Annotated in this window: 95 protein-coding genes and 7 pseudogenes (1 of these 102 cut by a window edge); 41 read left to right on the top strand and 61 right to left on the bottom strand. The window is 72.6% G+C overall.

The window, feature by feature from the left end:
- From ACGF8A_RS17750 to ACGF8A_RS17705, 10 genes are all read right to left on the bottom strand, one after another.
- A protein-coding gene (locus ACGF8A_RS17750; protein ID WP_393109068.1) for an inositol-3-phosphate synthase crosses the window boundary here: on the bottom strand, positions 1 to 406 show its 5' end (the start). Its footprint begins 821 nt before the window's first position; the window shows 406 of its 1,227 coding nt (coding positions 1–406); its start codon is at positions 404 to 406; its stop codon lies beyond the left edge, outside the window.
- A gap of 84 nt (positions 407 to 490) precedes the next feature.
- Positions 491 to 4,210, bottom strand: coding sequence for a ThuA domain-containing protein (locus tag ACGF8A_RS17745; RefSeq protein ID WP_393109066.1), 3,720 nt, complete (start codon positions 4,208 to 4,210; stop codon positions 491 to 493).
- Positions 4,211 to 4,473: 263 nt separating this feature from the next.
- A complete protein-coding gene (locus ACGF8A_RS17740) occupies positions 4,474 to 5,472 on the bottom strand; it encodes a sugar phosphate isomerase/epimerase family protein (RefSeq protein ID WP_393109064.1) in 999 nt (332 codons plus the stop codon).
- Between the two features lie 12 nt (positions 5,473 to 5,484).
- Positions 5,485 to 6,690 carry a Gfo/Idh/MocA family protein gene (locus ACGF8A_RS17735; RefSeq protein WP_393109062.1) on the bottom strand — a complete coding sequence of 402 codons (1,206 nt, stop codon included), beginning with the start codon at positions 6,688 to 6,690 and terminating at the stop codon, positions 5,485 to 5,487.
- An 85-nt stretch (positions 6,691 to 6,775) separates the two neighbouring features.
- A complete protein-coding gene (locus tag ACGF8A_RS17730) occupies positions 6,776 to 7,819 on the bottom strand; it encodes a substrate-binding domain-containing protein (protein WP_393109060.1) in 1,044 nt (347 codons plus the stop codon).
- A gap of 17 nt (positions 7,820 to 7,836) precedes the next feature.
- On the bottom strand, positions 7,837 to 8,856 hold the full coding sequence (locus ACGF8A_RS17725; RefSeq protein WP_393109058.1) for an ABC transporter permease: 1,020 nt from the start codon (positions 8,854 to 8,856) through the stop codon (positions 7,837 to 7,839).
- On the bottom strand, positions 8,853 to 10,370 hold the full coding sequence (locus ACGF8A_RS17720) for a sugar ABC transporter ATP-binding protein (RefSeq protein WP_393109056.1): 1,518 nt from the start codon (positions 10,368 to 10,370) through the stop codon (positions 8,853 to 8,855). The genes ACGF8A_RS17725 and ACGF8A_RS17720 overlap by 4 nt, the downstream gene beginning before the upstream one ends.
- Positions 10,371 to 10,479: 109 nt before the next feature.
- The gene (locus ACGF8A_RS17715; RefSeq protein WP_393109054.1) at positions 10,480 to 11,661 is read right to left on the bottom strand and encodes an ROK family transcriptional regulator; all 1,182 of its coding nucleotides are present in this window, start codon (positions 11,659 to 11,661) and stop codon (positions 10,480 to 10,482) included.
- Between the two features lie 344 nt (positions 11,662 to 12,005).
- Positions 12,006 to 12,683, bottom strand: coding sequence for a GntR family transcriptional regulator (locus ACGF8A_RS17710; protein ID WP_393109052.1), 678 nt, complete (start codon positions 12,681 to 12,683; stop codon positions 12,006 to 12,008).
- Positions 12,684 to 12,853: 170 nt separating this feature from the next.
- A complete protein-coding gene (locus ACGF8A_RS17705; RefSeq protein ID WP_393109050.1) occupies positions 12,854 to 13,792 on the bottom strand; it encodes a beta-ketoacyl-ACP synthase III in 939 nt (312 codons plus the stop codon).
- Positions 13,793 to 14,113: 321 nt separating this feature from the next.
- Here ACGF8A_RS17705 and ACGF8A_RS17700 point away from each other — a divergent pair, with 321 nt between their 5' ends.
- Genes ACGF8A_RS17700 through fdhD form a run of 5 tightly spaced genes read left to right on the top strand, consistent with a single transcriptional unit; the run spans position 14,114 to position 20,540 of the window.
- Positions 14,114 to 15,085: a 2-dehydropantoate 2-reductase gene (locus ACGF8A_RS17700; protein ID WP_393109048.1), complete on the top strand. Its 972-nt coding sequence runs from the start codon at positions 14,114 to 14,116 to the stop codon at positions 15,083 to 15,085.
- The gene (locus tag ACGF8A_RS17695) at positions 15,082 to 17,004 is read left to right on the top strand and encodes a molybdopterin oxidoreductase family protein (RefSeq protein ID WP_393109046.1); all 1,923 of its coding nucleotides are present in this window, start codon (positions 15,082 to 15,084) and stop codon (positions 17,002 to 17,004) included. The genes ACGF8A_RS17700 and ACGF8A_RS17695 overlap by 4 nt, the downstream gene beginning before the upstream one ends.
- A 5-nt stretch (positions 17,005 to 17,009) precedes the next feature.
- The gene (locus ACGF8A_RS17690; protein WP_393109192.1) at positions 17,010 to 18,827 is read left to right on the top strand and encodes an NADH-ubiquinone oxidoreductase-F iron-sulfur binding region domain-containing protein; all 1,818 of its coding nucleotides are present in this window, start codon (positions 17,010 to 17,012) and stop codon (positions 18,825 to 18,827) included.
- A complete protein-coding gene (locus tag ACGF8A_RS17685) occupies positions 18,824 to 19,684 on the top strand; it encodes a 2Fe-2S iron-sulfur cluster-binding protein (RefSeq protein WP_393109044.1) in 861 nt (286 codons plus the stop codon). Before ACGF8A_RS17690 ends, ACGF8A_RS17685 begins: the two co-directional genes overlap by 4 nt.
- Positions 19,685 to 19,691: 7 nt before the next feature.
- Positions 19,692 to 20,540, top strand: a complete 849-nt coding sequence (fdhD, locus tag ACGF8A_RS17680) for a formate dehydrogenase accessory sulfurtransferase FdhD (RefSeq protein WP_393109042.1) — start codon at positions 19,692 to 19,694, stop codon at positions 20,538 to 20,540.
- A gap of 87 nt (positions 20,541 to 20,627) precedes the next feature.
- Here fdhD and ACGF8A_RS17675 read toward each other — a convergent pair whose 3' ends face one another.
- Positions 20,628 to 21,062 carry a MarR family winged helix-turn-helix transcriptional regulator gene (locus tag ACGF8A_RS17675; RefSeq protein WP_393109040.1) on the bottom strand — a complete coding sequence of 145 codons (435 nt, stop codon included), beginning with the start codon at positions 21,060 to 21,062 and terminating at the stop codon, positions 20,628 to 20,630.
- Positions 21,063 to 21,438: 376 nt separating this feature from the next.
- Between ACGF8A_RS17675 and ACGF8A_RS17670 the strand changes: the two genes are divergently transcribed.
- Together ACGF8A_RS17670 and ACGF8A_RS17665 are read left to right on the top strand one after the other, a co-directional pair.
- The gene (locus tag ACGF8A_RS17670) at positions 21,439 to 23,316 is read left to right on the top strand and encodes an exo-alpha-sialidase (protein ID WP_393109038.1); all 1,878 of its coding nucleotides are present in this window, start codon (positions 21,439 to 21,441) and stop codon (positions 23,314 to 23,316) included.
- Positions 23,317 to 23,327: 11 nt separating this feature from the next.
- Positions 23,328 to 24,554, top strand: a complete 1,227-nt coding sequence (locus ACGF8A_RS17665) for a DUF4185 domain-containing protein (protein WP_393109036.1) — start codon at positions 23,328 to 23,330, stop codon at positions 24,552 to 24,554.
- Here ACGF8A_RS17665 and ACGF8A_RS17660 read toward each other — a convergent pair.
- The gene (locus ACGF8A_RS17660; RefSeq protein WP_393109190.1) at positions 24,490 to 25,503 is read right to left on the bottom strand and encodes a bile acid:sodium symporter family protein; all 1,014 of its coding nucleotides are present in this window, start codon (positions 25,501 to 25,503) and stop codon (positions 24,490 to 24,492) included. The genes ACGF8A_RS17665 and ACGF8A_RS17660 overlap by 65 nt on opposite strands.
- 193 nt (positions 25,504 to 25,696) lie before the next feature.
- Here ACGF8A_RS17660 and ACGF8A_RS17655 point away from each other — a divergent pair, with 193 nt between their 5' ends.
- The 3 genes from ACGF8A_RS17655 to ACGF8A_RS17645 all read left to right on the top strand — a co-directional run bounded on the left by ACGF8A_RS17655 (position 25,697) and on the right by ACGF8A_RS17645 (position 29,558).
- Complete coding sequence (locus ACGF8A_RS17655; RefSeq protein ID WP_393109034.1) at positions 25,697 to 26,560, top strand: LysR substrate-binding domain-containing protein; 864 nt, start codon at positions 25,697 to 25,699, stop codon at positions 26,558 to 26,560.
- A gap of 236 nt (positions 26,561 to 26,796) precedes the next feature.
- Positions 26,797 to 28,623 (top strand): AMP-dependent synthetase/ligase, encoded by a 1,827-nt coding sequence (locus ACGF8A_RS17650; RefSeq protein ID WP_393109032.1) that lies wholly within the window; start codon positions 26,797 to 26,799, stop codon positions 28,621 to 28,623.
- A 98-nt stretch (positions 28,624 to 28,721) separates the two neighbouring features.
- Positions 28,722 to 29,558 (top strand): aldo/keto reductase, encoded by an 837-nt coding sequence (locus ACGF8A_RS17645; protein ID WP_393109030.1) that lies wholly within the window; start codon positions 28,722 to 28,724, stop codon positions 29,556 to 29,558.
- A gap of 76 nt (positions 29,559 to 29,634) precedes the next feature.
- Here ACGF8A_RS17645 and ACGF8A_RS17640 read toward each other — a convergent pair.
- Together ACGF8A_RS17640 and ACGF8A_RS17635 are read right to left on the bottom strand one after the other, a co-directional pair.
- Positions 29,635 to 29,727 (bottom strand): annotated as a pseudogene (locus tag ACGF8A_RS17640) (short-chain dehydrogenase); the annotation flags it as partial.
- A gap of 56 nt (positions 29,728 to 29,783) precedes the next feature.
- Positions 29,784 to 30,704 (bottom strand): methyltransferase, encoded by a 921-nt coding sequence (locus ACGF8A_RS17635; protein ID WP_393109028.1) that lies wholly within the window; start codon positions 30,702 to 30,704, stop codon positions 29,784 to 29,786.
- Between the two features lie 146 nt (positions 30,705 to 30,850).
- On the opposite strand from ACGF8A_RS17635, the gene ACGF8A_RS17630 reads away from it, so the two are divergent.
- Positions 30,851 to 31,684: a hypothetical protein gene (locus tag ACGF8A_RS17630; protein ID WP_393109026.1), complete on the top strand. Its 834-nt coding sequence runs from the start codon at positions 30,851 to 30,853 to the stop codon at positions 31,682 to 31,684.
- Between the two features lie 30 nt (positions 31,685 to 31,714).
- On the opposite strand, the gene ACGF8A_RS17625 is transcribed toward ACGF8A_RS17630, so the two are convergent.
- Entirely contained in the window at positions 31,715 to 32,458 is a 744-nt protein-coding gene (locus tag ACGF8A_RS17625) for a class I SAM-dependent methyltransferase (protein WP_393109024.1), read from the bottom strand.
- Between the two features lie 7 nt (positions 32,459 to 32,465).
- Positions 32,466 to 32,771 carry a 4a-hydroxytetrahydrobiopterin dehydratase gene (locus tag ACGF8A_RS17620; protein ID WP_393109022.1) on the bottom strand — a complete coding sequence of 102 codons (306 nt, stop codon included), beginning with the start codon at positions 32,769 to 32,771 and terminating at the stop codon, positions 32,466 to 32,468.
- A gap of 55 nt (positions 32,772 to 32,826) precedes the next feature.
- On the opposite strand from ACGF8A_RS17620, the gene ACGF8A_RS17615 reads away from it, so the two are divergent.
- Positions 32,827 to 33,657 carry a helix-turn-helix domain-containing protein gene (locus tag ACGF8A_RS17615; protein ID WP_393109020.1) on the top strand — a complete coding sequence of 277 codons (831 nt, stop codon included), beginning with the start codon at positions 32,827 to 32,829 and terminating at the stop codon, positions 33,655 to 33,657.
- Here ACGF8A_RS17615 and ACGF8A_RS17610 read toward each other — a convergent pair.
- The gene (locus ACGF8A_RS17610; RefSeq protein ID WP_393109018.1) at positions 33,639 to 34,064 is read right to left on the bottom strand and encodes a hypothetical protein; all 426 of its coding nucleotides are present in this window, start codon (positions 34,062 to 34,064) and stop codon (positions 33,639 to 33,641) included. The two genes, ACGF8A_RS17615 and ACGF8A_RS17610, sit on opposite strands and share 19 nt — an antisense overlap.
- Positions 34,065 to 34,296: 232 nt before the next feature.
- Between ACGF8A_RS17610 and ACGF8A_RS17605 the strand changes: the two genes are divergently transcribed.
- Together ACGF8A_RS17605 and ACGF8A_RS17600 are read left to right on the top strand one after the other, a co-directional pair.
- Positions 34,297 to 35,163 (top strand): helix-turn-helix domain-containing protein, encoded by an 867-nt coding sequence (locus ACGF8A_RS17605; RefSeq protein ID WP_393109016.1) that lies wholly within the window; start codon positions 34,297 to 34,299, stop codon positions 35,161 to 35,163.
- A 48-nt stretch (positions 35,164 to 35,211) separates the two neighbouring features.
- Positions 35,212 to 36,011, top strand: a pseudogene (locus ACGF8A_RS17600) (SAM-dependent methyltransferase).
- Between the two features lie 18 nt (positions 36,012 to 36,029).
- Here the strand turns inward: ACGF8A_RS17600 and ACGF8A_RS17595 are convergent.
- The 9 genes and pseudogenes from ACGF8A_RS17595 to ACGF8A_RS17555 all read right to left on the bottom strand — a co-directional run bounded on the left by ACGF8A_RS17595 (position 36,030) and on the right by ACGF8A_RS17555 (position 49,123).
- Complete coding sequence (locus ACGF8A_RS17595; protein WP_393109188.1) at positions 36,030 to 38,372, bottom strand: SpoIIE family protein phosphatase; 2,343 nt, start codon at positions 38,370 to 38,372, stop codon at positions 36,030 to 36,032.
- Positions 38,373 to 38,604: 232 nt separating this feature from the next.
- A complete protein-coding gene (locus tag ACGF8A_RS17590) occupies positions 38,605 to 42,609 on the bottom strand; it encodes a HAMP domain-containing protein (RefSeq protein ID WP_393109014.1) in 4,005 nt (1,334 codons plus the stop codon).
- A gap of 206 nt (positions 42,610 to 42,815) precedes the next feature.
- Positions 42,816 to 44,681: a molecular chaperone DnaK gene (dnaK, locus tag ACGF8A_RS17585; protein WP_393109012.1), complete on the bottom strand. Its 1,866-nt coding sequence runs from the start codon at positions 44,679 to 44,681 to the stop codon at positions 42,816 to 42,818.
- A 95-nt stretch (positions 44,682 to 44,776) separates the two neighbouring features.
- Positions 44,777 to 45,193: a hypothetical protein gene (locus ACGF8A_RS17580; protein ID WP_393109010.1), complete on the bottom strand. Its 417-nt coding sequence runs from the start codon at positions 45,191 to 45,193 to the stop codon at positions 44,777 to 44,779.
- A 96-nt stretch (positions 45,194 to 45,289) separates the two neighbouring features.
- Positions 45,290 to 45,403, bottom strand: a pseudogene (locus ACGF8A_RS17575) (glycerophosphodiester phosphodiesterase); the annotation flags it as partial.
- Between the two features lie 175 nt (positions 45,404 to 45,578).
- The gene (locus ACGF8A_RS17570; RefSeq protein ID WP_393109008.1) at positions 45,579 to 46,004 is read right to left on the bottom strand and encodes an OsmC family protein; all 426 of its coding nucleotides are present in this window, start codon (positions 46,002 to 46,004) and stop codon (positions 45,579 to 45,581) included.
- Positions 46,005 to 46,076: 72 nt separating this feature from the next.
- Positions 46,077 to 46,220, bottom strand: coding sequence for a hypothetical protein (locus ACGF8A_RS17565; RefSeq protein WP_393109006.1), 144 nt, complete (start codon positions 46,218 to 46,220; stop codon positions 46,077 to 46,079).
- A 264-nt stretch (positions 46,221 to 46,484) separates the two neighbouring features.
- On the bottom strand, positions 46,485 to 48,620 hold the full coding sequence (locus tag ACGF8A_RS17560; protein ID WP_393109004.1) for a phage holin family protein: 2,136 nt from the start codon (positions 48,618 to 48,620) through the stop codon (positions 46,485 to 46,487).
- A gap of 101 nt (positions 48,621 to 48,721) precedes the next feature.
- Positions 48,722 to 49,123 carry a hypothetical protein gene (locus tag ACGF8A_RS17555; RefSeq protein ID WP_393109002.1) on the bottom strand — a complete coding sequence of 134 codons (402 nt, stop codon included), beginning with the start codon at positions 49,121 to 49,123 and terminating at the stop codon, positions 48,722 to 48,724.
- 82 nt (positions 49,124 to 49,205) lie between these two features.
- On the opposite strand from ACGF8A_RS17555, the gene ACGF8A_RS17550 reads away from it, so the two are divergent.
- Positions 49,206 to 49,979: an MBL fold metallo-hydrolase gene (locus ACGF8A_RS17550; RefSeq protein WP_393109000.1), complete on the top strand. Its 774-nt coding sequence runs from the start codon at positions 49,206 to 49,208 to the stop codon at positions 49,977 to 49,979.
- Positions 49,976 to 50,602 (top strand): DedA family protein, encoded by a 627-nt coding sequence (locus ACGF8A_RS17545; protein WP_393108998.1) that lies wholly within the window; start codon positions 49,976 to 49,978, stop codon positions 50,600 to 50,602. The genes ACGF8A_RS17550 and ACGF8A_RS17545 overlap by 4 nt, the downstream gene beginning before the upstream one ends.
- Positions 50,603 to 51,009: 407 nt before the next feature.
- Here the strand turns inward: ACGF8A_RS17545 and ACGF8A_RS17540 are convergent, their stop codons facing one another.
- The 3 genes from ACGF8A_RS17540 to ACGF8A_RS17530 form a co-directional block, all read right to left on the bottom strand.
- Positions 51,010 to 52,098, bottom strand: coding sequence for an MBL fold metallo-hydrolase (locus ACGF8A_RS17540; protein ID WP_393108996.1), 1,089 nt, complete (start codon positions 52,096 to 52,098; stop codon positions 51,010 to 51,012).
- Positions 52,095 to 53,342: an aminotransferase class I/II-fold pyridoxal phosphate-dependent enzyme gene (locus ACGF8A_RS17535; protein ID WP_393108994.1), complete on the bottom strand. Its 1,248-nt coding sequence runs from the start codon at positions 53,340 to 53,342 to the stop codon at positions 52,095 to 52,097. The genes ACGF8A_RS17540 and ACGF8A_RS17535 overlap by 4 nt, the downstream gene beginning before the upstream one ends.
- Before the next feature lie 137 nt (positions 53,343 to 53,479).
- The gene (locus ACGF8A_RS17530; protein WP_393108992.1) at positions 53,480 to 54,106 is read right to left on the bottom strand and encodes a hypothetical protein; all 627 of its coding nucleotides are present in this window, start codon (positions 54,104 to 54,106) and stop codon (positions 53,480 to 53,482) included.
- Between the two features lie 234 nt (positions 54,107 to 54,340).
- On the opposite strand from ACGF8A_RS17530, the pseudogene ACGF8A_RS17525 reads away from it, so the two are divergent.
- Together ACGF8A_RS17525 and ppk2 are read left to right on the top strand one after the other, a co-directional pair.
- Positions 54,341 to 55,206: pseudogene (locus tag ACGF8A_RS17525) on the top strand (thiamine pyrophosphate-dependent enzyme); the annotation flags it as partial.
- 112 nt (positions 55,207 to 55,318) lie between these two features.
- Positions 55,319 to 56,122 (top strand): polyphosphate kinase 2, encoded by an 804-nt coding sequence (gene ppk2 / locus ACGF8A_RS17520; protein ID WP_393108990.1) that lies wholly within the window; start codon positions 55,319 to 55,321, stop codon positions 56,120 to 56,122.
- 33 nt (positions 56,123 to 56,155) lie between these two features.
- On the opposite strand, the gene ACGF8A_RS17515 is transcribed toward ppk2, so the two are convergent.
- Entirely contained in the window at positions 56,156 to 57,031 is an 876-nt protein-coding gene (locus ACGF8A_RS17515; RefSeq protein WP_393108988.1) for a universal stress protein, read from the bottom strand.
- A gap of 312 nt (positions 57,032 to 57,343) precedes the next feature.
- Here ACGF8A_RS17515 and ACGF8A_RS17510 point away from each other — a divergent pair, with 312 nt between their 5' ends.
- Positions 57,344 to 57,802: a Crp/Fnr family transcriptional regulator gene (locus ACGF8A_RS17510; protein WP_393108986.1), complete on the top strand. Its 459-nt coding sequence runs from the start codon at positions 57,344 to 57,346 to the stop codon at positions 57,800 to 57,802.
- Positions 57,803 to 57,816: 14 nt separating this feature from the next.
- Here the strand turns inward: ACGF8A_RS17510 and ACGF8A_RS17505 are convergent.
- The 5 genes and pseudogenes from ACGF8A_RS17505 to ACGF8A_RS17485 form a co-directional block, all read right to left on the bottom strand.
- Positions 57,817 to 58,121, bottom strand: a pseudogene (locus ACGF8A_RS17505) (acetoacetate--CoA ligase); the annotation flags it as partial.
- A gap of 61 nt (positions 58,122 to 58,182) precedes the next feature.
- A pseudogene (locus ACGF8A_RS17500) lies at positions 58,183 to 58,401 on the bottom strand (acetoacetate--CoA ligase); the annotation flags it as partial.
- Positions 58,398 to 60,026 carry a bifunctional 3-(3-hydroxy-phenyl)propionate/3-hydroxycinnamic acid hydroxylase gene (locus ACGF8A_RS17495; RefSeq protein ID WP_393108984.1) on the bottom strand — a complete coding sequence of 543 codons (1,629 nt, stop codon included), beginning with the start codon at positions 60,024 to 60,026 and terminating at the stop codon, positions 58,398 to 58,400. The pseudogene ACGF8A_RS17500 and the gene ACGF8A_RS17495, both read right to left, overlap by 4 nt.
- The gene (locus tag ACGF8A_RS17490) at positions 60,023 to 60,961 is read right to left on the bottom strand and encodes a fumarylacetoacetate hydrolase family protein (protein ID WP_393108982.1); all 939 of its coding nucleotides are present in this window, start codon (positions 60,959 to 60,961) and stop codon (positions 60,023 to 60,025) included. The genes ACGF8A_RS17495 and ACGF8A_RS17490 overlap by 4 nt, the downstream gene beginning before the upstream one ends.
- Positions 60,958 to 62,103, bottom strand: a complete 1,146-nt coding sequence (locus tag ACGF8A_RS17485) for a VOC family protein (RefSeq protein ID WP_393108980.1) — start codon at positions 62,101 to 62,103, stop codon at positions 60,958 to 60,960. Before ACGF8A_RS17485 ends, ACGF8A_RS17490 begins: the two co-directional genes overlap by 4 nt.
- Positions 62,104 to 62,240: 137 nt before the next feature.
- Between ACGF8A_RS17485 and ACGF8A_RS17480 the strand changes: the two genes are divergently transcribed.
- The 6 genes and pseudogenes from ACGF8A_RS17480 (at position 62,241) to ACGF8A_RS17455 (ending at position 67,443) form a co-directional block, all read left to right on the top strand.
- Positions 62,241 to 62,906, top strand: a complete 666-nt coding sequence (locus ACGF8A_RS17480; RefSeq protein WP_393108978.1) for a TetR/AcrR family transcriptional regulator — start codon at positions 62,241 to 62,243, stop codon at positions 62,904 to 62,906.
- Between the two features lie 129 nt (positions 62,907 to 63,035).
- Positions 63,036 to 63,692, top strand: a complete 657-nt coding sequence (locus ACGF8A_RS17475; RefSeq protein ID WP_393108976.1) for a TetR/AcrR family transcriptional regulator — start codon at positions 63,036 to 63,038, stop codon at positions 63,690 to 63,692.
- 20 nt (positions 63,693 to 63,712) lie between these two features.
- Positions 63,713 to 64,551: pseudogene (locus ACGF8A_RS17470) on the top strand (glycoside hydrolase family 15 protein); the annotation flags it as partial.
- A gap of 108 nt (positions 64,552 to 64,659) precedes the next feature.
- On the top strand, positions 64,660 to 64,869 hold the full coding sequence (locus tag ACGF8A_RS17465; protein WP_393108974.1) for a ferredoxin: 210 nt from the start codon (positions 64,660 to 64,662) through the stop codon (positions 64,867 to 64,869).
- The gene (locus ACGF8A_RS17460; protein ID WP_393108972.1) at positions 64,859 to 66,226 is read left to right on the top strand and encodes an NAD(P)/FAD-dependent oxidoreductase; all 1,368 of its coding nucleotides are present in this window, start codon (positions 64,859 to 64,861) and stop codon (positions 66,224 to 66,226) included. Before ACGF8A_RS17465 ends, ACGF8A_RS17460 begins: the two co-directional genes overlap by 11 nt.
- A gap of 32 nt (positions 66,227 to 66,258) precedes the next feature.
- Positions 66,259 to 67,443, top strand: a complete 1,185-nt coding sequence (locus ACGF8A_RS17455; protein WP_393108970.1) for a cytochrome P450 — start codon at positions 66,259 to 66,261, stop codon at positions 67,441 to 67,443.
- A gap of 334 nt (positions 67,444 to 67,777) precedes the next feature.
- On the opposite strand, the gene ACGF8A_RS17450 is transcribed toward ACGF8A_RS17455, so the two are convergent.
- On the bottom strand, positions 67,778 to 67,918 hold the full coding sequence (locus tag ACGF8A_RS17450) for a hypothetical protein (protein ID WP_393109186.1): 141 nt from the start codon (positions 67,916 to 67,918) through the stop codon (positions 67,778 to 67,780).
- 293 nt (positions 67,919 to 68,211) lie between these two features.
- On the opposite strand from ACGF8A_RS17450, the gene ACGF8A_RS17445 reads away from it, so the two are divergent.
- Positions 68,212 to 68,664 (top strand): universal stress protein, encoded by a 453-nt coding sequence (locus ACGF8A_RS17445; protein WP_393108968.1) that lies wholly within the window; start codon positions 68,212 to 68,214, stop codon positions 68,662 to 68,664.
- 167 nt (positions 68,665 to 68,831) lie between these two features.
- On the opposite strand, the gene ACGF8A_RS17440 is transcribed toward ACGF8A_RS17445, so the two are convergent.
- Both ACGF8A_RS17440 and ACGF8A_RS17435 read right to left on the bottom strand, forming a co-directional pair.
- Positions 68,832 to 70,559 carry a GAF domain-containing protein gene (locus tag ACGF8A_RS17440; RefSeq protein ID WP_393108966.1) on the bottom strand — a complete coding sequence of 576 codons (1,728 nt, stop codon included), beginning with the start codon at positions 70,557 to 70,559 and terminating at the stop codon, positions 68,832 to 68,834.
- A gap of 124 nt (positions 70,560 to 70,683) precedes the next feature.
- Positions 70,684 to 71,376, bottom strand: coding sequence for a response regulator (locus ACGF8A_RS17435; protein ID WP_393108964.1), 693 nt, complete (start codon positions 71,374 to 71,376; stop codon positions 70,684 to 70,686).
- A gap of 216 nt (positions 71,377 to 71,592) precedes the next feature.
- On the opposite strand from ACGF8A_RS17435, the gene ppdK reads away from it, so the two are divergent.
- Complete coding sequence (ppdK, locus tag ACGF8A_RS17430; RefSeq protein ID WP_393108962.1) at positions 71,593 to 74,277, top strand: pyruvate, phosphate dikinase; 2,685 nt, start codon at positions 71,593 to 71,595, stop codon at positions 74,275 to 74,277.
- A gap of 57 nt (positions 74,278 to 74,334) precedes the next feature.
- Entirely contained in the window at positions 74,335 to 74,838 is a 504-nt protein-coding gene (locus ACGF8A_RS17425; protein WP_393108960.1) for a pyridoxamine 5'-phosphate oxidase family protein, read from the top strand.
- Between the two features lie 46 nt (positions 74,839 to 74,884).
- Here ACGF8A_RS17425 and ACGF8A_RS17420 read toward each other — a convergent pair whose 3' ends face one another.
- Positions 74,885 to 75,352, bottom strand: a complete 468-nt coding sequence (locus tag ACGF8A_RS17420) for an alcohol dehydrogenase catalytic domain-containing protein (protein ID WP_393108958.1) — start codon at positions 75,350 to 75,352, stop codon at positions 74,885 to 74,887.
- A gap of 461 nt (positions 75,353 to 75,813) precedes the next feature.
- Here ACGF8A_RS17420 and ACGF8A_RS17415 point away from each other — a divergent pair, with 461 nt between their 5' ends.
- From ACGF8A_RS17415 to ACGF8A_RS17400, 4 genes are all read left to right on the top strand, one after another.
- Positions 75,814 to 76,665, top strand: coding sequence for a universal stress protein (locus ACGF8A_RS17415; RefSeq protein WP_393108956.1), 852 nt, complete (start codon positions 75,814 to 75,816; stop codon positions 76,663 to 76,665).
- Positions 76,666 to 76,786: 121 nt separating this feature from the next.
- Complete coding sequence (locus tag ACGF8A_RS17410) at positions 76,787 to 78,307, top strand: FAD-dependent monooxygenase (RefSeq protein ID WP_393108954.1); 1,521 nt, start codon at positions 76,787 to 76,789, stop codon at positions 78,305 to 78,307.
- 50 nt (positions 78,308 to 78,357) lie between these two features.
- Positions 78,358 to 78,957 carry a TetR/AcrR family transcriptional regulator gene (locus tag ACGF8A_RS17405; RefSeq protein ID WP_393108952.1) on the top strand — a complete coding sequence of 200 codons (600 nt, stop codon included), beginning with the start codon at positions 78,358 to 78,360 and terminating at the stop codon, positions 78,955 to 78,957.
- A gap of 81 nt (positions 78,958 to 79,038) precedes the next feature.
- Positions 79,039 to 79,239, top strand: a complete 201-nt coding sequence (locus tag ACGF8A_RS17400; protein WP_393108950.1) for a hypothetical protein — start codon at positions 79,039 to 79,041, stop codon at positions 79,237 to 79,239.
- Between the two features lie 54 nt (positions 79,240 to 79,293).
- Here ACGF8A_RS17400 and ACGF8A_RS17395 read toward each other — a convergent pair whose 3' ends face one another.
- The 6 genes from ACGF8A_RS17395 to ACGF8A_RS17370 form a co-directional block, all read right to left on the bottom strand.
- Positions 79,294 to 79,827, bottom strand: a complete 534-nt coding sequence (locus tag ACGF8A_RS17395; RefSeq protein ID WP_393108948.1) for a MarR family winged helix-turn-helix transcriptional regulator — start codon at positions 79,825 to 79,827, stop codon at positions 79,294 to 79,296.
- 39 nt (positions 79,828 to 79,866) lie between these two features.
- Complete coding sequence (locus tag ACGF8A_RS17390) at positions 79,867 to 80,979, bottom strand: PP2C family protein-serine/threonine phosphatase (RefSeq protein ID WP_393108946.1); 1,113 nt, start codon at positions 80,977 to 80,979, stop codon at positions 79,867 to 79,869.
- 232 nt (positions 80,980 to 81,211) lie between these two features.
- Positions 81,212 to 82,501 (bottom strand): cation:proton antiporter, encoded by a 1,290-nt coding sequence (locus ACGF8A_RS17385; protein ID WP_393109184.1) that lies wholly within the window; start codon positions 82,499 to 82,501, stop codon positions 81,212 to 81,214.
- 177 nt (positions 82,502 to 82,678) lie between these two features.
- Positions 82,679 to 87,541, bottom strand: coding sequence for a DNA repair ATPase (locus ACGF8A_RS17380; protein ID WP_393108944.1), 4,863 nt, complete (start codon positions 87,539 to 87,541; stop codon positions 82,679 to 82,681).
- Positions 87,542 to 87,634: 93 nt separating this feature from the next.
- Complete coding sequence (locus tag ACGF8A_RS17375; RefSeq protein WP_393108942.1) at positions 87,635 to 89,677, bottom strand: SPFH domain-containing protein; 2,043 nt, start codon at positions 89,675 to 89,677, stop codon at positions 87,635 to 87,637.
- Positions 89,678 to 89,755: 78 nt separating this feature from the next.
- Complete coding sequence (locus tag ACGF8A_RS17370; protein WP_393108940.1) at positions 89,756 to 90,253, bottom strand: hypothetical protein; 498 nt, start codon at positions 90,251 to 90,253, stop codon at positions 89,756 to 89,758.
- 731 nt (positions 90,254 to 90,984) lie between these two features.
- Between ACGF8A_RS17370 and ACGF8A_RS17365 the strand changes: the two genes are divergently transcribed.
- The 5 genes from ACGF8A_RS17365 to ACGF8A_RS17345 all read left to right on the top strand — a co-directional run bounded on the left by ACGF8A_RS17365 (position 90,985) and on the right by ACGF8A_RS17345 (position 95,826).
- Entirely contained in the window at positions 90,985 to 92,520 is a 1,536-nt protein-coding gene (locus ACGF8A_RS17365; RefSeq protein ID WP_393108938.1) for an alanine/glycine:cation symporter family protein, read from the top strand.
- 270 nt (positions 92,521 to 92,790) lie between these two features.
- Entirely contained in the window at positions 92,791 to 94,092 is a 1,302-nt protein-coding gene (nhaA, locus tag ACGF8A_RS17360) for a Na+/H+ antiporter NhaA (protein WP_393108936.1), read from the top strand.
- Positions 94,093 to 94,362: 270 nt separating this feature from the next.
- Positions 94,363 to 94,743, top strand: a complete 381-nt coding sequence (locus ACGF8A_RS17355; protein WP_393108934.1) for a DUF2795 domain-containing protein — start codon at positions 94,363 to 94,365, stop codon at positions 94,741 to 94,743.
- Complete coding sequence (locus tag ACGF8A_RS17350; RefSeq protein ID WP_393109182.1) at positions 94,743 to 95,201, top strand: CBS domain-containing protein; 459 nt, start codon at positions 94,743 to 94,745, stop codon at positions 95,199 to 95,201. The genes ACGF8A_RS17355 and ACGF8A_RS17350 overlap by 1 nt, the downstream gene beginning before the upstream one ends.
- Before the next feature lie 82 nt (positions 95,202 to 95,283).
- The gene (locus ACGF8A_RS17345) at positions 95,284 to 95,826 is read left to right on the top strand and encodes a type 1 glutamine amidotransferase domain-containing protein (protein WP_393108932.1); all 543 of its coding nucleotides are present in this window, start codon (positions 95,284 to 95,286) and stop codon (positions 95,824 to 95,826) included.
- Between the two features lie 67 nt (positions 95,827 to 95,893).
- On the opposite strand, the gene ACGF8A_RS17340 is transcribed toward ACGF8A_RS17345, so the two are convergent.
- The gene (locus ACGF8A_RS17340) at positions 95,894 to 96,229 is read right to left on the bottom strand and encodes a DUF6158 family protein (protein ID WP_393108930.1); all 336 of its coding nucleotides are present in this window, start codon (positions 96,227 to 96,229) and stop codon (positions 95,894 to 95,896) included.
- 57 nt (positions 96,230 to 96,286) lie between these two features.
- On the opposite strand from ACGF8A_RS17340, the gene ACGF8A_RS17335 reads away from it, so the two are divergent.
- Complete coding sequence (locus tag ACGF8A_RS17335; RefSeq protein ID WP_393108928.1) at positions 96,287 to 97,402, top strand: Vms1/Ankzf1 family peptidyl-tRNA hydrolase; 1,116 nt, start codon at positions 96,287 to 96,289, stop codon at positions 97,400 to 97,402.
- 280 nt (positions 97,403 to 97,682) lie between these two features.
- Here the strand turns inward: ACGF8A_RS17335 and ACGF8A_RS17330 are convergent, their stop codons facing one another.
- Positions 97,683 to 99,302: an ABC-F family ATP-binding cassette domain-containing protein gene (locus tag ACGF8A_RS17330; RefSeq protein ID WP_393108926.1), complete on the bottom strand. Its 1,620-nt coding sequence runs from the start codon at positions 99,300 to 99,302 to the stop codon at positions 97,683 to 97,685.
- Between the two features lie 42 nt (positions 99,303 to 99,344).
- Complete coding sequence (locus ACGF8A_RS17325; protein WP_393108924.1) at positions 99,345 to 100,010, bottom strand: histidine phosphatase family protein; 666 nt, start codon at positions 100,008 to 100,010, stop codon at positions 99,345 to 99,347.
- A 73-nt stretch (positions 100,011 to 100,083) separates the two neighbouring features.
- On the opposite strand from ACGF8A_RS17325, the gene ACGF8A_RS17320 reads away from it, so the two are divergent.
- From ACGF8A_RS17320 to ACGF8A_RS17310, 3 genes are all read left to right on the top strand, one after another.
- Positions 100,084 to 101,580 carry a bifunctional phosphatase PAP2/diacylglycerol kinase family protein gene (locus ACGF8A_RS17320; RefSeq protein ID WP_393108922.1) on the top strand — a complete coding sequence of 499 codons (1,497 nt, stop codon included), beginning with the start codon at positions 100,084 to 100,086 and terminating at the stop codon, positions 101,578 to 101,580.
- 100 nt (positions 101,581 to 101,680) lie between these two features.
- Positions 101,681 to 102,502: a methyltransferase domain-containing protein gene (locus ACGF8A_RS17315; RefSeq protein ID WP_393108920.1), complete on the top strand. Its 822-nt coding sequence runs from the start codon at positions 101,681 to 101,683 to the stop codon at positions 102,500 to 102,502.
- A 39-nt stretch (positions 102,503 to 102,541) separates the two neighbouring features.
- On the top strand, positions 102,542 to 102,712 hold the full coding sequence (locus ACGF8A_RS17310) for a hydrophobic protein (protein WP_393108918.1): 171 nt from the start codon (positions 102,542 to 102,544) through the stop codon (positions 102,710 to 102,712).
- A 15-nt stretch (positions 102,713 to 102,727) separates the two neighbouring features.
- Here ACGF8A_RS17310 and ACGF8A_RS17305 read toward each other — a convergent pair whose 3' ends face one another.
- The 13 genes from ACGF8A_RS17305 to ACGF8A_RS17245 all read right to left on the bottom strand — a co-directional run bounded on the left by ACGF8A_RS17305 (position 102,728) and on the right by ACGF8A_RS17245 (position 112,596).
- Positions 102,728 to 103,009, bottom strand: a complete 282-nt coding sequence (locus tag ACGF8A_RS17305) for a gas vesicle protein K (RefSeq protein WP_393108916.1) — start codon at positions 103,007 to 103,009, stop codon at positions 102,728 to 102,730.
- Positions 103,006 to 103,194, bottom strand: coding sequence for a gas vesicle protein (locus ACGF8A_RS17300; protein ID WP_393108914.1), 189 nt, complete (start codon positions 103,192 to 103,194; stop codon positions 103,006 to 103,008). Before ACGF8A_RS17300 ends, ACGF8A_RS17305 begins: the two co-directional genes overlap by 4 nt.
- Positions 103,191 to 104,000 (bottom strand): GvpL/GvpF family gas vesicle protein, encoded by an 810-nt coding sequence (locus tag ACGF8A_RS17295; RefSeq protein ID WP_393108912.1) that lies wholly within the window; start codon positions 103,998 to 104,000, stop codon positions 103,191 to 103,193. Before ACGF8A_RS17295 ends, ACGF8A_RS17300 begins: the two co-directional genes overlap by 4 nt.
- Positions 103,997 to 104,323 carry a gas vesicle protein gene (locus ACGF8A_RS17290; protein ID WP_393108910.1) on the bottom strand — a complete coding sequence of 109 codons (327 nt, stop codon included), beginning with the start codon at positions 104,321 to 104,323 and terminating at the stop codon, positions 103,997 to 103,999. The genes ACGF8A_RS17295 and ACGF8A_RS17290 overlap by 4 nt, the downstream gene beginning before the upstream one ends.
- A complete protein-coding gene (locus ACGF8A_RS17285) occupies positions 104,320 to 105,471 on the bottom strand; it encodes an SRPBCC family protein (protein WP_393108908.1) in 1,152 nt (383 codons plus the stop codon). Before ACGF8A_RS17285 ends, ACGF8A_RS17290 begins: the two co-directional genes overlap by 4 nt.
- A complete protein-coding gene (locus ACGF8A_RS17280) occupies positions 105,468 to 106,199 on the bottom strand; it encodes a DNA primase (protein ID WP_393108906.1) in 732 nt (243 codons plus the stop codon). The genes ACGF8A_RS17285 and ACGF8A_RS17280 overlap by 4 nt, the downstream gene beginning before the upstream one ends.
- Positions 106,196 to 106,459, bottom strand: coding sequence for a gas vesicle protein GvpG (locus ACGF8A_RS17275; RefSeq protein WP_393108904.1), 264 nt, complete (start codon positions 106,457 to 106,459; stop codon positions 106,196 to 106,198). The genes ACGF8A_RS17280 and ACGF8A_RS17275 overlap by 4 nt, the downstream gene beginning before the upstream one ends.
- Positions 106,460 to 106,463: 4 nt before the next feature.
- On the bottom strand, positions 106,464 to 107,237 hold the full coding sequence (locus ACGF8A_RS17270) for a GvpL/GvpF family gas vesicle protein (RefSeq protein WP_393108902.1): 774 nt from the start codon (positions 107,235 to 107,237) through the stop codon (positions 106,464 to 106,466).
- Positions 107,234 to 107,653: a gas vesicle structural protein GvpA gene (locus ACGF8A_RS17265; protein WP_393108900.1), complete on the bottom strand. Its 420-nt coding sequence runs from the start codon at positions 107,651 to 107,653 to the stop codon at positions 107,234 to 107,236. The genes ACGF8A_RS17270 and ACGF8A_RS17265 overlap by 4 nt, the downstream gene beginning before the upstream one ends.
- A 46-nt stretch (positions 107,654 to 107,699) precedes the next feature.
- Complete coding sequence (locus ACGF8A_RS17260) at positions 107,700 to 108,062, bottom strand: gas vesicle protein (RefSeq protein WP_393108898.1); 363 nt, start codon at positions 108,060 to 108,062, stop codon at positions 107,700 to 107,702.
- A 105-nt stretch (positions 108,063 to 108,167) separates the two neighbouring features.
- Complete coding sequence (gene ligD, locus ACGF8A_RS17255) at positions 108,168 to 109,094, bottom strand: non-homologous end-joining DNA ligase (RefSeq protein WP_393108896.1); 927 nt, start codon at positions 109,092 to 109,094, stop codon at positions 108,168 to 108,170.
- Entirely contained in the window at positions 109,091 to 110,938 is a 1,848-nt protein-coding gene (locus ACGF8A_RS17250; RefSeq protein WP_393108894.1) for a transketolase, read from the bottom strand. The genes ligD and ACGF8A_RS17250 overlap by 4 nt, the downstream gene beginning before the upstream one ends.
- Positions 110,935 to 112,596, bottom strand: a complete 1,662-nt coding sequence (locus ACGF8A_RS17245) for an NAD(P)/FAD-dependent oxidoreductase (RefSeq protein WP_393108892.1) — start codon at positions 112,594 to 112,596, stop codon at positions 110,935 to 110,937. The genes ACGF8A_RS17250 and ACGF8A_RS17245 overlap by 4 nt, the downstream gene beginning before the upstream one ends.
- Positions 112,597 to 112,801 lie beyond the last annotated feature (205 nt).

The raw sequence follows: 112,801 nt of genomic DNA, 5'->3' as shown, positions 1-112,801 counted from the left end.
GGTGGCGGCGTGCGAAGTCACGTATGTCGTCGGCGAAGGCCGTGATCAGTTCGGCCTCGCTCCTGGTGTCGCCGGGAGTGGGGCCGCCGGGCCTGATCTCCCGGTCGGCGGCCGCGAGTTCTGCGGCGACCGCGGTGGCGACGCCCGGCGGGAGGACGCCGCCGGCGGTGAGGGTCTCGGCACGTTTGGGCAAGGGGCAGTCGACCGTGTCGTGGCCGCCGAAGACGAGGCCGGACAGCGCGGGCAGGCCGCTGTCGGTGAACGCCGGCGTCTCGGTGACCATGCCGGTGGGTGGGTGCAGCCCCGCGGTGACGGCGGCGCACCCGGTGACGACGGTGGTGGCGACGGAGCCTCGGGCTCCGATCAGCCACACCCCCACACGCGGTCGGGTGAGGGACGCGGACATGGGCAGCCTCCTTGGCGTGCGCGATCCCCGGGGGGAGGGACAAGGACGACGGGCGGGGGTCCGGCGTCCCCCGCCCGCCGCCGTTCAGTCGCCCTGGACGGGCAGTTCCTTCAACTGGATGTCGCGGAAGGAGACCTGGTCGCCGGCACCGTGGTTCTGCAGGCCGATATGACCGTCGGTCAGGCTCCGCCCGGGGTCCTTGTTGGTGAAGTCATTGATCTTGACTCCGTTGAGGAACACCTGGAGGCGCTCCCCCTGGACCTTGATCTCGTACGAGTTCCACTGGCCGGGCGGCCGCAGGACCTGGTCACGGGCCTTGATGTTCGCCGACTTGAAGGAGTAGACCGCGCCCGTCGTCCGGTCGGGTGCGTCCGTCGCGTCGATCTGGATCTCGTAGCCCTTGTTCACCGCGGACCAGGGGTCGTCCGAGGCGGGGAAGCCCACGAAGATCCCGGAGTTGTCGTCGCCCCGCATCTTCCAGTCGAGCTTCAGGGAGTACGACGTCAGCTCCTTGGCCTGGTACCACAGCAGGCCCATGCCGCCCTCGGACTCCATGGTGCCGTCCTTGACGACGAACTTGCCGGGTCCGGCCTGCTTCCAGCCGTCCAGGGTCTGGCCGTTGAAGATCTTCCGGTGGCCCTTGGCCGGCTTGCAGTCGGCCTTGACCTGGCCGGTGGCGTACTGCAGGCCGCCGAGCAGATGGGCACGGAAGGCCTCCTCGGCGTAGGACTCCTTGGTGTGGCCGAGGCCCGTGTAGAAGGAGCGGCCGCCGGAGTAGTCCTGGCACCAGGCGATCGGGTGGTCGCCCTTCATGGTGCCGCCCTGGTACGTCGTCTCGTCCAGGGTGGCGAGGACCTTGGCCTGCTCACGCGGGTTGGTGCGGTAGTTGTACCACTCGTCGGTGCGCTCCCAGGCGTCGCCGAGGTGCGAGGTCGACGGATGGTCGTGGTCCTCGACGCGGACGGTGGCCCGCTGGGTGGCCGGGTGCGAGTCGAAGTAGGCGCCGACGAGGCCGCCGTAGAACTCCCAGTCGTACTCGGTGTCGGCGGCGGCGTGGATGCCCATGTAGCCGCCGCCGTTCTTCACGTAGTTCTCGAACGCCGTCTGCTGGGCGGCGTCGAGGACGTCACCGGTGGTGGACAGGAAGGCCACGGCGTCGTACTTGGCGAGGTTGGCGGTGGTGAACTGCCGGGCCTCCTCGGTCGCGTCGACCGTGATGCCGGCCGGGGCGCCGAGCTCCTTCAGGGCGGCGATGCCGGCCGGGATGGAGTCGTGCCGGAAGCCGGCGGTCCTGGAGAAGACCAGGACCTTCTTGCCGCCCTTGAACGGCTCTTCGGAGAACTCGAAGTCGTCCACGTCGAAGAGCGCGCCCTCGCCGCCCTTGAAGACCAGGTAGATGTCGGTGGTCTTCTTCGGCAGTGCCCGCAGCGGCACGTCGACGTCCTGGAAGGTGTCCCAGCTGCCGGTCGGCGGGATGTACGCGGAGCCGTGCAGCCGCCCGTCGGGCGAGCCGGTGCGCAGCTCGACGAAGCCGCCCGTGCCGCCGGAGGAGGCCCGCACGGTCATCTTCTTCTGCCCGTCGAACCGGTAGGGGCTGAAGGAGATCCAGTCGCCGTCGTCGATGTCGCCGACGGTCTTGCCACCGTGGGCGCCGGTCTTGTCGTACGTCTTCACGCCGGACTGGGCGCCGAAGTGCTCGGCCTGGCGGTGCGGCGGCTGGAGCACGGTCCGCGCGGTGCCGGTCAGGGCCTCCTGGCCGTTCGCCCCGCCGTCGGTGTAGCCGGCGCCGACGACGCCGTAGATGTTGGCGTTGGGGTCGTGACCGCCGTCACCGGGCGGCGGCTTCAGAGTGCCCTCGCAGCCCATCTCGCTGGTCAGCTCGTGGGCGTGGGAGTCGTGGCCGAGGCTGTAGGCGACCTTGACCCTGGAGCAGTCGACCGTCTCCTCGGGGTCGGTGACGGTCACCTTGAACGGGACGGGGTCGCCGAAGGCGAACAGGCTGCCGTTGGCCGGCAGGTCGATCCTCACCTTGGGCTCGGTGTTGCCCACCACGATCCGGACGCTGGCGTTGCCGGTGTTGCCCTCGGGGTCCTCGGCGGTGAAGGTGGCCGTGTAGGTGCCGACCTTCTTGTACCGGTGCGTGGGCTTGAGGCCCTCGCCCGTGGTGCCGTCGCCGAAGTCCCAGCTGTAGGTGAGGTCCGTGGAGTCGGCGTCCTTCGCGGAGCCGGTGAAGGTGACCTTCAGGCCGGCCGCTCCGGAGGTCCTGTCGGCGCTCACCTCGGCGATCGGCGAGAAGCCGTCCTCGGCGTGCTCGATCCGGTACAGCGCGGAGTGCTCGTCGCCCTGGAACCAGGAGACACCGTAGTCGAGGACGTAGAGGGCGCCGTCGGGGCCGAACTCCATGTCCATGATCTGGGTGCCGGTCCACGGGAAGTCGTTGATCTTCGCGACGGAGCCGTCCGCGTTCTGCTCGATGCGCTTGATCCAGCGGCGGCCGAACTCACCCGCGAAGAAGTCGCCGTCGTAGGCCTCGGGGAACTTCACGCTGGAGTCGAGGTCGGGGTCGTAACGGTAGACCGGGCCGGCCATCGGGGACTCGGAGCCGCTGCCGAACTCGGGCACGGAGCCGCCGTCGTACGGGATCCAGGCGGCCTGCGCGGGCGGCAGGTCGACCAGGCCCGTGTTGTGCGGCGAGGTGTTCTCCGGGGCGGCGCAGTCGAACTTCTCGCCGGAGGTGCCGGTGGCGAAGTCGTAGTCGACGTAGGCGTCGTTGTTCCCGGTGCAGAACGGCCAGCCGAAGTTGCCGGCCTCGGTGACCTTGGCGAACTCCACCTGCCCCGCCGGGCCCCGGCCGGGGTTGGCGGCGCCCGCGTCGGGCCCGTAGTCGCCGACGTACACGATGCCCGTCTCGTCGTCGACGCTCATCCGGAAGGGGTTGCGGAAGCCCATCGCGTAGATCTCGGGACGGGTCTTGTCGGTGCCGGGGGCGAAGAGGTTGCCCTCCGGGATGGTGTACGAGCCGTCCTCGGCGACCTTGATGCGGAGGATCTTGCCGCGCAGGTCGTTGGTGTTGCCGGAGCTGCGGCGGGCGTCGAAGGCGGGGTTGCGGTTCTCGCGGTCGTCGATCGGGGTGTAGCCGTCGGAGGAGAAGGGGTTGGTGTCGTCGCCGGTCGACAGGTAGAGGTTGCCGTCCGCGTCGAAGTCGATGTCGCCGCCGACGTGGCAGCAGATGCCGCGGGAGGCGGCGACGTCCAGGACCTTCTTCTCACTGGCCATGTCCAGCGTGCCGTTGGGGTTGAGCACGAAGCGGGCGAGGCGGTTGACGCCGTCGAACTTCGCGAAGTCCTCGGCGGTGCCGGTCTCCGGGGCGTCGCCCGCTGGGGTGTCCAGCGGCGGGGCGTAGTAGAGGTAGATCGCCCGGTTGTTCTCGAAGTCCGGGTCGATGCCGACGCCCTGCAGACCTTCCTCGTCGTGGCTGTAGACGGGGATCTTGCCGGCGACCTTGGTGACGCCGCCCTGGTCGGTGAGGCGCAGCGTGCCGTCGCGCGAGGTGTGCAGGACGCTGCGGTCCGGGAGCACGGCGAGCGACATCGGCTCGCCCGTCTCGGGCTCGCCCTTGGCGAGCGGCACCTGCTGGAACTGCCCCTCGGCGGCCGGTTCGTCGTGCTCGGGGTGGCCGGGGTGGGCGCCGGCGACGGTCGCCGGGGTGCCCACGGCCAGCAGCAGGCCGGTGAACAGGGCGAGGGCGGTACGAAGCCTGGGACGCCTCGGGGTGCGGGTTCTGCTGAGTCTGGTGCTGTGCACGAAGTCCCTCCGGGAACGGGGTGGGCCGTACGGGATGGGTGCGAAGACGTGCGGTGCGGGCGCCGGGGTGCGCCGTCACCCCGGAGGTGTATGTGTCCTGAACACTTCAGGGACGGTAACCGCCTCCGTCCCGGGGCAACACCCCTTGCGTCAGGATCGGTTGAACTTTCTCCCATCACAGGACAAAGCGGGATCCGGGCAGGCCGGAGGGGGGACCGGTGGTGGTTCCGGCCCCCGTCCCCGACCTGCCGACGCGGGGCGCGTCAGCTGTTGAACGCGGCGTCGAAGGACGCGCTGGGCGGCTCGAAGTCGAAGGCCTTCAGGCGGGTCAGGGCCTCGGGGGCGCCCTGGAGCCGGTCCATGCCGGCGTCCTCCCACTCGACGGAGACGGGGCCCTGGTAGTCGATGGAACGCAGCATCCGGAAGACGTCCTCCCAGGGCACGTCGCCGTGCCCGGCGGAGACGAAGTCCCAGCCGCGCCGCGGGTCGCCCCAGGGCAGGTGGGAGCCGAGGCGCCCGTTGCGGCCGTCGAGGCGCTTGCGGGCCTCCTTGCAGTCGACGTGGTAGATGCGGTCGCGGAAGTCCCACAGGAAGCCGACCGGGTCGAGGTCCTGCCAGACGAAGTGCGAGGGGTCGAAGTTCAGGCCGAACGCGGGGCGGTCGCCGACCGCGTCCAGGGCCCGCCGGGTGGTCCAGTAGTCGTAGGCGATCTCGCTCGGGTGCACCTCGTGGGCGAACCGCACGCCCTCGGCGTCGAAGACGTCCAGGATCGGGTTCCAGCGCTCGGCGAAGTCCTCGTAGCCGCGCTCGATCATCGACTCGGGGGCCGGCGGGAACATCGCGACCAGGTGCCAGATGGCGGAGCCGGTGAAGCCGATGACGGTGTCGACGCCGAAGGCCGCCGCGGCGCGGGCGGTGTCCTTGATCTCGGCTGCGGCGCGCCGGCGTACGCCCTCCGCGTCGCCGTCGCCCCAGATCCGCTCCGGCAGGATCGCCCGGTGGCGCTCGTCGATGATGGCGTCGCACACGGCCTGGCCGACCAGGTGGTTGGAGATGGCCCAGCACTTCAGGCCGTACTTGTCGAGGAGCTGATGCCTCGACTCGACGTAGGACGGGTCCTTCAGCGCCTTGTCGACCTCGAAGTGGTCGCCCCAGCAGGCGAGTTCGAGCCCGTCGTAGCCGAAGTCACGGGCCAGGCGGCAGACCTCCTCGAGGGGCAGGTCGGCCCACTGGCCGGTGAAGAGCGTGAATGTACGCGGCATTCCCAACGCCTCCTAGACCGCGATCGGGGTGTAGACGGAGTTCTTCTCGGCGCTCTCCTCCACCGCCGAAAGGACGCGCTGCACCTGCAGCCCGTCGGCGAAGGAGGGTTCGGGGCGGTGGCCCTCGGCGACCGCGTGGACGAGGTCGCGCGCCTGGTGGACGAAGCTGTGCTCGTAGCCGAGGCCGTGGCCCGGCGGCCACCAGGCGTCCAGGTAGGGGTGCTCGGGCTCGGTGACGAGGATGCGGCGGAAGCCGGCCCGTGAGCCCGGTTCGGTGCCGTCGTGGTACCAGAGCTCGTTGAGCCGCTCCAGGTCGAAGGCGAGCGAGCCGCGCTCACCGTTGAGCTCGATGCGCAGGGCGTTCTTGCGGCCGGTGGCGTACCGGGTGGCCTCGAACGAGGCGAGGGCACCGGAGGCGAAGCGGGCGGTGAACAGGGCGGCGTCGTCCACGGTGACCTGCCCGGTCCCCTCGGCCGAGGCCGCGCCCAGCCCGCGGGCGGCTCCGGCGAGCGGCCGCTGCCGTACGAAGGTCTCCGTGAGCGCCGACACGCCGGCCAGCTGCTCCCCCGCCAGGTACTGCGCCAGGTCGACGATGTGCGCGCCGAGGTCGCCGAGCGAGCCGGAGCCGGCCAGCTCCTTGCGCAGCCGCCAGGTCAGCGGGGCCTGCGGATCGACCAGCCAGTCCTGGAGATACGACACCCTGACGTGCCGCAGGGTGCCGACGCGGCCCTCGGCGACCATCCGCCGGGCCAGCGCGCTGGCGGGCAGCCGGCGGTAGTTGAAGCCGACCATCCCCAACTGGCCCCGCGCATACGCCGACTCGGCGGCGTCCGTCATGGCCTCGGCCTCCTCGACGGTGTTGGCGAGGGGCTTCTCGCACAGGACGTGCTTGCCCGCGGCCAGCGCGGCGATCGCGATCTCGGCATGGCTGTCGCCCGGGGTGCAGATGTCGACCAGGTCGACGTCGTCCCGGGCGATCAGCGCCCGCCAGTCGGTCTCGGCCGCCGCCCAGCCGTGCCGGTCGGCCGCCGCTCGCACGGCCGTCCCGTCCCGCCCGCAGATCGCGGCCATCACCGGCTGAAGGGGCAGGTCGAAGACGCGGCCCGCGGTGCGCCAGCCCTGGGAGTGGGCGGCGCCCATGAAGGCGTAGCCGACCATGCCGACACGCAGTGGGGGCTTGTCCGACCCGGACCCTTCGGGCGCTTGCGGCTGTGCCATGCGAATGTCCTCCTCGTCGTCGTGGCGCGGTGGGGGGTTCGGGCCCGGCCCGCTCACAGGGGCCGGGCCCGTCGAGCGGGGCGCCTCACTTGAAGCCGGTGGACATGTACTGGTCGACGTTGCTCTTGTCGACGACGGCCGAGTAGAGCGTCAGCGACGCCGGGATCTCGAACTCGGCGAGGCCGCCGACGCCCTTGCCCTGGCCGAGGGCGCGGGCCAGGTCGATGGCCGAGGCGGCCATGGTGGGCGGGTAGAGAACCGTCGCCTTGAGCACCCCGTCGTCCTGCTTGATGGCCTGGAAGGCGGAGAGCGCGCCCGCGCCGCCGACCATCAGGAAGTCGTCGCGCCCGGCCTGCTCGATGGCGCGCAGCGCGCCCACGCCCTGGTCGTCGTCGTGGTTCCACAGCGCGTCGAAGTCGGACTGCGCCTGGAGCAGCTGGGCCATCTTGGCCTGCCCCGACTCGACGGTGAACTCGGCGGCCTGGCGGGCCACCTTGCGGATGTTGGGGTAGTTCTTCAGCGCGTCGTCGAAGCCCTGGGTGCGCTGCTTGGTCAGCTCCAGGTTGTCCAGCCCCGCCAGCTCGATGACCCGGGCGTCGGACGTGCCCTTGAGCTTCTCGCCGATGTAGTGGCCGGCGTTGAGGCCCATGCCGTAGTTGTCGCCGCCGATCCAGCAGCGGTACGCCTGCGGGGTGTTGAAGATCCGGTCCAGGTTGACCACCGGGATGCCGGCACGCATCGCCTTCAGCCCGACCTGGGTGAGTGCCTTGCCGTCGGCGGGCAGGATGACCAGGACGTCGACCTTCTTGTTGATGAGGGTCTCGATCTGGCCGATCTGCGCGGCGGTGTCGTTGGAGCCCTCGGTGATCTCCAGCGTCACGTCCTCGTACTTCTCGGCGCGGCTCTTGGCGTTGACGTTGATCGCGCTGAGCCAGCCGTGGTCGGCCTGCGGTCCGGCGAAGCCGATGGTGACCTGCTTGCCGGGCTTGTCGGCGGCGGCCGGCTGGTTGCCGGCCGCCTGCTCCTGCTCCTTGGGCTCATTGCTGGTGCACCCGGTGAGGAGGACACCGGCCGACACGGCGGCGGTCCCGAAGAGCAGTCCTCTGCGACTGGTGAGTTGCTGCGACATGGCGGTGAACCCTTTCCTCAGGTCGTGCTCGCGGTACGGCGCTGGACCAGCACGGCGGCGACGATGATCGCGCCCTTGGCGATCTGCTGGACGTCGCTCTGCAGGTTGTTCAGGGCGAAGATGTTGGTGATCGTGGTGAAGATCAGGACGCCGAGCACGGAGCCGACGATGGTGCCGCGGCCCCCGCTGAGCAGGGTGCCGCCGATGATCGCGGCCGCGATGGCGTCGAGTTCGTAGAGGTTGCCGTTGGTGTTCTGACCGGATCCGGACAGGATGATCAGCAGGAACGCGGCGATGCCGCAGCACAGTCCGGAGAGCAGGTAGAGGTACAGCCGCTGTCTGCGGACATCGATGCCGGCCAGCCGTGCCGCCTCCGCGTTGCCGCCGACGGCGACCGTGCGGCGGCCGAAGGTGGTGCGGTTCAGCACCAGCCAGCCGATGATCGTGACGACCGCGAAGACGAGGACGAGCGGCGGGATCCCGAGTACGTACGCGTCGCGCTCGCCGAGGTCGAGGATGCCGTCCACCGTGACGATCTGCGTGCTGCCGTCCGTGATCTGCAGCGCCAGGCCGCGTGCCGAGGCCAGCATGGCGAGGGTCGCGATGAACGGGACCATCCCGCCGTAGGCGATGAGCACTCCGTTCACCAGGCCGCAGCCCACGCCGACGAGCACCGCGGTGAACAGGATGCCGGCGAAACCGTACTCCTGGGTGGCCACGGTGGTCGCCCACACGGAGGCGAGGGCGACGATCGCGCCGACGGAGAGGTCGATGCCGCCGGAGGTGATGACGAAGGTCATGCCGACGGTGACGACACCGATCACGGAGGCCTGGGTGAGGACCAGTTGCAGGTTGCGGGCGTCGAGGAACTGGTCCGGCTTGGTGATGCCGCCGATGACGACGAGCGCGGCGAGCACACCGAGCAGGGACAGGGTGCGGACGTCGGCACGGAACAGCATGCCGCGCCAGACAGGGGGTCGAACGGCCGACGGCACCTTGTCGGCGCTGTCCCGCGGCGGGGAGACGGGCTGCGTCATGTCGCCGGGCTTCCTTCCATCACGAGGTCGAGTACGCGGTGTTCGTCCAGCTCACGGGCGGGAGCGGTGTGTACGACACGCCCCTCGCGCAGCACCAGCACACGGTCGGCGAGGCCGAGCACCTCGGGCACCTCGCTGGAGACCAGCAGCACGGCGAGGCCCTCGTCGGCGAGGCGCCTGACGACCGCGTACAGCTCGGCGCGGGCGCCGACGTCGACGCCGCGGGTGGGCTCGTCGAGGAGCAGGACACGGCAGCCGCGCAGCAGCCAGCGGGCGAGGACCGCCTTCTGCTGGTTGCCGCCGGACAGGGTGCGGATCGGTACGGAGGGGTTGTCGGGGCGCAACGACAGCTCGCGGGTCGCCGCGCGCGCCGCGCCCAGCTCCGCGCCGCGGTCGATCCAGCCGCCCCGCGAGAAGCGGGACATGGAGGAGACCGAGACGTTGCGGGTGACGGACTCCAGCATCAGCAGGGCCTGCGCCTTGCGCTCCTCGGGGGCGAGTCCGAGTCCGGCGCGGACGGCGGCGCGTACGCTGCCGGGCCGCAACGGCTTCCCGCCCACGAGGACGTGCCCGGCGGTGGGCTTGCGGGCGCCGTAGATGGTCTCCAGGATCTCGGAGCGGCCGGAGCCGACGAGTCCCGCGAGTCCGACGATCTCGCCGGGGCGCACCGTCAGGTCGAACGGCTCGAACTCGCCGTTCCTGGCCAGTTGCCGCACTTCCAGCAGTGGTTCCCCGTGTCCCGGCGAGGCCGGGCGCTCGGGGAAGACGTACTCGACGTTGCGGCCGGTCATCAGCGCCACGACCTCACGCGTCGGCGTCGACTTCGCCGGCAGTCCGCCCGCCACGGCCCGGCCGTCCTTCAGCACGGTCACCCGGTCGCCGATGCGGCGGATCTCCTCCAGGCGGTGCGAGATGTAGACGACCGCGACACCGTCCGCGGTGAGGTCGCCGACGATCCGGAAGAGGTTGTCGACCTCGTCGGGGTCGAGGGCGGCGGACGGCTCGTCCATGACGATCAGCCGTACGTCGTGGGAGAGCGCGCGGGCCATGGAGACGATCTGCTGCTGGGCGGCCGGCAGCTCACCGACGAGCCGGGCGGGGTCGATCTCCGGGTGCCCGAGCCGTTTCAGCAGCTGGGCCGTCGAGGCCCTGGCCGTTCTGCGCCGTACGACGAAGCCGGCGGCCGTGGGTTCGTGGCCGAGGTGGACGTTCTCGGCGACCGACAGGTGCTCCACCAGGTCGAGTTCCTGGTAGATGGTGGCGATGCCCAGGCGCATGGCGGCGATCGGCGAGCGCAGGGTCACGTCCTCGCCGCGCCAGCGGATGGTGCCGGTGTCGGGCTGATGGGCGCCGGCCAGCACCTTGATCAGGGTGGACTTGCCGGCGCCGTTCTGGCCGAGCAGGCAGTGCACTTCACCGGCCTGGACGTCGAGATCGACGCCGTCCAGGGCGCGGACGCCGGGGAACGACTTGGTGATGCCGGACATGCTGAGCAGCGGTGGTTCTGGTGCCATGTGGGTTCCCCTTGGCAGGCGTGCGGGCCGGTTTCAGGGCAGGGCGGAGCAGAGGGCAGGGCAGGGCGGGCTTGAGCGCTGTGCGGGTGGTGCGCGCGTGGTGAGGTGCTTACGCGGGTGAGAAGAGGTGGTCGCTGATCAGCCGGGCCGCGCCGATGACGCCGGCGGTGGGGCCGAGCTCGCCGAGGACGATGGGCAGATTGCCGGTCGCCAGCGGCAGCGACTGGCGGTAGACCTGGGTGCGGATCGCGGCGAGGAGGGTGTGGCCCAGGCCGGTCACCCCACCGCCGATCACCACCAGACCGGGGTTGAAGAAGCTGACCAGGCCGGCGATGACCTGGCCGGTGCGGTTGCCGCCCTCACGGATCAGTTCGAGGGCGGTGGCGTCGCCCGCGGCGGCCGCGGCGGCGACGTCGACGGCGGTGAGCGTGCCGTTCGTCTCCAGACGTGTCGTGAGTTCGGCAGAGTGCCCCTGCTGGGCCGCCTCCAGCGCGTCACGGGCGAGCGCCGCGCCGCTGAAGTGGGCCTCCAGGCAACCGCGGTTGCCGCAGGCGCACGGACGGCCGTCGGGCACGGCCTGGATGTGCCCGATGTCGCCCGCGGAGCCCGTCGTACCGCGGTGCACGGCGCCGCCGGCGACGATGCCGCAGCCGATGCCGGTGCCGATCTTGACGCAGAGGAAGTCACCCACGGAGCGCGCGACGCCCGCGTGCATCTCCCCCATCGCCATCAGGTTCACGTCGTTGTCGACCATGACCGGGCAGCCGAGTTCCTGGCTGAGCGCCTCCCGCACGGGGAAGCCGTCCCAGCCCGGCATGATCGGCGGGGCCACGGGGACGCCCTCGGGGAAGCGGACCGGGCCCGGGACGCCGATGCCGGCGCCGTCGAAGCCCTCCGCGAGCCCGGAGGCCCGCAGCTTGGCGGCCATCGCGAGGACCTGCTCGAAGACCGCGACGGGACCCTCGCGCACCTCCATCGGCTGGGTGATGTGCCCCAGGATCTCCAGCTCCGCGTTGGTGACCGCGACGTCGATGGAGGTCGCGCCGATGTCGACGCCGAAAAAGCGCAGGCCCGGTGCGAGCCGGATGTTGTGCGAGCGGCGGCCGCCGCGCGAGGCGGCGAGTCCGTCGGCGACGATCAGGCCCGTCTCCAGCAGCCGGTCGACCTCGACGGCCAGCTTGGACCGCGAGAGGTCGACCTGATCGCCCAGCTGGGCCCGGGAGTTGGGCCCGCCGTCGCGCAACAGCTTCAGCAGCCTGGCCTGGTGGGCGTTCGCGGGTCGTGCGGTCATGCGTCTCACAAGCCCCTCCCCGCCTCGAATCGGCCATCGCTGTCCGGCTTTCGAGGGGAACGTAGCAGTGGCCGCCGGGAGTGGGAAGAAGGTTGGCAGGAATTGCCGCCGACTTTCTCCACTCGCAGGACAAAGGTGGGGACGGGGTGCCCCGACGAGGCCGTGACCAGGCTCACGCGCAGTGACGAGAAGGTATGACGTGCGGACGCACCGGGCGGGCGCGGCCACGTCGGGGACCGCGCCCGGCACTCACCGGGGCACACCCGGCACACGCGTCACGGGCACGCCCATGACGGACGTACCGGTACGACCCGGCCGACGCCTGCGCGGAAAGCGGCGTCGCGCTAGCCGCGCGGACGCTCGTGGTACGACTTGCGCGTGTGTTCGGTGTGCGCGCGCATGACAGTCGTCGCCCGCTGCTCGTCACGCGTGGTGATGGCGGCGATCAGCTCGCGGTGCTCGATCCAGGACTGCTTGCCACGCTGCCGGGCGACCGGTGTGTAGTACCAGCGGACCCTGCGGTCCACCTGCGCGGCCAGCTCGGCGAGGACGGAGTTGCCGGCCAGCTCCATGACCTTCGCGTGGAAGCGGGCGTTGAGCGCCACCGCGCCGTCCACGTCGTCGGCGGCGACCGCGCGCTCGCCCTCGGCGCACAGCTCCTCCAGGGCGGCCACGCCGGCCTTGCCCGCGTTCGCGGCGGCGAGCCGGGCGGCCTCGGCCTCCAGCAGCGTACGGACCGTCAGCAGCTGGTCGGCCTCCTCCTCGGTCGGCTCGTGCACGAACGCGCCCTGGGCCGGGCGCAGATCGACCCACCCCTCGGTGTTCAGCCGCTGCAGCGCCTCGCGCACCGGCTGGCGGGAGACGCCGAGGTGCCCGGCGAGTTCGCTCTCGACCAGGTGCTGGCCGGGCTGGAGGGCCCGGGTGGTGATGAGTTCGAGCAGCGCCTCGTAGACGCGGTCGCGCAGCGGGCCGGGACGTTCGAGCTTGGGCACCGCGCCTTGCGGCAGTCCTGTCGACAACATCGGTCCCCTCCTGGCTGGGCCGTGCACAGCAGACGTCGGCCCCGGAGCTACCCGGGAGCCGTAAAGCCCTGGGAAAGAGAGTATCAATTGCCTTTTGTCTACAGTCTACGGCGCACAAGGGCCAGCCGGAGCGGCAGTCCGACTCGTCACACTCCGCTCCGGGCCGGGGGTCAGGGGCACCGGACGACCTGCCCCGCGTAGGACAGGTTCCCCCCGAAGCCGAACAGCAGCACCGGGTCACCGGACGAAACCGCCCCCTGTTCCACCAGCTTGGAGAACGCGAGGGGAATGCTGGCCGCCGAGGTGTTCCCGGACTCGGCCACGTCACGCGCGACGACGGCGTTGACGGCACCCAGCTTCTCGGCGAGCGGCTCGATGATCCGCAGGTTGGCCTGGTGCAGCACCACCGCGGCGAGGTCGGCCGGCGTGTAGCCGGCGCGCTCGCAGGCCTGCCGGGCGAGCGGCGGCAGCTGGGTGGTCGCCCACCGGTAGACGCTCTGCCCCTCCTGCGCGAAGCGCGCGGGCTCCCCCTCGATCCGCACCGCGTGCCCCATGTCCGGCACCGACCCCCACAGCACCGGCCCCACACCCGGTTCGTCCGAGGCCTCCACGACGGCGGCCCCCGCCCCGTCGCCGACGAGTACGCAGGTGGTGCGGTCGGTCCAGTCGGTGACGTCGGACATCTTGTCGGCACCGATCACCAGCGCCCGGCTCGCGGCTCCCGCCCGCACGGTGTGGTCGGCGACGGCGAGGGCGTGGGTGAAGCCGGCGCACACCACGTTGACGTCCATCGCGGCGGGCCTCGGGACGCCGAGCCGGGCCGCGACCCGGGCGGCCATGTTCGGGGAGCGGTCGACGGCCGTCGACGTGGCGACGAGGACCAGGTCGATGTCGGCCGGCGCAAGCCCGGCCGTCGCGAGCGCCTTGGCGGCGGCGTGCGCGGCGAGCTCGTCGACCGGTTCGTCGGGGCCGGCGATGTGCCGGGTGCGGATACCGACCCGGCTTGTGATCCACTCGTCGCTGGTGGCGACCATGCCCGCCAGGTCGTCGTTGGTGAGCACCCTGGCGGGCTGATAGTGGCCGAGGGCGGCGATGCGTGAGCCGTTCATGGGGGGTCCCCTCGTTGCTGCGGGATGCGGGATGCGGGACCCACCAGTCTGGTCAGCGACTCACGAGTAACGGTGCAGGCAAAGGCACAGGAATGGGTCCCACGGCTTGTCGGTTTCCCGCAGACCGTCGAGCGCCCGGACAAGGGTGACTCAGGAAGCGGGCGGGTCGACCGTGTGCGGTGAGCGGTGTCCGAGCCGCGCCGAACGGTCATCGCGCGGCCCCTTGTCGACCCAACCTCCATACTGTAGACAATATTTCGTCGACACAGGACGTCCCCCGGCCACCTCCGCGGTATCCCTCAAACCGAACGGAGTGTTCTTGTGAAAGTCGCAGTCCTCGGCGCCGGAGCAATCGGCGCCTACGTCGGTGCCGCGCTCCACCGCGCGGGCGCCGATGTGCATCTCATCGCCCGTGGACCGCATCTCGCGGCCATGAGGCGGCACGGAGTGCAGGTGCTCAGTCCGCGCGGCGACTTCACCGCGCGTGCCCAGGCCACCGACGACCCGGCCGAAGTCGGCCCGGTCGACTACGTCTTCCTGGGCCTGAAGGCCAACTCGTACGCGGCGTGCGGGCCGCTGATCGACCCCCTGCTGCACGACACCACCGCGGTGATCGCCGCCCAGAACGGCATCCCCTGGTGGTACTTCCACCGCCATGGAGGCCCCCACGACGGCCACCGCATCGAGAGCGTGGACCCCGGCGGCGCGGTCAGTGCGGTGCTCGCGCCCGAACGGGCCATCGGCTGCGTGGTCTACGCGGCCACGGAACTGGAGGCCCCCGGCGTCGTACGGCACCTGGAAGGCACCCGGTTCTCCATCGGCGAGCCCGACCGCAGCCTCTCCGCACGGTGCTCCGCCTTCAGCGACGCCATGCGGGCCGGCGGCCTGAAGTGCCCGGTCGAACCCGACCTGCGCAACGACATCTGGCTGAAGCTGCTCGGGAACATCTCCTTCAACCCGATCAGCGCGCTCGCCCGCGCGACCATGCGCCAGATGTGCCTGCACGGCGGCACCCGGCGGGTCATCGAGATCATGATGACCGAGACACTCACCGTCGCCGAGGCCCTCGGCTGCCAGGTCGGCGTCTCCATCGAGCGCCGCCTCGCGGGCGCCGAGAAGGTGGGCGACCACCGCACCTCCACGCTCCAGGACCTGGAGCGCGGCAAGCCGCTCGAACTCGACGTGCTGCTCGCCGCGGTCGTCGAACTTGCGGAGATCACCGGCGTCGACGTGCCCACCCTGCGCACCGTGCACGCCATCTCGGACCTGCTCGCGCTGAGGAGCGCCGCATGAGGAAACGCCAGTCCCCGAAGACCTACACCCGGCTCACCCATCCCCTTGTCAGGGACTCGCGCGACGAACCCTTCCGCCCGGCCACCTGGGACGAGGCGCTCGACCGGGCGGCGCGCGGACTGAACGCCGCACGCGGGGCGTTCGGCATGTTCTCCTGCGCCCGCGCGACCAACGAGATGAACTACGTCGCCCAGAAGTTCGCCCGCGTGGTCATGGGCACCAACAACGTCGACTCCTGCAACCGCACCTGCCACGCCCCCAGCGTCGCGGGCCTGTCCGCCGCCTTCGGCTCGGGCGGCGGGACGTCGTCGTACGAGGAGATCGAACACACCGACGTCATCGTGATGTGGGGCTCCAACGCCCGCTTCGCGCACCCGATCTTCTTCCAGCACGTCCTGCGGGGCATCCGGGGCGGCGCGCGCCTGTACGCCGTCGATCCGCGCCGCACCTCCACCGCCGAGTGGGCGGAGAGCTGGCTCGGCCTGAACGTCGGCACCGACATCCCGATGGCCCACGCGGTCGGCCGCGAGATCATCCACGCCGGGCTCGCCAACGAGGCGTTCATCGAGCGGGCGACCACCGGCTTCGAGGAGTACAGGGCCCTGGTCGAGCCGTGGACGCTGTCGCTCGCCGAGAAGGTGACGGGCGTACCGGCGCAGGCGATCCGCGAACTGGCGCACGCCTACGCCCGCGCCGAGCGCGCCCAGTTGTGCTGGACGCTCGGCATCACCGAGCACCACAACGGCACCGACAACGTCCGCGCGCTCATCAACCTGTCGCTGCTCACCGGACACGTCGGCCGCTTCGGCTCCGGTCTGCAGCCGCTGCGCGGCCAGAACAACGTGCAGGGCGGCGGCGACATGGGCGCGATCCCCAACCGCCTGCCCGGCTTCCAGGACATCCTCGACGCCGGCACCCGGCTGAAGTTCGAGTCCGCCTGGGACACCGTCATCCAGCCGCACCACGGACTGAACCTCACGGAGATGTTCGAGGCGATGGAGGAGGGCAGCCTCAGGGCCGTCTACTGCATCGGCGAGAACCCGGCCCAGTCGGAGGCGGACAGCGGTCAGGCGGTACGGCGCCTGCGGGCGCTGGACTTCCTCGTCGTCCAGGACATCTTCCTGACCAGGACCGCCGAGCTGGCGGACGTCGTGCTGCCGGCGACGGCCGGATGGGCCGAGACGGACGGCACCACGACCAACAGCGAGCGCCGCGTCCAGCGGGTACGCCGGGCCGTGACCCCGCCCGGCGAGGCCCGCGAGGACATCGACATCCTCTGCGACCTGGCCGCGCGCCTCGGCCACGACTGGAAGTACGCCGACGCCGAGGCCGTCTGGAACGAACTGCGCTCGGTCTCGCCGGACCACTACGGGATGACGTACGACCGCCTGGAGGAGCACCAGGGCATCCAGTGGCCGTGCCCGAGCACGGACCGGCTCGAACCCACCTATCTGCACGGCCGGTTGTGGGACCCGGACCCGGCCCGGCGCGGCCGGCTCGCGCCCTTCGGGCTGGTCCGGCACGACCCGCCCGTGGACCTCACCGACGACCAGTACCCGATCCGGCTCACCACCGGCCGCCGTCTCGACTCCTACAACACCGGTGTGCAGAGCGGCGGTTTCGCCTCCCCGCTGCGGCGCGGCGAGTACGTCGAGCTGTGCCCGGAGGACGCCGAGCGGTACGGGGTCGTCGTGGGCGAGGAGGTCCAGGTGTCCTCCCGGCGGGGCTCCGTGGTGGCGCCCGTGTGGATCGACCCGGCACTGCGGCCCGGACTCGCCTTCATGACCATGCACTTTCCCGACGAGGTGGACACCAACCAGCTGACGATCGAGGCGAACTGCCCGATCGCGGGGACGGCGGAGTTCAAGGCGTCGGCGATCCGGATCGACAAGATTCCCGTCGCGACCATCGTGAGGTGACGCAAGTGGACCTGCACTTCGGCGACAGCAAACCGACGGACGACGAGCGGGCCGCCGTCGACGCGCTCCTGGGTCCTCCCGAGTCCTCCTGGGAGGGCGCCGACCGCTCCGGTGCCGACCTCAGGTGGGCGCGTGGCGGGCGGACGGCCCGGGACCGCCGCGACCTGCTGTTGCCGGGGCTGCACGCGCTCAACGACCGGATCGGCTGGATCAGCGAGGGCGCGCTGGACTACCTGTGCCGGCGGCTGACCGTGCCGCCGTCGGAGGCGTACGGGGTGGCCACCTTCTACGCGATGTTCTCGGTGAGGCCGCGCCCGGCGACCGTGCTGCACGTCTGCACGGACCTGGCCTGCGCGGCCGCCGGGGCGCAGGAGCTGTGCGCCGGGATCGAGGCCCGCCTCGGTCCCGGCGTCCACGTCGAGCGCTCCCCGTGCCTCGGCCTGTGCGAACGCGCCCCGGCCGCGCTCGCCGTCAAGGCGGGCGACCCGGTCCGTACGGCGGTGTCGGCACCGGCGACCGCGGACGCGGCCGTCCTCGCCGCGACCGCGCCCGACTCGGCGCCGCAGGAGCCCCCGGCCGCAGTGGCCGTACCGCAGGCGGGGTCGCCGGATCTGGTGCTGCTGCGGCGGGTCGGCGTGGTGGACCCCGCCTCGCTCGACGACTACCGCGCCCACGGCGGTTACACCGCCCTGCGGCGCGCCTTCGCCCTCGGACCCGCCGGGGTGATCCGCGAGGTCACCGACTCGGGCCTGGCCGGGCGCGGCGGCGCCGCCTTCCCCACCGGCCGCAAATGGCAGGCCACGGCGTCCCAGCCGGACCATCCGCACTACGTCGTCTGCAACGCCGACGAGTCCGAGCCGGGCACCTTCAAGGACCGGGTGCTCATGGAGGGCGACCCGTACGCGCTGGTGGAGGCGATGACCATCGCGGGGTACGCCACCGGCGCGCACCGCGGCTACCTCTACCTGCGCGGCGAGTACCCGCGCGCCCTGCACCGGCTGGAGCACGCCCTCGCCCAGGCCCGCGCCCGTGGCCTGCTCGGCGACGACGTCCTCGGCCAGGGGTACGCCTTCGACATCGAGATCCGGCGGGGCGCGGGCGCGTACATCTGCGGCGAGGAGACGGCGCTGTTCAACTCCATCGAGGGCTACCGGGGCGAGCCGCGCTCGAAGCCGCCCTTCCCGGTGGAGAAGGGCCTGTTCGGCAAGCCCACGGTCGAGAACAACGTCGAGACGCTGGTCAACGTCCTGCCGATCCTGACGATGGGCGCCCCGGCCTACGCGGCGATCGGCACGGCGGCGTCGACCGGCCCCAAGCTGTTCTGCGTCTCGGGCAGCGTGGCGCGGCCCGGGATCTACGAGCTGCCTTTCGGCGCGACGCTGGGCGAGCTGCTGGAGCTGGCGGGCGTGCGGGACGGGCTGCGGGCGGTCCTGCTCGGCGGCGCGGCCGGCGGCTTCGTACGGCCCGACGAGACGGACATCCCGCTCACCTTCGAAGGCACCCGCGAGGCCGGCACGACGCTCGGGTCGGGCGTCGTGATGGCCTTCGACGACACGGTCCCGCTGCCCCGGCTGCTGCTGCGCATCGCCGAGTTCTTCCGCGACGAGTCGTGCGGGCAGTGCGTGCCGTGCCGGGTCGGGACCGTGCGGCAGGAGGAGGCGCTGCACCGGATCGTGGAGCGCACCGGTGCCGCCGCCGCCGGCGACATCGCCCTGCTCAGGGAGGTCGGCCGGGCGATGCGGGACGCCTCGATCTGCGGTCTGGGACAGACCGCCTGGAACGCCGTGGAATCCGCCATCGACCGTCTGGGGGCTTACGAATGACCGCGATACCGCTGGGAGTGCCTCGCCGGCTCGTCGAGCTCACCGTCGACGGGCATCAGGCCCGGGTCCCGGAGGGGTCGACCGTTCTCGACGCCTGCCGGGCCGCGGGGAAGGACGTCCCCACCCTCTGTCACGGGGACACGCTCACCCCGAAGAACGCCTGCCGGGTATGCGTGGTCGAGGTCGAGGGCTCCCGGACCCTGGTCCCGGCCTGCTCCCGCGAGGCGGAGCCGGGGATGACCGTCCGCACGGACACCGAGCGCGCCCGGCACAGCCGCAAGGTCGTCCTGGAACTCCTCGCCTCGTCGGTCGACCTGTCGACCACTCCCGAGGTCGCCGGATGGCTGAAGGAGTACGAGGCGAAGCCGGACCGCTTCGGCCCACAGGCCGCCCGCCTGAACGAGGAACCGAGGGTCGACAACGACCTCTACGTCCGCGACTACGACAAGTGCATCCTCTGCTACAAGTGCGTCGACGCCTGCGGCGACCAGTGGCAGAACACCTTCGCGATCTCCGTCGTGGGCCGCGGCTTCGACGCCCGGATCGCGGTCGAGCACGACGCCCCGCTGACCGACTCGGCGTGTGTGTACTGCGGCAACTGCATCGAGGTCTGCCCGACGGGGGCGCTCTCGTTCAAGTCCGAGTTCGACATGCGCGAGGCGGGTACGTGGGACGAGTCGCGGCAGACGGAGACGACGACGGTGTGCGCCTACTGCGGTGTGGGCTGCAACCTCACGCTCCATGTGCAGGACAATGAAATCGTCAAGGTCACCTCGCCGCACGACAACCCGGTGACCCACGGCAACCTCTGCATCAAGGGCCGTTTCGGCTACCAGCACGTACAGAACCGGGGCTGATCAGGACATGGGACGAGTCACGGAACGACGCAAGGTGATCCGGATCCGGGACGGGGCGGTCTCCACCCGCCCGGACACGCTCGTCGCCGAGGAACCCCTGGAGATCCGGCTGAACGGCAAGCCGCTCGCGATCACCATGCGCACCCCCGGCGACGACTTCGCCCTCGCGGCCGGGTTCCTGGTGAGCGAGGGCGTGCTGGGCGAGCGGGGCGACCTGCGCAACATCGTGTACTGCGCGGGTGCCACGGCCGACGGCGCGAACACGTACAACGTGGTGGACGTGCAGACGGCTCCCGGGGTGCCGGTCCCGGACATCACGCTGGAGCGCAACGTCTACACGACCTCGTCCTGCGGGCTGTGCGGCAAGGCCAGCCTGGACGCGGTGCGGACCACGGCCCGCTGGCCCATCTCCGACACTCCCCCGGTCCGTGTCGAGCCCGGGCTGCTCGCGTGCCTCCCCGACCGGCTGCGCGCGGCCCAGCGGGTCTTCGACCGGACCGGGGGGCTGCACGCGGCGGCGCTGTTCGACGAGGGCGGCGAGCTGCTGGACGTCCGGGAGGACGTGGGCAGGCACAACGCGGTCGACAAGCTGGTCGGCCGTGCCCTGCAGAACGGGGACCTGCCGCTGTCCCGCACGGTCCTGCTGGTCTCGGGCCGGGCCTCCTTCGAGCTGGCGCAGAAGGCCGTGATGGCGGGCATCCCGGTGCTGGCGGCGGTCTCGGCGCCCTCGTCGCTGGCGGTGGACCTGGCGCACGAGACCGGGCTGACCCTGGTGGGCTTTCTGCGGGGCAGCTCCATGAACGTGTACGCGGGCGAGGACCGCATCCCCTTGCGGACCGCGGCCGCCCAGGGCTGACGGTCCCCCGCGGCACGGCGGCGGGACCCGGGCCGGCGGGGAGCGCCCCCTGCGCCGCCGGGGTCCCGCCTCAGCTCCCGGCGGGCGTCACTGCGTGCCGGAGATCCTGCCCAGCAGGCCCATGAACTGACGGCGTTCGGCCGTGGTGAGCGGGGCCAGCAGGGCCTCGTTCGCCTCGCAGGCGGCCTGCTCGCAGCGCCGCAGCAGCCGGGTGCCCTCCGCGGTGACGGACACGGCGTTCTTGCGCCGGTCCCTCGGGTCGGGTTCGCGCACGACGTGGCCGGCCGACTGCAGGTCGTTGAGCACGCCGACCACGTCCTTGGGGTCGAGCCCGACGCTCCGGCCGAGGTCGGCCTGGGCGATCGGCCCGAGGTCACGGACGGCCACCAGCACCATGTGGTGCCACATCTTCATGCCCTCGGCGGCCAGCGCCTGCGCCACCAGGGCGCGCCCGCGAGCGGCGGCCCGGCCGAGGATCCAGCTGGGCAGCGAGCGAATCGCGGAGAGTGGTGCCTCGGCCATGAGTCCAGCCTAGTGCGCATTTCATTGGATTTCCCCACGACCTGATTTATCGTTGGGAACTCCAACGAACTCAGGAGGCTCGATGCGCCGCGTCCGCCATGGCTCCCCCGGCGGCGCCATACCCGGCGCAGCCTCCGCCTTCGCCGTCGCCCACCCCGGCCCGAGGCGGCCGTAGCGCCAGGAGCCGACGAGGCCGCGTGGTGACCGTGCCGCCCACCCGCCTCCACCTGGCCCTGACGTCACGTCAGGACGTCTGTCCGGCATCCCACTTGCGCCATCGGCGCCGTTTGCGGTGTGTCGTTGCCGCCAACTACCGTCTGCGGCGCATAGGTTGGACATGGGATGTACAGATGTCCAGACAAATGAAGGGTCATTCATGCCGTCGAGACTCCGCGCACGTCTGAGAACCACCCTCACCGCGGGCGCCGTCCTGACGGCCGCCGCCGCCCTCCCGGGCCCCGCCCAGGCCCAACCCGTAGCGGGGGCACCGCTGTTCGAGGAAAAGGTCCTCTTCAAGGCCTCGCAGGACCCCGGCTACGCCTGCTTCCGGATTCCGACGATCGTGCAGACCACCAAGGGCACCCTGCTCGCGTTCGCCGAGGGGCGGGTCCTCAACTGCGGGGACGCGACCGACATCGACATCGTGCTGAAGCGCTCCACCGACGGCGGCCGCACCTGGGGCCCGTTGCAGGTCGTCAACGAGGGCGCCGGTGACACGCACGGCAATCCGACGCCGGTCGTCGACCGGGACACCGGCCGGGTCCTGCTCGCGGAGACGTACAACACGGGCCGCCCCGACAGCGAGCACTGCGACGTCCCCTGCGACCGCGTCCCCCATCTGCAGCACAGCGACGACGACGGCGTCACCTGGTCCACCCCACGCGACCTCAGCCCGCAGATCCTGCCCGCGCACTGGAACTCCTGGTACGCCACCGGCCCCGTGCACGGCATCCAGCTCACCCAGGGCGCCCACGCCGGCAGGCTGGTCTTCGGCGTCAACACCGAGACCTGGGACGGCAACCGGGTCACCGCGAACCACGCGGCCCTCATCCTCAGCGACGACGGCGGCACCACCTGGCGGGTCGGCGCCACGGACTCCTGGCCGCTGTCGGCCGACGGCACCTTCCGCCAGAAGCCCTCCGAGATCTCCATGACCGAGCGCTCCGACGGCACGATCCTGGTCAGCGGCCGTGAGCAGGAGGGCACCGACCTGGGCCACCGCTCGCAGGTCGTCAGCGGCGACGGCGGCGAGACCTACAAGGGCACCTTCGAGGCCCTTCCCGACCTCTACGCCCCCCAGGTCCAGGGCGCCACGCTGCGCCTCGGCGACCGCCTCCTGCTGGCCTGCCCGGGCGACCCCGACCGCCGCCGGACCATGATGATCCGCTCCTCCTACGACGACGGCGAGACCTGGGACAGCGTGGACCGCGGCACGGTCGTCACCCGCGACTGGTCCGGCTACTCCGACCTGGTGCACATCTCCGGCAGCAACGTCGGCCTGATGTACGAGGCCGGCACGGCCGACGCCCGCGACGAGATCCGCTTCGCCCGCTTCAACGAGGAGTGGCTCACGCCCCGCCGCGGCGCCGACCCGACCACCGGCGACCGCGCCCTGCTCGCCCCCGGGGCGAGCGTGCTCGGCGGCGCCTCGACCACCGCCGGCGTGCTGAACAACGGCATCTCCTTCGACGGCACCGACGACGCCGTCCGCCTGCCGTACCGCGAGGAACTCCGGCTCGGCAGCGGGGACTTCACCGCCTCCCTGTGGTTCCGCTACACGGCGGCCACCGGTGAGCAGCCGCTGCTGTGGATGGGCGGGGTGGGCACCAGCCAGCCACAGGTCTGGCTGCGCGCCGAACCCGAGGGCAAGCGGGTGCGCGGACTGATCAGCACCCGGGAGGGCGTGCGGACCGTCAACACGGCCGCCGTGGCGACGAACGGCGCGTACAACGACGGCAAGTGGCACCACCTCGCACTGCGCCGCGGCGACGGACAGCTGACCCTGTTCATCGACGGCACCGCGATCAGCACCGAGGACGTGCCCGGCTCGGTGAGCCGCAACTCGCCGTTCGGGGTGCACATCGGCCAGCGCATGGACAGCCGGGCCTTCTTCACCGGGGCGCTCGACGAGGTGCGTGTCTGGGACATGGCGCTGTCCGACGCCGAGATCGAACAGGTCCGCCTCACCCACACCGGCCCCTGGTCCGGCAACGTGCTGTGGCTCCCCATGGACCAGGTGACCGCGGCCCGCTAACGTCGCGGAACGTGCCCGACGGACGACGAGCACGACAGCGCACGGGAACCGGGGCCGCTCTGCTGCTGGCCCTGGTTCTCGCGGCCGTGCTGCTCACCGCCCTCCCGGACGACGACCGGGAGGGCGGCGGCGCGTGCGCGGGCCGCGAGGTCGCCTCCTGGACGGCCGCCGACGCGCTCACCGGCGAGTTCGCCCGCTACGGCGACGACGCGGGCCGCACCGACGACTGGACCGGAGGCGACGGCACCCACTCGCTGGGGCTGCCGGACGGCCGCGTGCTGTGGCTGTTCTCCGACACCTTCCTCGGCGCCGTGCACCCGCCGCCCAACCCGTCCGGCGAGTCGCACGCCTGGCGCGACACCGGCGCGCCGATGGTGCGCAACTCGGCGGTGGTGATGTCCGGGGACCGGCTGCGCACCACGCTCCCCGCGCCGCTCTTCCCGGAAGCCGCCACCGGCCAGTGGCGCTGGCCCGTCGCCGCCCGCGTCGAGCCGCGCTCCCCCGGCGCCGCCGAGCAGGTGGTGCGGGTGCTGCTGTGGACGCGCACGGCCGGCCAGGCGCCGTGGATCTACGGAGTGCCGCTCGCCACCGAGGTCGCCACGCTCTCCCTGCCGCAGTTGCGGGTCGAGTCCGTCACGCAGGTGCTCGACCAGCGGTCGGTGCCGGATCCGTCCCGGCGGGTGCTGTTCGGCACGACGCTGGTGGCGCGGGACGGCTGGACGTACGTGTTCGGCGGCGACGACGGGCAGGCCGTGTCGCGCCCGGCCTCGTCGGCCTATGTGGCGCGGGTGCCGGACGGCGGGCTCGCGGACCCGGCCGCCTGGGAGTACTGGGACGGTTCCGCCTGGGTCACCGGTACCCGGCCGGCCGCCGTGCTCGGCGACGAGCGGCGCACCGGGGTGGGCAGCGCGTTCTCGGTCGTACGGGACGGGGACACGTATGTCCTGTTCACGATGGCGGCGGGTACGGCCGGACTGGGCACGGTGACGTCGTACTGGGCCTGCTCCCCCACCGGGCCCTGGCACGGGCCCGGCCGCGGCTTCAGTCCGCCGCTGCCGTCCGCCGGGGTCGCCGCGTACAACCCGCAGGCGCATCCCGGCATCGGCGGCGACGGGCGTCTGGTCCTCAGCTACGACGTCAACTGGCTGGGCACGACGGGCGCGGCGGCGGCGATCAGCGGGAACGTGAGCCTGTACCGGCCGCGGTTCGTGACGCTGAGGCTGAAGCCGGTGCAGTGACCTCCTCGCGCGGGTCGCGGGAACGGCGCCTGGCAATCACCGCGCACACCATCAGCTGCATCTGGTGGAAGAGCATCAGCGGCAGCACGGCCAGCGAGGCCTGCGCGCCGAACAGCACACTCGCCATGGGCAGCCCGGAGGCCAGCGACTTCTTCGAGCCGGCGAACTGGATGGCGATGCGGTCCTCCCGGCTGAAGCCGAGGGCCTTGGAGCCGTACCAGGTCAGGGCGAGCATCACGGCGAGCAGCACCGCCTCGACGCCTAGCAGGCCGGCCAGCCGCACCGGGCTGACCTGGTGCCAGACGCCGTGGACCATGCCCTCACTGAACGCCGTGTACACGACGAGAAGGATCGACCCGCGGTCGACGTATCCGAGGCCCTTGCGGTGGCGTGCGACGAAGCCGCCGATCCAGCGGCGCAGCAGCTGCCCGGCGAGGAACGGCACCAGCAGCTGGAGCACGATCTTGAGGATCGAGTCGGCCCGGAACCCGCCCGCGCCACTGCCCAGCAAGGACGCCGCGAGCAGTGGGGTGATCACGATGCCCGCGAGGGAGGAGAAGGAGCCGGCACAGATCGCCGCGGGCACGTTGCCGCGGGCGATCGAGGTGAACGCGATCGACGACTGGATGGTCGACGGGACGAGGGTGAGGAAGAGCAGGCCGGTCCACAGGGAGTGGGTCAGGACCACCGGGACCAGCCCCCGGGCGGCCAGCCCCAGCAGCGGGAAGACGACGAAGGTGCAGGCCAGCACGGTGACGTGGAGCCGCCAGTGCCTGAGCCCGTCCAGCGCCTCGCGGGTGGACAGCCGGGCGCCGTAGAGGAAGAAGAGGAAGGCGATCGCCGCGGTGGAGGCGCCGGAGGCCACGTCGGCGGCCGTACCCCTGGCCGGGAGGAGCGCCGCGATCCCCACCGTCCCGAGCAGCAGGAGGATGTAGGGGTCGATCGGCATCCAGGACGGCCGGCGCAGGCGTTTCACGGTGCTCCACTTACCTCTGTGTTTGCTTCTGTCCGTACTTCTGACGCGGTACCTGTACGGGGACGCGGGTCCCCGCTCCATCCTGCTCCCTCACCGGCCGATCGTGAATCCGGCATACCACTCTGACTGTCATCACGAGTCCCGATGACCGCGCTATCCTGGCCTCGTGTACGACCCCTCCCAGCTGCGCACGTTCCTCGCCGTCGCCCAGACCCTGAGCTTCACCCAGGCCGGGCGGCGGCTCGGGCTGCGCCAGTCGACGGTCAGCCAGCACGTACGGCGGCTGGAGGACGCCACAGGGCGCCAGCTGTTCAGCCGGGACACCCACTCCGTGGAGCTGACGGAGGACGGCGAGGCGATGCTCGGCTTCGCACGCCGGATCCTGGAGGTGCACGAGCAGGCCACGGCGTTCTTCACGGGCACCCGGCTGCGTGGCCGGCTGCGCTTCGGCGCCTCGGAGGACTTCGTGCTCACCCGGCTCCCGGAGATCCTGGAGGGCTTCCGGCACGACCATCCCGAGGTCGACCTGGAGCTGACCGTGGAGCTGTCCGGCACCCTGCACGAGCAGCTCGCCGCCGGAAAGCTGGACCTGGTCCTGGCCAAGCGGCGCCCCGAGGACCCGCGCGGTGAGCTGGTGTGGCACGACCGCCTGGTCTGGATCGGCGCGGAACGGCTGCGCCTCGACCCCGGCCGCCCGGTCCCGCTGATCGTCTACCCCCCGCCGGGCATCACCCGCGCCCTCGCCCTGGAGGCGCTGCAACGCCAGGGCCGCGAGTGGCGCGTCGCCTGCACCAGCGGCAGCCTCAACGGGCTGATCGCCGCCGCCCGCGCGGGCCTCGGCGTGATGGCCCACTCCCGGGGCTTCGTCCCGCCGGGCCTGGTCCGCGTCCCGGACCGGCTCGGCCTGCCCGAACTCGGTCAGGTCGACTTCGTGCTGGTCCACGGCCGCCGCCGCCCCGCCGCCCAGGGTCCGGCGGACGCCCTGGCGGCGGCGGTCCTGGCGGCGGGCGAGCGGCTGCACCGCCGCTGACGCCCGCCGCGGTGAGCGGGTCGTACAGATTCCGTGGAGATCACGGTGCAGAAACTTGCTCCGCCGTCAGGAATCTGTCCGGGACCTCCCCGTCCGCGGCTGTTCTCCCCTGCCGGCCGGCGCATGCCTGAGCGCCCCTCCGCTTTCGCACCCCTCCCGTCACGACGGTCCGTGGGGTAGCTTTCACGGCCTGTGCGGGCGTCACAGGGAGCCGTCACAGAGAGCGGGGAACGGGTTTGCGCGAGTTCACCAGTCCTCCGTCGGCACCGGCGCCCCCGGTGGGCGGCCTGGCCGACGTCGTCTTCGAGCACGCCCAGGACGATCCGCTGCACATGGCGCTCGGCCGCAAGGACGACGCGGGGCACTGGCGGGACGTGACGTCCGCCGAGTTCCGCGACGAGGTGCTCGCGCTCGCCAAGGGCCTGCTCGCCGAGGGCATCCGGTTCGGTGACCGGGTCGCCCTCATGTCCCGCACCCGCTACGAGTGGACCCTGTGCGACTTCGCGCTGTGGGCCATCGGTGCCCAGGTGGTGCCGGTCTACCCGACGTCCTCGGCCGAGCAGTGCTACTGGATGCTGTACGACGCGGAGGTGACGGCCGCGATCGTGGAGCACGAGGACCACGCGATGACCATCGCCACCGTCATCGGCCGGCTGCCGAGGCTGCGCCGGCTGTGGCAGCTCGACGCGGGCGCGGTCCATGAGCTCTACGACGCGGGCGCCCACCTCGACGACGAGGTGGTGCACCGACACCGCAGGGCGGTCACCCCGGACTCGGTCGCGACCGTCATCTACACCTCCGGCACCACGGGCCGCCCCAAGGGCTGTGTCCTCTCGCACGGCAACTTCATGTACGAGGCGGACACCGTCATCGAGCGCTGGGAGCCGGTGTTCCACTCCCAGCGGGGCGACGAGGCGGCGACCCTGCTCTTCCTGCCACTCGCGCACGTGTTCGGCCGGATGGTGGAGGTGGCCGCGATCCGCGGCAGGGTCCGCTTCGGCCACCAGCCGCAGCTCAACGCGGCCGCCCTGCTGCCCGACCTGGCCGCCTTCCGGCCGACGTTCATCCTGGCCGTGCCGTACATCTTCGAGAAGGTCTTCCACGCCGCCCGCCGCAAGGCCGAGCGGGAGGGCAAGGCCGGACCCTTCGAGAAGGCCGTCGACGTCGCCGTGCGCTACGCCGACGCGGCCGAGGCCAAGGCGTGGGGCATCGGGCCCGGCCCGTCGGCCGGCCTGCGCGTGCAGCACCAGCTGTTCGACAAGCTCGTCTACGCCAAGGTGCGCGAGGCGATGGGGGGCAGGGTGCGGCACGCCATGTCCGGCGGCTCGGCGATGGACCGGCGGCTCGGCCTGTTCTTCGCGGGCGCCGGCGTGCGGATCTACGAGGGGTACGGCCTGACCGAGTCCACGGCGGCCGCGACGGCCAACCCGCCCGAGCGCACCCGCTACGGCACGGTCGGGCAGCCCGTCCCCGGTGTCACCGTGCACATCGCGGACGACGGCGAGGTCTGGCTGCGCGGCCCCACCGTCTTCCAGGGCTACCTGAACAATCCCAAGGCCACCGACGAGACCCTGCACGAAGGCTGGCTCGCCACCGGCGACCTGGGCTCGCTCGACGAGGACGGCTACCTCACCATCACCGGCCGCAAGAAGGAGATCCTCGTCACCTCGGGCGGCAAGAGCGTGTCGCCGGGCCTGCTGGAGGAACGCGTCCGGGACCATCCGCTGGTCGCCCAGTGCATCCTCGTCGGCAACGACCGCCCCTTCGTCGCCGCGCTGGTCACGCTCGACCAGGAGGCCGTCGAGCACTGGCTCCAGATGCGCAACAAGCCGCGGCTCACCCCGGCCGCCCTGGTGCGCGATCCGGACCTGGAGACCGAGGTGCGCAGGGCGGTGGTCGCCGCGAACACCCTCGTCTCGCAGGCCGAGTCGATCCGCACCTTCCGCATCCTGGCGCAGCCCTTCACCGAGGAGCACGGGCTGCTCACGCCGTCGCTGAAGCTGAAGCGGAAGGCGATCGAGAGGGCGTACGCCAAGGAGGTCGAGGCGCTGTACGGCACATGAGGCGGGTTCCGGTCATTTTCGCGCCAGGAATGCATCCGGGCCCGTGATCGTTGACGATATGAGGTACCACCTGACGACAACCGAAGGATCAAGAGCTCGTGAGCAGCAAGGTCCCCCCGATCATCCTGAACAACGGCGTCGAGATGCCTCAGCTGGGCTTCGGCGTCTGGCAGGTGCCGGACGACGAGGCGGAGCGCGCGGTCGCCACGGCGCTGGAGGCCGGGTACCGCAGCATCGACACAGCGGCGATCTACGGCAACGAGGAGGGCACCGGCAGGGCCATCGCCACCTCGGGCGTCCCCCGCAGGGAGCTCTTCGTCACCACCAAGCTCTGGAACGGCGACCAGGGTTACGACTCCACCCTGCGCGCCTTCGACGTCTCCCTCGACAAGCTCGGCCTGGACCACGTGGATCTGTACCTGATCCACTGGCCGCTGCCCTCGAAGGACAGGTACGTCGACACGTACAAGGCGTTCGAGAAGCTGCACGCCGACGGCCGGATCAAGGCGATCGGCGTCTCCAACTTCCTGCCGGAGCACCTCGAGCGGCTGATCGGCGAGACCTCGGTCGTCCCGGCCGTGAACCAGATCGAGCTGCACCCGCATCTCCAGCAGCACGCCGCGCGCGAGTTCCACGCGGAGCGGGGCATCGCCACCGAGGCCTGGTCGCCGCTGGGTTCCGGCAGGGGCCTGCTGGAGGTCCCGGCGATCGTGGCCATCGCGCAGAAGCACCACCGCACGCCCGCCCAGGTCGTGCTGCGCTGGCACCTCCAGCTCGGCAACGTGGTGATCCCGAAGTCCGTGACGCCGTCCCGGATCGCGGAGAACATCGACGTCTTCGACTTCAGCCTGGACACCGAGGACCTCGCGGCGATCAGCGCCCTGAACGAGGACCGCCGCCTGGGTCCGGACCCGGCCACGTTCGACGTGAGCTGACCGGCCCTCAGCTCAGCACCGCACGCGAGGCGCCCCGGGAACGGCGACGTTCCCGGGGCGCCTCGCGTGCGGGAGGTCAGCTGGGCTGCCCGATGGCCCAGACGACGGAGTCGGCGATCTGCGCGGCGGTCAGCAGACGCCCCGGCGGCAGGCTCCCGAAGTCGTCCCAGAGCGCGCTCCAGGTCAAGTCCCGCGGACGTCAGGGCGGGAAACGGGACGAGCGCCCTACAGCGGCCGGCTCGCCGTGTGCACCGTCTGTGCCGTCAGCAGGAACAGGTCCGGGCGGTGGTGGACGCTCGCCCTGTCCTCGGGGTCGAGAAGGCGGTCGAGGGCGGCGAGGTCGGTGGCGTCGAGGCGCTCGGCGACCGCCTCGCGGGTGCGGGAGAGGGTGGCGGCCACATAGGCGCGGGCCCGCTCCGGGGCCGGGGCCGGCAGGTCGAGCAGGAAACTGCGGGTGCGGGTGTGGGCCAGACCCGCCGCGGTGAGCAGCGCCGGCCAGTCCTCCGTCTCCTCGACCGTGCCGGGCAGCGCCGCGCGCATCTCGTTGAACCACTCCTCCTCGATCGCGTTCAGCCGGGCCTGGAGCCCCGGGCGGCCGATGCCGATGTCGCGCGGCAGGAAGCGCGTCGGCAGGCCCCCCTCCACGATCGCGAGTGTGCCGCCGGGCGCCAGCCGCGACGCGAAGGCGGCCAGGGCGGCCCGCTGGTCGCCGAGGTGGTGCAGGCTGCGGCTGGCCCACAGCAGGTCGGCGGGGTAGTCGAGGTCGTCGAGGACACCGGGCAGCTCACCGGCCAGGGTGCCGAACCGGTCGGCGAGGCCGAGGCGGGCGGCGCGGTCGCGGGCCCGCGCGAGAAGCGGCTCCGCGCCGTCCACGGCGACGATGCGGGCTCCGGGGAAGGTCTCGGCGAGCAGACAGGAGACGACGCCGGGTCCGCTGCCCACGTCCACCACCAGGCCGGGGGCCGTCTGCTGCTTCGCCAGCCAGGCCAGGGCCCGCTCGTACAGCGGCGCGTACAGCTCGGCGCCCGCCTCCAGCAGCGGGGCCATCTCGCTCCAGTCGATCTCGGCGTGGTCGTGGTGGTGACCTTGCCGGTGGTCGTGGCGGTGGTCGTGCCGCTGGGCCTTGTGGTGGTGGTCGTGCGCCATGGGTCAGCCTCTCCTCCGGATGCCGCCAGCGTGCGACGACGTCCGGGAAAAGGGCAAGAGACGTTGCCGGAACGGCAAGGTGGACGTGGTCGGGCGGCCGTGACGTCCGGGGTGGGGACGGCGCGCCCCCTCCGTAGGATCGCCGCGTGACTGAGATCGACTACGCACGTTTCCCCGAGCTCCTGGAGCACGCACGCGCCGCCGGCACGGCCGCCCGCTGGGAGTTGCTGCGCTCCTTCCAGCAGGGGTGGGGCTACGAACCCAGCGGCGACCGGGAACGGACGCGGACCGGCGAGGCGGACGAGGCCTCCGGGCGCGTCGACCCCACGCTCCCGATACCCGCCGCGCTGGCCGAGTGGTGGGAGCTGCCCTTCAACTCCTTCGCCGACCAGCCGCGCCTGTACTGGACCCACCCCGAGTGGCCGCCGACGGTCCGCCCCGACCCTTCCGGCTACGGCGCCTCCGAGGCCTTGCCCCGGAACAACCCCTTCGTCGGTCCGGAGGAGGATCTGCGGGTCTGTGTGTTCATGGCGGAGTACCAGTACGGCAACGAGTGGGGCTATCCGGCGGCCCGCGGCGCCCTCGCCGACCCACCGGCGCTGGTCACCGCCGAGGACGGCGACGGCGGGGACGGATGGGTACTGCAGAGCCGCTCGCTCTCGGAGTTCTTCCTCCAGCTCGCCGTCAACCGGCTGCCCGAGCACTTCGGCTGGGCCGCCGGGGAGAGCGAGATCGCCCCGGAGACGGTGACGCGGCTGCACAAGAACCTCACCCCGCTGGGCCTCCTGCCGTGGCGTGAACTGGGCGCCCGCAGCGAGTACTTCGGCGGCCCGGACGTCATCGTCCGCCACGACAGGGGCCTGCACGACCTCGCGCTCACCGCGTACGGCCGCACCGAGGAGGCCGTCCGCGAACTCGCCGGCACCCTCGGCATCGAGTGGTCCGAGGGCATCGGCGAGCCGGCGAGTCACGGCGTGTAGAGCCGGCGTCAGGCGCCGCAACCCGGCCGCTCACGTGACCTTGTGGAACGCGCGGAGGGTGAACCGCGGGTCCGGGCGCGGGCGGTCCTGGTCGGGGAGTGCGGCGAGGCGTGCGGCGAAGCCGTCGGCGAGCGGGTGGCCGGGCGGGAGCGTCACGAACCAGCCCCGGTGCAGGTCGGCGATGGTGCGGCGGGGACTGCGGCCCTGTCCCCGGCCGGGGAAGCGGGTCTGCCCGGCGGGCAGCAGTCCGTGCTCCGCGGCATACGACTCGACGGCCGCCGAGGTGTCGAGGGCGGGGCTGCGGGGACGCGAGGCGAGGACGGCGTCGATATCACTGCCGACGTTGTGGGCGGCGGCCTTGTCGACCGTCGTGACATGGACGCCGCCGGGGCGCAGCACGCGGGCGCACTCGGCGACGGCGGCCCGCACGTGCTCCGGCCGCCGCAGCAGGTGCAGCAGCCACACGCTGGTGACGGCGTCGAACTGCCCGTCACAGAAGGGCAGTCGGCGGCAGTCGGCGAGGACGACGGCGCCGGGCAGCCGCTCGGCGGCGTGCCGCGCCATGGCGTGCGTGAGGTCGGCGCCGATGACCCGCATCCCGGGCCTGGCCACGGCCAGCCGCCGGGTCACGATGCCGGTGCCGCAGGCCACGTCGAGCAGGCTGCGCGCCCCTTGCGGCACGAGGCTCAGTACGCCCTCGGCGGCGGCGGCCGCCCTGGCCTCGCCGCCGCGCAGGACGTCGTAGCACTCGGCCTCATCGCTGTAGTCCAGCACCGTGCGCTCAGCCGGCGCCGTGCGCCGGGGCGAGGGCCTCGACCCGCTCGGCCAGCCCGAAGTCCAGGGCGGTGACCTTGCCGCCGGCGCTGTGCGTGGTCACCGTGAGGCCGACGGTGCGGTAGCCGAGGGTCAGGTCGCCGTGATGGTCGAGTTCTTCCTGCACCTGGGCGATGTGGACCACCAGGGCCGTCGCGGCGAAGTGCGAGGCGAGCCGGTAGGAGCGGGTGAGGGAATCGCCGTCGAGCGACCAGCCGGGCAGCTTCGCCAGGCGGTCCTCGATCTCCTTGCGCGACAGCGGTTCGACGGGCATGAGGCGGATCCGGCCGGGAGAGCGTCCGGGTGCCCGCTCGACTACGGTCGTACGTATGACCCTTCTCCCGCCCGCGCCGGGCACACCCCCGCTCGCCCCCCACGGCCGGGGTGCCGGCCCGCTGCTGCGGGCCTGGCGGGAGCAGCGGCGGGTCAGCCAGCTGGAACTGGCGCTGCGCGCGGGCTCCTCGGCCCGGCACATCAGCTTCGTCGAGACGGGCCGCTCCCGCCCCAGCGAGGAGATGGTGCTGAAGCTGGCGGAGCATCTGGACGTGCCCGTACGGGAGCGCAACGCGCTGCTGCTGGCGGCCGGTTACGCCCCGCGGTATCCCCACACGCCCCTGGACGACCCGGCGCTGACCGCCGTGCGCGAGGGCGTGGAACGGCTGATCCAGGCCTACGAGCCCTATCCGGCGCTGGTGGTGGACGCGACGTACGACGTGCTGGCCGCCAACCGGGGGGTATCCATGCTGCTGGAGGGACTGCCGGAGCCCCTGCTCGCCCAGCCGCCGAACGCGATGCGGCTGACGCTGCACCCGCGGGGCCTGGCGCCGCGCATCCGCAACTTCCCCCAGTGGCGCGGGCATCTGCTCGCCCAGATGGAGCGGCAGCTCGCACTGCACCGCTCGGCTGCGCTGCGCGAGCTGTACGAGGAGGTGTCCGCGTACCCGGCCCCCGAACGGACGGCCGGCGGCGAACCGCAGGGAACCGTCCCCTACTTCGCGCTGCCGCTGCGGATCGAGCACGAGGGCCGGACCCTGTCGTTCGTCTCGTCCATCGCCACGTTCAACACGCCCCTGGACGTGACCGTCGCCGAACTGGCCATCGAGACGTTGCTCCCGGCCGACCCGGCGACGGTCGAGTACCTTCACTCGACGCTGCCCTGACGGGCCTTCGCCGCGGCGTACTGCACAGCCGCGAACCCGGCCACCACCAGGGCCTGGAGAACACCCCACACGGCGCCCGCGGTGCTCGGCGTGAGCCACAGGGCGAGGGCGAGGAAACTGAGCACGGCCCAGCCGAGGTTGATCTCGATCACCGCCCGCACGGGCAGGCCCGCCGGGCGCGGCCGGGAGGCGAGCAGGCCGACGCCCGCCGCGTACGCCGACAGCACAGCGCCGAGCACCGGCAACAGCCCGGCATCCACGCCGAGGAGCCGCCCGAGCGGCCCGGAGGCGACGAGGTAGGCGACGCCGTTGGCCCCGGTCACCACCGCGTCCAGGGCCAGGAAGCGACGGAGCGCGGACTGCGGCCCGGTGGTACGGGCGAGAGCGGCGAGCTGGGTTGCGGACATGGCGGATCACCCTCCGTCGAGGTCGAGTCGGGCCCGGAGCCGGGCCGGGGTGCGCCGGTCCGGCACCCGGTACGGCCACCATGGCCCGCGCGGGAGAAGCGGTCGATTACCCCGGACGTCATGCCGCCGCCGGACCTGCGGAATGGCGTATGACGCACCGCCGCGCCCGTGTGGCGGTAAGCGGAACGTGACAGACTGCACGCATGCTTTCGGCGCGTAGGGGAGGCGTGGCGTGAGTGAGCGGCGGGCCGCGCCCACCGTGGGCCAGGTGGTGCTCGGGAAGCGGCTGCAGGAGTTGCGCGAGGCAGCCGGACTCAGACGCGAGGAGGCCGCACGCGTCCTGCGGGTGGCCCCGGCGACGGTGCGGCGGATGGAGACGGCCGAGGTCACGCTCAGGATTCCGTACCTCCAGATCCTGCTGCCCGCCTACGGCGTCCCCGAGGACGAGGTGGCGGCGTTCGTCACGCTGGCCGAGGAGGCGAACCGGCCGGGCTGGTGGCAGCGGTTCAGCGACGTGCTGCCGGACTGGTTCAGCCTTTTCGTCAGCCTGGAGGGCGCCGCCCGGCTGATCCGCTCCTACGAGCCGCACTTCGTGCCCGGACTGCTGCAGACCGAGGACTACGCCCGCGCCGTGCTGGAGGCGGGGACGATCGGCCGGTCCGGCGGCGCGGAGACGATCGAACGGCATGTCTCCCTGCGCATGGCCCGGCAGGAGCTGCTGCGGCGGCCCCGTCCGCCGCACCTGTGGGTGATCATGGACGAGACCGTCCTGCGCCGCCCGGTGAGCACGCGAAGCGAGGTCATGGCCGCCCAGCTGGACCGGCTGCTGGAGGCCGCCGAGAGCGACCGGGTCACCCTCCAGATCGCCGAGTTCGCCGCCGGCCCGCACCCGGGGACGTACGCCCCGTTCTCGCTGTTCCGCTTCGCCGAACCGGAACTGCCCGACATGGTCTTCACCGAGTACCTGAGCGGCGCGCTGTACCTGGACTCCCGCAGCGAGGTCTCCGCGCATCTGGAGGTGCTGGACCACATGACCGCGCACGCGGCGTCGGCGCAGCGCACCAGGAAGATCCTGCGGGAGTGCCGCGGCGACTTCTGACCCCCCGTCCACGGCACCACCTCGCACACGACCAGGAGAGCGCACCGCATGACCGGATCCGATGCCCAGGCCCCCCGGATCGACACCAGCCGTCCGCACCCGGCGCGGGTCTACGACTGGTGGCTGGGCGGCAAGGACAACTACCCGGTGGACGAGGAACTGGCCCGCCGGATCCTCGCCGTGGACGGGACGGTGCTGCGCGGTGCGCGCGCCAACCGGCGGTTCATGCACCGGGCGGTGCGCACGGTCCGCAGGCCGGCGTCCGCCAGTTCCTGGACATCGGCACCGGCATCCCCACCGAGCCCAACCTGCACCAGGTGGCCCAGGGCGTCGCCGCGGAGTCCCGGATCGTGTACGCGGACAACGACCCCGTCGTCCTGCGGCACGCGCAGGCTCTGCTGCACAGCTCCCCCGAGGGCGCCACCGCGTATGTGCACGCCGACGTGCGCGATCACGAGATCCTGCTGCGCCGGGCGGGCGAGACGCTGGACTTCGGCCGGCCCCTCGCGCTGTCGCTGGTCGCTCTCACCCACTACCTCGACGACGAGGTGTACGGCCTGGTCGAGCGGTACGTCGACGCGCTGGCGCCCGGCAGCCACCTGATCCTCTCCCAGGTCACCCCCGACCTCAGCCCCGAGGCGATCGGGAAGGCCGCCGAGCACTTCCGGCGCACCGGTACGCCGTTCTTCCCCCGCCCGCTCGCCGCCTTCTCCCGCTTCTTCGACGGCCTGGAACTCCTCGGCCCCGGCGTCATCCCCGTCCACGGCTGGCGGCCGGCGCCCGAGGACGTGGCCGCGCAGGCCGAGGGCATCGTGCCGGTCTACGCGGGCGTGGCCCGCAAGCCCTGACCCGCGGCAGGGCCCCGGCTAGTCGACACGGACGCCGACGAGGCAGGTGTCGTCGTCCGTGTCCGACCTGCTGTACGTCAGGAGCCGGTCGAGCTGCTGGTCCAGGGTGCTCGGCGCGGTGCGGGCCGCGGTCAGCAGATGGGTCAGCGACTCCTCCACGGAGCGGTCCCGGCGTTCGACCAGGCCGTCGGTGTACATCAGCAGGGTGTCCTGGGGCGCCAGCTGCACCTCGGCCTCCTCGTACGCCGCCTCGGGCACGGCGCCCAGCAGGATGCCCTTGACCAGTGGCAGCGGCGTGGCCTCCGTGTCGCGCACCAGCACCGGCGGCAGATGACCCGCGCGGGCCCAGCGCAGGGTGCGCCGGGCGGGGTCGTACAGGGCGCACACCGCGGTCGCGGTGACCGCCCCGGTGAGGTGGTGCGCCACGATGTTGAGCCAGGAGAGCAGCTGGCCGGGGCCGGCGCCGGTGACCGCGAGGCCGCGCAGCGCGTTGCGCAGGACCACCATGCTCGTCGCGGCCTCTATCCCGTGGCCGGCCACGTCCCCCACGCACAGCAGTACGCGCCGCGAGGGGAGCACGACGGCGTCGTACCAGTCGCCGCCCACCAGTTGCTCGGTCTCCGCCGGCCGGTAGCGCACCGCGACCTCCAGGCCGGGCATCTGCAGCGGCGCCTGCGCCGGCGGCATGATGGCGTGCTGCAACTGGAGTGTCAGCCGGTTGCGTTCGGCGGCCTGCTGTTCGGTGTGGGCGAGCTGGTCCCGGGTGGCCGCCAGCGCCACTTCCGTCCAGTGCTGGGCCGAGATGTCCTGGCAGGCCCCGCGGACGACGAACAGCCGGCCGTCGGTGTCGAGGACCGGCTCGGCGACGACCCGGATGTGGCGGTTGACCCCGTCGGGCCGCTGCAGCCGGAAGGCCGCGGTGGCGGGCCGCCGGTGGTGGAGCAGCGTACGCAGGAACCGGCCGATGGTGACCGCGTCGTCCGGGTGGGCGTGGGCGGGGAGGTTCTCCAGCGGCACGGGCGGGCTCGTGGTGGAGTGGCCGTACAGGTCGAACATCTGGTTGTTCCAGGTGATCTGGCCGGTCAGCAGGTTCTCCTCGAAGCCGCCGATCCGGCCGAGCCGCTGGGCGTGCTGGAGCAGGCTCGCCAGGCGCGCCGTCTCGTCCTCGATGCGCCAGATCAGCAGCACGCTGTTCGCGTGCCGGCTGATGCTGATGTCCGCCACCGCCGACAGCGGCACCTGGTCGACCAGCGCCGTCAGATGCATCCGGCGGGCCCGGAACGGCTCGCCGGTGGCGTACACCCGCTCGATGCGCTGGAACAGCTCGCTGTCTCCGGCCGTCATCGGGTAGGCCTCCAGCAGCAGCGCCCCGTTCACCACCGCGCGGGGCCGGCCCGCCGGGTCGAGGAAACGGGTGTTGACGTGCTGGATGCGGAAGTCGGCCAGTTGCCCGGAGTCGTCGACGTGCGGCACGAGTACCAGGGCGGGGTCGTGCAGCCCGTCGGCGAGGTCGGTGAGTTCCGCGGCGTCCGGCATGATCCGCGGCTCCTGCACCGCGCCGGGGCGCGGCGTGTACGTCTCCAGCGTGTGGGCGCACAGCTCCGCCAAGGCCTCGACCTGCCGGACGACCTGCGGCGGCTGCGGTTCCAGCGGCCCCGGCCAGGCGATCTCCAGCACGCCGTGGATGCGGCCTCCGGTGCCGGCGGGCACGGCCACCCGGCCGCCGTCGGGGTGCGGATGCCGGCCGACGGTGGGCAGCCCGGTCCGGGCCAGCGACGTGATCCACTGGCCGCTGCGCTCGACGAGCCCGCGGCGCGCCACCGTCACCACGTCCGGCGGCACATAGCGCCAGCGGGAGGCCTCGGCCGGGGAGAAGCCGGCGCTGCCGGCCAGGGTCAGGGAGCCGTCGGAGCCCGCCGCCCACACGGCCACGGCGACCGCGCCCAGCGGACGCAGGGCGTGCTCCAGCAGCGAGTCGGCGACGGCCTGCGCGTCGGACGCGGCGAGCGCACCGCTCTCGGCGGCGCGCAGTCGTACGGCGGCCGTGTCGCGCTCCGCCGGTCGGGTGCCGTGGGCGGCCGCGAGGAAGGCTTCCGTGACCTCCGACATCCGGTCGCGGGCTGCCTGGTTGATGACCTCGACGGCGAACTCCAGCGGGGTCACCCGGGCCTGCTCCGTCAGTTCCGCGAGCTGCCGGGCGGCCTGCGCGGGACCGCATCCGAGCCGCTCGACCAGGATGCCCTTGGCGAGCTCGACCAGGGCCCGCCCCTCCGCCTCCGCCTGCGCCGCCCGCACCTCCCGCCGCAACCGTTCGACCGTGGCGGCGAGCCTGCCGACGGGGGAGGTCCGGGAGACGCCCATCTCGTCGCCGGCCGGCTGCGCACCGGGTGATGCGGTGCGCCGAGCCGTCGCGTCCGGCGCGGCGAAGGCGGCCGGCTGCGGTGGCGGCTCGGTGCCCGGGGGCACGGGGGCCTGGTCGGAAGGTCGGTCGGGCGTGTTCACGATGTGGATGCTCCTCGGCGGGAGGCCCGTGGGGCGTGGACGGTCGGGCCGGGCCCGCCCCCGCGCGGTGCCGGGGCGGGCTGCGGCGCGCTCACGAGGTCAGCCAGCGCCGGACGCAGGTGATCAGGTCGTGGGTGTCGACCGGTTTGGTGACGTAGTCGCTCGCCCCCGACGCCAGGGACTTCTCCCGGTCCCCGGGCATCGCCTTGGCGGTCACGGCGATGATGGGCAGGTCGGCGTACCGGGGCATCCTGCGGATCTCGGCCGTGGCGGTGTAGCCGTCCATCTCCGGCATCATCACGTCCATCAGCACCAGGGCGACGTCCGGGTTGTCGACGAGCGTCTCGATGCCCTTGCGGCCGTCCTCCGCGTGCAGCACACGGAAGCCGTGCAGCTCCAGGATGCCGCTGAGCGCGAACAGGTTGCGCGCGTCGTCGTCGACGACCAGCACGGTGCGGCCGGCGAAGGAGTGGTCGACGAGGTGTGACGCGCGGTTGTGCGGCTCCTCCGCCCTGACCAGGGTCAGGACGTCCCCGGGCTCTTCGGCGGACAGGTGCAGCGCGATGCGCTCGCGCAGTTCGTCGAGGCTGGAGAGGAACTCCAGCGCGCCGTCGTCCGCGCGGGAGCGCAGTGCCCACGCCCGCGCCACGTCCGGGCGGTGGCTGCTGTGCACCAGCACGGGAACGTCGGCGAGGGCCGAGTCGCCCTGGAGCGCCTCCAGGAACCGGGTGGCCTCGTCGTCGGGCATGTCCAGGTCCAGAACGACGCAGTGGCACGGTTCGGCGGCCAGCGCACCGGCCGCCTCCCGGGCGCTGTCGGCGGTGATCAGATCCACGTCGGGCCGCGGCACCGCTTCGTCGGCGCCGTGCCGGACGACGTCCGCGACGACGCTCTCGGCGACCAGGGTCAGCAGACCGCGGGGCCGCTCCTCCACGACGAGCAGCCGGCGCCGGCGCGGTCCCCGCCCGGCCGGGCCGGGACGCGGGGCGACCGCGGGGGCGTCGACGGGGATCTGCGCGGCGGGCAGTTCCGCCGGCGTCTCGGGGTACCGGCCGGCCAGCGCCTCGAAGTCGGGCCGGGTCACCGGAAGGAACAGCGTGAAGGTGCTGCCCCGGCCGGGCGTGCTGTCCACGGTGACCGCGCCGCCGAGCAGATGGGCGATCTCCCGGGTGATGGACAGGCCGAGACCCGTGCCGCCGTACTTGCGGCTGGTGGTGCCGTCGGCCTGCTGGAAGGCGCCGAAGATGGACTCCAGTTGCTGCTCCTGGATCCCGATCCCGGTGTCCTTCACACGGAACGCCACCACGGCGCCGCCCTTGACGACACCTCCGGGCACCTCCTCGTCCGCGGCCGGCTGGATGAGCAGCTCGACTCCGCCCTGCTCGGTGAACTTGACCGCGTTCGACAACAGGTTGCGCAGCACCTGACGCAGCCGGGAGTCGTCGGTGAGCAGGTCGCCGGGCGCGCCGGGCGAGGTGGTCACCGTGAACTCCAGGCCCTTCTGGGTCGTCATCGGCCGGAAGGTGGCCTCGACGTACTCGATGAGCTGGCGCAGCGACACCCGCTCCGGGGCGACGTCCATCTTCCCGGCCTCGACCTTGGACAGGTCGAGGATGTCGTTGATCAGCTGGAGCAGGTCGGAGCCGGCGGAGTGGATGATGCCCGCGTACTCGACCTGCTTCTGCGTCAGGTTGCGTGAGGGGTTCTGGGCGAGCAACTGGGCGAGGATGAGCAGGCTGTTGAGCGGGGTGCGCAGCTCGTGGCTCATGTTCGCCAGGAACTCCGACTTGTACTTCGAGGCCAGCGCCAGCTGCTGCGCCCGCGCCTCCAGCTCCTGCCGGGCCTGCTCGATCTGGAGGTTCTTCGCCTCGATGTCGCGGTTCTGCGCCGCCAGCAGCGAGGCCTTGTCCTCCAGTTCGGCGTTGGAGCGCTGGAGCTCCTCCTGCTGCGCCTGCAACTCCGCCGAGCGGACCTGGAGTTCGGCCGTCAGACGCTGCGACTCGCCGAGCAGTTCGTCGGTGCGCGCGTTGGCGACGATCGTGTTGACGTTGACGCCGATCGTCTCCCGGAGCTGCTCCAGCAGGTCCCGGTGGATGGGGGTGAAGGGCGTGACGGACGCCAGCTCGATGACGCCGAGGACCTGGTCCTCGAAGAGGATCGGCAGCAGGAGCAGGGCGGTCGGCACGGTCCGGCCGAGCCCGGAGGAGATGGTCACGTAGTCCGGCGGCAGCTGGTCGACCGGGATCGTACGGCGGCTGCGGGCGGCCTGGCCGACCAGGGAGCGGCCGAAGGGGATCCGGTCGGGCCGCGGGTCGTCCTCGGGGCGGCCGTAGGAGCCGACGAGCCGCAGCTCGGGGCCTGTCGCGCGGTCCTCGGCGAGGTAGAAGGCGCCGTACTGGGCGGAGACCAGCGGCACCAGCTCGTCCATGATCAGTTCGGCCACGACGGGCAGGTCGCGGTGCCCCTGCATCAGGCCGGCGATCCTCGCCAGGTTGGTCTTGAGCCAGTCCTGCTCCTGGTTGGCCAGGGTCGTCTCACGCAGGGACTCCACCATGGAGTTGATGTTGTCCTTGAGCTCGGCGACCTCGCCGGAGGCCTCCACGGTGATCGACCGGGTCAGGTCGCCCTCGGCGACGGCGCTGGCCACCTCGGCGATCGCGCGCACCTGCCGGGTCAGGTTGCCGGCCAGCTCGTTGACGTTCTCCGTCAGCCGCTTCCAGGTGCCGGAGACGCCTTCCACCTCGGCCTGGCCGCCCAGGCGTCCCTCGGTGCCGACCTCGCGGGCGACGCGGGTCACCTCGTCGGCGAACGCCGAGAGGGTGTCCACCATCGTGTTGATGACGTCCGCCAGGGCCGCGACCTCGCCCTTGGCCTCGACGGTGATCTTCTGCGAGAGGTCGCCGCGGGCGACCGCCGTGGCGACCTGGGCGATGGAACGGACCTGGCTCGTCAGCTTCGACGCCATCACGTTGACGTTGTCGGTGAGGTCCTTCCAGGTGCCCGACACGCCCCGCACATGTGCCTGGCCGCCCAGACTTCCCTCTGTGCCGACCTCGCGGGCGACCCGGGTGACCTCGTCGGCGAAGGCGGACAGCTGGTCGACCATCGTGTTGATGGTGTTCTTCAGCTCCAGGATCTCGCCCCGCGCGTCCACCGTGATCTTCTGCGAGAGGTCACCCTTGGCCACCGCCGTCGCGACCTGGGCCACGTTGCGCACCTGCGAGGTCAGGTTGCCCGCCATGAAGTTCACCGAGTCGGTCAGGTCACGCCAGACGCCCTTGACGCCCTTGACGTCCGCCTGGCCGCCGAGGCGCCCCTCGGTGCCGACCTCGCGGGCGACCCGGGTGACCTCGTCGGCGAAGGCGGACAGCTGGTCGACCATCGTGTTGATGGTGTTCTTCAGCTCCAGGATCTCGCCCCGCGCGTCCACCGTGATCTTCTGCGAGAGGTCACCCTTGGCCACCGCCGTCGTCACCTGGGCCACGTTGCGCACCTGCGAGGTCAGGTTGCCCGCCATCAGGTTGACCGAGTCGGTCAGGTCACGCCAGACGCCCGCGACGCCGGGCACCTTGGCCTGACCGCCGAGCCTGCCCTCGCTGCCGACCTCCCGGGCGACCCGGGTCACCTCGTCGGCGAACGCCGACAACTGGTCGACCATCGTGTTGACGGTCTCCTTCAGCTCCAGGATCTCGCCCCGCGCGGGCACGTCGATCTTCTGGGAGAGGTCACCCTTGGCCACCGCCGTCGCCACCTGGGCGATGTCCCGGACCTGGGTGGTGAGGTTGCCCGCCATCGCGTTCACCGAGTCGGTCAGATCGGCCCAGGTGCCGGAGACCCCCGGCACCTCCGCCTGACCGCCCAGGGTCCCCTCGGTGCCCACCTCGCGGGCGACCCGGGTGACCTCGGACGTGAACACGGACAGCTGGTCCACCATGCCGTTGAACACCGTGGCGATGTCGCCCATGAGCCCGTCGGCGTCCTCGGGCAGCCGCGTGCCGAAGTCGCCGTCGCGCACCGCTGTCAGGCCCGCCAGGAGCCGCCTGAGCTCCTGGTCGCCCGGCACCGTCTCGGCGGCCTCGCCCGTGTTGCTGGTCATGCGCACCCTCGTTCCCCTCCCAGGGGCAATGCCGACTGTTGATGAATCCGCGCGACGAGAAAATAACGCCGCAGGCTAACAGTCTCCAGGGTGCGCACGAGCACTCCCCCTACGTGCGCATGAGGGGGCTCACCTGGCCGGAAACAGACGCTGGACGCTCCCCGGGCGGCCTCGCCGGGTACAGATTCCGTGACGCCGCCCGGCGGTCAGGCCGCCCCGCCCTTGGTGTCCTTCTCGTCGTCGACGATCTCCGCGTCGACCACGCCCTCCTCGTCCTGCGGCGCGGTGCCCGCCCCGGCGGCGCCCTCCGTGGGCGTCTGCTGGGCCTGGGCGTACATGGCCTGGCCCATCTTCTGGCTGACGCCGGCGAGCTTCTCGACGCCGGTGCGCAGTTCGCCGGTCTCGGCGTCGCGCTCCAGTGCCTGCTTCAGCTCCGTGATCGCCGACTCGACCTCCGAGCGGGTCTCGGCCGGCACCCGCTCCTCGTTCTCGCGGAGGAACTTCTCCGTCTGGTAGACGAGTTGTTCGGCCTGGTTGCGGGTCTCGGCGGCCTCCCGGCGTCCCCGGTCCTCCTCGGCGTACTGCTCGGCCTCCCGCATCATGCGGTCGATGTCGTCCTTGGGCAGCGCCGAGCCGCCGGTGACGGTCATCTTCTGCTCGCGGCCGGTCGCCAGGTCCTTGGCGGAGACGTGCATGATCCCGTTGGCGTCGATGTCGAAGGCGACCTCGATCTGCGGGACCCCGCGCGGTGCCGGGGGCAGGCCGGTCAGGTCGAACGTGCCGAGCTTCTTGTTGTAGGCGGCGATCTCGCGTTCGCCCTGGTAGACCTGGATGCCGACCGACGGCTGGTTGTCGGTGGCGGTCGTGAAGATCTCCGAACGCCGGGTCGGGATCGTGGTGTTGCGCTCGATGAGCTTGGTCATGATGCCGCCCTTGGTCTCGATGCCCAGGGACAGCGGGGTGACGTCGAGCAGCAGCACGTCCTTGACGTCGCCGCGGATGACGCCCGCCTGGAGGGCGGCGCCGAGGGCCACCACCTCGTCCGGGTTGACGCCCTTGTGCGGGTCCTTGCCGGTGAGTTCCTTGACCAGGTCGGTGACGGCGGGCATCCGGGTGGAGCCACCGACGAGGATGACGTGGTCGATCGCGGCGAGCTTGACGCCGGCGTCCTTGACCGCCTGGTGGAAGGGGGTCTTGCAGCGGTCGAGCAGGTCGGCGGTGAACTCCTGGAACTGGGCCCGGGTGAGCTTCTCGTCCAGGTGCAGCGGGCCCTCGGCGGAGGCGGTGATGTACGGCAGGTTGATCGACGTCTCCGACGAGCTGGACAGCTCGATCTTGGCCTTCTCGGCGCCCTCGCGCAGCCGCTGGAGGGCCATCTTGTCGTTGCCCAGGTCGATGCCGTACTGGCCCTTGAACCGCTTGACGAGGTGCTCGACGATCCGCTGGTCCCAGTCGTCGCCGCCGAGGTGGGTGTCGCCGTTGGTCGCCTTGACCTCGATCACGCCGTCGCCGATCTCCAGCAGCGAGACGTCGAAGGTGCCGCCGCCGAGGTCGAAGACGAGCACGGTCTGCTCCTCGCCACGGTCGAGTCCGTAGGCGAGGGCGGCGGCGGTGGGCTCGTTGATGATCCGCAGCACCTTCAGGCCGGCGATCTCGCCGGCTTCCTTGGTCGCCTGCCGCTGGGCGTCGTCGAAGTAGGCGGGCACGGTGATCACCGCGTCGGTGACGTCCTCGCCGAGATAGGCCTCGGCGTCCCGCTTCAGCTTCTGCAGCACCCGCGCCGACAGCTCCTGGGCCCGGTAGCGGGTGCCGTCGACGGAGCCCTCGTCGGGGAACCGCCAGCTCCCGTCCCCCATGTGCCGCTTGACGGAGCGCGCCGTGCGCTCGACGTTGGTCACGGCCTGCCGTTTGGCGACCTCGCCGACGAGAACCTCGCCGTTCTTGGCGAAGGCCACGACCGACGGTGTGGTCCTGGCTCCCTCCGCGTTGGCCACGACCGTGGGGTCGCCGCCCTCCAGGACGGCCACCACCGAGTTCGTGGTCCCGAGATCGATACCGACCGCGCGTGCCATCGCTGTCCCCTTCCGCCAGGGCGCCTCTTGAAGTCCAGCACAAAACTTGAGCGGGCTCCTGTCAATGGGGCCCTCGGTCGTGCAGGCGGTCGTCCTTACGGCCATTCGGGTACATACCCGGGCAGGGCCCGCTCAGTCCGCGCTCGGCTCCCGTACCGGGCCGGGCGGCGCGGCGGCGCGCGTCCCGTCCCGCGGCGCGATGGCGCTGCCGCCGCGTCACGCAGGGCCGCGGCGTGCCGCGGCCGGTCGGTGACCAGTACGTCGACGCGCGGCTCGCGGAGGAAGGACCGCGTCGCGGGCTCGTCGTCGACCGTCCAGACCGTGGTGTGCAGGCCGTGCCGGGCGGCCTCGCGCGGTCCGTCTCCACGCGCCGGCCGCTGGTGCACGGCGACGCCGTCCGCCCCGCAGGCACGCGCCCGCCGCATCGGGAACAGTTCGCTCGCCCGGATCGCCGCCCGCCGCGCCGCTCCGGTCCCCGCGCCGCCCCGGCCCGGCGACAGGGCGGTCCGCACGCCGGGGCAGGCCTCGGTGATCGCGGCGAGGGAAGCGCTCCTCCAGGGTGGTCGCGACGAACCCGTCCCGGCCGAGCAGGGCCACCACGCGATCGATCACGGCACGCTCAGTTCGGCATGGGTGAGCGCGGCGCCCGGCGCCCCGCCGGGCCCGACGCGGGCGTCGTGGTGGACGACGAGGACACCGTCGGCGGTGCGCCGGATGTCGAACTCGGCCTACTCGGCTCCCGGCAGCAGGGCGTCCTCGTAGGCCTCCGAGGTGGCCGGGCCGGAGCGCTCGGTGCCGCCGCGATGGGCGCGGACGGCGGGGCGTGGGGGCATGAAGGTCACTCCCGGCGGTCAGGCCGCCCCCGGAGGGACGGCCTGTGTCCGGTCGCGCGTGCTCTCAGGCGAGCTTCGCCGACAGGGTGATCGGCACGGCCTTCAGGGCCTGGCTCACGGGGCAGTTGGCCTTGGCGTCCTCGGCGGCGGCGACGAACGCGTCGTCGTCCAGACCGGGGACGGTGCCCTCGACCGTGAGGGCGATGCCGGTGATGCCCTCACCCGGCTGGAAGGTCACGTCGGCCGTGGTGACCAGCTTGGTGGGCGGGGTGCCGGCACCGGCCAGGCCGTGCGACAGGGCCATGGAGAAGCAGCTGGAGTGGGCGGCGGCGATCAGCTCCTCGGGGCTGGTCTTGCCGTTCGCCTGCTCGGCGCGCGACGGCCACGACACCGGCTGCTGGCCGATGCCTGAGGAGTCGAAGGTGACGACGCCGTTGCCCTCGAGCAGGTTGCCTTCCCAGACGGTGTGTGCGGAGCGCGTGGTTGCCACGGTTGTTCCTTTCGCAGCTCTCGATGCGACCCCGTTTCCGGGGTTCTCGGCCCTATCCGATCACATTCCGGCTCACCGCATGCGGAACACCGGACCACGTGCGGTGAACGGCAGCCGGGCACCTTGGGGAATCGGACAGGCGTGCCGCACGGTCGGGACGAGCTGGACGGCGCCGACGTAGCGGGTGCCCGCGAGGTTGGCGAGGCCGGCAGCCACCGGATGCCCAGCGCGGCGAGGGGGGCGGTGCAGCGGTGGTCGTGCACCGGGATCGGGTGTCGAGGTAGTAGCCGACGGCGGCGACGGCGGGCGCCGCGCTGGAGACCCAGGTGTGATCCAGTAGGTCTGCGGGGCTCTGCCGGGCCGGAGCCGACGGGGGGACGGTTGAGGTGACGTGCATGGGGTGGTGCGCGTCTCATCGAACTGATGCCCGGGATCGCCGGGCGCCGCCCATGGTCGGACATGGTCCGGCACCCCTTCACCTCACACGATTCTGTCCTGCGCGGCCTGGTCCGGCGCCGCAGAAGGTGCGGCCTCGCGGGTCGTGAGCCGGGAAGCGGCCAGCGGCACCTGAGGGCCGTTGCACTCCCGCAGCCAGCGGCGGAGCACCCGGTGCACCTGCTCCGCGCCGGCCAGGTCCGTCCCGTCGGCCACCGGCGCGGAGAGGTCGAGCGGGGACAGCAGGAAGGGGCGGCCCTGGCAGCCGCCGAGCCCGCCGTGCGAACCGATCTGCTCCTCGAAGGCGAGGACCTCGCCGTCCGCGGGGTCGTGGAAGGAGTTGACCATGATGTCGGCGGTGTGCGGGAAGGAATGCGTACGCCGCACGGCGTCCGCGGCACCGGGCCCGAACCCGGCGAGCGGCCCGGGATGCTCGTCGTCGAGCCCGTCCAACGGTGCTTCGGCGCCGTTCGCGCCGAGCACGACACCGCCGTGCTCCTCGCTGCGCACGAGCAGGAAGCCGATGCCGGGGTGGTTGGCGAGGGTCGGCAGCAGCGCCGGGTGGCGGGCGTCGATCTCCTCCCTGCTCAGCCGGTGGCGCACATCGGGGAACGAGATCAGGCCCAGGTTGCCGGAGGCCAGCACGATCGGCTCCGAGCGGCGCGACGTGCGGCGCTGCCCGTGCTCCTCCTCCACCGGTATGCGCAGGGCGGCCCGGACGGCGGCGCGTGCCTCCGTGCCGCTGCGGGTGCGACGCGCCCGGCGCGGCACGGGCAGCCCGCAGCCCGCCCGGACGAGGTCGCCGAGGGTGAGGCCGTAGCGGGCGTGGAAGGTCTCGCCCGGACTCTGGCCGTGGTCGGACAGGACGACGATCCGGTACGGGCGGGGAGCGTGCTCGGCGACCTTCTCGATCAGCGCCAGCGACCGGTCGAGGCGTTCGAGCACCTTCTCGGCGTCCCGGCTCGTCGGTCCGGAGTGGTGCGCCACCTCGTCGTAGGCGACCAGGTCGGCGTAGACGGCGGCGCGCCCGGCGAGCAGGTCGCCCATCACCGCGGCGACGACGACGTCCCGTTCGACGACGGTCGCGAAGGCGCGGACGAGGGGGTAGAGGCCGCCGCGGGAGACACGCGGGCGGACCTTGCGCATCCGGGCCCGGGTGGACTGGCCCATCTCACGCCCCGTCTCGGCGACGAAGGACAGGGCGGTGCGCACGGCGTTGGCGGGGTCGGAGAAGTAGGCGAAGTAGCCCGCGCGGGAGCGGGTCTCGCGGCTGCGCCGCCGGGTGGCGATGGACAGCACCAGGGCCTGCTCGTCGGCACCGCCGCTGAAGAGGTTGCCGCGGCTGGCGCCGTCCACCGTGAGCAGCCCGCCGTCGCCGGTGCGTTCCACGGCGCGGCGCTGGAGCTCCGCGGCGCTGGTCGGCCGGTTGCTGACCATCACCTCCTGGGTGTCCTTCTCGTACCAGCGGAACGCCGGCACGTCGAAGGTGCTGCCGTGCAGGATGCCGAGCTGGCTGGCGCCGGTCTGACTGGACCAGTCGGTGCGCCAAGGGGTGAGGCGGTGGGTGGCCCTGCCGGGACCGGCGGCCGATCCGTGGCCGAGCCAGCGCGCGACGGTCGGCATCAGCCCCCGGCCGACGGCGGCCGTCAGCACGTCGTGCCCGACGCCGTCGAGCTGGACGAACACGGTGCCCGGCGTGAGCGGTCCGGGCGGCAGGGTGCGGCGGCGCCGGTCGGCGAGACGGTACAGGCGGCGGCGGTAGGCGTCGTCGTCGCGGACGGCGAGGGCGGCGCCGGTGGCGGAGGCCACGGCGGACATCACGGCGGCGACGACCACCGCGGTCTCCGGGTCGACCGCGCCGCGCTCGGCGGGGTTCAGGCGCAGGGCGACGAGCAGCAGCGCGCCGTTGAGGAAGAACACCAGCAGTCCGAGCACGAGGGCGGGCACCAGCAGCAGGAGCCGGACGAGCAGCGGCCACACCAGCGCGGACAGCAGACCGAAGGCGCCGGCCGCGAACGCGGCCGTCACGGCGATGGTGGTGGCGCTGTCGCCGTCGGGACTCTGCAACTGGAAGTCGGGCAGGAGCCCGGCAAGCACGAGCATGGTCAGCGTGCTGACGGCCCACACCGCGACGCTCCGCCCCACCTGGCCGGCGGCCCGCCGCCAATGCCCTCCGAGCACTCCCCGTACACCTCACGTCCCGGCCCGCCCTCGACGCGGGCCTGCGTCCAGATTGTCATAACGCGTGCCGGAACCCATGCGTCCGTCGGCAGGACGGCCCGTCAGCCCCCGTCGTACCCCGCCGTCGGCATCGACAGCCGCCGGTGCACCCGGGCCTTCATCTGCGCGTCGTACGACGGCTCGGCCCGGCCCACCGTCTCGACGCGCACCCCGCGCCGCGCGCACTCCGCGGTGAACTCGTCGACGTTCGACAGGGCGCACTCGAGCACCCGGCGGCTCGGCGCCACGAAGAGGTCGCATCCGGGCCGTACGCCGTCCCACAGGGCGCAGTGGTCGGCGCGCAGCCCGCGCACCAGCAGCTGACGGGCGACGACGTACCCCCGCTCGGCTGCCCACCGCGCGCACATGGCGTGCTGGCTGCGGGAGTCGACCAGAAAGGGGTCCGCGTCGAGTTGCTCCAGCGGCGTCAGACCGGCGATCGCCGTGACGCGCAATGCTCCCATGGCGCCCCCTCACCTCCGGGTTTCGCGGCCGACCCTACTCCTGCCCGTAGGCTTCGGGGAGTCGCGCGAAGGAGGCAAAGAGGTGCCGGTGGAGATCACCTGGTGGGGGCACGCCACCTGCACGGTCTCGGACTCGGGCACACGTGTGCTCACCGATCCCCTGTTCGCCCGCAGGCTCGCCCATCTGCGCCGCCGCCGGGGCGCGGCACCCCCGCCGGGCGCCTGGCGCGCGGACGTCGTCCTCGTCTCCCACCTGCACGCCGACCATCTGCACGTGCCGTCCCTGGCGCGGCTGGCACCGGGCACGCGCCTGCTCGTACCCCGCGGCGCACCCCGGGCTGTACCGGCGCTGCGCCGGCTCTCCCATCTCCGCCTGACGGAGACGGCCCCCGGCGACACCACCCGCGTGGCGGATCTGACGGTACGGGCCGTGCCCGCCCGGCACGACGGACGGCGGCTGCCCGTGGGCCCGCACCGCTGCCCCGCCCTCGGCTACGTCGTCGAGGGCGAGGCCCGCACCTACTTCGCCGGGGACACCGGGCTGTTCGACACGATGGCGTCGGACGTGGGGCCGATCGACGTGGCGCTGCTGCCGGTCGGCGGCTGGGGCCCGTATCTCGGCCACGGGCATCTGGACCCCGCGCTGGCCGCCGAGGCGCTGGTCCGGCTGGCGCCGCGCAGCGCGGTGCCGGTGCACTTCGGCACCTACTGGCCGATCGGCATGGACGCGGTGCGCCCGCACGAGTTCCACGCGCCCGGCGACGAGTTCGCGCGCCTCGCGGCCCGGCGGGCACCGAAGGTGGACGTGCATCTGCTGGGGCACGGGGAGAGTGTGCGGCTGGAGGTCGCACGGTGAGCTGGCTCGCGGCGGTCCCGTCGCCGATACCGGCGGAGTCCACCCAGCAGGCGATCGGCTATCCGTCGCTGTTCCTGCTGGTGCTGGTCGGGGCGCTGGTGCCGGTCGTGCCGACGGGGGCGCTGGTGAGCTCGGCGGCGGTGGTGGCCTTTCACCAGACGGCACCCTTCTCGCTGGCGCTGGTGTTCGTGACGGCGTCGCTGGCCGCGTTCCTCGGCGACGCCACCCTGTACTGGATGGGCCGGCGCGGCCTCAGGTCGAGGAACGGCTCGCGCTGGCTGGAGGCGATCCGGGCGCGGGCGCCGGAGGACCGGCTGGCGCAGGCACAGGACAAGCTCGCCTCGCACGGTGTCACGGTGCTGGTGCTGTCCCGGCTGGTGCCGGCGGGCCGGCTGCCGGTGATGCTGGCCTGTCTGCTGGCGAAGTGGCCGACGCGGCGGTTCGCCCGCGGGAACCTGCCGGCCTGTCTGGCGTGGGCGGTGGCGTATCAGCTGATCGGGATCCTGGGTGGGTCGCTGTTTCCGGAACCGTGGGAGGGGGTTGTCGCGGCGGTGGCGCTGGCGCTGCTCATCAGTGTGGTGCCGGGGTTCTGGCGGCGGTTCCGGGAGCGGTCGGCCGGGTGAGGAGCCCTGGCCGGGGGTGCGTGGGGATCGCGGGGATGTGGGGGGGTTGTGGGGATGCGCGGGTCGTGGGGATGCGCGGGTCGTGGGTGGCTGGTCGCGCAGTTCCCCGCGCCCCTGGGCGGCGTCCCGCCTCGCGTCCCGCCATGGGTGCGGTCCGCTGTCGGTCGTGGGGGCTGGTCGCGCAGTTCCCCGCGCCCCTGGGCGGCGTCCCGCCTCGCGTCCCGCCATGGGTGCGGTCCGCTGTCGGTCGTGGGGGCTGGTCGCGCAGTTCCCCGCGCCCCTGGGCGGCGTCCCGCCTCGCGTCCCGCCATGGGTGCGGTCCGTTGTCGGTCGTGGGGGCTGGTCGCGCGGGTCTCCGTGCCCCTGGGCGGCGTCCCGCCTCGCGTCCGTGGAAGGGGCCGGGCCGCTCAGGGCGCGCTGCTGTGCAGCACCCTTGAGGCTCCCACCGGCAGGTCCCACAGGTCCTCGCGGTTGCGGCCCGCCTTCTCCCATGCCGTCCGCACGCGGGTCAGGGGTTCCCGGACGGGCTCCGCCGACAGCACGAACGTCCCCCAGTGCATCGGGGCCATCCGCCGCGCGCCCAGGTCCGCCACCGCCCGCACCGCCTCGTCCGGGTCGCAGTGCACGTCGCTGAGCCACCAGCGCGGGTCGTACGCGCCGATCGGCATCAGCGCGAGGTCGATGCCGGGGTAGCGGCGCCCGATGCGCGAGAACCAGTGGCCGTACCCCGTGTCGCCCGCGAAGTAGACCCGCCTGCCCTCGGGGTCGGTGAGCACCCAGCCGCCCCACAGGGTGCGGCAGGTGTCGGTCAGGGTGCGCTTGGACCAGTGGTGGGCGGGGACGAAGTCGAAGCGCACGCCGTCCAGTTCGGCCGCCTCCCACCAGTCCAGCTCGGTGACGCGGGTGAAGCGCCGGCGCTGGAACCAGGGGCCGAGCCCCGCCGGGACGAACACCGGGGTGTCCCGCGGGAGCCTGCGCAGCGTGGGGGCGTCAAGATGGTCGTAGTGGTTGTGGCTGATGACCACCGCGTCGACGCGGGGCAGTTCGCTCCAGGGGACCCCCACCGGCGTGATCCGCGCCGGGGTGCCCAGGATGCGGCGGGACCAGACCGGGTCGGTGAGCACGGTGAGCCCGCCGACGCGCAGCACCCAACTGGCGTGTCCCGCCCAGGTGACGGCGATCGTGCGGGCGTCGACGCGGGGCAGCGGGCCGGGCGCGAAGGGCAGCCGGGGGATGTCGGCGAGACCCTCACGGCCGGGCCGTACGGCTCCCTCGCGGGCGAACCGGGCCAGGGCCCTGATCCCGGGCAGCGGGGCGGTCAGCCGGTCGTGGAAGGTACGGGGCCACACGCGCCGTTCCGCCAGCGGGCGGGGCTCGGCGAGCGGCGGGAACGGGTGCGCGAGCGGCGGCGCGGCCGGTGCCGCCGCTGTCCTGGACGCCGGACCGTCGGCCTCCTCGGTGGGCGTGCTCGTGGCCGACTCGGACTGCTGCGTCATCGAGGAGACTCCCATCGCTGAGCGTCGTCACGGAGATCGTCGAGTACCGACTTCAGATTGATCAACGCGCGTTGCACATGGGGCAGTTCCAGCGGCGCGGGCGCGGCGAGGCATCGCGCGCGCTCGGCGTCGGTGTCACCCAGCAGTGGGCCGGTGCACAGCCGTACGCGCAGCGCGGCCAGGTCGTCGCCGAAGCGGTGGCCGCCCGGGGCGGGCATGCCGAGCCGGGCGGCGAGGAAGTCCTCCAGTTCCTGGGCGTCCCCCACGTCGTGCGCGGCGAGCCCGGACCGCAGCGGGCCGAGGTCGACGTACAGATGCCGGCCGGCCTGCGGCGGCGGGGAGAGGGCACCGGCGGCGACGACGGCCTGGTGCGCGGCCCCGGCCACGCGCGCGTGCAGGCGTACGACGGCGTCCACATGGCCGCCGAGCGGCTCGGGCTCGCCCAGTGCGTAGGTGGCCGCGGCGGCGACCGGTCCGGCGACGCGCGCGTCGAGCGCGGTCAGCACGTCCAGCACGCGCGCGTGCAGCCCGTCCCCCGCCTCTCCCTCGGGGAACCGGCCCACGGCGGCGGGCCAGCCGGACGGCAGCAGCGCGCCGGCCAGGTCGGTGACGACGGTGACCTGGCCGGGCAGCATCTCCGCCGGGCTGAGGAGCACCGTGTCGTGCGGGGAGTGCAGGGTGTCGCGCCAGGTCTCGTCGCTGACCAGGTGCAGCCCCTCGCCGGTGGCGGCTTCGAGGGTCTCGTGCACCAGTTCGGGCGGCGCCACCGTGGCCGTCGGGTCGTCGGCGACGGACAGCACCAGCAGCCGTGGGTCCCCGCCCTCGGCGCGTACCCTGCGCACGGTCTCCAGCAGGGTGTACGGATCCGGTACGCCCCCGCACTCGGCGGGCGTCGCGACATGGAACACCGGCCGGCCCAGCAGGCGTGCGTAGGGCGCCCACCAGGCGGCGCAGGGCCGTGGTACGAGCACGTCACCGCCGAGGGCCGCGGTCAGCGCCAGCAGCAGCGCGGGCGCGCCGGGCGCGGCCACGGCACGCTCCGGCCCGGCGGACAGCCCGCGCCGCTCCCAGTAGCCGCACGCGGCCTCCAGCAGCGCCGCACCGCCGCCCACCGGCTCACCGGCGGCACGGCCGGCGGCCGCGGCGAGCACGGCGGACAGCTCGGGCAGTACGGGCAGCCCGTCTTCGGGTAGGGGCGGCCCGTAGCGGACGGGCCCGTGGCCTTCCGGTTCGGTCCGCCGCATACGTACCTCCGCGCAGTCCCTGGTGCCGTGCCGGTGCCGTGTCGGGTCGCCCTGGGGCCGGGCCGGGTCGCCGGTCGTTGCGTCGTGCCCACGGTTCCGGTCGTGCTCTCGCTCTGCGTACCCAGCACGACGCCGCCTCAGGCGTCTCCCGGCGTGTCCCTGCGCCACAGCCGGTGCCCGGCGGCGCCGGCGGCCCCCGCGATCAGTAGTCCACCGGCGACCAGCGCGGGCACGGAGTCGTTGAAGGCGCCGCCCCCGCCCGCCCGCACGCCGTGTTCCACCGTGGCACCCTGGCACCACTCCTGGCCGTCGGAGCAGGCGGGCCGGGCGTCGTTCCCCTTGCGCGGCACGGTGAACGACGCGGTCCACGCCTTGCCCTGCGCGCCGGCCGCCGCCGGGCAGGTGCCGTCCACGGTCCACACCGGGTCGGCGTCCGCGGCGGCCGGATCGGCCTCGAACACGCTTGCGGGCAACGTGAGCGCCCTCCCCTCGTACACGAGACCGGGCGCCGCGGCGCCGTCGCCGGGCACCAGTTGCAGAGGCACCGTGCTGTCGGCGAACGCCTCGGAGGTCGCCTCGATCACTTCGGGCGCCCCCGCCCCGCTGAGGGGGTCGCACGTCACGGCGACGGTGACGCTCCCGCCCGGCTGGGCGGAGGCGGGCGACACCTCGGCGGCCGGGTCCGCCGACACGAGGGGAACGGCCCCACCCCAAGCGGCCCCGGCTATGACGGCAACGGACAGGACACGGGCGCTGCGGCGCATGGGACGGGCTCCTTAGACCGACGGAGAGGTACGAATCCGCACCCCCACCGCCATCACAGCCCGCGGCCCCCACTCCTGCCCGCGCCCGGACCCCATTCGCGGGAACCAGCCACCCAACCAGGTGACAACGCCTCTCACCGGAGGGGCGCGGCGCGGGCCCTCAGGCGCTCCCGCGCATCACTTCCTGCCGTACCCGGTCGCACGAGCGGCTGATCAGCCGGGACACGTGCATCCATGGTGGGGATGCGGTATCCGTACGAGGTGAACCTCGTCGGAGACGCCGGGGAGACCCGGCGGCGGCTGATCCCGCTGCTGGACGGTGACCGTGGGCGCGAGTGGTTCGGCACGGTGTGCGACAACGTGCACCGCTGGCGGGACGTGATGGAGCGCCGGGCCGCGCTGTCCGCCGACCCGATCAACCCGGAGCACGTGGCGCGGGCGCTGGACCCGCTGCTGCCCGAGAACGCGATCGTCACCTCCGACTCGGGCTCGGCGGCCAACTGGTACGCCCGCCATCTGACGATGCGCGCCGGCATGCGCTCCTCGCTCTCCGGGACGCTGGCGACGATGGGCTGCGGGGTGCCGTACGCGATCGGCGCCAAGTTCGCCCACCCGGACCGCCCCGCGATCGCGCTGGTCGGCGACGGGGCGATGCAGATGAACGGGATGGCGGAGCTGATCACGGCGGCGAAGTACCGGGACCGCTGGCAGGACCCGCGGCTGGTGGTCGGGGTGTGGAACAACCGCGACCGCAACCAGGTCACCTGGGAGTTGCGGGCGATGGGGGGCGCGCCGTCCTTCCTGCCCTCGCAACAGCTGCCGGACGTGCATACGCGGCCTTCGCCCGCTCGCTCGGCCTGACGGGAGTCAGGGTGGAGAAGCCGGAGGACGTCGAGGCGGGCTGGCGGGCCGGGCTGGAGGCGGACGGCCCGGCGGTCGTCGAGTTCGTCACCGACCCTGCGGTGCCGCCGATCCCGCCGCACGCGACGTGGGAGCAGATGGAGGCGACGGCCGCGTCGATCCTGAGGGGCGACGCCGACCGTGGCCCGATGGTGCGGCCGGGCTTCAAGGCGAAGATGCAGGAGTTCCTGCCGGGGCGGGGAGAGGAAGTAGCCGCGCACCTGTCGAACGGCGCCGCGCAGTTCCCGACGGCGGCGCCGGTCGGTGACTACGTTGAGGACATCGACGTGGTCACCGGGCACAGGAGGCGGCATGGGCGGCAGGAAGACGGCGAAGGTGCCGCGCGCGGCGTACGAGAGGGAGCTGCTGCGCCTGCAGACGGAGCTGGTGAAACTGCAGGAGTGGGTGCGCGCCGAGGGCGCCCGGCTGGTCGTGGTGTTCGAGGGCCGGGACGCGGCCGGCAAGGGCGGCACCATCAATCGGGTCGCCGAGCACCTCAATCCTCGCGTCGCGCGGATCGCGGCACTGCCGAAGCCGACCGAGCGCGAGCGCACCCAGTGGTACTTCCAGCGGTACGTCGGTCACCTTCCGGCCGCCGGGGAGATCGTGCTGTTCGACCGCAGCTGGTACAACCGGGCCGGGGTCGAGCACGTGATGGGTTTCTGCACCCAGGAGGAGTACCAGCGCTTCATGCGGCAGTGCCCGATCTTCGAGCGGATGCTGGTGGAGGAGGGCATCCTGCTGCGGAAGTACTGGTTCTCGGTGAGCGACACCGAGCAGCAGGAGCGCTTCCGCCGCCGGCTGGAGGATCCCCTGCGGCGCTGGAAGCTGTCCGCGATGGACCTGGAGTCGCTCACCCGCTGGGAGGCGTACTCACGGGCGAAGGACGAGATGATGGTGCACACCGACATCGTCGAGGCCCCGTGGTACGTCGTCGAGAGCGACGACAAGCGGCGGGCCCGGCTGAACATGATCGCCCATCTGCTGGACTCGCTGCCGTACCACGACGTCCCGCCGCCGGTGCTGGAGCTGCCGCCCCGGCCCCCGTCGACCGGCTACGAGCGCCCGCCGCGCGATCTGCAGCAGTACGTCCCCGACCACGCGGCGAGCCTGTGACCCACCGACCGACGGGTGCGGCCGGTCGGTGGGTCACCCCCGTAGCGGTACGACCGCCACCGGACACGCCGCGTGGTGCAGCAAGGTGTGGTTCACGCGGCCCAGTTGCAGGCCCAGGTGGCCGGAGCTGCGCCGTGCGCCCACGACGACGAGGTCGGCGGCGGCCGAGCGGTGCACCAGGACCTTGCGGGCCGGGCCCTCGACGGTCGTACGGCTCACGCGGACGGCGGGGTGGTCGCCCGTCACGTCCGCCAGCAGCGCGTCGAGCACGGCACCGGCCTGCTCCTCGTGCTGGTGCGCCGGCTCCTGGGCCTGTGCCGGATGGTCGACGGCCTCGTACGCGGGGCAACGCCAGGCGCGTACGACGTCCAGGACGCATCCGCGAGCCTCGGCCTCCCGGACGGCGAACCGCGCGGCCTTGCCGCATTCCCCGGGCTCACCGGCGCCGAACAGGATCCGCCCGTGGCTGCCGGCCAGGCCGGCCCGGTCGCCGCGGACCACGATCACCGGGCAGTTCGCTCGGGCCGCGACGGCCAGGCCGACCGAGCCGAGCAGCAGCCCTTTCAGCTCGCCGCGGCCACGCGAGCCGGTCACCACGGCGGCGGCGTGGTTGCCCTCCTCCAGGAGGGCGGACGCCGCGTCCGCCGGGATCACGTCAGCGGTGATCTTCACGTCGGGATTGCGCAGACGGGCACGCTCGGTGGCGGAGCCGACGATGTGCTCCACGAGTATCTGCTCCGCGGGGCGTTCGGGGCTGGTCGCCGGAACGACGCCCTCGTAGCGTGCCCACAGCGAGGCGTGGACGAGCCGCAGCGGCAGACCGTGCCGGGCCGCCTCGTCCACCGCCCAGTCGACCGCATCGATGCTGCCGTTCGATCCGTCGACGCCCACGACCAGGGGCAGCTCCATCGTTCCCCACCGCCTCTCAGGGCAGTTGTCCGAGTCCCACTGTCACGGTCGCACCACCCGGTCCCGGCAGGTAGGGCGGTTCGGCCCCTGTCCGGGACGTTCGTCCTTCCCGTCGCCGGTGTCCGGCGGCCGGCCGATGCCGTCTCCTGCGCTCGAATGGGGCCGGACGACCCTCGATCAGGCCCGTGCGGCCCGTGGTGGACCCGCCCGCCCCGGAAGAGCCTGGGATCAGCAGGCCCCACGGCTCCCGGAGGGCCGATGACCGTTCAGCCCCTGAGCCGGTCACGCGGGCCGGAAGAAAGGACCGGAGCGATGACCTCCACCACCACCTCGGCCAGGGGCCTTCCGGCCGAGCACCGCGAACGACTGATGCGGATCGCCCGCGAGGTGTCCTTCGACGCGGGTGCCCGCCTGTTCGAGGAGGGCCGGCGCGCCGACCGGTTCTGGATCATCCGGACCGGCACGGTCACGCTGGACCTGAAAGTCCCCGGCCGCCGCGCCGCCGTCATCGGGTCACTGGGGCCCGGCCAACTGGTCGGCTGGTCCTGGCACTTCCCTCCGTACCTCTGGCACCTGGGTGCCGAGGCCATGAGCCCGGTACGGGCCTGGGAGTTCGACGCGGACGCCGTGCGCGCCCTGTGCGCCGAGGACCCCGAATTCGGCCGCGCGATCGCCGACTGGGTCGGTCACGTGGTCGCCGACCGGCTGCACACATCGCGGATCCGGCTGCTGGACCTGTACGCCCCTTACGGCAGCGGGAGCCTGATATGAGCGCGCCGCCACGGCCTCTCGCCGGTCCTGGTGTGCGGATATGTCCGGCCCGGCGACGATCTCCTCGAATACGTGGCGCGGTGAGGCGTCGACGCGAATCGCGTCGCGCAGGGCGTCGTCCACGGTGGCACCGGGCCCGGGACGACGAACGGGGGCATCCAGGAGTCGCCGTTCCTCCGCGCCGATGACGAGGGCCTCGGTGATCTCCGGGAGGTTCTCGACGATCTCGTGGATGTCAGCTGCCGAGGCGGACACCGTTGCGGTTGAGCGCGGCGTCGGAGCGGCCGTGGACGATCACCGAGCCGTCGGAGGTATGGGTGAAACCAGCGGGCGCCGGGCATGGTCTCCTCGGCCGGCACCCGCTCGTACGGCGTCGTCGCGTCGATGTGGAAGTACTCCCGCACCGCGGCCCAGAACCCGTCCAGGTCGGTGACCGACCAGCGGTGCAGGGCCTGGTAGTCGGTGGGGTCCTGGATCCCTTCGGCACCCTGGTGGCGGGCCGCCCATCGGGCGAAGTCCGCGATGCGGCTGCGGTCCGCCGCCTGCGGGTCGGGGGTGAGGAAGGGCTCCGGACACGGCGTGGAGTGCGGGGTGGTCATGACGGGGTGCTCCTCAGCAGCGGGGCGGTCCGGTCCTCGGCTGGACGGCGGGCGGTGTGCAGCAGCGGTGCCCAGGTGGCGGTGTCGGTGAAGTCCCCCCTGCCGGCCGGGACGGTGTCCAGCACCACGCGGTCGGGACGCAGCAGTACGGCGTCCGCCCGGCCCTTGGCCAGCCAGGCGGCCAGGGTGCCGCCGTCGAGCAGATCGTCCGCGCGGACCGTCGTCGCGCCGAGTGCCGTGGCCACGGCCGTCATCCGCGCGGTGGGCGGTACGACGGTCACAACGGCGAAGGAGTCCCCCAGCACGTCGTCGAGGCGCACCCGCCCTTCCTCGTGCCGCACCCAGGGCTGCGGGCAGAAGGTGCCGGCCAGCGCGCGGCCGGTCGGCCGCAGTCCGCGCCGTACGAGCGGGCCGGCGGTCAGCGCGGGGCTGAGGTCGCGGCTTATCGCCGAGGTCAGGCCGGGAACACGGCAGGCCGCGCCCACCACCGCCCGGCGGACCGCGGCGGCGCGGTCCTGTCCGCCGGTCATGGCCCAGCCGACGGCGACCGCGAGGCGGATCATGTGGCGGGCGTGCGGCTTGCGTTCGCGCTCGTAGGTGTCCAGCAGCCCGTCGTCCGCACCGCCCCGCCCTAGGACCCGGGCCAGCTTCCAGGTGAGGTTGTGGGCGTCGCGCAGCCCCGCGCACAGACCCTGCCCGATGAAGGGCGGGGTGAGATGGGCCGCGTCGCCCAGCAGGAAGACGCGGCCCCGGCGCCACCGGTCGGCCACGCGGGCCCGGAAGGTGTACTGCGCCTGCCGGATCACCTCGAAGTCGTCGCCCCACGAGGCGTCGGACGGCAGGTCCACCCACGGAGCGACGAGCTCCCGCAGGCGCTCGAGCCCGTCCGGGCCGTCCAGACACTCGCCCTCGGTCAGCCGGAACTCCCAGCGGTAGCGATCCTCGGTGACGCGCATGAAGGTGGCCGGCCGGGTGGGACAGCAGATCTGCTCCGCTCCGTCCCAGGTGCGCACCCGGCGGCTGGTGCGCACGTCGATGACGCGCCAGCTCTCCTCGAAGTGGAGGTCCTCCCACACCGCGCCGATGGCCTCGCGGGTGAGGCTGCCCGCGCCGTCGCAGCCCAGCACGGCGTCGGCCCACAGGTGCTCCTCCTCGTCGCTGCCGTCGCGGCGGAAGGCGATCCGGACCGCACCCGGCCAGTCCTGGGACGGGTCGACGGACACGACCTCCACCCCGCCCCACAGCTCGCACTCCGGGCGGCGCGCCAGGGCGTCGCGCAGCAGGCGCTCCAGCTCGGGCTGGTCGAACATGGTGAGCTGCGGGAAGCCGTGGTGTCCGTGCGGGGAGCGCGGGAACTCGGCGATCAGGTGGTGCCGGGCATCGAGCAGCCGTAGCCCGGGCGCCGGGCGGGCGAGGGCGGCGAACTCCTCGTGGACGCCGGCACTCTGCAGGATCCGGCGGACCTCGTCGTCGACGACGACGGCGCGCGGCAGCGGGTAGACGTCCCGGTGGCGTTCCAGGACGAGGCTGCGTACGCCGCGCCGGGCGAGCAGGAGGGCTGCGGTGACCCCCACGGGGCCCGCACCGATGATCACCACCGGCATCCGGGACGGTGCCGTGCTCATGGGGCGTCCGTCACGGGGGTCCGCTGCTCGCCGAGGTCGATCCGCCCGTCCGGGGTGGCGATCGTCGCGGTGACGACATCGCCCCTGCGCAGGTAACGCGGGTTCTTCGCCTGCCCGTTGAAGAATGCCTTCCACTTCAGCGCCGGCGGCAGCAGCGCACCGATCTTCTCGACCGGTTTGGGCGGCGCCTTCAGCGCGGTGCCGCCGGGCGTGCCGGTCAGCAGCAGATCGCCCGGGTCGAGGCTCTGGAAGCGCGCGAGCAGCGTCAGCGCCTGGGCCGGCCGGACGATCATGTCGGCCAGCGTGCGGTCCTGGCGCGGCTCGCCGTTGACCGACAGCCGCAGCCGCAGGTCGAGCAGGCGGGCGAAGTCCCCGGGCTCCAGCAGGGCCAGGTAGGGCCCCGTGGGCGTGAAGGTCGGGTAGGACTTGCTCTCGTAGAACTGGGTCTTGGTGAGCTGGACGTCGCGGGCGCTGACATCGTTGGTGATCACGAGCCCTGCGACGTACGACGGCAGGTCCTGCTCCTCGACGACGGTGCCCACGGGCAGGGCGGCGCCCATGACGAGGCCGAGTTCGATCTCGTAGTCGAGGAACTTCACGTGCGCGGGGCGGACGATCTCCTCGTGCGGTCCGCTGACCGAGCCGGACGCCTTGCGGAAGAACGTGGGCGGGATCTCGCCGGTGAAGCCCGAGTCGCGGGCGTGGCTGCGGTAGTTGACCATCTGGGCGACCACCCGGCAGGGGGTGGTGACCGGAGGCAGCGCCACCAGGTCGGCGACGGGCGTGCCGCTCCCGGTGGAGGCGGCGGCCGCGTGGACCGCGTCCCGTTCGGCGAGCAGTTCGGCGGTGGTGACCGCCTTGGTGTCGACGCGGACGGCGCGCTCGTCCCGGACGGCCCACCAGCCGTCGGCGGTGCGCAGGACGTTGGTGCTCATGAGCTCATCGCTTTCATCAGGCCCAGCAGGCGGGCGGGGTCGAGTTCGTTGTCGCCGCACAGGGCGGTCATGACCTCGCGGAGCCTGGCCGGGGACGGGCTGGTGCCGAGGAAGTCGCGGGTGACCGGTGGGCCCCACTGGGCCAGGCCGCTGGCCGACATCGGCGCCCAGCCGGGCTCGACGTCGCAGGAGAACAGGTCGCCGTCGGCGAAGTGCTCCAGCATGAAGTGGTCGGGGTCGCGCCAGTAGTCGAAGAGCTGGCTGCCATGGACGTGCCGGCCGATGCCCCAGCTGCGCCGGTAGCCTCGCTCGGCCAGGTACTCCCCGCCCGCGGCGATCGCGTCGAGGTCGGTGACCTGGTAGGCGGAGTGGACGTATCCGGTGCCGGGTCCCAGGTGCAGGGCGAGGGTGTGGTGGTCGACGGCCAGGCTGCCCTGGTCGCAGCGGATGAAGGCCATGGTCGGACCACGCCCGCGCTGCCCGTCGAGGAACAGGAAGTCGGACACGATCATCCCGAGCGTGTCCAGGTACCAGTCCAGCGCCCGGGCGAACACCCGGGTCTCCAGCACCACATGTCCCAGCCGCTGGATGCGCGAGGGCTCGCGCGGCGGGCGCTGCGTGGCGTTCGTACGACGGTCGTCCGTGCCGAAGTTGAGCCGGAGCGGCTGCTGTTCGGGCAGCGCGGGCAACTGCTCGGCGCAGTGCACCACCCGGACCACGAAGCCGGAGGGGTCGAGCAGGGCGACCGACCGGCCGCCACCGGGTACGTCGGCGTCCCGGACGCCGGTGCCGGTGGCGCGGGCCAGCCGGTCGAGGTCGGTCCGCTCGGCGGCGCGGAACGCCGGCCCGATGAAGCGGGACGCGGGCCCTCGCCTGATGACCATGCAGGGTGAGCCGGCGAAGGTGCCGCGCAGCCAAAGCTCCCCTTCGGTGCGGGCGGCGATCGCGAAGCCGAAGTCACGGGCGAACACCTCCGCCCGGTCCGGGTCCGGCTTCTCGAACTCCAGCCAGGCCAGGTCCGCCGCCTTGATCACGGGGTTGGGGGACCGGCCGGGGTGCTCTCCGCGCAGGGCGCCCTGCTCGCTGTGGAGGTTTTGGTGGGCCGTCCGGGGATCGGCCCTGTGAACAGGGGAGTGGGACATGGTGTCCTCCAGGCAACATTGCCGTAATGAGGAAATCATCAGCTTTGCTGTAACCCATCGTCAATAGGGAAACTACAATTGATTGATGATCTCATCAGAGGTGGGAGAGTCATCGTGGTAGTTGTTACACTCGCGACATGCCGACGTCAGCCCCGCCCAAGAACCGCTTCGAACGGCGCCGCGCGGAGACCCGTCAAGCGCTTGTGCGCGCGGCCCGGCAGATCCTCGCCGAGACGGGCGACACCAGCGCCAGCATCCAGACGATCGCCGAGCGCGCGGACGTCGGCTTCGGCTCCTTCTACAACCACTTCCAGTCGAAGACAGAGCTGTTCGACGCCGCCGTGGCCGACGCCCTGGAGGAGTTCGGACAGGTCATCGACGAGCGCGTACGGGGGATCGAGGACCCCGCCGAACTCGTCGCGGCCGGCTTCCGGCTCACCGCCCGGATGACCGACTCCCACCCGGAACTGCTGCGCATCCTGCGCGATCGCGGTCTGGCCCACGTCCACTCCGACCGCGGCCTCTCCCCCCGCGCCCTGCGCGACCTGGAACGCGGCGCCGCCTCGGGCCGCTTCACCATCGGCAACCCGGCCACCGCCCTGTCCGCCCTGGGCGGCACCCTGCTGTCCCTCGTCGCGCTGCGGCTGGACCGCCCCGACCTCGACGGCGACGAGGCCGCCTCCGACCTGGCCGAAATGGTCCTGCGCATGCTGGGCGTGCCCTCGGACGAGGCACATGAGGTCACCCGGCGCCCCCTGCCAGGCCTTGACCGAGCCGTCGCCGACGGGCCGGCATCCGGCTGATGCCGTGCGGGCCCGGCAGGCTCCAGGTGAGCGGGGTCCGGCCGAGCACGAGGCCGCCGCGATCACCAGGGCGCCGCCGGGCGACCGCGAGAACCACGTACGGGATCACCCGGTGATACCACACGCCGTATGGAAAAGCGGCGGAGGCCCCCCAGGGGAACGAGGAAGAGAGACGTACCCCTCACCGAGGACGGCATCTACGCCAAGGCGCTGGAACTCATCGACGCCGACGGGGTCGAGGCCCTCACCATGCGCAAGCTCGCGGCGGCGCTGGACGCGAACCCGATGTCGCTGTACCACCACGTGCCGAACAAGGACGCCGTGCTGGGCGGCGTGGCCGAACGCGTCGGCTCGCAGTTCCGCACGGGGAAGCGGGAGGACCTCCCGTGGCAGGAGCGGATGCGTCAACTCGCCCACGACTTCCGGGAACTGGCGCACCGTCACCCCAAACTCATGGAGTACTCCTTCCGGCGCGCCGACTACATCAGGGCGGAGGACCCCTTCTGGCGGGGACTGCTCGACGTCCTGTCCGCCGCGAAACTGCCCGCCCCGGAGATCCCCCGCGTCGCCGCCACTCTGTGCGCGGTGTTCACAGGCCTGCTGGCCGGCGAACTCACCGGAGCGCTGCAGCGGTGGAGCACCCTGCGGCCCGCGCAGGACGACGGCGACCGGAGGGACCTGCCCGCCCCCTCCCAGGACATGATCGACACGATGTTCGATCGCGCACTGGACGCGGCGATCGCCGGCGTGGAGAACCATCCCGGACGGGCCCACGAGAAGGACTGACGCTCACGTCCCTTCGTTGTTCCCCGGCGCTGACCGCGACGGTGCCGCTGAAGTGCGACCGGAACGACGTCCGTACCGAGTTCGAGCTCTCCCAGGGGGAGACCGCGGTGCTCGCCCCCGACCGGGTCAAGGACGGCACCCCGCCGCCCGCCGTCCGCTGGCCGAGGCGGAGCGGGCGTTCCCCACCACGGTCGCCTACTGGGGCCGCCGGCTGCGCCGGTCCCGCTACCGCGGCCGATGGCGCACCGCTCCGCCCTCACCCTGAAGCTGCTCACCTACGCCCCCACCGGCGCGATCGTGGCGGCCCCCACCACCAGCCTGCCCGAGCAGATCGGCGGCGGCCGCAAGCGGAGCCTGCCCGCCGAGCTCACCCGCTGGGGCCCGGTACGGGACCGGATCCACTGGCTGATCATGGAGCAGGGATGGTCGCCCGCCCGGCAGGCCTTCGTCCAGTACGAGGACGGCGACGTGCTCGGCGCGGCGGTGCTGATGACGCCGCCGACCAAGTTCATCTCCCCCAACGACCCGGTCTGGCTGTCCACCCTCGACGCCCTCGGCGACGAACTGGTCTCCGACTCCCTGGTCTGGCGCTACGACACCGAGGCCAGTCCCGACGGCCGGGAAGGCGACGAAGGCACCTTCTCCATCTGCTCCTTCTGGTACGCCGAGGCCCTCACACGCGCCGGACACCGACGAAGCCCGGCCGGCCTTCGAGAAGATGCTCACCTACGCCAACCATGCCGGCCTGTACGCCGAGGAGATGAGCCATACCGGCCGGCAACTGGGCAACTTCCCCCAGGCATTCACTCACCTCGCCCTCGTCAGCGCCGCCTTCAACCTCGACCGCGCCCTGGGCTGACCCGTCGCCTCCGGTGGCTCGACGCGATCCCCGCCGTGGCCGTGCGAGCCTCCCGTTCCCCCCTCATGCTGGAGGTGAGGGGGTGCGGCGACGGAGGGAGTGGTCGGGATGCGGACCGTTGTGGATCTCACCCGCTGCCAGGGCTACGCCCAGTGCGTGTTCCTCGCTCCGGAGGTCTTCCGGTTGCACGGGGAGGAAGGCCTGCTCTACGCCACGGCCGTCCCCGACGACCAGGTCGAGCGTGTGCGCCAGGCCGCGGCGGCGTGCCCGGTGCAGGCCATCCTGCTCGGTGAGGAGGTGAGCGCCGGTGCCCGGTGACCTCAAGGACGGCCGTATCGTCGTCGTCGGCGCCTCGCTGGCCGGGTTGAGAGCCGCGGAGGCCTTGCGTGACGAGGGCTTCACCGGCTCACTGACCGTGGTCGGGGACGAACGCCACCCGCCCTACGACCGGCCGCCGCTGTCCAAGCAGGTGCTGCTCGGCCAGGCGACGGCGGACACCACGGAACTGCCGATGCGCCGGGACCCGGAAGCCGACTGGCGGCTGGGAGTACGCGCCACCGGCGTCGATCTGCTCACGAAGCGCGTACTGCTGGCCGACGGCGAAGCACTGCCGTACGACCGCGTGCTGATCGCCACCGGAACCCGGGCGCGGCCCTGGCCCGACCCCGATGAGGCCGCCCTGGACGGGGTGTTCACCCTGCGCACGCGTGAGGACGCCGCGGGACTGGCCGAGCGGCTGGCCGCCGGGCCCGAGCGGGTGCTGGTGATCGGCGCCGGCTTCACCGGCTCGGAGATCGCCTCGGCATGCCGGGAGCGGGGGCTGGAGGTCACGGTCGCCGAACGCGGGCCCGCCCCCCTGGTGGGCGCCCTCGGCGGAACCCTGTCCAAGCTCGCGGCCGTCATGCAGCGCAACCACGGCGTGGATTTGCGCACGGGGGTGACGGTCACCGCCCTGCACGGGAACGGCCGCTTCACCGGCGCGGACCTGTCCGACGGCAGCCGCGTGGAAGCCGACGTCTGCGTCGTGGCGCTGGGGGCGGTCCGCAACGTCGAGTGGCTGGCGGAGTCCGGGCTGGCGGCGGGCCCGCGCGGGATCGCCTGCGACGCCGGCTGCCGCGCCTTCAACATGTACGGCATCGTCACCGACGACGTCTTCGTGGCCGGTGACGTCTCCCGCTTCCCGCACCCGCTGTTCGGCTACCAGATGCTCTCCCTGGAGCACTGGGGCAACGCGGTCGAGCAGGCCGGGGTGGCCGCCCACAACATGGTCAGTCCGGGACCGTTGCAGCGCCCGCACCTGGCCCTGCCGACGTTCTGGTCGACCCAGTTCGGACTCAACATCAAGTCGGTGGGCGTGCCCACCTTCTCCGACCACGTGGTCATCGCCCAGGGCTCCCTGGAGGCGCGCCGTCTGGCGATGGTCTACGGCTACCAGGGACGGGTCACCGCCGCGGTCACCGTCGACATGGCCAAGTCGCTCGACTACTACGCGCACCTGATCGAGACGGCTGCTCCGTTCCCCCCGCCGCCCGGAGCGGCGGACCGCGCCATCGCGGCCGACATCACGATTCCGTCCGAGGTGCCGGATCCGCGGGGGTTGTCACACGGCCCGACCGTGGCGCTCACCGGATACCTGCCGGACCGCCGCCTGACGTTGGTGCAGCCCGCCGGCTGACCCATGCACCCGTCCCACGACGAGGAGCCACGATGGCCTCCGACACCCTGCTGGCACGGATCACCGACTACGCCAGCCGTCCCGACCCCTATCCGCTGTACGCGGAACTCCGCGAGGCCGGTCCCGTCGTACGGCAGGCTGACGGCAGCTGTCTGGTCGGTACCTACCACGAGCTCGCCGCGCTGCTCCACGACCCTCGGATGAGTGTCGATCCCCGCAGCCGTGGTGAGGTCACGCACAAGCCGCCCTTCCTGCGTCTCGACGACCCCGAGCACCACCGGCTGCGCACGCTGGCCATGCGGCCCTTCGGCCCGCCGCACAGTCCGGGACGGGTCGATTCCCTGCGCGGCGAGATCGCCCAGGTCACCGAGGAACTGCTGGAGCCCTTCGGGGCGGGCGGGCAGGTCGACGTCGTCGACGACTTCGCCTACCCGCTGCCCGTCACGGTGATCTGCCGCCTTCTCGGCGTGCCGAACGAGGACGAGCCGCTGTTCCGCGCATGGTCCGACGCGCTGGTCGCGGCCGCCGACGTCCGGCCCGGCGAGGACACCACCGAGACGGACAAGGCGGGCGACCAGGCACGCGTGGAGCTGGGCGGCTACCTCATGAACCTCGCCGAGCGGCGCCGTGGCACGCCGGGCGCCGACATGCTCTCCGCCTTCGCCAACGAGCCGGACCCGGCCCTGAGGCTCACCCAGGAGGAACTCGCGGAAACCGCCGTACTGCTCCTCATCGCGGGACACGAGACGACGGTCAACCTGATCACCAACGGGGTGCTCACCTTCCTGCGCCACCCCGAGCAGCTGGACCACCTGTGCCGCGCAACCGGCCTGCTGCCGCAAGCGGTGGAGGAACTGCTGCGCTACGAGCCCCCGGTGCACATGCGCGAGCGCATCACCCGCGCCGACATCGACGTCGCCGGTACCACCATCCCCCAAGGCACGTCAGTCGTCATGGTGGTGGCGTCGGGCAACCGCGACCCGCTGCGGTTCCACGACCCCGAACGCTTCGACCCCACCCGCCAGGACATCGAGCACCTGGGCTTCGGCAGCGGCATCCACTACTGCTACGGCGCGCCGCTCGCCCGCATCGAGGCCCAGGTCGCCCTCGGCTCGTTGCTCCCCCGCCTGCGCACCGCACGCCTGGTGGAGGATCCGCCCCCCTACCGCCGGAACGCCATGCTCCGGGGGCCGCGCCACCTGTCGGTCCGACTGTGAGGTCGCGGCTCGCCGGCATCGCACCACGGGCGCTCTCGTCCTCCGGCGGCGTCCTTCGGTGGTCAGGGGTGGCGCGCTCCCGCGACGTGAAGGAGCGGGGTTGCCGGCTGGGGGCCACGCAGACCTGGCAGCGGTGCGGTCGGCGAAGTACGTCCCCCGAGCGTCAGCCCGGCAGCGCGCCCCGGCTCCGGCCGTCCCACCCGTGGGCATCCGCACCGGTCACCGGCCATCTGCCGCGCGAGGTGGTCCACCTGCCCGCATGACATGCGGGGCCGGGCCGGCCCGCTGCGAGGTACGACCGGGTCCCGGCCGTCAGGGCTGACGGGGGCTCCCGTCACGCTTCGGCGGGAAGGGAACGCCGGGCGACATCGCGTGCCTCGCCGCGGGAGAGGCCCAGCATGTGCAGGAGCATCTCGGCCATGGTGCCCGCGGCTCGGTCGCTGTCGGCGTGGGACTGGTTGAGCCAGAGTTCCAGGAGCGCAAGCAGGCTGCCGTTCAGCGCGGGTCAGGGCGACGACCGGGTCGGCGACGCTGAAGCGGCCCGAGGCGATGCCCTGCTCCAGGTCACGCTTCGCGCGCGGATCCGGTCCGCGGCCGGCACAGATGCGGCCGATTCCGCTGTGGCACAGCCTTCCATGATCACCTCACCGCGCTGGCCGCCCGACGGTGGCCCGGGGTTCCGCCGACGGCGGGAGCCGCCCGGCTGGCGCGGGGCCGCGGGTGCGGGCAGCGTGGAGCTGGAGACATCGACTCGTGAATGAGGTGGCCATGCATTCCTCTGAGCCGGTACCACGGGTGGTCGTGGGAGTGGACGGTTCGCCCTCCTCCTACGCGGCGCTGCGCTGGGCGGCCCGGTACGCGCGGTCCGTCGGCGGTGTCGTGGAGGCGGTGCACGCCTGGGACACGCCGTCGTCCGCCGGTTTCAGCGGCCCCGCGATCGACCCGGCCTTCGACCTGGAGCAGGCCCGGGAGCGTTTCACGGAGGAGCTGGGCGCCGTCTTCCCCGACGAGCGTCCCGCCGGGCTGCGCCAGGAGCTGGTGGAGGGCGACCCGTCGGAGGTGCTGATCCGCGCCTCGCAAGGAGCGGAGCTGCTCGTGGTGGGGAGCCGCGGACGGGGCGGCTTCGCCCGGGCGATGCTGGGCTCGGTCAGTCAGCGCTGTGCCCAGCACGCGGCGTGCCCGGTGGTCATCGTCCGGCAGGACCAGTATCCGGCGCACTGACCTCCGCATCCACGCCGCGGCAGCCCCGCCCAGGTCTGCGGCTGTGTCCCGCTCGTCACGGTGCCTCCTCGGCGCCGGACCGCCGGGATCGGCGTCCGGCGGAGGGGCCCGCGCCACAGGGCCGACCGGGGCAGGACGACCGGGCGAGCGGCCCGGAACAGACCGCGCTACGCCTCCCCCACCGGTACCCGCCACACCAGCCGCGCCCCGCCTTCGCCAGGACCGGTCACTTCCAGCGAGCCGCCCAGTTGCTCCGCCCGGTCGGCCATGTTCCGCAGGCCGCTGCGGCGGCCGTCCGGCGGGATGCCGACGCCGTTGTCCGCGACCGTCAGGGTCAGCGTGCCGCCCCCGGTCTCCAGGACGACGTCGGCACGGTCCGCGCGGGCGTGCCGGGCGACGTTGGTCAGGGCCTCGGACAAGACGGCGAGCGCGTGGTCGGCGGTCTCCTTCGGTACCTGGGTGTCCAGCAGGCCCTCCATTCGCAGGCTCGGCGCGAAGCCGAGCACCGGCGCCGCTTCACCGACCGCCCGGACCACCCTGGCGCGCAGTCCCTGCCCGACGGCGTCGTCGCGCGAGCGCAGCCCGAAGATCGTGGACCTGATGATCTTGATGGTCTCGTCCAGGTCGTCCACGGCCCGCGCGACCCGCTCCGAGGCCTGCGGATGCTCGATGAACCGGCCGGCGCTCTGCAGCGTCATACCGGTGGCGAACAGCCGCTGGATGGCCAGGTCGTGCAGGTCACGGGCGATGCGGTCGCGGTCCTGGAGCAGTGCGATCTGCTCGGCGTCCCGTCGGCGCTCGGCGAGTTCCATGGCGACCGCGGCCTGGGCGGCGAAGCCCTGGAGCGGTTCGGTCTCCTTCTCCGAGAACGCCGTCCGGCCCGCCGCGCGGGCCAGCAGCACGACTCCTCGAACGCCGTCCTTGCCGCCGATGGGCACGGCCACCGCCGGGCCGAGCGTGCTCACCAGCCCGGGATCGGCCGACACCCTGTCGTCGACGGCCACGTCGGGGCTGGTGACCGGGACGCCGGTCGAGAATGCCTGGCCGATCAGGCTGTCGCCGGCGGGCAGCACCCGCCCCCGGTGTACGTCGGCCTCCTGGCCGATGGCGAGTTCCACGGTGAGCGAGCCGGTGTGCTCCACGGGCACCGCGACCACGGCCAGGGCGGCGCCGGTGTTCTCCCTGGCCCGCTCGGCGATCAGGGCGAGGACCTCGGCACGTTCGCTGCCGGACAGCAGCCGGTGGGTGATCTCGGCGCTGGCCCGCAGCCACCGCTCGCGCAGCCGGGACTCCTCGTAGAGCCGGGCGTTGTCGATGGCCACCCCGGCGGCCACGGCCAGCGTGGCCAGCACCGACTCGTCGTCCTCGTCGAACTGCGCCCCGCCGCGCTTCTCGGTCAGGTAGAGGTTGCCGAAGATCTGGTCGCGGACCCGGATGGGGACGCCGAGGAACGTGTTCATCGGCGGGTGGTTCGCCGGGAAGCCGTACGAGGCGGGGTGCGCGGAGATCTTCTCCAGGCGCAGGGTCTCGGGGTTGCGGATGAGTTCGCCGAGGATGCCGTGTCCCTCGGGGTAGTGGCCGATGCGGGAGATGCCCTCGTCGCTGATGCCGACGGTGAGGAAGTCCGACAGGCTCTCGCCGTCCGGCCCGATCACGCCGAGGGCGGCGTACTCGGCGTCCACGAGTACGGCCGCGGCCTGCACGATGCCGCGCAGTGCCTGCTGGAGATCCAGTTCACGGCCGACGGAGAGCACGGCCTCCAGCAGGCTGTGGACGCGGTCGCGGGTTCCCCGGGCCGCGTCCAGGCGGGCCTGGAGCTCCTCCAGGAGCTCGTCCAGCCTCAGCTGCGGCAGCGGCACACGGGCTTGTTCCCCGGGCTCCTTGGGGCGTCCCACCGCTGATCCTCCAGGTCCCCTTGATCTGTCCCGGGCCGAACGTTCCGGTCATCTGCCACGGTATAAGGCCTGGGGAGGGTGCGGCACCGGGTAGGGGCAAATGGCCTGAAGGGGACGCGGACGGTCAGCGCCCTTGCTGCCTCAGCCGGTCCTGGGCCTGCGTCGCGATGACGGCGGCCTGGATGCGGCGTTCCACACCGAGCTTGGCCAGCATGCGGGAGATGTGGTTCTTGACGGTCTTCTCGGCGAGGTAGAGCCGCTGCCCGATCTGCCGGTTGGTCAGGCCCTCGCCGATGAGGGCGAGGATCTCCCTCTCGCGGGCGGTCAGCTGGGGCAGGGCGTCCGGCTCGGGCTCCGGTTGCTCTCCGCCGCGCAGCCGGGCCATCAGGCGGGTGGTGGCGCTCGGGTCCAGCAGGGACTGGCCGCGGGCCACCGTCCGGACGGCGGAGACCAGGTCGGAGCCCTGGATCTGCTTCAGCACGTACCCGGACGCTCCGGCCATGATCGAGTCCAGCAGGGCCTCCTCGTCGTCGAACGAGGTCAGCATCAGACAGGCCAGGTCCGGCATGCGCGAGCGCAGCTCCCGGCAGACGCTCACGCCGTCGCCGTCCGGCAGCCGGACGTCCAGCACCGCGACCTGCGGACGCAGGGCCGGCACCCGGACGAGGGCCTGCTCGGCGGTGGCGCCCTCGCCGACCACGGTGATGTCCGGCTCGTCGTCGAGCAGGTCGCGGACCCCGCGGCGTACCACCTCGTGGTCGTCGAGGAGGAAGACGCGGATCGGGGTCCCGGCGCCGCTGCGCTCGCTGTCCGGCATGGCACGCTCCTGTCGTACGCCGCCGTCCCCGTCGGACGCGGTCGGCCTCCGTGCTCAGGATCTTGCTCGCATCCGGGTCGAAGGGCCAGGGCCGGTCGGCCCTGTTCTCCCTCCGACCCGGGACCGTCCGGCACCTGCCCTCGCGCCCGCGCGCGTCCGAGGCTGGAGTCGGGCCGGACCGTCGGGGTCCGGCAACGGAAGGCAGGGCAGAGGATCATGGTCCGCTACGTGTACGACTTCGCCGAGGGTGGCCGTGGCATGGCCGGCCTGCTCGGCGGCAAGGGCGCGAACCTCGCCGAGATGACCCGCATGGGCCTTCCGGTGCCGCCCGGCTTCATCGTGAGCACCGAGGCCTGCCGGGCCTTCCTGGCCACGGGCGCGGAGCCCGAAGGCATGTTCCGGGAGATCTCCGCGCACCTGTCGGCCGTCGAGGCCGCCGCGGGACGCCGCCTCGGGCACCCGGACGATCCGCTGCTGGTGTCGGTCCGCTCCGGGGCGCGTTCCTCCATGCCCGGCATGATGGAGACGATCCTGGACATCGGCCTCAACGACGCGTCCGTCCTGGGCCTGGCCGAGGTCTCCGGGAACGAGCGCTTCGCCTGGGACTCGTACCGGCGCCTCGTGCAGATGTTCGGCAGCACGGTCATGGGCGTCGAGGCATCGCTCTTCGAGGAGGCCATGGCGGTGCTGAAGGAGGCCCGTGACGCCCCGGACGACATGCACCTGGAGGCCCTCGACCTCGCCGAACTCGTCGAGATGTACAAGAAGCTGATCTACGACGCGACCGGGCACGACTTCCCCCAGTCCCCCGCCGGGCAACTGCGGCGCGCGGTCCTCGCCGTCTTCCGGTCCTGGAACGGCGAGCGCGCCCGCCTCTACCGGCGGCGCGAGCACATCCCCGACGACCTGGGCACGGCAGTGACCGTCCAGCGCATGGTCTTCGGCAACCTCGGCCCCGGCTCCGGCAGCGGCGTCGCCTTCACCCGCGACCCCGCCACCGGACGCCCCGGCCTCTACGGCGACTACCTTCCCGACGCGCAGGGCGAGGACGTCGTCGCCGGGGTCCGCAACACCGTCGCGCTGACCGAGCTGCACCGGCTGGACCCGCACGCGTACGACCAACTCCGGCAGTACGCAAAGGCGTTGGAGGGCCACTACCGGGACCTGTGCGACATCGAGTTCACCGTCGAGCGGGGCCGGCTGTGGATGCTCCAGACCCGGGTCGGCAAGCGCACCGCCGAAGCCTCCTTCACCATCGCCGCCGAGCTGGCCGACGAGGGGTACATCACCACCGACGAGGCCCTGGCCCGCGTGAGCGGGGACGAACTGGCCCGGCTGATGTTCCCGCGCTTCGACACCTCCGCGACCGGGCCCGCGCTCGCGCGCGGCGTCCCGGCCTCGCCCGGCGCCGCGGTGGGCGCGGCGGTCTTCGACTCCGCCACGGCCGTACGGCGCGCCGCCGCCGGGGAGAAGGTCGTCCTCGTACGCCACGAGACCACCCCCGACGACCTGCCCGGCATGGTCGCCGCGCAGGCGGTGCTGACCAGCCACGGCGGCAAGACCAGCCACGCGGCCGTGGTCGCCCGCGGCATGGGCAAGGTCTGCGTCTGCGGCGCCGGGGAACTCCGCGTGCACGCCGGCACACGGTGCTTCACCGCCCTGGACGGCACCGTCGTCGAGGAGGGCACGGTCATCTCCGTGGACGGCACCGCCGGTGCCGTGTACCCGGGGGCGGCTCCGCTGGTGGACTCGGCGGTCATGCGGTACCTGGAGACCGGCGAGCGGTCCGGCGACCTGACCGAGGCCGTGGCCGGAGCCCTGCAACAGGCCGACGGGGTCCGGCGGCTGGAGGTACGGGCCAACGCCGACACCCCCGAGGACGCCGCACGCGCCCGCCGGTTCGGTGCCCAGGGCATCGGCCTGTGCCGCACCGAGCACATGTTCCTCGGCGAGCGCCGCACGCTGGTCGAGGAGTTGATCCTGGCCCGCACGGACCACCAGCGGCGCCGCGCACTGGCCGCGCTGCTGCCGCTGCAACGCGAGGACTTCACCGGCATCCTGGCGGCGATGGACGGCCTTCCGGTCACCGTCCGCCTCCTCGACCCGCCGGTGCACGAATTCCTTCCCGACCGCACCGGTCTCGCCGTGCGCATCGCGACCGCGCGGGCCCGTGGCGGCCTGCCCGACCCGCACGACGTCGAGCTGCTCGAAGCCGTGAGCCGCATGCACGAGGAGAACCCCATGCTCGGCCTGCGCGGTGTCCGCCTCGGCCTGGTGGTTCCGGGCCTGGTCGCCATGCAGGTACGCGCCCTCGCCGAGGCGGTCGTGGAGCGCACCCGGGCCGGTGGCACCCCGCTCGCGGAGATCATGGTGCCGCTGATCGGCTGCGTCGAGGAACTCCGGCTGGAACGCGAAGAGGTGGAACACGTGCTGGCCGGGGTCTCGGCGGAGACCGGCGTCCCCGTGCGCTGCCCGGTCGGCACCATGATCGAGCTGCCCCGGGCCGCGCTGACGGCGGGCCGGATCGCCGAACAGGCGGACTTCTTCTCCTTCGGCACCAACGACCTGACCCAGACCACCTGGGGCTTCTCCCGCGACGACGTCGAGGCCGAGTTCTTCTCCGCCTACCTCGAAAAGGGCATCTTCCCGGCCTCCCCGTTCGAGCGCCTGGACCGCGAGGGGGTCGGCCGGCTGGTCGAGCTCGCCACCGCCGAGGGCCGCGCCGCCCACCCCGGGCTGAAGACCGGCGTCTGCGGCGAGCACGGCGGCGACCCGGACTCCATCCACTTCTTCGACGCCACCGGGCTGGACTACGTCTCCTGCTCGCCGTTCCGCGTCCCGGTCGCCCGGCTGGAGGCCGGACGGGCCGCCCTCCGGCCGACAGGGACCGAGCGGCCCTGACACTTCCGCAACCGCACGGCGTCGCCTGAACGGACGAGCACGCGATGAGTGACGAAGATGAGTGACGAACCAGGACGAGGCAACAGCACGGCCGCTCCGGCCGCACGGCCCGGCCCCGCGGGACCGCGCCGGAGCGTCGCGATGGACAGCGCCGAGGCCTTGCGGCTGCTGGGCAGCGTGTCCGTGGGCAGGATCGTCTTCACCCGGCGTGCCCTGCCGACGGTGCGCCCGGTCAACCACGTCCTGGACGGCGGCGACATCGTCGTCCGCACCCATGAGGGCGCGGCATTGACCCTGCGCACCCAGGACGCGGACGCCCGAGAAGTGGTCGTCGCCTACGAGGCGGACGCCATCGACCCGGAGACCCACCTCGGCTGGTGCGTCGTGGTCACCGGCTTCGCGAGCCTCGTGACCGACGCCCGGGAGCTGGCCCGCTACCGGTCGATGCTGCACCCGTGGGTGCAGCAGGCCATGGACTACGCGGTGCGCATCAGCCCCGACCTGATCACCGGCATCCGGCTCACCGTCCCGGACGAGACCACCGTCCGACCGGCCTTCTGACCTTGGGAAGACGACGGTCCGGCCGTACTTGACCGGGCCCGCGGTGTCAGCGGGATTCGATGCGGCGGCCGGTGATACCGACGGGGTCGATCCGCACCCACACGTCGCGCCGGCCTCCGACCCAGGGCATGCTGTACGCCCTCTCCTCCAGCCGGCGCGCCTCGTCCGGCTCCGTCACGGCCCGGGCGGTGCCGCGCACCAGCACACTCCAGCCCTGGCTGAGCGCGTCGTCGATCCGGTCGACCAAGGCGGTGATGCAGGAGACGAGCACCCGGTCGCCCGGCCGGACGGTGCGTACGTCGCCACCGGTCTCGACGATCTCGCCGACCGCCTCGTGTCCCAGCACCGTGCCGGGACGCACCTCGGGCACGTCGCCCTTGAGGATGTGCAGATCCGTCCCGCAGATGGTCACCGCGTCGACCCGCACGATCGCGTCGGTGGCGTCCTTGACGGCCGGGTCCGGGACCTCCTGCCAGGCGGACTGTCCGGGACCGTGGAAGACGTATCCCTTCATGACGATTCCCTCCTCGGGGCGAGGACACGGTGCCGCGCGGGCCCCACAGGTCCAGGCTCACCCGACGCCGCCGGGATCCGCTTGGGCCGGTCGGCCCCCGTGCGCGACCGACCGGCCGAGGGCCGCCTCCCCCCGGGCCCACCGGCCCCACGGTCGCCTGCCGAGGGAGGCCGGGCGGCCCTGCCGCACCCGGCGGAAACGGGATGGTCCGCGGCTGCGTCCGACATGCTGGTCAGGGCCACGCCCCGCACCACCGGGGTGGCAGCGGCATCCGGAGCCCTCCGAGGAATTCGCAGGCGCCGGACAGGCCGGTGAGCCGCACGCCCGCAGCGGGCCGTAGGTCCCCATGGCCGTACCCCCTGCGGCCCTCCCCCGGGAGAGGGGGGACAACGACTCTGAAGGTACGGGACGTGTGCGGCATCAGGCCCTGACGTACGTCCCGCGGAACACGGAGGTGCGTCATGGCCCGGCCTGTCGTCGTCGGTGTGGACGGCTCCCCTTCCGGCACGACGGCTGCCTGGTGGGGCGCCCGCGAGGCCGTCCACCGGCACGTTCCCCTCCACCTGCTCCACTCGTGGACCACGCAGCCGCTCGTCGTGCCGATACCGCAGGAGGCCCGGAGCGACCGCCGGTACGGGCGGGAGGTGCTGCAACGGGCAGCGGCCGAGCTGCTGCATCGCTACGGCGATCTGGAACTGACCACCGAACTCCTCTCGATCCCGGCCGCACAGGCCCTGCTCGACCGCAGCGAAGACGCGGAACTGCTCGCGCTCGGCTCCCGCGGACACGGGTCGGTGGCGAGCTTCCTGCTCGGCTCGACAGCCCAGGGCGTCGTCGGTCTCGCCCGGTGCCCCGCCGTCGTCGTCCGGGCGGACGACCCGACGGTCGAGACCGGCTGCGACCGACCCGGGGCGGCGGACTGCGACGAGATCGTGGTGGGCGTACCGGAATCGGCGCCGACCGCCGACGCCGTGCTGGAGTTCGCCTTCACCGCCGCCGACGCACACGGCGCGGTCGTCCGCGCCGTAGCGGCCGTACCGCCGTTCAGCGAACCGCACGACCGGGCCGAGCACCAGACCTGGCTCACCACCACGCTGGCGCCGTGGCAGGAGAAGTTCCCGGAGGTCAGGGTCCTGCAACGGGTCGCCGCGGGCGCGGTCCCACAGGTCCTGCTCACCTCCTGCGCCCGTAGCCGGCTCCTGGTCGTCGGGCGCAGGCCGCGCCCCTCCCACGACACCTGGAAACTCGGGCCGGTCGCGCACGCGGCCGTGCGTCATGCCGCCTGCCCTGTCGCCGTCGTTCCGCACGGCTGAGGGGCGGAACGGGCAAGCGACGCGCATCAGCACGGTCCCCCAAGCGCGGGCCTACTCTTTCACCTCCGACAGGCAAGAGTTAGTCTCTAACAATAGTTAGTCACTAACACCAGGAGGCGGGATGTCGGATACGACCGTTGTCGTGGCCGGAGCGGGGCCGACCGGGCTTGCCCTGGCCTGCGCGTTGAGGGCGAGCGGGGTTCCGGTGCGGGTACTGGACTGGGCGGAGCGCCCCTCGGCGACCTCCCGGGCGCTCGGGCTGCAGCCCCGGGGTTCGGAAGTGCTGGACCGCCTCGGCGCTCTGACGGATCTGCCGCAACGGTCGGTGCAGATCGGGCAGGTGATCACCCACGTCAACGGCGAGCCCATGGCGCGGCTGGAGGTCGGCCGGCGCACCAGGCTGGTGACCAGGCCCGGACTCCTCATCTCCCAGGCCGAGGTGGAGGCCCGGCTCCGGCAACGCCTCGGTGAACTCGGTGTCCAGGTGGAGTGGGGGCGCGCCGTACGTGCCGCGGACCAGGACGACCGGGGCGTGATCGTGGGAACGAGCGACGGGGAGGTGCGGGCCGACTGGCTGGTGGGGTGCGACGGTGCGCACAGCCGGGTGCGCAAGGCGGCGGGCATCGAATTCCCGGGGGTCGCCGTCATCGAGCGCTTCCTGCTCGCGGACGTGAGAGCCGCCCTGCCACTGCCCCGTGACGCCGTCTCGGTATGGCTGCGCGGGAATCGGATGGTCGGAGCGTTTCCGCTGCCCGGGGACGACGTGTGGCGTCTGATGGCGCCGGCGCCCGCGGGCTTGACGGAGGACCTCGAGCCCGGTGCTCTGCTGACCGTACTGACCGGCGTGCTCGAGGACCACGCACGTCTTCCCGCGGTGGCGGTGCGCGAGGCGCTGTGGACCTCCACCTTCCGTATCCACCGCCGGCTGGCGTCCAGCTACCGGCGCGGCCGGATCCTGCTGGCCGGGGACGCGGCCCACATCCACAGCCCGTTCGGCGGCCAAGGCCTGAACACCGGCCTGGGCGACGCGGAGAACCTGGCGTGGAAACTCGCTCTCGTCGCCACCGGCCGGGCCGGGACCGCGCTGCTGGACACCTATCAGGCCGAGCGGCGGCCCATCGCGCGGGAGGTGCTGGAGTCGACCAGCGCCATGACCCGCATGGTCGTCGGAGAGACCGCCCTCGCACGGACGGTGCGCGACCGTGTCTTCGTCCCGCTGATGAACCAGCCCTTCGTCCAGCGGCTGATCTGGGAGAAGTCCTCCCAGTTGAAGGTCACCTACCGCACCGGCCCGCTCGCACCCCGTTCACTCCACGACTGGACCACCCGCGGACCGCACGCGGGCGACCGGGTCCCTGACCTCGAATGCGTGCGGGAGGAAGGAACTCCGACACGTCTGCACGCGGAGCTGGGATCGCGCTGGGTGCTTCTGCTGCCCACCGCGGGCGCTCACCCGTGCGCCGCCACGGCCCGCCGGCAGCTCGGCGACGACCGCGCGGTGACAGTGCTGACCCCGGCCGTCCCCCGTGACGGTCGGGTCATGCTGGTGCGGCCTGACGCGCACCTGGCCTGGCGTGGCACCTCACCGGCCGCACTCGGCCGGTGGCTGACCCGCGCGCTCGGCGACGACCAGGTCCGATGACCGCACCGGGTACCTTCGGCTGGAGCTGACGCACAGAAGGGAACCCGGCCATGAACCCGCGCCCGGCCGCGCCGACAGGCCTGCGTCAACGCAAGAAGGCCCAGACCCGCCGGACGATCCAGGAGCAGGCCCTGCGGCTGTTCCTCAGCAAGGGATACGAGAACACCACCGTCGAGGAGATCGCGGCCGCCGCCGGGGTCTCCCACATGACGTTCTTCCGTCATTTCCCCACCAAGGAATCCGTGGTCGAGAGCGACGACTACGACCCGATGATCGTCCGCCTCATCGAGCAGCGCCCCCAGGAGGAGGACCCGCTCACCGCCCTGCACAGGGCACTGGCCCAGGGCCTGGCCGCCGTCTACGCGACCGACAGGGAAGCACTCCTGGTCCGTACCCGCCTGGTCCTGCGGACACCGGCACTGCGCGCCCGGGTCTGGGAGAACCAGCACGCCACGGAACGTCTGTTCGCCGACGCCCTCGCGGCCCGGCTCCGGACGGACGCCACGCTCGGCACCCGCGTCCTCGCCGCGGCCTCGCTGGCCGCACTCACCACAGCACTCACCCACTGGGTGGACAGCGACGGCACCGAGGACCTGCCGTCGCTGGTGGACCAGGTGTTCCTCGTCCTGCGGTCAGGAAACTTCTCCTGAAGCCGCACATGACGGGGGGAGACCGGCTGCGGTGCTGCGGTCACCGCCGTCCGGCACTATCGTTAAAGAATGCGTAAAGCGATGGGCAAAGAACATGAAACCGGTCCCCAAGGCGTGGTGACGTGCCCGATCTGCAAGCAGCCGGTCGAGATGACCGTCAAGCGGCGGCACAAGACGCTCGGGCTCTTCGTGCCCGTCTGGCGTCCAGGGCCCTGCCGCAACCCCGACTGTCCCGAGTACCTGGAAGACCCGGAGCGGACCTCGTCCCAGGACCACGCGTAGCGCCGGGCCGGACGGTTCAGCGGCCCGTGCCACCACGGCGCGCCGCAGCCGCCCTCAGGCACCCTGCCCGAGCGAGGCGTCGCCCCAGCCCAGCGGGTGCGGCTCCGTCTGGTCCACCGCCAGGACCGGCGGCTCCCCGCCTGCCTCGTTGAAGGCCGTCAGCGCCTCGACAAGGGCGGCCCGCTGGTCCGGCGCGAGCCGTTGGACGATCGCGGCGATCTCGGCGTGCCGCCGGGCCGTGACGTCCGCGACCGTGCGCCGCCCCTCGTCCGTGAGCTGCAACAGCGTCTCGCGTCGGTTCCCGGGGTTGACCTGCCGGACCGCGAGACCGGCCGCGATCAGCCGGTCCACCATGCGCATGGCCGTCGACGGCGCGACCTGGAGCAACTCCGCGAGCGAGACCAGTTTCATGGCACCACGGCTGTGGAGCGCCACCAGCATCCGGAACTGCGGCAGCGTCACCCGTTCCTCGACCGCGGCCAGCGAGCGTGCCGAGACCGCGACCAGCAGCCGCGAAGCCGTCAGCACCGCGCCGGTCACGGCATCGACGTCGTCCTGGTCCCTCACGGGCCTCTCACGTTGCGGCATAGGTCCTTTCTACCGTGCGGAGGTGACCGGCCACTTCGCTCACCAGCACGATTTTCCTCCCTCATGACCGTGCGGGCCCTCCTGGTGGGACCCGTGGGCGTGGTACCGCAACAGCAGCATCGCGGCGTCGTCGTGCGGCGGCGCGGCGGCGTGGCGGACGAGATCCTCGCGCAGCGCCTCCAGCGCGGTGCGGGCATCGGCGTCCTTGAGCAGATGCGCCCGCTCCCCCAGCGGGTAGAAGGCGCCACCGGGGTCCCGGGCCTCCGTGACGCCGTCCGTGTACAGCAGCAGTTGCTCGCCGGGCACGAACGCCACCCGGTAGGGCTTCGGCCCCTCGCCGCCGTGCGCGCCGAGCCCCAGTGGCAGCGCGTACGCGGGCGGCTGCGGGAAGTCGACCGTTCCGTCCCGGCGTACGACCATGGGGGCGGGGTGGCCGTAGGTGAGGAAGACCGCCTCGTGGTCCGCACCCACCTCGGCGAGTATCGCGGTCACGAACTTCTCCCCCTCCAGCTCGCGTGCGACGCTGCGCTCCAGGCGCTCGCCGAGGCCGACCAGATCCGGTTCGTCGTGCGCGGCCTCCCGGAACGCGCCGAGCACGACGGCGGCCGTCTCGACCGCCGCCAGCCCCTTGCCCTGGACGTCGCCCACGATGACCCGGATCCCGTGCGGCGAGGCGACCACCTCGTAGAGGTCTCCGCCGATCCGGGCCTCGGCGACCGCCGACGTGTACGACACGGCGGCCTGCAGCGGTCCCGCGGTCAGCGGCACCGGCCGGAGCAGGACGCGCTGAGCCACTTCCGCGATCGACCGCACGCTGGCCAGCTCCGCCTCCCGGCGACCGCGCATCACGGCCGCGGCGACACCCGCGCATGTCACTCCGGCCACCGATGCCATCGCCGTATAACCCCGGCGGCCGTCGAACAACCCGTCGTACAGGCCCAGCCCGGCGCACAGCACCAGCGCCAGGAGACCGATGCACGCCGTACGCCGCCACCCACCGAACAGTCCGGCGAAGGCGGGCCCCAGCGAGACCAGCGGCAGGAAGCCGACCTCCGGTCCGGCGACGACGTCGACGAACGCCACCACCGCCATCACCACGATCGGCAACCATGCCAGCACCTCCGAACTCGCGGACGGTTTCTCTGCGGCCATGCCTGCTCCAACGGTGTCGCAACACTTGAGAGCCGCCTTCCTCAGGCACCCCTCCCCATCTTTAGACTATGCAAAGATGCACGTGCGAGGTGTCGTCGCCGCCGCGCCTTTATCCAATCGAGGCCACCCGATCCGATCGACGCCTCGGGCCGTGCGGCCCGCCCCGGCACCCGCGCGCGGCCCGCCGTCTGCGCGCGTTCACGGGTGTCCCCGCGGACGGAAGCGGAGCCGCCTACCGCGAGGCAGGCCGGTCCGTCTCCCGCGTACCGCTCGATGCGGCCCGGCAGTCCACCCGGCCTTCGGACCAACGGCGCTCCTCCTGCTGAGGGGCGGCCCTCGGGGGCTCGGCCGGGATGCCCACGAGGTCGTCGACATCGAAGGCACGGGCGATGGGCACGTCGGTGGAACTGTGGGCGACGATCGAGAAGGCGATGCACACCGCGATCAGGGTGAACGCCTCCTCTGCCTGCGGGATGCCGGACTGCAGCACCAGCAGGCCGTAGACCACGGAGGCGAAACCCTTGGGGCCGAACCAGGCGGCCACCAGCTTCTCCTTGCGGGAGAACGACGTGCCGACCAGGGAGAGCAACAAGGAGGCCGGGCGGATCAGGACGATCGCCAGGACGACCGCCACATAGCCGCCGAAGGACAGGTCACCGAAGAGCCGAGGAGTCAGCAGGGCGCCGAAGACCAGCAGTGCCGCGAACTTCGCCAGCGCCTCGCCCAGGGGCTCGAAGGCGGCCTTCGCCTCGGGCGAGAGGTGCACGACGGCCGCACCCGCCGAGAAGGCCGCCAGGTAGGGGTTGGCGTGGGTGAGGTGGCAGGCCCCGTAGAGGATGACGCCCGTGGCCAGCGGCAGCAGGGGCTGCAGCTTGGGCTCCGCGCCCAGCAGCCTGAAGCGCGCCAGCCGGTTGACCAGCAGCGGCAGCGCGATGCCGAGGACCAGGCCGAGCAGCAGCTCCAGGGCGATCTTCCCCGGCGAGGCCTCGGCGCTGCCGGCGGCCGGACCCGCGGCGGCGATCAGGACGAGGACCACCGGGAGCGCGAGGCCGTCGTTGATGCCGCTCTCCACGTTCAGCAACTGGCGCAGTTTCGCGGGGACTTCCCGGCGGCTGACGATGGCCGAGGCGAACACCGGGTCGGTCGGCGCCAGGACGGCTCCGACCAGGAACGACGTCGTCCAGTCCAGGCCGACAAGGAAGTGCGTCACCAGCGCCATGAACAGGAACGCGAGCGGCATGCCCAGGCCCAGGGCGCGCACGGGGTTGCGCCAGCCGGCGCGCAGCTTGGGCAGTGAGACGTGCATGCCGTCGGTGAACAGCACGGCGAAGAGCGCCAGATCGGCCGTCACGGACACCAGTTCGCTGTCCGGCGTGATGTGGATCAGGCCCAGGAACCCGTCACTGACGAGCGCACCGCCCGCCAGGAAGAGGAACGAGGTGGACAGGACGGTCCGGGCAGCCAGGCCGGACAGGAGCACTGCCACCAGCAGCGCGACACCGAAAACCGCGACGAGCACCATGCCGGAACCCCCGATCGTGACAGAGACCAGTCCCCGCTCGCCGACCAGGCTTCCCGGCACACCGCTGGGAACCCTACACGTCCTTGACGCGTCTTTGACAGCTCCTTGGTGTGCACCGGGGGCGCACCGTCATTGCCGGATGCGGGCAATGACACGACCGCGAACGGTCCTGGCGGATCACGAGGAGGGCGCCCGCGACGCCCCGGTGGCGCGGGTGATCGCGGACTCGACGGCGGCGACGCGGTCGGCCAGCAGGCCGAGAGCGGCCACCGCCCGGGCGAGCTGATCGCCCTGCGCACCTCCGAGTGCCTGCGCCCGCACGTATGCCGCCTTCAACTCGGCCCAGCGGGCGGCCTGCTCGCCGGTCAGCACACCGCGTAGCGCGGCAAGCTTGAGCAGGTTGGCCTCGGCGCCGGTGGTGAGGGTCTGTGCCTCGGCCCGGTAGTGGTCGTCGATGACGGCGGCGAGTTCGGCGTCGTTCATGACCGGCTCGATGCGCTGGGCGATCTTGTTCATGTTGCGGTAGGAGCCCTGGAGCCGGAAGGGCGGCTCGGTGCGGGTGGCGTCGGTACGGGCCGCCGACTCGAGGTACGCGGCGTTCACCGCGAGGACCGTCGCGCGCACGGTGAGCAGATGACGCAGGACGGCCAGGATCCGCTCCAGCTCCGCGGGGGCGTAGGGGTGTGCCAGCCGGTCGGCACGGGCTGCCGGGTCACCCTCCGCGAGGCGGACGAGCAACTCGACGTCGCCGCGATCGCGGCCGGCGAGGGGCGCGAGGACCGGGTTGGCGGTGAGGGCGTTCTCGACGAAGCTGAGCGCGAAGACGTTCTCCTTGCCGGTGAGGACGTCGCCGAGGTTCCATACGTCGGCCCGGTTGGCGAGCATGTCGGGGACGCGGAAGCGGGCGCCGGACTCGGTGTACGGGTTGCCGGCCATGCAGACGGCGAACCGCTTGCCACGCAGGTCGTAGGTGCGCGGCTCGCCGTTCCACACACCCTCCGCGCGGCGCGTGGCGTCGCAGAGCGGGATGAACTTCTGCAGCAGCTCGGGCGAGGTGTGCTGGATGTCGTCGAAGTGGAGCAGTGTGTTGTTGCCCGCCTCCAGAGCGAAGTTGATCTTCTGCACCTCCTGGCGTGCGGTCGCGTTCGGGGCCGCGGCCGGGTCGAGCGAGGTCACGTCGTGGCCGAGGGCGGGGCCGTCCACCTTGACCAGCATCAGTCCGAGGCGCTCGGCGACGTACTCCACCAGCGTCGTCTTGCCGTATCCCGGCGGGGAGATGAGCAGCAGCAGACCGCCCGTGCCGCCGGTGCGCCCGGACTCGCCCGTGGTGCCGAGCTGTTTGGCGAGGCTGTCACCGATCAGCGGCAGATACACCTCGTCGATCAGCCGGTTGCGCACGAACGCCGGCATCACCCGCGGGCGGTACTCGTCCACGCGGATCCGGGTGCGCTCGGCCGCCGCCCATGCCGTGCGGCGGCACTGGTAGGCCCGGTGGGCCGGCACCTCGTGGGCACGGAATTGCCGGGTGCGGGCAAGGAGCTCGTCGACGCGCACGGTGAGCGTGCCGCCGTGGATGCGCGGGTGGGCGCCGAGCAGTCCCCCGACGGTCTCGGTCAGCGGCGCGTCGCACGCGTAGCGGGGCAGGTCCGGGCAGAGTTCGGCGGCCACCGCTTCGGCCAGGTCACCGGGGGCGAGGTCCGCGCCCGTCGCCGTGGCGTACGCGGTCAGCCACGCCTCGACCAGTTGTCTGCGGGCGGCCAGGTCACCGAGGGCCGCGAGATCGTCGTCGTACGCCGACGTGCCCACCGTGCGGCGGAACTTGTCGAGCAGCGTGCGGGTCCCGCTGCTGATGACGAAACCGGCGGGTTCGCTCGTCAGTTCGTCGAAGAGGTACACGGCGGCGGAATCGGCGGCCGGACCGCCGATCGCCTCCGTCAGCTCCGCCTGGAGGTCCGCGATCGCGGGTGCCGGTCCGAAGGTGTCCCGGGCGCGGGCCAGGGCCACCGCACGCCGGGTCAGGCTGTCGCGTACGTCGCTGGTCGCTTCGTGGGCCCAGAACAACTGGGCCGCGGCGCGGGCGGCCGGCTCGTGGCGCAGCAGGCCGGCGCCCTCGTGCAGGCGCAGGAGCGCCGTGAGGATCAAGGTCGTGTCATGGTCGTGGACGCCGCGCTCGTACCCCTCGTCGTATGCGGCCTCCGCCACCTGCCGCACCAGGGCGGGCAGGTCGCCGGCGTCCGCGAGGGCGGCAGGGCCGTGCTCGCCGAGCAGCCGGGCCGCGAGGTGTTCGGCGCGGTAGACGTCCGGCGACTCCGACGGCAGCGGGCGGTCCCAGTACGGGCGGGTGGCGGCGAGGCCGGGGTCCGTCACCGGGGAGCGGTAGTCCGTACCGGTGAGCGCCAGGGCGAGACCCTCGCCGTGCGGGACCAGTGTCAGGTCCAGGGGCTGGGTGTTGACGGCGAAGCGGTGGGCGCCCAGACGCAGGGTGGCGCCGTCGTCGGCGTACAGGTCGGCGCGGTCGCGCAGGGCGCGCAGGGCCTCCTGGCGCGCGGCCTTCAGACGGCCGTCGACCTCCTCCGCCCTGACCTGGTCACCGAGTTCGCGGAGTTCGCCGGCGATGCGCCGGATCTTCGCGGGCATCGGGTCGGAGGTGAAGTACGTGGCGACGGCGCCCGCGTCGGCGAGCGCGGTGGCGCGGCGGGTGACCGTACGCAGCACGCGGTGCGCGGAGTCGGCGAGGCGCTCGGCGCGGCGGGCGCGCGTGTCGGCGAGCGTCTGCTTGCGGGCGGAGAACGCCCTCTGGATCTCCTCGCGGCGGTCCGCGAGGTCGCCGAGGAAGTCGTCGAACTCGGCGAACCGTGACTCGAGGTTCTCCACGTGGACGAGCATGCGGGCGAGTTGCTCGTCGCACGCCTCGGGAGTGCCGGCGACCGCGAGCGCCCCCGTGACGGACTGGCCGAGCAGCGCGGACTCGGCGGCGAACTCGGCGCGGCCCTCGTGGTCGCGGAGTTCGCGCCGGCGGCCGTCGAGCGTCGCGCGGGCCCGGTTGACACCGCCCAGAACCTCGGCGACCCGCTCCAGGACGCCGGTACGGACGGTGGTGTCGCCGGTGTCGGGACCGGCGACCACTTCGGTCACCGTGCGCAGGCCGTCGGCGAGTTCGTCGAGGCGGGCCGCGAGCGGCGCGGCCTCGGCGGTGGTGGCGATCGCCGCTGCTTCGGCGACGAGCCGGCCGATGTCCTGCTGGTGCTCGGCGAAGGCGTCCTCACGGGAGAGGTGGGTGACGGCACGCCGGCCGAAGGACGCGAGGTCGGCCTCGGTGTCGGCGGCGAGGGCGTCGATGCGGGCGGCGTCCGCGTACCGCATGTCCTTCAAGGTCAGCAGGTGGCCCTGCGCGTGCCGGAGTTCGGTGAGTCCGGTGACCCAGGCGGCGGCACTGCGCGGGGCCTCGCCGCGCATCCGCCGCACGAGCGCGGCGACGCGCGCGGTGGTCCCGGCGAGCGCGTCGGCGGCCTGGCGGCGCAGGGCCTGGACGGTCTCGAACTCGGCCAGGACCTGTTCCGCGGTGGCCCGCACCTGCGTGAGCGGCTCGTGGAGGTCCCCGAGTCCGGGCTCACCGAGCCAGTGGTGGGCGTCGGTGGCCCGTACGCAGGCGGCGGCCAGGGCTTCGTACACCGCGCTCGTGGGCGTCGTCGCGGTGACGGCGCGTGCGACGGACAGACAGTCGGAGATGCCGCGGACAAGGTCGGCGTTGCCCACGCGGGCCAGCGGGCCGGTGCCGGCCGGCTGGGCGGCGGCGTAGGTGTCGGAGACGTAAGGGGACTTCCACAGCTGGACGGGATGCACGCGTTGCGGCTCGTCCGCGCCGTCACGCAGGACGGCGAGCGTCCCGTCGTCGAAGAGCGCCCAGCCGCGGCCGGAGATCGGTCCTGCGACCTCCTTGCGGATCAGGTTGTACGGCAGCAGCAGGGTGCGGCCGGCGGCGCGGGCGCGGAACGCGTACAGCACGTCCTCGCCGTTCGGTGAGCGCACCTCGCGCTCGAACTCCAGGCCGTGCGTGTCCAGGTCGTACGTCTTGTGCGTGCCCGTGGCCAGGCAGTAGCCGCCGGGGAAGACGATGCCCTGGTCGTCGGGCAGGCGACGGCACCCTTGCCCCATGCCGTCGAGGCGGACGACGGTCCTGGTGAGGGTGTTGTGCACCAGATGGCGGTCGGCCGCCTCCTTGTAGGGGCGGATCCGCAGCAGGACGAGGGCGCCCACGCGCGCGTACGCGATGTCCGCGTCGGCGAGGGACTGCAGGGGCTCGTCGAGGGGCTCGGCATATACGCCCTCGCCCCGCTCCGTGTCGTTCTCGATCTTGACGGTGAGGGTACCGCCGGTGGTACCGACGAAGACCTGCCCCTCGATGGAGACGTGTGGGTGGCGGCCGAGGACGTGGTCCTCGCGGGTGGTCGCGGTCCACTCGAAGTCATGGGAGGGCGGGAAGACGTGGTCGCGGTCGCCTCGCGCGTCCAGGAAGGCCGTCCCCCCGTCGTCGGTCGCCGCCCAGCGCAGGACCCGGATGTCTTCGGCCTTCTCACCGGTCCGGAACACGGCCAGCACCTTGCCTTCGACGCGCCGGAGCTGGAGCAGCTGGGCCTGGCGGTAGTAGCGACGCAGTGCCAGGAACTCGCGGACGAAGGCGGGGTCGTCGAGCAGGCCGGGCACCGCGTCGTCGGGCAACCGCCGCAAGGCGCGGTCGTGCAGGGCGAAGACGTCACCGACGGTCGTCTCCGGTCCTCGGCCGACGAAGGCGTCGTGGCCGAGGAGCAGCGTGTCGCCGACGGGGACGATGTCGCGGGCCACGCAGGCGTGGTCGGTGCGCAGCCGCTCGGTGCCCACCAGTTCGAGTCGCGTGGCGCCGAACTCTTCGGCGCGGCGGACGTCGAGTGCCTCGGCCCGGCGGGTGAGTTCGGCGGCCTGCGCGGTGAGACGCTCGCGCAGCACCTCGTAGGCGCCGGTGCCGATGGCCTCCTGCGTACCGGTGTCCGAGCCGGTTGCCATGGTGCGGTTTCCCTTCACGTTCGGTGTCGTTCACGAGGTGGCGTCCGCAGCTGCCGTCCCCTGTGCGGCAGCTGCGGACCTGCGGGGCCGCGATCAGGCCCGGACACCGCCGTCCAGCTCGGCGAGCGGCAGATCGGCCAGGCCCAGTTCGCCTGCCCGGTCCATCAGCTGCTGCAGTCGGCCGGCGTCGGCGCCGCCGGTCTTCATGAGCTTCGTCAGCAGGGCCGAGACGGTCAGGTGCTGCACGCCGGCCGTGGAGACCGAGCTCAGCATGCGGCTGAGGTCGTCGGTGAAGCGGGCGGTGCCGTCCAGCCAGGGCCCGGCGAGCGCCTGGGCGGTCTCGGAGTTCTGCATGAAGCCGTCGACGCTCCTGCCGAGCGAGATGGAGGACATCAGCCGGTCGAAGAAGACGGACTCGCCGCCCACGATGCTGATGTCGGCGTTCTCCAGCCCGGTGGCCAGTACCGTGGCCTGTGCCTCGGCGACCTGCCGCTGCACGTCGAGTCCGGCGAGCCGGATGTCCCTCTCGGCCTCCAGCCGCAGCCGGTACTCCTCGTGGTGACGGGAAGCCTCGTCCAGAGCGGCCATCGCCGCGGCCTTCTCCGTGAGCCCGGCCGCCTCCGCCTTCAGCTTCTCGCCGACGGCCTCCGCCTCGGCGAGCGCCTTGGCCCGGGCGCCCTCCGCCTCGGCCCGCAGCCGGGCCCCGGTGGCCTCCGCCTCGGCACGGCCCGCCTTCTCGAGGACGTCCGCCTCCTTGTCGCGTACCTGGACGGCCGCGAGCCCCTCGGCCGCACGCTCGGCCTGGACGCCCTCGGCGAGCCGCAGCTTGGCGCGGGCGTCGAGGTCGGCGCTCTTCAACCGCGCCTCGGCCAGGGTGAGTTCTTCGGCGGCACGGTGTACGGCGGCCTGCTCGGCGGCCTCCGCGGCCTTGATGTCCTTGACGAGTTGCTCCTGCGCCTCGGCCTCGGCGGCGATGATCACGGCCTGCCGCTGCCGCTCCGCCTCCTCGACGGCGCGCAGCTTCTTGATGGACTCCTCCTGCTCGGCGACCGTACGGTCCACCGCGACCCGCTCGCGGACGACCTCGGCGATCTCCCGCTTCTCCGCCTCGACCTCCTTCGAGGCCGCGATTCTCGTCAGCTCGGTCTCGCGCTCACGGGCGATGACCTCCAGCAGGCGGTCCTTCTCGATGCGCTCGCTCTCGATGGCGATGACCCGTTCGCGGTTCTTCGCGGCGACGGCGACCTCACGGGCCTGGTTCTCACGCTGCACACCGAGCTTCTCCTCGGTGCTGAGGAAGGCGCCCTGCGCGCGGAGCCGCTCCTCCTCGACCACCCGCGCCGTCTCGGCCTCCTCACGGGCCCGCACGGTCTCGATCTCCCGCCGCTGCTTGATCTCGGCGTCCGCCTGACGGCGCTCGAGCTCCAGGATGGCCTCGCGGGCGTCGACGTTCTGCCGGGTGATCTCCTTCTCCTCGGTGCGCTGCGCCTCGTTGGTGCGCACGTGTTCCGCGGCCGTCAGCTCGGTGATCTTCCGGATGCCCTGCGCGTCCAGGACGTTGGCCGGGTCCAGCTGGGTCAGCGGCGTCTGCTCCAGATAGTCGATCGCCGCGTCCTCGAGGTGGTAGCCGTTCAGGTCGACACCGATGACCTCGATGATGCGGAACCGCAGCTCCTCGCGCTTGGTGTACAGATCCGTGAAGTCAAGCTGCTTGCCGACGGTCTTGAGCGCCTCGGAGAACTTCGCGTGGAACAGTTCCTGCAGCGTGTCCCGGTCGCTGGCCCGCGCGGTACCGACGGACTGGGCGACCTTGATGACGTCCTGGACGGTCTTGTTGACCTTCACGAAGAACGAGATCCGGATGTCGGCGCGGATGTTGTCCCGGCAGATCAGGCCCTCCTTGCCGGCCCGGGTGATCTCGATGGTCTTCACCGAGATGTCCATCACCTCGGCCTTGTGCAGCACCGGCAGCACGACCTGCCCCGTGAAGGTCACGTCGACCTTCCGCATCTTGGAGACGATCAGTGCCTTGCCCTGCTCGACCTTGCGGAACAGACGGGAGACGACGAGAACGGTGAGAACGGCGAGCAGGCAGGCGGCGGCGAGCGCGCCGATGCCCACGGTCATGGCATCCATGGCATACGTCCTTGAGCAGTAAGGAGGGTGAAGTGTGAGGAAGAGCGGGCCGGGCCGGGGCGCCGCGGGTGGCGCGTCTCAGGCCACGCGATCGCGCACCCGCAGCGCTCCGTCGTACGACGGGCCCCGCAGGGAGTCCCGGCTCCCGTCGCAGGCGCCGGGCGGCGCGGCGCGGTCGCCCGTGCCTGCCGCACCGCGCGGGGGCGGCACAGGTTCGTCGGGACGCAGGCGATGCAACGGACGGACGAACAGGCGGGTCAGCCGCCAGGCGACGACAAGCGCCGGGAGAGGCACGGCCAGGCGCAGCAGTCCCGTGACGGGACCGGGTGGCAGGAAGGCGGCCAGCGCAGTCGTCGCGCCGATGCCGAGCAGCCAGGCAAGGACCGTGAGCGAGGAGAGCGCGACCGACACCGGTACTCCGCCCATGCCCCATGGTCCGAGGTCGACGTCCGCGTCGAAGCCGGCGGGGGTGGCGACCCGTACCGCGACCAGCAGCCAGAAGCACACGAGGACGACCAGTGCGGCGGTGAGCACGATCATGGGCAGGCCGGTGGCGGCTTCCAGCAAGGTCCGCATGTCCCAACCCCCCGTTTCCGGCTTCGGCACCCCAGGCCCGGTGTGGACCGCCCCTCGGGTTCCGGTGCCGGGCGTCTGCCGGTGTCCGGCACCGGAACCATCCGTGGTGCTCCCCTGGACGTCATGCTGCCCGGCTGTGCCGCCCGAGCGCATTGCCGGTTCCCGGCAGCGTTGGTGAGGGTCTGCATGCCGGTGGAGCGCCAGGAATCCGTCATCGGCGCGTCAAGAGTGCGCGGGGGCGAGATGACGGACCGGCCGGAGAGCCGGAGCTGGGGCCGCCTGCGCCTGCCGCCCGCGATCACGGAGCGTATCGGGGTGGGCGGTGCGCGTGACACCGGCGCGCCATGACCCGACAGCCCCTGACCGCAGGGCGCCTGATCAGCGCAAATTCCTGGACCGCCGAAATTCCGCCTGTTCGCTCAGCGGAGGCATGACTCCGCATAACGGTCCGGTCACGACTGCTGGGACTTTCTGAAGCTACTCACCGTTATGTGATTCGCATCACTAAAGGATGCGTAAACGACGTGCTAAAACTGCGCAACCCGCTTGGGCTCGCGCCCTCTGCTGGGTGCCGGCACTCGCCGGCAGCACGACCACGTGAACACGGCCCGAGTCCGAGGGACGTGCCACGGCGGGTCGCCGATCGGACAACGGCGTTCGCTCAAAGACCGCACACTCGCCGGCGCAGCCTCCCCGGGCGCCGGTCCCCCTGCGCCACCGAGGTAGCCATAGTGTCTCTCGACGCATTCACAGACTCCGTCGACAAAGCAGTCAGCTCCTTCTTCGAACCGATAGCCTCCTGGCTCGGCGAAGTCGTCTTCTACGCCGTCCCCGTCGGCGGAACAGACCTCCCCCTCATCGTCGCCTGGCTCGTCGTCGCCGGTCTGGTCTTCACCGGCTGGTTCGGGTTCATACAGATCCGCAAGTTCCGGCTCGCCGTCGACGTCGTCCGGGGCAAGTTCGACGAGAAGGGGTCGGCAGGCGAGGTCAACCACTTCCAGGCCCTGACCGCGGCCGTCTCCGGCACCGTCGGACTCGGCAACATCGCGGGTGTCGCCGTCGCCGTCTCCATCGGTGGTCCCGGTGCCACGTTCTGGATGATCCTCTGCGGTCTGCTCGGCATGGCCACCAAGTTCGTCGAGGTCACGCTCGGCGTGAAGTACCGCGAGGTGCACGCCGACGGCACCGTCTCCGGCGGCCCGATGCACTACCTGCCCAAGGGCCTCGCCGACCGCTTCGGCAAGAACGGCAAGACCTTCGGCAAGGTCCTCGCGGTCCTCGCCTCCTTCATGGTCCTGTTCTTCGGCCTCTTCGGCGGCAACCTCTTCCAGGTCAACCAGAGCTACGCCCAGCTCGTCTCCGTCGCCGGCGGCGAGGACGGCGCGATCGGCTCCTCGACCGGCGCCCTGTTCTTCGGCATCCTGATCGCCGCGCTCGTCGGCATCGTCCTGCTCGGCGGCATCCGCTCCATCGCCAACGTCACCAGCAAGCTCGTCCCCTCCATGGCCGGCATCTACATCGCCGCCTGCCTGGTCGTCATCCTGGTGAACGTCACGGCCGTTCCCGACGCCCTGGTCTCGATCGTCGAGGGCGCCTTCAACCCCGAGGGCGTCGCCGGTGGTGTCCTCGGCGCGCTGATCATCGGCTTCAAGCGGGCCGCGTTCTCCAACGAGGCCGGTCTCGGCTCCGCGCCGATCGCCCACTCCGCGGTCAAGACCAAGCACCCCGCCAGCGAGGGCCTGGTCGCCCTGCTGGAGCCGTTCATCGACACGGTCATCATCTGCACCATGACCGCCCTCACGATCGTGATTGCCAACCCGGCCAGCTGGGCCGAGGCACGCGCGGGTGAGTCCATCGGCGGCGTCACGATCACCTCCGACGCCTTCGGCACGGTGCTGCCCTGGTTCCCGTACGTCCTCACCGTCGCGGTGATGCTGTTCGCGATCTCGACGGTGCTGACGTGGGGTTACTACTGCCTCAAGGCGTGGACGCACCTGTTCGGCCGCAGCAAGGCCAGCGAGGTGACCTTCAAGGTCCTCTACACGCTGTTCGCGGTCGCGGGCTCGCTGCTCACGCTGCAGACCCTGATCGACATGGCCGACGCCGTGCTCTTCATGCTCGCCGTCATCAACATCATCGGCCTCTACCTCCTCGCCCCGGTCGTCAAGCGCGAGCTGAACTCCTTCCTGGAGTTCGTCCGGGCCCGCAAGGCCGGCGAGCCCGACGGGACCGACGAAGGCAAGGAGCCGGTGAAGACCACCGCCTGACCGCCTCCCACGGCCGGGCAGCCCGACTCCTGAGCGGGCCTGTGCACACCTCGCGCCTTGGTGTGCACAGGCCCGCTCGTCATGCCCGGAATCAGCGTTTCAGCAGGTGAAACGGGGTCTGGCAGGGCGGGCGGCAGGCGGTTAGGGTGTAAAGAACGCGTCAAGGGCCGCCCTCGTGTGCGGCCGCAGCACGACGCGCGGTGTGCCGGGAAGTCTGGTCGGCGTCCAGGGGGCTCGTATGCCCTCGCCCCGCACCCCGGAGGATCACTGATGGCCGCCGCGCCCCGCGAGCGTTCCCCCTTCCTCGGCCTGCTTCCGCTCCCGGAACGCAACGCCGTCGCACAGGCCCTGCGCACGGAGACGGTCGGCGGTCTCGTCCTCCTCGCCGCGGCGCTGGTGGCCCTCGTCTGGGCGAACACCCCCTGGGGCGACACGTACGAGAACATACGCGACTTCCACTTCGGCATACCGGCGCTCGGACTGGACCTGTCCGTCGGGCACTGGACGGCGGACGGCCTGCTGACGATCTTCTTCCTCGTCGCCGGCATGGAGCTGAAGCGTGAACTCGTCGTCGGCGAGCTGCGCACACCCGCGACCGCCGCCCTGCCCGTCATCGCCGCCCTCGCCGGCATGGTCGTACCGGCCTCGTTCTACGCCGTCACCGTCGCGGCAGGCGGCGGCGACCTGTCCGGCTGGGCCGTTCCCATGGCCACCGACATCGCCTTCGCCCTCGCGGTCCTCGCGGTGCTGAGCACCCATCTGCCGGCCGCGCTGCGCGCGTTCCTGCTGACCCTCGCCGTCGTCGACGACCTCGGCGGCATCCTGGTCATCGCCGTCTTCTTCACCAGCGACCTCAACTTCGCCGCCCTGGGCGGCGCCCTCGCGTGCCTGATCGTCTTCTACGCGCTCCAGCGCTTCCGCGTGCGCGGCTGGTGGTGGTACGTCCCGCTCGGCCTCGTGACCTGGGCGCTCATGTACAACGGCGGTGTCCACGCCACGGTCGCCGGTGTCGCGATGGGCCTGATCCTGCGTACCACCCGCGACGAGGGCGAGAAGGCCTCACCGGCCGAACGCACCTCCCACCTGCTCCATCCCGTGTCCGCGGGCGTGGCGGTACCGCTCTTCGCGCTCTTCGCCTCCGGTGTCGGGATCACGGCCGCCTCGCTGGGCGAGGTGTTCACCGAACCGGAGCCGCTGGGCGTCATCCTGGGCCTCGTCGCCGGCAAGTCCCTGGGCATCTTCGCCGGCACCTACCTGGCCGTCCGCTTCACCCGGGCGAAGCTCAACCCCGACCTCGCGTGGGCCGACGTGTTCGCCCTCGCCGTCCTGGCCGGCATCGGCTTCACGGTCGCCCTGCTCATCGGGGAACTGGCCTTCCCCGACCCGGCCGCGGCCGAGCCCATCAAGGCCGCCGTCCTGGTCGGTTCCTTCGTCGCCGCCTTCCTGGCGGCCCTCCTCGTCAAGCGGCGCAACGGCGTCTACCGCCGCCTGTACGAGGAGGAGACCCGCGACGACGACCACGACGGCATCCCCGACGTCTACCAGCGGACCGCCGCCGGCGACCCCACCTGAGCGGGCCGGACGGACGCCGGTCCCGCCGCGACCGCCCGCCTGAGCGGGGTGCCGGCACATCCGCGCGCCCGGTCCCCAGCTCCGCCGTAGGTGCCAGGGCGGCCCGCCCGGGTGCCCGTGCGCCGACCGGGCGGGCCGTCCCGGGGAACGGGGGACGAAGGGGCGGAGGAGCGCGGGCGACGAAATGGGCCGGATGCGGTCCTGCGCACCCTGTGTCGCTCCCCGTCCTCCGGGTACGCGGTGCGGCGACCCCGAAGTCTGGAGCAAGACATGCAGCGAGGCAGTGACCGGCTGAGCGTCCACCGGGACGAGGAGATGAAGCACGAACTGCAGGGGCTGCTCAGGTCGGGCCACCCCACCCGCTCGGACGAGTGGCACGACCCCGAGCCCACCGCCGACGACGACCCGCGCATCGCGGGCGGTCCGGCCATGCCGGGCTCGCTGGCGGAGATCCGGCTGGAGATGGGCCGGATCCTGGGCCGCAGCGCCTTCCCCGCGGGGCCCGGCGACCTGGTGAGCGCCCTGCGCCGGCGGAACGCGCCCGACGCCCTGATCGAGCCGCTGCGGCGGCTGCCCCGCTCGGCCCGCTACGGCAACGTGCAGGAGCTGGCCGAGGCCCTGGCCCATGGTGAGCGGCAAAGGGAGACATGATGACGGCCGACTACGTGCGGGAAGTGATGACACCGGGGGTGGTGGCGGTCCGTCCGGACGCCTCGCTGGTGGAGGCCGCGCAGCTGATGCGCGCCCAGGACATCGGGGATGTGGTCGTGGCCGACGGACAACGGGTGGTCGGGGTGCTGACCGACCGCGACATCACCGTCCGGGCGGTCGCCGAGGGCATCGATCCGCTCACGGTGAGCGCCGCGTCGGTGTGCACGCCCGACCCGGTGATGGTCGGCCCCCAGGACCCGGTGTCCACGGCGGTGGCGCTGATGCGCGAGAAGGCCGTACGCCGGCTCCCCGTCGTCGAGGACGGCCTGCCGGTCGGGATGGTCAGCCTCGGGGACCTGGCGCTCGCCCAGGACCCCCAGAGTGCCCTCGCCGACATCAGCAGGGCCGACCCGGACACCGCCGCACGCCCCGTCCCCGACATCAGGGGGCCTGTGTGAGACGGGCCCCTCGGTGGCGGCCGCGAGGCCGGGCCGGGCGAGCAGGAAGAGGACGAAGCACACGGAAGGACGCTGAGGCATCATGCGTATCGCTCTTCTGACCGCGCCCGAGGGCGTCGAGCAGGTCGAGCTGACCGACCCCTGGAAGGCCGTCTCCGACGCAGGGCACGAGCCCGTGCTCGTCTCCACGAAGAGCGGCGAGATCCAGGCCTTCGACCACCTCGACAAGGCGGACACCTTCCCCGTCGACGAGGTGGTGGGCGAGACGTCCGCCGGCTCCTTCGGCGGCCTGGTGCTGCCGGGCGGGGTCGCCAACCCGGACTTCCTGCGGATGGACGACAAGGCCGTGGCCTTCGTGCGGGACTTCTTCGAGCAGGGCCGTCCGGTCGCGGCGATCTGTCACGCGCCGTGGACACTCGTCGAGGCCGACGTCGTACGGGGCCGGGTGCTGACCTCGTGGCCGAGTCTGCGGACCGACATCCGCAACGCCGGCGGCACCTGGGTGGACGAGCCGGTCAAGGTGTGCGACCACGGCGGCAACAAGCTCGTCACCAGCCGCAGGCCGGACGATCTGGAGGCCTTCTGCGGGACCTTCCTCGAGGTGTTCGCGAAGGAGAGCGCGTAGCGCCGCGGCACGTCGACGCCGAGCCGGGTCTCCGGATGCGGAGCCCGGCTCGCGCCGTGCCACGCCCTCACACCGAACCGGGCTCCCGGGTCGCCGGGCCGCCGGAGCCCCACTTGCCCACCGGGGTCCGCTCCTCACGGGCGGCCTCGGGGCAGGCGCGTTCGCGGGCACCGTCGCGGGTACGGCCGGGAGCGACGCAGCGGCGCGGATTGCGGCGCAGGTACTCGCCCTCCAGCTGGGCCATGCGTTCGTTGTGCACACGCAGCGCGTCGTTCGAGCCGTACAGCAGGGTGTCGTGGCGCGTGCGGTGGATGGTCTCCAGCTCTTTCATGAGCTGCTGGTCATCCAGCCGGTCCGGGTCGACTCCGGTCATCGTGGTGCCCCGCTCGTCGTGTTCTCTCATGCGGTACGGGTACCCGCCCGGGAAGCAGTACCCCCGAGCGGCAACCGGGAGGGAGCCATGGATCTCGCGTTCCTGCATCCACTCTACGAACATCCGGGCCCCTGGGCCTCCGTGTACGTGGACCTGTCACGGCACGCGGAGGACACGCCTCATCAGCGGCAACTGACGGCGGAGGCGATGTCCCGGGAGCTCGCCGCGCAGGGCGCCGACGAGGCGACCTGCCGTGCCGTGCGGGACGCGATCGAGGAGCTGAAGCACTCGCCCGAGCCGCACGGCCGGGCCCTGTTCGCCCGCGCGGGCAAGGTGGTCCTCGATCCGCCGCTGGCCCGTGCCCCGCAGCGCGACACCGCCGTGTGGGCGCCGCTGCCCCGGGCCACCCCGCTGCTGGACCTGACCGGCGAGGCCGCGGTGGCCGTCGTGGCGTACATCGACCGCAGGGGGGCCGACTTCGAGCTGCGCAGCGCGGTGGCCCGGGAGAAGGCCGGTTCGGTCACCGGACGCCAGTGGCCCGTGCACCGGACGAGCGCCGCCGACTGGTCGGAGCGTCACTTCCAGCTACGGGTGGAGAACACCTGGGAGCACAACGCCGCGGAGATCGCCGACGCGCTCGCGGTGTGCCAGGAGGAGACCCGTGCCGACCTGCTGATTCTCGTCGGCGACGACCGGGAGCGGCAGGCCGTGCACGAGCGGCTGCCCAAGCGGCTGCACGAGCGTGTGGTGGCGGCCCGGCACGGCGCGGGCAGCCGGCTGCTCGACGGGGACGTGGAGGAGGCCCGGGCCACTCATGTGCGCCGGCATGCCGAGGCGGAGCTGGAGCGGTTCCTGGCGGCCCGCGCACCGGACGACGAGGGTCGCGCCAGGGCCGCGGAGGGCGTGCCGGCCCTGGTCGAGGCGGCGCGGGAGCACCGTGTCGACGAGCTGGTGGTGCGCCCGGACGGCGGCGACACGCACCGTGAGGTGTGGATCGGGGAGGAAGCCGACCAGCTGGCGGTCCGCCGTACGGACCTGAAGATCCTCGGCGAGCAGAACTCCTGGTCGGCCCGCGCGGACGACGCCCTGCTGCGCTCGGTGGTCGCGACGAACGCCCCGGCGATCTCGCTGACCCCGATCGAGGCGGCGCGCGAGCAGGACGTACCGGCCGGCGGCCTGGGCGCACTGCTGCGCCGGCCCTGACCGGGACGCCGTCGCGCCCCCGCGCCGCCCGGCCCGCGCCGGGCGGCGCCCGGACATCGGCCCCGCCGCCGCACCCGGCCGACCCGGCCGACCGGACCGGCCCCACACCACGCCGGCCAAGCAGCCCACTCCCGCGACCTGGGGCCGGGCGCCGGCGGGAAGCCGGCCCGCGACCACACCCACGCCCCGGCCCTCTGACCAGGCAGTGTGCCCACCAGCCGCCACGCGACCCGCTCGACCTGGGGGCAGGCCGCGCATCAGGGGGCCTCGGTGGCAGCCTCTAGCGTGCCCGTTCCACCCGTCGCTCGTCCCATACCGGTTCCGGGGTCTCGCGGACGCGGCCGTCGCTGCCGAAGACCAGGAAGCGGTCGAAGGAGCGGGCGAACCAGCGGTCGTGGGTGACCGCCAGGACCGTGCCGTCGAAGGCCTCCAGGCCCTCCTGGAGCGCCTCGGCGGACTCCAGGTCGAGGTTGTCGGTCGGCTCGTCGAGGAGCAGGGCGGTGACGCCCTGGAGTTCCAGCAGCAGGATCTGGAAGCGGGCCTGCTGGCCGCCGGAGAGCCGGTCGAAGGTCTGTTCGGCCTGACCGGTCAGTTCGTAGCGGCGCAGCCGGGACATCGCGGCGCCCCGGTCCTGGGCGTGTTCCCGCCACAGGATGTCGAGCAGGGTGCGGCCCATGAGTTCCGGATGGGCGTGCGTCTGCGCGAAGTGCCCGGGCACCACCCGCGCCCCGAGCTTCCACTCGCCGGTGTGCGCCACGTCGTCCCCGGCGAGCAGTCGCAGGAAGTGCGACTTGCCGGAGCCGTTGGAGCCGAGGACGGCGACCCGCTCGCCGTAGAAGACCTCCAGGTCGAACGGCCTCATCAAGCCGGTGAGTTCGAGTCCCGCGCAGGTGAGGGCGCGTACGCCGGTCCGGCCGCCCTTGAGCCGCATGGTGATGTCCTGCTCACGCGGCGGTTCCGGCGGCGGGCCCGCCTCCTCGAACTTGCGCAGCCGGGTCTGGGCCGCCGCGTACCGGGAGGCCATCTCGTGGCTGACCGCGGCGGCCTGACGCAGATTCAGCACCAGCTTCTTCAGCTGGGCGTGCTTCTCGTCCCAGCGCCTGCGCAACTCCTCGAAGCGGGCGAAGCGTTCCCGCCGGGCCTCGTGGTAGGTGGCGAAGCCGCCCCCGTGCACCCAGGCGTCGGCATCGGCCGGGCCGGGCTCGACGGAGATGATCCGCTCGGCGGTGCGGGCGAGCAGTTCGCGGTCGTGGGAGACGAACAGGACCGTCTTGCGGGTCTCGGCCAGACGCTCCTCCAGCCAGCGCTTGCCGGGTACGTCGAGGTAGTTGTCGGGTTCGTCGAGCAGCAGCACCTCGTCGGTGCCGCGCAGCAGCGCCTCCAGCACGAGCCGTTTCTGCTCACCGCCGGAGAGGGTCCGCACCTGCCGCCACTGCGCCTTGTCGTACGGCACGCCGAGCGCGGCGGTGGTGCACATGTCCCACAGCGTCTCCGCCTCGTAGCCACGTGCCTCGGCCCAGTCCGCGAGCGCCTGCGCGTACCGCATCTGGGCCGCCTCGTCGTCGACGGTCATGACGGCGTGCTCGGCGGCGTCGACAGCCCGCGCGGCCTCGCGGATGCGGGGCGGCGCCACCGACACCAGCAGGTCACGGACGGTCGTGTCGTCCCGTACCGAGCCCACGAACTGCCGCATCACGCCGAGCCCGCCGCTGACGGTGACGGAGCCGCCGTGCGGTTTCAGCTCCCCCGAGAGCAGCCGGAGCAGGGTGGTCTTGCCCGCGCCGTTGGGTCCGACGAGGGCGGCGACGGCGCCCTCGCCCACCCGGAAGGACACATCGCCGAGCAGGGCCCTCCCGTCGGGGAGGTGGTACTCGATGTGCGCGGCTTCCAGATGTCCCATGAGGCCGCATTCTGCGGGCGGCCGAGGGGCTGGGGCAAACGCTTAACGCGCGTGACCGGCCGGGTCCACCGGCTCCCCGGTGGGACCGCCGTCGCCGGCGGGGGCGACGGTCGCGCCGGCCCAGGTCAGGGCCTTCCAGCCGTCGGACGGCGAGCCTTCGAGGACCACCACACCGGTGTTCTCCAGCGGATGGGCCGCGGCGAAGGCCACGTCGACGTTGCCGGCGCGGGCGGCCGTCCAGGTCCGGATCGCGGCGCCGTGGCTGACCATGGCGACGGTCCCGGCGCCGCTGCGGGCGGCCTCGGCGACCACCGCGTCGTACCGTGCGAGCGCCTCGGCGCCGCTCTCCGCGCCGGGGACCCGCAGGGCGGTCTCCCCCGCGGCCCAGGCGAACGCGATCCGCATGTACTGCTCGCCGCGCTCCGAGTCGCCGGGCAGCATCTCCAGATCACCCGCGGACAGCTCACGGATGCCGTCCCGCACGATCACGTCGAGCCCGCGGGCCGCGGCGAGGGGAGCGGCGGTGAGCTGGGCGCGGACGAGTGTGGAGGCGTAGACGGCCTCGATGTCCTCGCCGGCGAGCGCGGCCGGCAGCGCGGCGGCCTGGCGTTCCCCCAGCTCGGTCAGGCCGGGACCGGGTGCCGCGGTGTCCAGCAGATGGCGGACGTTGGACGGGGTCTGACCGTGGCGGACGAGCAGCAGGCGCATTCGGCGGGTTCCTCCGGGTGCCGGCCCCCGAGGACCGGACAGAAGACAGCCACTTCAGGGTACCCGCCCCTGCATGAGCCCAGACGTCGACCTCACCGCCCCCGAACCCGGCCGCCACGCACTGCGCGAGCGGCTGCTCGCGCTGGACTGCCGGCTGTTCGAGTTCGCCGCCGCGCGCGACTGGCCCGCCGCCGAACCCGTGCTGCCCCGGCTGAGCCGCAGCGCGAACCACGGGCTGCTGTGGTTCGCGACCGCCGGCGTCATCGCGGCCAGCCGCACCCCCAGGGCCCGCCGGGCAGCCGTCCGCGGAGTGGCCTCCCTCGCGCTGGCCTCGGCCACGATCAACACCATCGGCAAGCGCAGTGTGCGCCGCACCCGCCCCGGCCTCGACGCCGTGCCGTCCGTCCGTCATCTGAAGCGTCAGCCGATCACCACGTCCTTCCCCTCCGGCCACTCCGCCTCGGCCGCGGCCTTCGCGGCCGGTGTGGCCATGGAGTCCCCCGCCTGGGGTGCCGTCGTCGCCCCGGTGGCGTTCTCGGTCGCCATGTCCCGCGTCTACACCGGCGTCCACTTCCCGAGCGACGTGCTGGCGGGCGCGGCCCTCGGCGTGGGCGCCGCGTTCGCCGTACGGGGCATGGTGCCGACCCGTGACCAGGTCACCCTGCCGCCCCGGCCGCGCGCCGACGCCCCGGCGCTGCCCGAGGGCGAGGGCATGGTCGTCGTCGCCAACACGGCGGCCGGCAGCTCCGACCGCATCCGGGCGCTGCGCGACGCGCTGCCCCGGGCGGAGGTCGTCGAGTGCCTGCCGGAGGAGGTGCCGGACGAGTTGGAGAAGGCGGCCATGCGGGCCCGGGTGCTCGGGGTGTGCGGCGGCGACGGCACGGTGAACACCGCCGCCGAGATCGCCCTGCGTCATGACCTGCCGCTCGCCGCGCTGCCCGGAGGTACGCTCAACCACTTCGCCCACGACCTGGGCGTGGAGGAGGTCCGGGCACTGGCCGGTGCCGTCCAGCGGGGCGACGCGGTCCGCGTGGACCTGGGCCGGTTCGCCTGCGGCGGCAAACGGGGCGTCTTCGTCAACACCTGCAGCCTGGGTGTCTATCCGGAGCTGGTACGCGAGCGGGACCGCTGGTCCCACCGGATCGGCAGCTGGCCCGCCGGGGTGCTCGCGGCGCTGCGGGTGCTGCGCGCCGACCGGCATCCGCTGGAGGCCGAAGTGGGTGGCAGGGCACGGCCCTTGTGGCTGCTGTTCGCCGGGAACGGCACCTATCACCGGATGGGGCTGGCGCCGGCCCGCCGGATGGACCTCGCGGACGGGCACCTCGACGTCCGGGTGGTGCACGGCGGCCGGAGGCCGGCGCTTCGCCTGCTCGCCGCCGCGCTCGCCGGGCCGCTGACCCGCTCCCCCGCCCACGCCGCCGTACAGGTCCGCCGGCTGCGGCTGTCCGGCGTCGCCCCGGGCACGCTGCTCGCCTACGACGGGGAGGTCACCGAGGTGGAGGGCGAGGTGTCGCTGGAGAAGCTGCCGGAGGCGCTGGTGGTCTACCGGCCCCTGCCCCAGCAGTACTGACCCACCGTCAGCCCATATGGCAAACACCATGTCTCACCATTCGGTCGGGCGCGTACCGTGGCGGTGGACGCGATCCGACCGGACGACAAGGGGTACCGCCATGCAGAAGGCCCAGGAGACCGCCGTCTACACGCACGGGCACCACGAGTCCGTGCTGCGGTCCCACACCTGGCGGACGGCCGCCAACTCCGCGGCGTACGTCCTCGGCGTGCTGAAGCCGCACATGCGGATCCTGGACGTCGGCTGCGGCCCCGGCACCATCACCGCCGACCTGGCCGCGCTGGTCCCGGACGGCCGCGTCACCGGGGTCGACCGGGCGCCGGAGATCCTGGCGCAGGCGCGGGACACGGCGGCCGGCCGGGGCCTGGCCAACGTCGGCTTCGCGGTGGCCGACGTGCACGCGCTGGACTTCCCGGACGACACCTTCTGCGTGGTCCACGCCCACCAGGTGCTCCAGCACGTCGGCGACCCGGTGCAGGCGCTGCGCGAGATGGTGAGGGTGACGAGGCCGGGCGGCTTCGTCGCGGCCCGCGACGGCGACTACGCCGCGATGACCTGGTACCCGGTCTCACCCGGCCTGGAGGACTGGCTGGACCTGTACCGGCGCGTCTCCCGCGCCAACGGGGGCGAGCCGGACGCGGGCCGGCGGCTGAAGGCCTGGGCGCTGCGGGCGGGGCTCACCGACGTCACGGCCACATCGAGCACCTGGACCTTCTCGGCGCCGGACGAGCGGGAGTGGTGGAGCGGACTGTGGGCGGAGCGCACCGTGGCGTCCGGGTACGCCCGACGGGCCGTCGAGGGCGGCCACGCGACCGGGGAGGAGCTGCGGGCGATGGCTGAGGCATGGCGGGAATGGGGAAGGGCGGCCGACGGCTGGTTCGGGGTGCTGCACGGGGAAATCCTGTGCCGCAAGCCCGGCTGAAACACCCGTTTCGGGAAACTCGGCGAACAGGAGGTCATCATGGTTCCCATCCTGCTCGTACTGCTTCTCGTACTGATCCTCTTCGGTGCCGGATTCGCCGTCGAGGTGCTCTGGTGGATCGCCATCGCGGTGCTCGTCCTGTGGCTGCTGGGATTCCTGCTTCGGGGCACGACCGCCGGTGGCACGAAGGGCCGCTGGTACCGCTGGTGACCCGACCCCGGGCCGTCAGTCCCGGGGCAGCAGAGGCCCGAGCGGCCCGAGGTCCAGGTTGAGGTCCTCGGGCCGCAGTCCGTAGCGGTCCCGCAGCTCCGTCATCCGGTCGTCGAGGAGCATCAGCGTGAGCCCGATCCGCTCCTCCTGCTCCTCGCTCAGATCGCCCTCGTCGAACCGGCGCAGCGCCTGCCGTTCCATCAGCTGGCGCAGCAGTTCCACGACGGTGAGGACGAGCTTGACCAGGTCGCGTTCGACCGTGTCCGGCTCCAGGTCGAGCTTGCGGGGAGCTGTCACGTCGGATCACCCCAGGGGGACGGAACCTGTTCGTTCACGGAGCTGATCAGTGCGTTGAGGTCGATGCGGACGAGATCGACGTCCGCGATGCGCAGGGTGATGTCACCGGTGATGACCACACCGCCGGCCAGCAGCCGGTCGAGCAGGTCCACAAGGGCGATCTCACGGCGTTCGATCACCGTCACGGCTTCTCCCCCGCGAAGGAATAGGCCGCCCACGGGCCGGTGAGTTCCACCCGGACTCCCGGCATCTCGTCCTTCGTACGGTCCACGATCTCCACGAACTCCTCGGACTGCCCGCGCGGCACCAGATAGGCCGCGTTCAGCACGTTGCGGCCCGAGGCCCCGGACAGCTGGGCACTCTGGGGGGCGTGCAGCCGGGAGTCGTCCGCGTGCGCGGCGAGCGTTTCGTGCAGCCGGTCCGCGAACTCCTCCACCTTCCGCAGGCCCGACTCACGTTCCTTGACGCTGCGGCTGCGCCGCCGCAGGTAGTCCCGCCCGGACATGGCCTTCCCGGCCGCCGGCCCGTCCTGCGTGCCGCCCCCGGCGTCCGGCCGCTGCGCGGGCTCCGCGGACTCCGCGGGTTCACCGGTCCCGGGCTCCGCGTACACCTTCACGCCCCACTCCACCCGGCCCTCGAGCCGGTCCAGGGTGCGCAGGAAGTCGCCCTCGCGGGCCTCCAGCATCATCCGTACGCCGCTGTCGTCCCGGAAGACCGTGCCCAGCCGGAGCGGGAGCGGCGTCGTCACCGTGGTGAGCGCGTCGATCACGCCCTGATGACCCCGGGCCGTGGCGGTGAGCCAGTCGAGGTCCTCCAGATGGGCGCGCAGCGGCTCCTCGGCGAAGTCGTGCTCGGGCACCGTGCTGACCACCGCGACCAGGCCACAGTGGTGCAGCAGCTTGGGTGGCGCCCCCGCCACGCCCGTCAGCTGGGACTGCAGCGCCGCGCCGAAGGGGCGGCAGACGGCGTACACGTACCGCAGTCCGGTCATGGGCTCTCCTCCTGTGCGCGGCCGGCCTCCAGCGCCGCCAGCCGCTCGCGCAACTCGGCGTTCTCCCGCACGAGTTCCTTGCGGCGAGCGCCCGACGACAGGGCCGGGTCGTCCTCCCACCAGTCGATGCCCATCTCCTTCGCCTTGTCGACGGAGGCGACGATGAGCCGCAGCTTGATGGTGAGCAGTTCGATGTCGAGCAGGTTGATGCGGATGTCGCCCGCGATGACGACGCCCTTGTCGAGCACCCTCTCCAGGATGTCGGCGAGGTTGGCGCCGCCGTCGTGGCCGTAGGGGTCGGGCAGGCGGGTCGGCGTCGTCATCGACGGCTCCGGGCCTCTGCGTACTCGTCCCGGTACTGCTCGTCGTACGCCTCGGGCTCCTCACTCTCCTCGGGTTCCTCGGTCTCGTCCCGCGGTCCGGGTTCCCCTTCCGCGCGAGGTTCCTCGTCCTCGTACTCCTCGTCGGGCTCGCGGTCCTCCTCGTACTCGTCCTCGTACTCGTCGTGACCGGCGTACCCGCCGTCGTCCCGCTCACCGTCGTCCTGCTCGGCGTCGTCGGCAGCGGCCTCGTCCTGCCCGGCCTCGTCCTCCTCTTCGGCGACCGCCTCGTCATGGCCGCGCACCACCTCGCCGTCGCGGATCTCCCCGCGCCAGCCGTCCTCCGCCTCGCCCCGGATCGTGATGTGGCGGGCGAAGTCCTTCAGGTCGAGCCGGGCGCGGCGGCCCTGTGCGCGCCAGATGTTGCCGGTCTTCTCGAACAGGCCCTTCGGGTAGTACTCGATCACCAGCAGGACCCGGGTGAGGTTGTCGGCGATCCGGTGGAAGGACACGACGCCCTTGGTGGTGCCCTTGGCGCCCTCCGAGGTCCAGGCGATCCGGTCGTCGGGGACCTGCTCGGTGGTGCGGGCCTTCCAGCTGCGGTTGGACCAGAAGACCTTCAGCTGCCAGTCCGAACTGGTGTCGTCGGCCCGCTGGGCGCTCTTGACCCCCTTGGCGAAGGTGCTGAAGTCCTGGTAGCGGGTCCACTGGTCGTAGGCCGTGCGCACCGGCACACCCACGTCGACGTACTCGATGATCACCGTGGGCCGGTGTCCGGAGCCGCCCTTGCCGCCGCCCTTGCCGCCGGTGAGGCTCTTCAGCGCACCGGCCACGTTGTCCTTCGCCCGCAAGGCGCCGATCTCCACCGCCGAGCGCAGCGGGCCCTTGCCCTCGGCGAGCTTGCGGCCGCCCTCGAGGGCGAGCTGGGCGAAGCCGGGGCTGCGGCCCTCGGCGATGTCGTTGAGCTTGCCGGTGGTCTCGCCGAGCTTGCGGCCGAGGCCGGTGAGCAGCCGGGTGGCCTGCGCCGCCAGGTACTCCTGCGCCTCCGCCTTCAGGCGGTCGGCGGCCTCGCTGTGGGCCACGTCGGCGAGCGGGCTGGAGCGGGCCGCGCGGCCCGCCGTGGACGTCGCCGATCCGAGGGTCCCGGTCATCGGTCACCGCCTCCCTTCGGCGTCCGGGCGCCGGGGCGCGCGGACGCCGTCTTGCGGCCGGCCGTCTTGGCGGCGGCCGTCTTGGCGGCGGCCGTCTTGCGTGCGGCGGTGCGCTTGGCCGCCGCCTTCTTCGCCGGGGCCGCCTTGCGCGCCGGCGCCTTCCTGGCGGCCTTCTTGCCTGCCTCGGCCTCGTCGGCCGGAAGCTCCTTCGGGGCCGACTTCCCCCGGGCGGTCCCCCGGGGCCGCTCGTCATGGCGCTCCTCGCCGTCGTGCCCGCCGGCGTCCGGGTCGTCGTCGTAGCGCCCGTCGTCGTAGCGCTCGTCCTCGTAGCGCTCGTCCTCGTAGCGCCCGTCGTCGTGGCGCTGCTCGTCCCGTTCCTCGTCGTACCCGAGGTCACGGCCGCCCGGAGCCGCTCCGCCGAGCCGCTCGCGCATGCCCGCCGTGCGGTCGTGCAGCCGGTCGGCGAGCGCGTCGAGCCGCCGCTCCAGCAGGGCGCCCGTCGCGGCTCCGCCCACGCCCCGCAGGTCCTGGCGGAGCTGGTCGCCGAGCTCCTTGAACTGCGGATTGTCCCGCAGCTGCCCGGACACCAGGTCCGCGAGCGCCCGCGGGCCCAGGTTCATCCGCCTGCCGGCGACGAGCGTGCCGACGGCGAACGCCAGTTTCATCTTCTTCGTGCGTCCGAGAATGTATCCGGCCCCTACCGCGAGGCCCAGTCCCACTCGATTCATCGTGCCGTCCCGTTGCCCGTTCCCGCGCCGCCGCGCGTCGCGATCTCCAGCCGGTCGAGGAGTTCGTCCTCCTCCCGGTCGAACTCCTCCTCGGTGATCTCCCCGGCCTCCAGCCGCTCCTCCAGCCGGGCGAGTTCGGCCCGGATCGTGGCGGGGTCGTAGTAGATCCGCTCCGCCTCGTGGAGGACCTGTCCGATGGCCCAGGCGCTGCCGCGGACCGGGGCGAACGGCAGCAGCAGCACCTCCGAGATCAGTCCCATGCCGTCACCCGGCCCCGGTGTCCACGCCGCCCGCGGTGCTGCCCGCCGGCTCGGCGGGGCCGGGCTCGACGAAGCTGTACGGGGGCAGCGGTCCGTTCACGCGCACCTCCAGGTGCGGCATCTCCTTGCGGACCTGCTCCACGGCCGCCAGGAAGTTCTCGGCCGACCGCCGGTCCACCAGGAACGACACGTTGGAGAGCCACCCGGAGGACTCCGGGCCCACGCTGACCGCGTCCGCGGCCGGCTCCAGGACGCGCTGGAGCGCGAGTCCGTCCTCGGCCTCCTTGGCCTGCACGGCGGCCGCGACCATCTCACCGAGCCGGATCTTGTCCTCGTAACCGCCGCCGCCCGCCTTGCGGTTGGCCTCGGCGAGCGCGCGGATCTCCGGGCTCTCGGCCATCACGTGGTGCAGGACGGCTTCCTCGACGTGGTTGGCCTTGACGTTGTACTCGATCCGGCCGTCCAGCGCTGTCAGGCGTTCCTGGTAGTGCGCGGCGCGCTCCACGAGCACACCCGTGACCGCGGCGTCGTCCGGGGCGACACTGCCGAACCGCATCGGCAGCACACAGCCCGCCGATCCGGCCTCCGCCAGCACGTTCTGGTGGGCCAGCAGGTCCTTGCGCTTGGGGCGCAGTCCTTCGGGCGCGTCGCTGACGACGGCCGCCAGGGGGCCTTCCTTAAGAATCCGCACGGGCCGGGCCGGGTCGCCGACGCCGCCCATGCCGTCGGGAAGCGCGGGGTGCGCGCTCGCCGCGATGCCGTAGACGTACGTGCTCACTCCTGCTCCTCCCTGCGCCGCGAGGACGTGGTCTTACGGGCGCGCGGCCGCGACTCGCCTTCCTCGCGCGCCTGGCTGAAGGCGTCGGATATCGTCTGCGCGGCGCCGGACAGGGCGCCCTTGGACTTGCCGCGCGCGCCGGACTCGGTGATCTGGCCGACGACGTCGGGCAGGCCGGGGCTCTTGCGCGGGCCGGACTCGAGGTCGAGCCGGTTGCACGCCTCGGCGAAGCGCAGATAGGTGTCGACGCTGGCGACGACGACACGGACGTCGATCTTCAGGATCTCGATGCCGACGAGGGAGACGCGCACGAATGCGTCGATCACGAGCCCCCTGTCGAGCACCAGTTCAAGCACGTCGTAGAGGCCGCTGCTGCCGCCTCCACCGCCGGTCTGCTGTGCCGGTACAACGGTCATGCCGGCTGTTCCTCCTCTTCCATGGGTAGGGCAGACGGGGGGACGGCTACCGCCTGCCGGAGTCGGCCCGCCCGCGTTCGTAGCGGCGCAGGCGCCGGTAGCCGGTGAGCTGTCCGTCGGGGTCGAGTTCGACCTGGTAGCTCGCCATCAGGCTCATCGTGTCGGGCACCCGGGCGAGTTCGAGGACCTCGACCTCCAGGGACCAGCCGTCCTCGGTCTGCTCGAAGGACGACACGCTCTCGGCGGCCATACCGGTGAGCTCCTCCAGCTGGCCGCGCGCGTCGCGCAGCACCTGCACGGGGCTCGGCCGGGAGTCCGCCGCACCACCTTCCACCTGGTCTGATTTGTCCTGCTTGTTGGGGGAGTTACGTGGACTCTGCGAATCTGACGTGTTCTTTGTGTTCGACATGGCCACCTCGCAGTTCGGGTGGCCGCTGATCCCTTGGCCAAACCTTCGGGAACCCCACGCGTTCCCCGAGTGGCGTATCAGGCCTGCGCAGCGGCGGTATGTGCGTCAGCCACGCAACGCGTCCAGCCGACGCCGGGCGGGGCCGAGAGCACGGCCGCGGTTCAGCACACCGGCCCAGGGGTTGGTGCGGGCCTGGTCGACGGCGTCGGCGAGGCTCCAGCGGCGCGGCCCGAAGCCGGGGTGGTCCAGCTGGTCCCAGCCGACGGGCACCGCGACCGGCGCGCCGGGCAGCGCCCGTACGGTGAAGGGGGCGACGGCGGTCTGCGCGTAGCCGTTGCGCTGCACGTCGAGGTAGAGGCGGTCGCCGCGGTCCTTCTTGCGGGCCGCGGTGGTGAACCGGTCGGGATGCGCCGCGGCGAGGGTGCCGGCCACGTCCCGGGCGAACTCCCGCACCTCGTCGAACTCGTGGCGCCCGTTGAGCGGCACCACGACGTGCAGCCCGCGCGAGCCGGTGGTCATCAGCGCCGAGGGCAGCTTCAGTGCGTCGAGCAGCTCCCCGAGCAGCCAGGCCGCCTCACGCACCGGCGCGAAGGAACCGCCGGACGGGTCGAGGTCGAACACCAGCCGGTCCGGCCGGTCGAGCCGGCCGGTCCGGGAGAGCCAGCGGTGCAGGGTGAGGCACGCCTGGTCGGCGAGGTGGACGAGGGTGGCGGCGTCGTCGCACACGGTGTGGCACACGGTGCCGCCCTCCTTGGGCACCTCGACGCGGCTGATCCAGTCCGGATAGTTCTCCGGGGTGTTCTTCTGCATGAACTCCGGACCGTCCAGGCCGTCCGGACGCCGCTGGAGCATCAGCGGACGGCCGCGCAGGTGCGGGAGCATGAACGGCGCGACGGCCCGGTAGTAGTCGGCCAGATCCCGTTTGGTGTACTCCTTGGCGCCCCCGCCGCCGGGGAAGAGCACCTTGTCCGGCCGGTGCACCTCGACGGTGCGCCGGCCGGCCCGCACGGTGTGGACGCCGTCACCGCTCACCGTACGACCGCCTGCTCCACCAGCAGCTGGACGGCGGCGGCGATGGAGTCGGCGTCGATGCCCGCGGCGTGCAACTGCTGGTCGGGCGCGGCCGAACCGGGCATCGTGCGCACCGCGAGACGCACCAGCCGCGGCGTGGGACGCCCGTCGAGGAAGGCGTCCAGGACGGCGTCGCCGAGGCCGCCCTCCTCCCGGTGGTCCTCGACGGTGACCAGGCAGCCGGTGTCCTCGGCGGCCTGGCGCAGGGTGAGCCGGTCGACGGGCTTGACCGAGTACAGGTCGATCACCCTCACCTGGATGCCCTGGCCGTCCAGCGCGTCGGCGGCGGCCAGCGCCTCGGGCACGGTGACGCCGGCCGCGACGAGGGTCAGCCGGTCCGTCGCCGAGGAGCGCAGCACCTTGCTGCCGCCCACCGGGAAGTCCTCGTCGGCGCCGTAGATCACCTTGTTCTTGCCCCGCGAGGTGCGCAGGTAGCGGATGCCGTCCAGGTCGGCCATGGCCGCGACGAGCCGGGCGGTCTGGTTGGCGTCGCACGGGTACAGCACGGTCGAGCCGTGCACGGCCCGGAACATCGCGAGGTCCTCCAGGCCCATCTGCGAGGGCCCGTCCTGCCCGATCGCGACGCCCGCGTGCGAGCCGACCAGGTTGATCCCGGCCCCACTGACCGAGGCCATGCGCACGAAGTCGTAGGCGCGCGTGAGGAAGGCCGCGAACGACGAGGCGTACGGCACCCAGCCGCGGGTGGAGATGCCCACCGCTGCGGCGACCATCTGCTGCTCGGCGATGTAGCACTCGAAGAAGCGCTCGGGGTGCTCCTTGGCGAAGGCCTCGGCCCGCGTGGAGTCGCTCACCTCGCCGTCGAGGGCGACGACGTCCCCGCGTCCGGTGCCGAGGGCGGCGAGCGCCTTGCCGTAGGCGTCGCGGGTCGCCACCTCCTCGCCCTTGCCGAAGCGGGGCAGCTGGACGTGGTCCTCACGCACGGCGTGCAGCAGCCGCGCGGCCGGCGGCTCCTGCACGTGCACGCGCAGGGTGCGGGGGCCGCCGAGTTCGGCGACGGCTTCGTCGGCGTCGGGGAGCGGCTTGCCGTGCAGCCCCTCACGGTCCTGGACGGCCTCGACGCCCTTGCCCTTGAGCGTGCGGGCCAGGACGACGGTCGGCTGGCCCTTGGTCGAGAGCGCCTCTCCGTACGCCCGGTCGATCGCGTCCACGTCGTGCCCGTCGATCTCGATCGTGTGCCAGCCGAACGCCTGGAAGCGGCGGGCATAGGCATCGAGGTCGTGGCCGTGCCGGGTGGGGCCGCGCTGGCCCAGCCGGTTGACGTCGACGATCGCGGTGAGATTGTCGAGATTCTCGAACGAGGCGTGCTCGGCGGCCTCCCATACGGAGCCCTCGGCGAGCTCGCTGTCCCCGCACAGCACCCATACGCGGTAGTCCGCGCGGTCGAGCCGCTTGCCGGACAGCGCGATCCCGACGCCGACCGGCAGCCCCTGCCCCAGCGATCCGGTAGCCGTCTCGACCCACGGCAGCCGCTGCGGGGTGGGGTGCCCTTCGAGGCGGCTGCCCAGCTTGCGGAAGGTGAGCAGCTCACCGTCGTCGAGGGCACCGGCCGCCTTGTAGGCGGAGTACAGCAGCGGCGAGGCGTGTCCCTTGGACAGCACGAAGCGGTCGTTGCCCGGGTGGTCGGGACGGTCGAAGTCGTAGCGCAGGTGATGGGCCATCAGGACGGCCATCAGGTCGGCGGCGGACATCGACGACGTCGGGTGCCCGGAGCCTGCGGCGGCGGAGGCCCGCACGCTGTCCACGCGCAACTGCTGGGCCAGCTCGACGAGTTCACGGGTGTTCATCGGTCTCCTTCGTCGGGAGTGTCGGTACGCTTCACGGGGCCCGGCGAGGGGTGGTCCGCACCGCGTCCGGCGGCGGAGCGGTTCTCGGCGGACTCGTTCTCTGCGGGTCCGTTCCCGGCGGGCCGGCCGCCGCGGTGCTGCCTCGCCGGTTCGTCGCCCGGCAGGTGGTCCCTGGCAGGTTCGCCACCGGGCTGGCTCCTGGCCGGCTCGCCACCGGGCTGGCTCCTGGCCGGCTCGTCACCGAGCCGGCTCCGGGCCGGCTCGTCACCGGGCCGGTGCCCCGCGGGCTCGGCGGCGCCGGGGGACGTGGCGGCCCCGGGTTCCTCGGCCGCGCCGGCCCCGCTGCGCTGCGCCCCCTCCGGCACCCGGGCCAGCTCCGGCGACGCCGTGTCCAGCGGCACCGACCAGGACCGTACGAGCCCCAACTGCACGGCCTGGCGCGGCAGGACCGCGTCCAGCAGCCAGTCCGCCGCCACCCGCACACGGTTTCCCGGCATCGCGGCGAGGTGGTACCCCCGCGTGACGGCCCCGGCGACGACCCCGGACAGCGCCACACCCAGCGGATTCGCGGCCGCCTTGGCGCCTCCCAGGTCCACCACGAACCCCAGGTCCCGGTGCCGGTACGGACGCCGCTCGCCCGCCCCGAACGACGCGGCGATGTTCTGGGCGCACACCTTGCCGTGCCGCCAGGCGTGCTGCGCGGTCATCGGCGTGTACTGCCCGGGTTTCTCGAGGTCGGGCACCGCGGCGGCGTCGCCGCACGCGAACACCTCGGGCCGGCCGGGCACCTGGAGGTACGGGTCCACGATCAGCCGCCCGCGTTCCATGGGCAGGTCCAGCCCATCGACGAGCGGATCGGGCCGCACGCCCACGCACCACACGAGCGTGCGCGTGTCGACGTACTCCCCGTCGGTCAGCAGCACCCCGCCGTGCACCGCCTCCTTGACGGAGGTCCCCATCCGCACGTCGACACCACGCTCCCGCAGCACCCGGTCGGCGGTGCGGGAGAGCCGTTCGTCCAGTTCGGGCAGGACGCGCGGGGCGACGTCCAGCAGGATCCAGCGCGGCCGCATGCCTTCCCGCAGGGGGTGCTTGCGCACCTGCGCGTCGGTGTACATCTGCCCGTGCGCGGCGACCTCGGTGCCGGTGTAGCCGGCGCCGACCACCACGAAGGTGCAGCGCGCGGCACAGTTCCTGGGGTCCGCGGCGGCGGCCGCCAGCTCCACCTGCCGGGTCACGTGGTCGCGCAGGTAGAGCGCCTCGGGCAGGCCGCGGAACCCATGGGCGTGCTCGGCGACGCCGGGGATGGGCAGCAGCTTGTTGACGCTGCCGGCGGCGAGCACCAGCCGGTCGTACTCCAGCGTGCCGCTGCCGCCCTCGGGGTCCGAGTAGTGCACGGTGCGGGCATCCAGGTCGATGCCGTCGGCCTCGCCGAGGACGAGCCGCACCTGTGGCAGGGTGCCGGACAGGGAGACGGTCACCCGGCGTGGCTCCAGTATTCCCGCGGCCACCTGTGGCAGCAGGGGGAGATACAGAAAGTAGTCGGTCGGATTCAGCAGTGTGATGTCGGCCTTGCCCCTGGCCAGCCGCGACAGGACGCGGGCCGTCCGGTAGCCGGCGAAGCCGGCTCCGACGATCACGATGCGGGGTCGACTCACGGTTTCGCCTCCGGCGGTCGTCTCGTCCGAGGTTTTCCGCGTCCCCCTGGTCAGGGCACCCAAACCCGGACGGACCCCCCGTTCGGCCCGGCGTCCGGTGCCGAGGTGGTGATGGGGGCCGGGGGGGGGGGGGGGGGGCCCGCCCCCCCCCCCCCCCCCCCCCCCCCCCCCCCCCGGGCCCGGGGGGGGGGGCCCCCCGCGGGCC

It is taken from the genome of Streptomyces sp. NPDC047706, from assembly GCF_043204795.1.
Taxonomy (GTDB): Bacteria; Actinomycetota; Actinomycetes; order Streptomycetales; family Streptomycetaceae; genus Streptomyces.
This window is presented reverse-complemented; position numbering and strand designations above follow the sequence as displayed.

Coding starts and splice junctions, on each gene's coding strand:
- ACGF8A_RS17740 (WP_393109064.1), bottom strand. CDS start 5,472: ATGCCGCGTACATTCACGCTCTTCACCGGCCAGTGGGCCGACCTGCCC.
- ACGF8A_RS17735 (WP_393109062.1), bottom strand. CDS start 6,690: ATGGCACAGCCGCAAGCGCCCGAAGGGTCCGGGTCGGACAAGCCCCCA.
- ACGF8A_RS17730 (WP_393109060.1), bottom strand. CDS start 7,819: ATGTCGCAGCAACTCACCAGTCGCAGAGGACTGCTCTTCGGGACCGCC.
- ACGF8A_RS17725 (WP_393109058.1), bottom strand. CDS start 8,856: ATGACGCAGCCCGTCTCCCCGCCGCGGGACAGCGCCGACAAGGTGCCG.
- ACGF8A_RS17720 (WP_393109056.1), bottom strand. CDS start 10,370: ATGGCACCAGAACCACCGCTGCTCAGCATGTCCGGCATCACCAAGTCG.
- ACGF8A_RS17715 (WP_393109054.1), bottom strand. CDS start 11,661: ATGACCGCACGACCCGCGAACGCCCACCAGGCCAGGCTGCTGAAGCTG.
- ACGF8A_RS17710 (WP_393109052.1), bottom strand. CDS start 12,683: ATGTTGTCGACAGGACTGCCGCAAGGCGCGGTGCCCAAGCTCGAACGT.
- ACGF8A_RS17705 (WP_393109050.1), bottom strand. CDS start 13,792: ATGAACGGCTCACGCATCGCCGCCCTCGGCCACTATCAGCCCGCCAGG.
- ACGF8A_RS17695 (WP_393109046.1), top strand. CDS start 15,082: ATGAGGAAACGCCAGTCCCCGAAGACCTACACCCGGCTCACCCATCCC.
- ACGF8A_RS17685 (WP_393109044.1), top strand. CDS start 18,824: ATGACCGCGATACCGCTGGGAGTGCCTCGCCGGCTCGTCGAGCTCACC.
- fdhD (WP_393109042.1), top strand. CDS start 19,692: ATGGGACGAGTCACGGAACGACGCAAGGTGATCCGGATCCGGGACGGG.
- ACGF8A_RS17675 (WP_393109040.1), bottom strand. CDS start 21,062: ATGGCCGAGGCACCACTCTCCGCGATTCGCTCGCTGCCCAGCTGGATC.
- ACGF8A_RS17670 (WP_393109038.1), top strand. CDS start 21,439: ATGCCGTCGAGACTCCGCGCACGTCTGAGAACCACCCTCACCGCGGGC.
- ACGF8A_RS17660 (WP_393109190.1), bottom strand. CDS start 25,503: ATGCCGATCGACCCCTACATCCTCCTGCTGCTCGGGACGGTGGGGATC.
- ACGF8A_RS17635 (WP_393109028.1), bottom strand. CDS start 30,704: ATGGCGCACGACCACCACCACAAGGCCCAGCGGCACGACCACCGCCAC.
- ACGF8A_RS17620 (WP_393109022.1), bottom strand. CDS start 32,771: ATGCCCGTCGAACCGCTGTCGCGCAAGGAGATCGAGGACCGCCTGGCG.
- ACGF8A_RS17615 (WP_393109020.1), top strand. CDS start 32,827: ATGACCCTTCTCCCGCCCGCGCCGGGCACACCCCCGCTCGCCCCCCAC.
- ACGF8A_RS17610 (WP_393109018.1), bottom strand. CDS start 34,064: ATGTCCGCAACCCAGCTCGCCGCTCTCGCCCGTACCACCGGGCCGCAG.
- ACGF8A_RS17595 (WP_393109188.1), bottom strand. CDS start 38,372: ATGGGCGTCTCCCGGACCTCCCCCGTCGGCAGGCTCGCCGCCACGGTC.
- ACGF8A_RS17590 (WP_393109014.1), bottom strand. CDS start 42,609: ATGACCAGCAACACGGGCGAGGCCGCCGAGACGGTGCCGGGCGACCAG.
- dnaK (WP_393109012.1), bottom strand. CDS start 44,681: ATGGCACGCGCGGTCGGTATCGATCTCGGGACCACGAACTCGGTGGTG.
- ACGF8A_RS17555 (WP_393109002.1), bottom strand. CDS start 49,123: ATGGGAGCATTGCGCGTCACGGCGATCGCCGGTCTGACGCCGCTGGAG.
- ACGF8A_RS17540 (WP_393108996.1), bottom strand. CDS start 52,098: ATGACGCAGCAGTCCGAGTCGGCCACGAGCACGCCCACCGAGGAGGCC.
- ACGF8A_RS17535 (WP_393108994.1), bottom strand. CDS start 53,342: ATGCGGCGGACCGAACCGGAAGGCCACGGGCCCGTCCGCTACGGGCCG.
- ACGF8A_RS17530 (WP_393108992.1), bottom strand. CDS start 54,106: ATGCGCCGCAGCGCCCGTGTCCTGTCCGTTGCCGTCATAGCCGGGGCC.
- ppk2 (WP_393108990.1), top strand. CDS start 55,319: ATGGGCGGCAGGAAGACGGCGAAGGTGCCGCGCGCGGCGTACGAGAGG.
- ACGF8A_RS17515 (WP_393108988.1), bottom strand. CDS start 57,031: ATGGAGCTGCCCCTGGTCGTGGGCGTCGACGGATCGAACGGCAGCATC.
- ACGF8A_RS17510 (WP_393108986.1), top strand. CDS start 57,344: ATGACCTCCACCACCACCTCGGCCAGGGGCCTTCCGGCCGAGCACCGC.
- ACGF8A_RS17495 (WP_393108984.1), bottom strand. CDS start 60,026: ATGAGCACGGCACCGTCCCGGATGCCGGTGGTGATCATCGGTGCGGGC.
- ACGF8A_RS17490 (WP_393108982.1), bottom strand. CDS start 60,961: ATGAGCACCAACGTCCTGCGCACCGCCGACGGCTGGTGGGCCGTCCGG.
- ACGF8A_RS17485 (WP_393108980.1), bottom strand. CDS start 62,103: ATGTCCCACTCCCCTGTTCACAGGGCCGATCCCCGGACGGCCCACCAA.
- ACGF8A_RS17480 (WP_393108978.1), top strand. CDS start 62,241: ATGCCGACGTCAGCCCCGCCCAAGAACCGCTTCGAACGGCGCCGCGCG.
- ACGF8A_RS17475 (WP_393108976.1), top strand. CDS start 63,036: ATGGAAAAGCGGCGGAGGCCCCCCAGGGGAACGAGGAAGAGAGACGTA.
- ACGF8A_RS17465 (WP_393108974.1), top strand. CDS start 64,660: ATGCGGACCGTTGTGGATCTCACCCGCTGCCAGGGCTACGCCCAGTGC.
- ACGF8A_RS17455 (WP_393108970.1), top strand. CDS start 66,259: ATGGCCTCCGACACCCTGCTGGCACGGATCACCGACTACGCCAGCCGT.
- ACGF8A_RS17445 (WP_393108968.1), top strand. CDS start 68,212: ATGCATTCCTCTGAGCCGGTACCACGGGTGGTCGTGGGAGTGGACGGT.
- ACGF8A_RS17435 (WP_393108964.1), bottom strand. CDS start 71,376: ATGCCGGACAGCGAGCGCAGCGGCGCCGGGACCCCGATCCGCGTCTTC.
- ppdK (WP_393108962.1), top strand. CDS start 71,593: ATGGTCCGCTACGTGTACGACTTCGCCGAGGGTGGCCGTGGCATGGCC.
- ACGF8A_RS17425 (WP_393108960.1), top strand. CDS start 74,335: ATGAGTGACGAACCAGGACGAGGCAACAGCACGGCCGCTCCGGCCGCA.
- ACGF8A_RS17420 (WP_393108958.1), bottom strand. CDS start 75,352: ATGAAGGGATACGTCTTCCACGGTCCCGGACAGTCCGCCTGGCAGGAG.
- ACGF8A_RS17415 (WP_393108956.1), top strand. CDS start 75,814: ATGGCCCGGCCTGTCGTCGTCGGTGTGGACGGCTCCCCTTCCGGCACG.
- ACGF8A_RS17410 (WP_393108954.1), top strand. CDS start 76,787: ATGTCGGATACGACCGTTGTCGTGGCCGGAGCGGGGCCGACCGGGCTT.
- ACGF8A_RS17405 (WP_393108952.1), top strand. CDS start 78,358: ATGAACCCGCGCCCGGCCGCGCCGACAGGCCTGCGTCAACGCAAGAAG.
- ACGF8A_RS17400 (WP_393108950.1), top strand. CDS start 79,039: ATGGGCAAAGAACATGAAACCGGTCCCCAAGGCGTGGTGACGTGCCCG.
- ACGF8A_RS17395 (WP_393108948.1), bottom strand. CDS start 79,827: ATGCCGCAACGTGAGAGGCCCGTGAGGGACCAGGACGACGTCGATGCC.
- ACGF8A_RS17390 (WP_393108946.1), bottom strand. CDS start 80,979: ATGGCCGCAGAGAAACCGTCCGCGAGTTCGGAGGTGCTGGCATGGTTG.
- ACGF8A_RS17385 (WP_393109184.1), bottom strand. CDS start 82,501: ATGGTGCTCGTCGCGGTTTTCGGTGTCGCGCTGCTGGTGGCAGTGCTC.
- ACGF8A_RS17380 (WP_393108944.1), bottom strand. CDS start 87,541: ATGGCAACCGGCTCGGACACCGGTACGCAGGAGGCCATCGGCACCGGC.
- ACGF8A_RS17375 (WP_393108942.1), bottom strand. CDS start 89,677: ATGGATGCCATGACCGTGGGCATCGGCGCGCTCGCCGCCGCCTGCCTG.
- ACGF8A_RS17370 (WP_393108940.1), bottom strand. CDS start 90,253: ATGCGGACCTTGCTGGAAGCCGCCACCGGCCTGCCCATGATCGTGCTC.
- nhaA (WP_393108936.1), top strand. CDS start 92,791: ATGGCCGCCGCGCCCCGCGAGCGTTCCCCCTTCCTCGGCCTGCTTCCG.
- ACGF8A_RS17355 (WP_393108934.1), top strand. CDS start 94,363: ATGCAGCGAGGCAGTGACCGGCTGAGCGTCCACCGGGACGAGGAGATG.
- ACGF8A_RS17350 (WP_393109182.1), top strand. CDS start 94,743: ATGACGGCCGACTACGTGCGGGAAGTGATGACACCGGGGGTGGTGGCG.
- ACGF8A_RS17345 (WP_393108932.1), top strand. CDS start 95,284: ATGCGTATCGCTCTTCTGACCGCGCCCGAGGGCGTCGAGCAGGTCGAG.
- ACGF8A_RS17340 (WP_393108930.1), bottom strand. CDS start 96,229: ATGAGAGAACACGACGAGCGGGGCACCACGATGACCGGAGTCGACCCG.
- ACGF8A_RS17335 (WP_393108928.1), top strand. CDS start 96,287: ATGGATCTCGCGTTCCTGCATCCACTCTACGAACATCCGGGCCCCTGG.
- ACGF8A_RS17330 (WP_393108926.1), bottom strand. CDS start 99,302: ATGGGACATCTGGAAGCCGCGCACATCGAGTACCACCTCCCCGACGGG.
- ACGF8A_RS17325 (WP_393108924.1), bottom strand. CDS start 100,010: ATGCGCCTGCTGCTCGTCCGCCACGGTCAGACCCCGTCCAACGTCCGC.
- ACGF8A_RS17320 (WP_393108922.1), top strand. CDS start 100,084: ATGAGCCCAGACGTCGACCTCACCGCCCCCGAACCCGGCCGCCACGCA.
- ACGF8A_RS17315 (WP_393108920.1), top strand. CDS start 101,681: ATGCAGAAGGCCCAGGAGACCGCCGTCTACACGCACGGGCACCACGAG.
- ACGF8A_RS17310 (WP_393108918.1), top strand. CDS start 102,542: ATGGTTCCCATCCTGCTCGTACTGCTTCTCGTACTGATCCTCTTCGGT.
- ACGF8A_RS17295 (WP_393108912.1), bottom strand. CDS start 104,000: ATGACCGGACTGCGGTACGTGTACGCCGTCTGCCGCCCCTTCGGCGCG.
- ACGF8A_RS17290 (WP_393108910.1), bottom strand. CDS start 104,323: ATGACGACGCCGACCCGCCTGCCCGACCCCTACGGCCACGACGGCGGC.
- ACGF8A_RS17285 (WP_393108908.1), bottom strand. CDS start 105,471: ATGACCGGGACCCTCGGATCGGCGACGTCCACGGCGGGCCGCGCGGCC.
- ACGF8A_RS17280 (WP_393108906.1), bottom strand. CDS start 106,199: ATGAATCGAGTGGGACTGGGCCTCGCGGTAGGGGCCGGATACATTCTC.
- ACGF8A_RS17275 (WP_393108904.1), bottom strand. CDS start 106,459: ATGGGACTGATCTCGGAGGTGCTGCTGCTGCCGTTCGCCCCGGTCCGC.
- ACGF8A_RS17265 (WP_393108900.1), bottom strand. CDS start 107,653: ATGACCGTTGTACCGGCACAGCAGACCGGCGGTGGAGGCGGCAGCAGC.
- ACGF8A_RS17260 (WP_393108898.1), bottom strand. CDS start 108,062: ATGTCGAACACAAAGAACACGTCAGATTCGCAGAGTCCACGTAACTCC.
- ACGF8A_RS17250 (WP_393108894.1), bottom strand. CDS start 110,938: ATGAACACCCGTGAACTCGTCGAGCTGGCCCAGCAGTTGCGCGTGGAC.